The following is a 115,343-nucleotide window of genomic DNA, read 5'->3' as shown; positions in this document are numbered from 1 at the left end:
TCAACTGCATCCACGGGATCGCTTCGGCGGAGACACCTGACGAGCGCAGACCAGGTTCGCGCGAGTGCTGGCACGAGCCGGGTTGGAGGGTCAGTCGCTGGTTCTCGCCTGGCACCGGCGGGCGCTACCTGGTCACGATCGGTTCCGACAATGGCACGGGCGACTACCGGCTGCGCGTGCACGACACCACGGCTCGGCCACCGACAGCGCGGGATACGACGTTGCCCCCCGGCGACCTGGCGCAGGACACCGGCACCGAGGGACTGATCTACATCAACGACTCGTGGGTCACGGGTACGGCGGTATCGGGCGTCATCGACCTTGCGGGCGACAAGGACTGGTTCCGGGTCGAGCTCGAAGGAGGTCGGCGCTATCAGATCGACGCGCAGGGCGAGGGCAGCGGCGTCGGCACGCTGGGCAACTCCAAACTCTGGCTCCACGACGCGCATGGTCAGCGCATCTCAGGTGCCTTCGACGGCGGCAGCGGTTCGCACCTCGAGGCCCATCTGGTGCTCGAAGTCCCGACGTCCGGCACCTATTTCATCGCCGTGTTCGGATCCACCTACCACAGGGGCACTTATGCCCTGTCAGTCATCGACTTGGAGGACCTCTACACAACCCACCGCCCTAGCTAGGCACATTCGGCGCCGGCCCTGCACAAGCAGTCCCCATTGAGTGCAGGGCCGGCGCCTCGCGCCACAAGGCGTGCTCGGTATCAGCCGAGCACCGACATCGACGAGCCGTGGAGATCGCGCCTGCGGGAGAAGGTGCCCATGTCGATGTCGAAGCCGGTGTGTTTTCCGGTCACGACGACGGGGTCGGTGTCGTGGTCATGGCCCGCTTCCACAGCTCCGATCAGCTCGGCCATGCAGTGACCGGCTACCGCCGCGTTCTTGAACTGGTTCCCGCTGGTTCCGATGGCCACATAGAAGCCATCAAGCGACGTGCGGTCATAGATGGGGATCCAGTCGTCGGTCACGTCGTACACCCCGACGATTCCCCGCGGCTGGCGGGGCAGGCCAAGGTCCGGCATGCGCCGGGCGAACCGCAGGACGTGGGTTTCCCACTGCTCCCGGCTGAGATCCTGCGAGCAGTCATCGATCTCGTCGGTGCCAAGCCACTCGAAGTCCGTCGCGTCCAGCTCGAGGGAGCCGATGAGCATGTTGTTGCCTACCTCGGGCCGCACGTAGCAGCCGCAGTCAACGTCGGCCATGACCACGCCGTCATGCTCGAAGTCCGCGCCCGGCGGCGGGGGCACGTGGTACACCTCCTTGCGCAGCGGGCGCGTGGTGATGGACATGTCTGCGACGACGCCAGCGAGCTCGTTGACAGCGCTGCTGTGCGGTCCTGCGACATTCACCACGACCGGCGCCGCCACCTCGGTGCCGTCGGCCAGCACGACGCCTTCGGCCCGGCCGGCGCCAGCGATCCCAGTCACGGTCACGCCGAAGAGGAATTCGGCGCCGGCCAACTCGGCCGCCAGCCGCAGGTTGTGGGCGGCGAGTTGCGGGTCGCCGATGTAGCCGCTTTCGGGCGACCAGAGCGCGCCCCGCAGCTGCGAGGTCGGCTCGGCCCAGAATTGAGGATCGCCGAGCTGGCGGGGCGGGCCGAAACGGGACAGGTCGAGCGGGCCGAGCCGGGCGACGGTCTCGCCGCAATCCCAGATCTCGTAGGGAACGCCGAGCGCATCGAAGTGCGGGACCGGCAGCAGGTGATCCTCAGCGTCGCTGAGCAGGGTCACCATGCCGCACTGGCTGAACCCTGCGTAGCCGGCCTCGTCGCACGTCCCGGCGTGCTGCGGCCAGCGCAGCCAGTACTGCAGGCCCTCGTAGGCCATGGCAACTCCGGCCCGAGTTGAATAGGTGAAACGCACGATGGCCGACGAAGCGCTGGTGGAGCCTTGGCCAGCACCGGGGTTGCGGTCAACGCCCAGCACACGCCAGCCGCGCCGAGCCAGCTCGCAGGTGATCGCGGTGCCGATGACGCCCGCTCCGATGACGATGGCGTCGTAGCTCTGCTCGCTCGGACTCATGCCGCTCTGCCTGCCGTCGCACGAGTCCGGCAGCACTGCGGGGGCACTCTCGATCGTCGCACACCCGCCCTCTCAACCGATGCGCATCGGCTTGGCGATCGCTGCGGTGAGCACCTCCGGTTCGCCATCGGTCACCAACACGTCATCCTCGATGCGGATGCCGCCGAATCCCCGCAATTCTTCCACTCGTTCCCACAACACGCTCTCGGCGAATTTCTCGCGCCGAGCTGGATCGCACAGCAGCGCGTCGATGAAGTAGATGCCCGGCTCGACGGTCGTGACCATGCCGGGTTCGAGACCCCGGTCCGTGCGCAAGTACCGCAATTGCGGGTGATCGTTGCGCTCGTGGCCGGGCGGAAATCCGCTGGCGTCGTGCACTGACAAGCCCAGCAGGTGGCCGAGCCCGTGGGGGAAGAACAGCGCTACAGCGCCCGCAGTCACCAGTTCGGCCGGATCTCCCCGCAGCACTCCCATCTCGACGAGTCCCGCCCCCAACGTGCGTGCAGCGGCCAGGTGCACCTCGCGCCACTGGATCCCTGGGCGGCACATATCAATCGTCTGCTGCTGGGCGCTGAGCACCAGCTTCCACAGGTACTCCTGCTCATCGGTGGGGTCGGCGCCGACCACCATCGTGCGGGTCACGTCGCTGGCGTAACCGCCGAATTGCGCGCCGGCGTCGATCAGCAGCAGGTCGCCTGCCTCCACGGCGCGGGTCGCGGGGCGAAGCGGGTCGTCGCCCGCATAGACATAGTGCAAGTAGGCGCCGTGGGCACCCGATGCCACGATGCTGTCGTAGGCCACACGAGGCGCTCCAGCAGCAAAAAACTGCGCCTCCATCCCGATCTGGATCTGTCGTTCGGTCATGCCCCCAACGGCGTTGCGGTACACCCACTCAAAGCCGGCAGCGCTGGCTGCGGCGGCTCGCCGGATGTCGTCGAGCTCGGCTTCGTCCTTGGTCATGCGTTCGAGCGCGACGGCGGCGCTCAGCCGCAACACCGTTGCGGGGGGCGACGGGTCGGACTGATCGTCCGCCGCTGTGTCTTCCTCGGCCTCATCCGTTGACGTGGCCTCATCCGTTGACGTGGCCTCATCCGTGGACTCAGCCTCGTCATTCGAGGCGGCAGACACCACCTCGGGCATCGCAGCACCGGCGCCCAATTCGATGAGCGTGCGGTCGCTGCGCTGCGCCAGCCAGTCCTCCAGCTCGTCGAGCGGCCGGCCGACGGGCGTCGGCGGCTGCTCCCACACGAGCCGTTCGGGACTGAAGCGGGGCCCGAACAACTCCCACTCGCCGGCTGCGGCGTCGAAGGCCAGCGTCGTGCCGGGAGAACCCACCGCCGTCAGGTAGGCCACATCGGGATGCGGCAGGAATGCGAAGTGCTGATCAGTGCCCGACCAGCTCGCCGGCTCGCCCGCACGAAGGAGCACAACCTCGTCGGTCAGCTCCCAGCGCTTGGCCACTCGCGCCCGCCTGTGTGCCAGCGCTTCGTCAGAAGGCTTCACGCGGCGCACCCTAACGCCGCGAGTGCGCCCTCCCCGCGCGATCTCTAGGTTCTTGCCGTGTGACCGAAGAAGCCCCACCGGAACCCGATATCTCGCCGCTGCTCGCCCAGGCCCTCGCCGCCCACGACGCCACGCTTGACGAAACTCGCCCCACCGCAGTGGCTCGCCAACACGCTCGTGGACGCTGGACTGCCCGCGAACGGATCGCCGCACTCGTCGACCCCGGAACGTTCGTTGAGTACGGGCAACTCGCACAGCCTCAACGGCGCTCGCTCGGCGACGCTCCCGCGGACGGCCTGGTGATGGGCGTCGGGCTCGTCGACGGCGTTTCCGTGTGTGCCTTCACCTACGACTACACGGTGATGGGCGGCAGCCAGAGTCCCCGCAACCACCGCAAGATGGACCGGATGATGGAAGTGGCCGAGCGGAACCGCTGGCCGATCATCTTCTGGTCTGAAGGCGGCGGGGCCCGTGCCAGCGAGTTGCACTACGACGGCGGCACGGTGACCACGTTCGTACAGCTGGCGCGGCTGTCGGGGTTGGTGCCGATCGTCACCATCCTGTCGGGACCGAGCTTCGCCGGCCAGGCGAACATCGCTGGCACATCCGATGTCATCATCGCAACCAAGGACTCGACGCTGGGACTGTCGGGCCCCCCACTCGTGATGTCGGCGACCGGCGAGATGCTCACGCCCGAAGAGCTCGGGCCGATGTCGATGCATGAACGAATCGGCACCGTCGAACTCGTCGTCGGGGACGAAGCTGCCGCACTCGACGCTGCGCGGAAGTACTTGTCGTACTTCACCGGAATCGCGGCACCGTCGGCAATGACCGCACCTGACCAGACGCGGCTGCGCACGATGGTGCCCGAGAATCCCCGGCGTGCATACGACATGCGCAAGATCGTGGCCACGCTGGCCGACGAGGGCTCGGTCATGGAGCTGCGGCCGACATTCGGCCGTTGCCTTTCGACATCGCTGTGCCGCATCGAAGGGCACGTCGTGGGCGTGCTTGCGAACAACCCGATGTTCGGTGCAGGTGCTATCGACGCCGAGGGCTCGGCGAAGTTCTCCCGCCACGTCGAACTGTGCAATGCCTACGACATCCCGCTGTTGTTCGTGTGCGACACGCCCGGCTTCATGATCGGCACTGCAGCGGAGGCAACTGCTCTGGTGCGCCACAGCGCTCGGACGCTGATGGCGCTGAGCGCAGCCGACGTGCCAATCCTGACCGTGATCCTGCGAAAGGCGTACGGGCTGGGGTACTACGCCATGGGCTCAGACGCGCTGGCGCCCGACTTGATCGTCGGGTGGCCGACCGCCGAGTTCGGTGGCATGGGCCTCGAGGGAGCCGTGAACATCGTGTACCGAGACGAACTCTCCTCGGCACCCGACGACGCAGCGCGCCGGGAGATCCGGGAGCAACGGGTCGCGGAGTGGAAGGAGCGCAATACCGGGCTGGAGTTCGCCAGGTCGTTCCTGCTTGACGACATCATCGACCCGGCCGACACCCGGGACCTGGTCGCACGGCTGCTCGCAACCCTGCCGCCGCGCCCGCCGCGCGACGGGCGCAAGCACCCGATTGATCCCTGGTGACAGATCGATCACGCATCGTGACGGCGGGCGCTATTGCTGTTGTTGCTGCTGCTGGTCGCCTTGATGGGCCGACGGCTGGGCCAGTTCTGCCGGGGAGCCCACTGCGACGCGAGCCTGGCGCCGGATCGGCTCGGTGACCATCGAAGGCGGCGCCGTCGGCTGGGCCATGATCACCTCGGCCTCAACCTCAGCTTCCGCCACGCCGTTGAAGACGCCGCGCACCGGAGGGACGTCGTTGTAGTCACGACCGTGGCCGATCACCACGTGGCGCTCGCCAACGGCCCCTGCGTTGGTGGGGTCGAGCGCGTACCAGCCGAGCCCCGGCACGGCGGCCTCGATCCAGGCATGCGTCTGCACTGAGACTGCTGCCGGGCTTGGATCAGCGTGCTGCACGACAAACATGTCCTCGCCGGCGAATCGCTGGCCCGCGTCAAAGCCGTCGCTAGAACCGCTCCCATCGCCGCTGCCAGCCCCAGCAGCCGAATCGCTCCCGTCCTCGGCAGCGTTCGGGCGAGTCTCGGGGGGTCGCGTCTCGTCGAGCGCGAACAGGTAGCCGGACACATAGCGGGCAGGGATGCCGACGCAGCGCAACATGCCTACGGCAAGGTGGGCAAAGTCCTGGCACACACCCCGACCACCGTCGATCAACTCCTCGAGCGTCACCCCGATCGAGGTCGCGCCGCGCTCGTAGGTCAGCGTGGTGGGCACCGCCTGAACGATCCCGAGCACCTGCTCACGCACGTCATCGGCAGCCGAGCGGATGGCCCATGAGGCCACCTCGTTGATGAGATCTCCCCACTGCACGTGTTGCGAAGGCGCCAAGTACTCCACATGTTCGTTGAGGAACTGCTGATCACCGAGTCGCTCGCAGCTCACCGGCTCAGGCGTGGCCTCGATCGCCGTCGTCTCCACCGACGCCTCTGCCACCACCAGCAACTCTTCGTGGGGCGCACGCACCCCGAGATGGTCAACCGTGGTGCCGAAATAGTCGCGATTCGCAAGCACACGCGTCGCCGGCGTTGTAGTCAGCCGGTACGACAGCAACTGTTGGCGCAGGTCGTGGCGCGGACGCACGCGGATCTCGTTTTGCGACTCCGTCACCGGCTCCGCATATTGGAAATGCAACCGGTAAGCGATGTCGAGCCTCACAACGCTGCATCCCCGCCATCACCCGGGCGCACAAATTGCGCATGCACCTCGACCAGGCCCGAACCAGCGATCGTGCTGGCGTGCACGTCAGTCGCAAGCGTGGCCAACGCCGTGCCCAGCTCGGACAACTCGGTCTCGGGCTCTTGCGCCAGCGAACCGTCGAGTTCTCCGTACTCCAGGTGCGCTCGCAGTGCCCCAGCGCGGTGACGCGGCGTCGCAACCGCACCTGCTGCCGCCGCCAGATCCTCGAGTCGCTGCTCTACCCGCCCCAGATACCACAGCACCGATCAGGGCAGATCGGCGTGCTGGAGCAGGAATCTCGCCACCGCAGCCCAACTCGGCGAGTGGCCGATCTCGCGGCGGGCCGCCTGCAGCGAATGGGTGAACGCCAGCAGCCGGTTGCCATCGAACACGTCGCCGCCGGTCTGCTCCCGTGTTCCGGCGCTGACCGCTTTGGCGCACGGATAGCGCCGAGCAGTCCGGGCACGCCCAGCGTCGAATCGGGCCGGAACGACTTGGTCATCGCCGCACGGTTCTCGATGACGTAGCTGATCCCGCTGGGGTTGCGCAGGTTGTCCTCCAGCACCCGGTACTGGCCCTCGACGTCACGAACCAGGTCGATGCCGGCGATCACGCAGTGGGCATCGTGGGGCACGCTGATCCCGAACGCGTTGCGTTCGAACCCCGCCGACGACCGCACGAGCCAGGCAGGCGCAATGCCGTCGGCTAGGTCCGCTCGGTGCCCGTTGCATCGCCGTAGACAGTGAACGTGATGCCTTGGCGGCGGAACTCCTCCTCGATGATGCGTTCCCGGCGCCGCAGCTCGGCCGCGTCCATGCCCGAGAAGCGCTGCACGATCGCCTCGTACAGCGGCCTGATCGTGCCATTGCGCTCGAACGCCTCGTCAAAGGCGAGGGCCTCGGCATCAGGCCTGTGCAGCTCCGCCATGGCCCATTTGATAGCGCGTCCAACTCTGGACTTGTGTCAATTGAGGGCGCATCCGTCTTCTAGGCAGGGACGGCCAGCGTTTGCTCCAGCATGTCGATCGTTTGCATGGCCCCGAGGCACTGGCTGACCGAAGCGTTGGGCTCGCGGCCCTCGAGCACCGCCGAGATGAACTCTCGGTCCTGCAGTTCGATGCCGTCGTTGGAGACTGCCGCCCCTGAGAGGTCCACCGGATTGTCGTAGCCGTCGACAAGGTCGTCGTAGCGAGCGATGTAGGTGCCGTTGTCGCAGATGTAGCGAAAGAACGTCCCGAGCGGACCGTCGTTGTTGAACGACAGCGACAGCGTGCACAGAGCGCCCGACGGGACGTTCATGCCGATCGTCATGTCCATGGCGATGCCCAACTCAGGGTGCATCGGCCCTTGCTGCGCCCATCCGGCAGTTATCGGCTCCCCCGTCTGGTAGCCGAATAAGTCGACGGTATGGCACGAGTGGTGCCACAGCAGGTGATCGGTCCATGTGCGGGGCTTGCCCATCGCGTTTCGGTTCTCGCGCCTGAAGAAGAAGGTCTCGACAACGAGGTGCTGCAGCTTCAACTCACGCCTGGTGATGCGCTCGTGGATCCACTGGTGACTGGGATTGAAGCGGCGGGTATGACACACCATCGCAGTGAGGCCCGTCTCATGCTGAACTCGCACCAGCTCTTCGCTGTCGGCGAGATTGTCGGCCATCGGTATCTCGACCAGCACGTGCTTGCCTGACCGCATGGTCTCGATGGCCTGAGCAGCATGAAGCGGCGTCGGCGTGGCCAGAATCACGGCATCGGCGTCGAGCGTGAGGGCCTGAGACAAGTCGGTGGTCCAGCGGTCAATCTCGAACTCGGCAGCAAACGCCTCGGTGTCTTCTGCTACGCCTCCCGACAGAGCCACTACCTCAACATCGTCGATGCGACGCAGTGCGGCAATGTGCCGGCGCCCGATCGCGCCCTCTCCGGCAAGGATGATCTTCACTGCGCTCCCCTGCTCGCAACGGCGGGGCAGACCCTAGACGGCGGCTGCGGTGGGCCCAGGAGCCCTCAGACCACTAGTGCGCGCTCGTCCACTAGGCGGGCTGACACCCGCGCCACGCGCGTGCGCACTGTGGCGAGATCAGCCGCCTCAGCATTGGCCGCTGCAGCGCCGGCGAGGGCTTCGCCAGGTCCGTGCTCGGCAGGGTCCCGGAAGAGCCCCAGCCGAGCCGCAGACTGTGGACCGCTGCGACCTGTGCATGCACGACTGGGTCGCCCGGCGACCGGTCCAAGGTGCGGCTCAGGACCCTGACCATTTCGGTGATGACGGGAGATGAGGAAGGGTCGCTGCCGGGCCACGCTCCCGTCATCGCAAGATGGCCGAGCGTCCTCCATAGCGGCGGGCGCACCTCAGGGTCGGCGAGCACCGGGAAACGCTGCCCGCCGTCCATTCCGACCAGTACGAAACGTCCCGCTTCCCGGCGAATCGTCGAGGCGGCCAGGGCTTCCTTCGACCCGAAATAGTGGTGGATCTGCCCGTGGTTCACACCTGCGGAGGCAACAATCTCCTTCGCTGTCACATCCGCGGGTGACCGATCTGCGAGCAGATCGCGAACCGCGTCCAGCAGGCGCGCCTGCACCGCTTCTGGCCCGCGCCCTTGTGGTGCCGCTGCCGGGGGTGGCTCGTTGCGTGCAGGCGGAAGCTCGGCGACGTTGACCACGGCCGGCAAGGATCGATCCACGATCCGCATCGAGCGTTCGGCCAGCTCGAGCCGCATGGCTCGGCGGTCGAGCCCGAATTCTTCAAGTGACACCTCGAAGACATCGCGAAACACCCACCAGCCACGCTGGAGCGCATATACGGCCGCGACTTCGGCGATCACATCGATCGAGTCACGCGACTCGCCGGCGTCGGCGGCCCGGTTCTCGATCATGGCGGCAAAGAGCGGCGAGGGCTCAAAGGGAGGCTGACGCCAAGCGTCAGTCGATGCGAGATATGCGAGTTGCAAATCGTTGTATCAAATAGTTGCAAAATGCCGAATGACATCGAGGATCAGCCGGAGTGGTCGGCCCGGCTGCGGTCCCGCTAGCGACTGAGACGGTCAAGCAAGCGCCACTTTGTCGACCCATCGCTCGCGGTCGCGGCTCTACGAGCTGCACCGTGGCGCCTCAAGCGTGACCTAGAGCTGCTCGGACTCCTGTTCGAATCACTGGCGATCCGAGACCTCCGGGTGAACGCACGGCCTCTCAGCCGAAGTCGTAGAGCGTCTCGGGGTTGGTGGCCAGGATCCGGTTTCGGGTCTGCTCGTCGGGGGCGAACGCAGCCAGCACGTCCACCAGGTCGCCGTCGTCGGGCATGTGCCGCACGTTGGGATGGGGCCAGTCGGTGCCCCACAGGATCCGGTCGGGTGCCACAGCGATGAGCGCCTGCGCGTAGGGCACGACATCGTCATAGGGCGGAGTCCCGCCGGCTGTGAGCCGTTCTGCACCGGACACCTTCACCCAGGCGCGCTCATCGCACATCAGCCCGAGCAGGGCTGCGAATGGCTCCTGTCCCGCCCCAGCCGCCGCGTCCACCCGGGCCATGTGGTCGATGACATAAGGGCACGGCATGCGGTCGAGCAGCCAAGCGTAGGTCGGCAGATCCTTCGCGTCGAAGTGCAGCACGATGTGCCAGCCGAAGGGCTGCACCCGGTCCACAAGCCGCCAGAACACGTCGAGGTCGGGCGCACCACCGAGGTGGGCCACGAAGTTGAAGCGGGTTCCTCGCACGCCTGCGTCGTGCAACGCTGCGATGTCGGCCTCGCTGAACGACTCGTCGATCATCGCGACGCCCGCATAGCGGCCCTTGCCCCGCACGAGCGCATCCACCATGGCCGCGTTGTCGGTGCCGTGGCAGCTTGCCTGCACAAAGACCGCCCGCGACAACCCCAAGCGCTCCTGCAGCACCTCGAAGTCGTCGATGCCGGAGTCGGGCGGGGTGTAGGTGGCCTCGAGCGCGAAGGGGAACCGGTGCGCAGGCCCGAAGATGTGGCAATGCGCATCGGTCGCGCCGGGCGGTGGCGTGAACGCTGCCGGTGCGTGCGGCGAGGGATGCGGCGGCAGGATCGTGGGTTGCATCAGGAGCCCCGGGGAATCGCTGCGCTGCTCGGGAAGACAACACCGTCGAACAATTTTCGGGCTGTGCGGACGATGCCTGAGCGCCCCACGACCGGGCCGTCCGGACCGTCCGCGAGCTCCACCTGTGCGGCGAAAATGCCCGTCGGGTGCTCCATCTGGACGAGAACCGGGTCAGTTCGGGGCCCCAGCAACTCCGAGCCGGTGCCGCCGGGCAGCCGCAGTGCCGTCGCCACGCTGACCGCGCCCAGCACACCGATGGCGTCATGGCAGCGGTGCGGGATGAATGTCCGCGTGCAGATGCTGCCGCCCGCTCGGGGTGCCGACACCAGCGTCATCTTCGGCACCGTCGTTCCGCTCACGTCGCCGAGGTTCATCAGCTTGCCCGCCTGACAACGGATGCTCTCGAGCCGCTCCCGGAACGGCTGATTGGCTTCCAGCACCGCTGGATCCTCGTCTCCTGCGATCTGGAGATCTGCCGCCCGCAGCACCACGGTCGGCATGCCGTTGTCCACACAGGTCATCTCGACGCCGTCGATCACGTCGGCCGCCGCGCCGGTCGGCAGCAGCGCGCCGCATGTCGAGCCGGCAGTGTCTGCGAAGTCCAGGCGAACCTCCGCTGCGGTGCCTGGCACTCCCGAGATCGCCGTCTCGCCGTCATAGACTGGACGGCCTCTGTCCAGCGGAAACGTCGCCGTTGCCAGCGAGTCGCTGTTCACCATGCGGATGCGCACCTGCGCCTGCGTACCCGAAGCGGCGATCAGGCCCCGCTCGATGGCGAAGTGCCCGACGCCGGCCAGCAGGTTGCCGCAGTTCTGCCGGTCGCTGACCGAGCCATCCTCGACGCCGACCTGCAGGAACAGGTAGTCCACATCAGCCTCGGAATCCTCGGACCGCGACACCACGGCCACCTTCGAGGTCAGCGGATGCGCCCCGCCGATGCCGTCGATCTGGCGCGGGTCGGGCGAGCCCATAATCCGCGCCAGCAGCACATCGCGCTCGTCGGGATCGTCAGGCAACTCGTCGGCCATGAAGTACGCACCCTTGGATGTGCCGCCCCGCATGACCATGCAGCGCACGCCTGCCGACATCGCTCCGATGCTATGACCCGTGACGCGTTACTCCGCAAGGATTCCGGAAGGCCTGCTCACGCCTCGGAAACGTTAATGCAGGAACCACAATCGATCACTTCGATCAGCACCTGGCGCGGTCCGTAGTCCAACCGGACTCCCTCGGCGTCGAGGAACTCCTGCATTTCATGGCGCTCCTTCCCGACGGCGAGGTACGCCTTGGGAGCGCTCGGCGCGCCCGCCTGGCCGAACTCGTCATGGAGGACCCGAAGACCTTCTTGGAGCTGATCTCCAAAGCGAGGCCACGGCGCGATACCGAGCTTGAGCTCCACTGCTGCGGCGATGTTCCGTTCAGGCAGCACAGCGATCACTGCGAAGTCGCACATTTTCGTGTCCTCTGACCGACCCGCAGTTGCCCTGTATGCCGCTCGGTCTTCATCGATCTTGAGGCGCGATTGGCACAAACAGTCATCTTGGTCACAGATAGTGACCTCGCATTGGACATCACCCGGAGTGTCATCATCGAAGAGAGTGGCATCGCCCCAATCGCGTGCGCCTACCGCCAACAATCCCCTGCGGACGACACAGACGGGACAATCGGCCAGCTCACACGGAGGCACGCCGGCACCGGCGGCCATCTAATCGACCGGGACTTCGAGCAGGGGATTGATCGTGCCCGCCGTCTCGATGTGCATCTCTCTCATTGCGCCGGTGAAGACACCTTGGTTGATGCCGTCGCTTCGGTCGACCGCAATCGACTCCGCGACACACCCGCCCTTGCCACGCGAAAACCACAGCGCACGAACGTCAGCAGGGTCGATGGAAGGCGTCGGCAACATGTCGGGTGGCGACGGAAGTTGTGCCAGCGCGTGGGCGCGTATGTGGTTGTTGAGCTGGCCGACGAAGAAATTGGAATGCGTGGTCAGTATGACCGTGGTGCCAACAGTGGCAAGCTGCGCCAAGAATGAGGCGACCTGGCGCTGAACCTCAGGGTGCAAATGCGCCTCCGGCTCGTCGATCGTCAAGCAGTGCTCGCTGGCAAGCCGATGCTTGACCACGAGCAGCAGCGGCGCCAACTCGGACAACATCGACGAGGCCTGCGCCAGCGGGAATCTGCCTTCAGGTGTCACGGCGATAATCGCGGGAATGTCCCAGCCTTCGTCTTCGAGTTCGATCGAAGCGCCCAGCTGTTGTTCGAAGGAGGCGGCGAGCCCGGCCAACTCGGAACCAGGCGTTCCCGCGGGCGATGGAGTACCGGTCAATATGACGTGTCCGAGCAAGTCGATAGTTGTGCGGGTCATATGTGGGTCGCGAGGCTGCCTTGACGGAAGATGCGTCATCTGTCTGAGAGCCCGACTCACGAGCACGCGGCCGTTCTGAACGATGCCGCCTCGCTCGGCAGGAAGATGCACTGCTTCCACCGGACAGCCGGCGAGAAGGATTGCTCGGCCGGCTGCAATCAACAGGCGCCAACAAGCGTTCGTGATGTCGGCAGGCTCAGGTTCGGCACCGATGCGCTCGGGCGACAGGAACCGCATCGCGAAGCCCAAGTTGCCGTCATCGAGTAGCTGAGCGAGCCATGCGCTCACGCTCGGAGGCGCTACCTCAATGCCGTCGCTATCGATGTCCTCGCTATAGGTGTCATCGGAATCGAATCCGACGAGAACCGACCAGGACATGCCCATGGCATCTTCATTCTCAGCGACGCGGACGAATGAGTCGGGAGCGGGACCCGTGAGGGTCCGGCGGCGCAGCGCGCTGGGAGTGGTTCCGTACGCACTTGCAACCCCGTGCCGGATCTCGTTCCCAAACGACCTCAGAAGGTCGGTCGCAACCGCTTCGAGCCACCGCATCGTGCTCTTGTCGGGTTGAAACTCCTTCGCTAGACGCGCTTGATCCTGACTGCTCGCAAGGGGCAGGAGCTTGGCGATCAGGTCTCGAAACTGGTCCGGGATCTCGTCAAAGTCTCGCCGAGCTGGTGCATTGGATGCATCGGCGGACGCGGCGACGCGGTGAAGCACAGTGGCAAAGAAGCTCTTACCCGTATTGTTCTCGCCGACGAGCACATTGAGGTCAGCGAGTTCGATCCGGGCCGACTCGAGTGGGCCGAGATTGTGCACCTCGACGGAAATGCCCATGAGGTCAGAGTGCCCGTGGACATTCTGGAACCGGTTAGCTCAGGCGCTCGATGCGAGGCGCCGGTGCCTGCCAGCCGCTGCACGGTTGACCGGCCGGCATCGAACTGCAGCGTCATGTCGCCGTAGCGCACGAGCACACCGGGGCCTGCGCGTTCAGCGTCAGGGATAGGGGAACCCGTCCCGGTGACGATGACCTCAGCCGTCATGACGTGATTCTGCTCTTCGTGATTAATCGACCCACTCCACACCGAGTTCGACGAGCTTCTGGCGCAGCCCGTACATGTCGAGCCCCAATTCCCCGGCTTGCAGGCGAGCCCGGCTGCCTTTTTCGTTGGCGAGGCGGGCGTTCGATTGGTCAAGTGCCCATGCGGCCTCGCCCCGCGGCACGGCAACGACGCCGTCATCGTCGGCGCAGATCACATCACCCGGATTGATGATCACGCCATTGATGCTGATCGGCACGTTGACTGAGCCTGGCGTGTTCTTGACCGTGCCTTCGCACGACACGTGCCGGGTCCACACGGCGAAGCCCATTGCCCGCAGATCCATCGTGTCGCGGACCCCGGCATCCATCACGAGTCCCACCACGCCGCGAGCCATGAGCGACGACGCCAGCAGGTCGCCGAACATGCCATGTGTCGACGGCGCCGTGTTGGTGACGACCAGGATGTCGCCCGGCTCGCACACGTCGACCGCCGCGTGAATCATGATGTTGTCGCCTGGGTGGGACATCACCGTCACGGCTGAACCTGCCACCTTGATGCCCTGCTGGATGGGCTGCAATTCAGGACCGAGGTAGCCGCGGCGGCCGATGGCTTCGTGCACGGTGGCCGTGCCGGCCTCGCCCAAGCCCGCGATGTTCGCTGAATCCGTCCGTTCGATCGTGCGGATGACAACGTGTCGAGCAGCCATCAGTCCTCCTGGCCTGCTGTCTGAGCGATTTGCTCTTGGGCTTCCAGCGCGCCGGCCAGGCGTGGGTACACCCGCAAGGCGTTCTCACTGAAGATCATGCGGCGGGCCTCATCGGTGAGATCGGCCGCGTCGATGTAGCGCTTGGTGTCGTCGAAGTTGAATCCCGTGGTCGGGTCGATGCCCCGCACGGCCCCCACCATCTCGGACGCGAACAGGATGTTCTGTTGGGGAATCACTTCGACAAGCACGTCGATGCCGGCCTGGTGGTACACGCAGGTGTCAAAGAACACATTGCCCAGCAGCAACTCATCGAGCGGCTGAAGGCCCCTGTCCTGCGCCATGCCACGGAATCGGCCCCAGTGGTACGGCACTGCTCCCCCGCCGTGAGGGATCACGAACTTCACGTCGGGATGGTCGACGAACAGATCGGACATCATCATCTGGACAAATGCCGTGGTGTCGGCCCCGAGGTAGTGCGAACTGGTCGTGTGGAAGTTCGGATTGCAGGTATCGCTGACGTGGATCATCGCCGGCACATCGAGCTCTGTCATGGCCTCCCACAGCGGCCACCAGTAACGGTCGCCCAGAGGCGGGCCGGTCCAGAAGCCGCCGGAGGGATCGGGATTGACGTTGCAGCCGACGAAGCCCATCTCGGTGACGCAGCGGCGCAGCTCGCGCACCGAGCCGTCGATCGGAACACCGGGTGACTGAGGCAGCTGGCAGACCGGTACGAAGTTCTCCGGGAATAGATCGCAGACCCGGCGGATGAGCTCGTTGCAATGCTCGGACCAGAACCGCGACGTGTGCTCGTTGCCTTCGTGATGGCCCATGGCTGAGGCCCGTGGCGAGAAGATGGTGAGGTCCGAGCCGCGCTCGCGTTGCAGGCGCAGCTGGTTCTGCTCGATGCTCTCGCGAATCTCGTCGTCGCTGATGTCGAGCACACCCTTAGTGCCGACGTGGGCCGGGTCAGCTTCGAAGCCGGCGCGCTGGGTGGCGCGGTAGCCGCCAAGTTGTGGAGGGGCTGTGGTGTAGTGGCCGTGGCAGTCGATGATCACCCTGGCCTCCGCGGCCCGGTTCTGGCGGCGCTCCGGCAGCACACTTCGCCGAGCGCTTCGGGGGGCGACTTCAGTCGCTGGCATGATCGTAGGCGAGTGTTCAGGTCGGCCCCCCTGAACGCCACTCACGGTCGCAGCCGGTGCGGCATGCTGTGCGCCCATCTAGCGGCGGAAGAGGCAAGGACCATGGCAGATCCCACAGCAGTCCCTAACACGGTTATCGAGGTGAACGGGCTTCGATTCACCGTCGATACCGCGGGCCCGGCTGAGGGACCCGCAGTCCTGCTGTTGCATGGCTTTCCTCAGACTCGCCACACCTGGCGTGCCGAATTGACCGCACTTGCGGCGGCGGGGTACCGGGCATGCGCGCCCGATCAGCGTGGCTACTCCGCAGGTGCCCGCCCCGACGGCATCGACAACATCTCGAGCACCCAGCAGGCACCCGCGCCGCCCCAGTCGTTGCTCTAGTCGATTCCCATTTCCGGGCGTCAACCACTTCGTCACCGACGAAGCGCCCGGCGCTTTCACCGAGCTGTTGCTCGATCACCTCGCCGAGCATGGGTGAACTCCCACGCCTAGACCGGCACCGATTGTGTGGGCGATACTGGACTCGAACCAGTGACCTCTGCCGTGTGAAGGCAGCGCTCTAACCATCTGAGCCAATCGCCCGTGGGCCGACGATGATAGGCGTTGCCGGAACCGGCGAGCGCACGACGGTCCACAGGAAGGCAGCTCGGTGAGCACAGACTCGTACCACACCGCACCAGATCGGTTGGCGCCCCCACCGCCGGGCTGCCCGGTGCACGAGAGCTGGTCGCCTCTCAGCGATGAGTACCTGGCCGATCCGTACCCCATCGCCAACCAGTTGCGTGAGGATCACCCGGTCTTCTACGCCGCCGAGATGGGTCACGTGGTGGTGACACGCATGGCCGACATCGAGGCCGTGTTCATGGACCCCGACACCTATGCCTCATCCAATGTGCAAGACCCCATCTTCCCGCTGGCTTCGGAGGCGGCCGAAGTGCTGTCCGCCCCGGACTACAACCCCCAGGCGGTCATGTCGAACCGGGCCGAGCCCGACCACGGGCGAATCCGCGTCCACACCCGCGGCGGGTTCTCGGTACGTCGGCTGCGCACGCTCGAGGACTACATGCGCTCCCGGGCCGCCGAGTTGATCGACGAGATGGTGGCTGGCGAACGGCCAGCTGACTACGTCAAGGCCGTGGCATTCCCGCTGCCAGCCGAGATCGTGTTCCGCTTCATCGGTTTCCCGCCCCAAGACGACCTGATGCTCAAGTCGTGGTGCGTCAACCGCAAGGCTTTCGCCTGGGGCAAACCCACGGCCGCCGAGCAGGCCCACATGGCCGAAGGAATGCTGGCGTACTGGCGCTACTGCCGTGAATTCGTGGCCGAGCGCCATCGCAACCGCACCGACGACTTCTGCTCGGAATTGCTCGACGCCCACGACGCCGATCCGGATCCCGAAGGCGGCACCGGCCTCACCTACCGAGAAGTCGAGTCGATCATCTACGGGATCTCATTCGCCGGCCACGACCCGGTCACCAACTTGCTGTGCAACACGCTGCGCTGCCTGCTGCCTCGGCGCGACCAATGGGACGCCCTGTGCGCCGACCCGTCGCTCATTCCCACGGCAGTCGAGGAAACCCTGCGATTCGACTCCAGCCAGGTGGCCTGGCGCCGGGTGACCACACGTGACACCGAGCTTGGCGGGGTGCAGTTGCCGAAGGGCACGCGGGTTTTCCTGAACTTCGCAGCGGCGAACCGCGAGCCGTCTGCGTTCGCCGACACCGACAGCTTCGATGTCAACGGCTACGACTTCAACCGACCCGACCCGCACCGCCACATCAGCTTCGGCAAGGGCATCCACTTCTGCCTGGGAGCGAACCTGGCCCGGATGGAGGCTCGGATCGCACTCGAGATCCTGACCCAGCAGGTGTCCTCGCTGCGGCTGCCGCCCCAGGACTACTGGTCGTTCCCGAACATCACCTTCCGGGGTCCCGAGGAACTCTGGCTCGACTGGGACTGAAATCGGCCAGCATCGACAACCGCAGGTGCCGCGGCTCGCCTGCGACCGCGCATGTGCGCATTGTTCATTGTCACCCTCGACAAGGACATCGGTTAGAACCATCACGGCTGGTTGGCGGCGCCCGGGGTTGGGCTGTCCACGGTCTGGAAATCGCCGGTGACGTCGGGCACGCGGGCGTAGCTCTGGCCCTCGGCGGACTGGCCCTCCTTCCAGTCGACACTGTCTACGTGGGTGCCGTCCAACCGCCAGATGCCCAGTTCCTCGTCGCCGCCCAGGGCGAAGCCGGGCCAGGCGTCCTTGTCCAACCTGAACTGCATGTACGCGCCCGGCCCGATGGTCGTGCCGGCCGGGAAGGCGACCCGCTTACCGGCGTCCGTGAGGCTGTCGGCCACCTCGAAGCCGTCGAGCGCTATCGGGTCGGGCGATGGGTTGTGCAGCTCGAACCAGTCCAGGGGGTCGCCCTTCGCGGCTACCTCGTTGATGACCAGGCCACCGTCCACCGGTGCCGTGCCGGGGTCGGCGCCCTCGCCGTCCGGGGCGTCGGGGCCGTCGCTGGGAGCCAGGGAAGATCCGTATACGCCGGAAAAGGTGCCGACGATGGCTGCGCCGGGTGTCGTCCCCGCCGTCGACAGTTCAAGCACACCCTCGGTGAAGGGCGAGAACCAGTCCGGCGTCGACGCTCCGGGCGGGATGGACCATATTCCTCCCGCGATGGCGTCTGCGCCGATGACCAGCGTGGCTCCCGCCGCCAACAGGTCCAGTTCCACGGCCAGCGTCATCCCGGAGACGGAGCCGTCGTCGTTGAGTCCCGCAACGACGATCGACGCGGGCTTGTCAACCTCCGGAAGCAGGACACTCTCCTGCGGGCTGGAGTGACCGGCTGAAACTCCCACGCGCTCGGTCGATTCCTCGAACCCGTTCAGCATCAGGTTGTCGATCGTCCCGTTCTCCAGGGGGTTGGGACTCAGGTTGCTTCCCCAGGTCGTCTGGAAGGTGACGTCCAGGGTTCCCGACTGGGCAACAGGCGGGATGTACGCCGGCTCGGGCCAGTCGGGCGGCGTGGGCGTCAGGTCTGCGAGGATTTCGCCTCTGCGCTTCAGGATGAACTTGCGCACCCGCTCGGTGTCGGCGGCGGCGGTCGCTTTGTCCTCTGGGAGGGCGTGCTGTTGCACGATGGCGGCCATGTTGTCCACTGCAGCCAGCAGCTCGTCCTCGGCCCAGACGGTGTCCAGGATCTCGGTCAGTCGGGCGGCGTATTCGACCCGCCAGTCGGGGTTGTTGTACAGGCGGTTCGGGATGGCCGTGAGGGCCAGCACCGACGGGGGCGGGTTGGAGATGTTGTCGAAGGGATTGGGGTCGTCCTTCAAGTGGAAGGTGTCGTCGGTGCCCCACGGTATGAACACGAAGGGGCCGTTGGGCTCCCGGTAGAAGTGATAGTTGTTGCGGTCGCCGGCGTACCCGTCCCAGTGCCCCACCAGCACCTCCGTCGCCCAGAACGAGAGGAACCGGTCCAGGTCCACGATCTCGCCCAGCGCCTCCAGGCCGGCGTCTGAGGGGTCCCCCAGGGCCGCCACCATGGCGTCGATGTCGGACCAGTCGGCGGCGTCTTCGTTGGTCTTCTTCTCTATCGTGCCGCGGTATTCCGGTGTGAAGTCGCTGACCGTACCCTCGTACAGGTTGCCCGCCGCGCTCTCGAAGTGGCGTGACAGGAACGGGGCCTTGATTTCCTCGACGTGGACGTAGAGCCCCAGGTTCTTTCCGTTGACCGACACGGTGGCGAAGTTGCAGCGCGGCGCGGGACTGCCGGCGGCGGCGAAGACCCGGTACGACAGGCAGGTGTTGATCATCGAGGGGTCCTGGACGCTGTTGTTCAGGGTCATCCGCTCCATGACCCCGCCGAGCGACTGGTCGTCCACGTACTTGTCGAAGCGGAGCTTGAGGGCCGGCTTCGTGTCGCTCTGGGAGCCGAGGAACCCCTTCTTGCGCACGCCGACGTCGGCGTGGGTCTCGCCGTCCACCGTCACCGTGGCCCCGAACCAGTCATAGATGTCGGCAAAGGGCCGGGACAGGCCGTGCTTGTTGATTTCTGCGATCACGTCCTCGAACGTCCGGGTCTGGTGGCGCAGCGTGTCCCAATCCTCCTCAGCGATCTCGATGGTGATGTCCAGCACGCGCTCGACGGCGAAGTAGGCATCGCTGGGGTGGGCTTCGGCGACGTCTTGTCGTGTCGGGGCGGGAGTGGCTGTCGGGGCAGGCGCCGGTTCGGTGCCGCTGGTCTCTACGCCCGACGGGTCGCTTGTGGCGTCTGTCGCCGGGTCGCCGGTGGCGGTCGTGGTGGGGGCGGACGTCTGTGCTGCGGGAGTCGCGGGAAGGGACCCGTCAGCGTCGTCGGTCTCGCTCCCACATCCGGCCGCGAAGATCGCTAACGCTGCCACCACAGCGGCAAGGCGCCTACGCATCGCCACAGGCTAAGAGGCCGGGTGGATCGGTGACGTCTGTGAAAGCTGCCGTCGAGTGTTCTCTGTGCAAATTTGCCGCCTGTAGCGGCATTTCTGCGCAAAGTCGAGAACAGCGGGGCTGCCGGGCATCGCCGCCTATCCGCTCAGACTTGAACGGAGCCGCCCGGACGGGCGCAGTCGGTGCCGGTGGCCCTGCCTTTGTGGCAGCGCGAATAGCCCTCCGCCAGCAAGCCACAACGAACCAGCCACGACAAGCCTGCCGCTACGAGGCCGCCACGGCTGTCCCGAGCTACGGGGGTTGCTCAGCTTCGAGGCGGGCGGGTTCGAGGGGCGGCTTGGTTTCAGGCTGGCCAGATGTCGATGGGCACGTAGGCCATCCCAGCCATGATCTTGCGGGCCGTGCGGGTGACACCGCCTGCGTGAATGCGGACGCCATCGGCGAGTCGCTCCGCCAGCAGCGAGACATCAAACGTGCCGCTCGGGTGCTCGATTGCGATGTCGACGGGCACGCCACCGACAGCGGCTCCAGTGCCGTCGGGTTGACCCGCCGCCAGAGCTGCCAGCGACGCAGCCACCGTGCCGACCATCACCGAGGCCGCTGCCACGCAAATCGCACCGGAGACCGCATGGGTTGGATGGCACTGGGTCGGCGTGAAGTAGCGAGAAGCAATGGTGCCGCCGTGCAGTGGCTCCGACAGCATCCCGAACTTCGGGACGACGCTCTGCGACACGTCGCCAAGACCCATCCGGGCACCGGCCTCACGGCGAATGGCCTCCATCAGGGCCATGAAGGCACTGTCGGACTCCAGTTCGTCCGGCGTCTCCCGACCGGTGCAGCCAAGATCCAAAGCCCGCGCCAGCACCATCGGCATCGCTACGTCAATCAGCGTGACCTCGACCTCCGTCGGGCCGTCGGTGCGCCGACTGGCGACCGGGACCACCTCGCTCGTGCGTCCTGTCGGCAGCATCGAGCCGGTAACCGAGCCTTCGATGCCGCGGAATCGCAGTTCGATCGGCGCGGCCGTGCCGTCGACTCCGTCGATGGCGCAGTCGCCGTCATAGCTCACCTCGCCTCCCGGTGTCTGGCACACAACGTCGATGAAGGAGTCGGTGTTGACGTTGCGGACAACCAACGACGTAGTGGGATCTCCCGCTGGCACGAGCCCGTACTCGATGGCGAACGGGCCCACGCCAGCCAGCATGTTCCCGCAGGTCGGCTTGGTGTCCACCGTGCCCCAGACGGGATCTATCTGAGCGAAGAGGTAGTCGACGTCCGCATCGGGATGGCTCGAGGGGCCCACCACGGCCACCTTGCTGGTCACGGTCGTGCCGCCGCCTAGCCCGTCGATCTGCCGTCCCTGGGGCGAGCCCATCACCATGAGCAACACCGCATCACGCACGTCGAGATCGGTCGGCAGATCGTCAGCCAAGAAATAGGGGCCGCGCGACGTGCCGCCGCGCATCAGCACGCACGGGATCGACCGTTGCTGCGTCGGCAAGCCCAATGACCCCAATGACATCGCGGCAGCCTGCCATGCTCAGCGCTGTGAATTCAGGAGCGTGCACACGCTCAGGCGCATCAGCAGTTTCGTGTCGGGCATGTTCGCCTTCACGCGACGGTCAGCAATTCTGCCGCGTCGGCCGGGATACCTCCGAATGTCAGTCGGTGCCTGCGGACACCTCTACTTGGGCCGCGGACGAGATCGGTTCGGGGATCTCGTCGCCGTCCTCGCGCATCCATTCAAGGTGGTACCTGAGCGCCTCCTGCATCTGCTGCACGGTCTCCTCGTAGGTTTCCCCGACAGCGATGCAGCCGGGGACATCCGGTACATACGCTGAGTAGCCCGTGCCCGTCGTCTCGACGATCGCGGTACCGTCGACTGCTTCAACTGCAAAGCGTCCCTCGTAGGTGGGCCGTTCCGCCGACCCTGTGGCGAGCAAGAGCGCTCAGGACACCGCGGGCACGCCAGCCATGGCGGCCTCGATGGCGTCATCGCTGAGGTCGACATCGACGAGTGCGCCCGAGAGGTAGGCCTCGTACGCCGGGAGGTCGAGGTGACCGTGCCCGCACATGGCAGTCAGGATCGTGCGTTCCTGCCCGGCCTGTTTCGCCGCTTCGGCCTCGCGCAGCGCCGCTGCAATGGCGTGCGTGGGTTCGGGTGCGGGAACGATGCCCTCGCTGCGGGCGAACTGCACTGCCGCCGCAAAGCACTCCTCTTGTGGCAGCGCCAGCGCTTCCACCAGACCGAGGTCGTAGATGTGCGACAGCAGCGGCGACATCCCGTGGTAGCGCAGACCGCCGGCATGGATCGGCTGGGGAATGAACCCGTGGCCGAGGGTGTGCATCTTGAGCAGCGGGGTCATCATTCCGGTGTCGCCGAAGTCGTAGCGGTACTCGCCCCGGGTGAGCGTCGGACAGGCAGCAGGCTCGACGCAGCGGATGGTCGGGTCCATCCGTCCGGCCAGCTTCTCCCGCAGGAACGGGAAGGCCAGCCCAGCGAAGTTCGAGCCTCCGCCCGTGCAGCCCACGATGACGTCGGGCGTCTCGCCGATCTTCGCCAACTGCAGCAGCGTCTCTTCCCCGATGATCGTCTGGTGCATGAGCACATGGTTCAGCACGCTGCCGAGCGCGTAACGGGCGCTGGGGTCCGCAGCCGCGGTAGCCACTGCCTCGGAGATTGCGACACCCAGCGAGCCCGGGTGGTCGGGATCGGCTGCCAGCAGCGACTGGCCGTACTCGGTCGCGTCAGATGGGCTCGAGTGCACGCGGGCACCCCAGATCTCCATCATCGTCTTGCGATACGGCTTCTGGCGATACGAAGCAGCCACCTGCCACACCTCGCACTCGATGCCGTATTGGGCGGTTGCGAACGCCAACGCTGAGCCCCACTGTCCGGCCCCCGTCTCGGTGGTGAGCTTCGTGACGCCCTCGGCGTGGTTGTAGAAGGCCTGCGGCACGGCGGTGTTCGGCTTGTGCGAACCGGCCGGACTGACCCCTTCGTACTTGAAGAAGATCCTTGCGGGTGTGTCCAGCGCAGCTTCAAGCCTGCGAGCGCGGTAGAGCGGGCTCGGCCGCCACAGGCGATACACGTCAAGCACGTCGCCGGGGATGTCGACGTAGGACTCGCCGGTGACCTCCTGCATGATCAGACCCATCGGGAACAGCGGAGCCAGGTCATCAGGACCGATCGGCTCGCGTGTGCCCGGGTGCAACGGCGGCGGAGGCGGTGCCGGAAGATCGGGAATGACGTTGTACCACTGGGTCGGCATTTCGGTTTCGTCGAGTACGACCTTGGTCAGGCCGTCACTGCGTTCATCGCTCATCGCGTGCTCCTTCCCTCGTGCATGACGCAACTGTGACTGGACAGGCTGCGTGCGCGCGGACTGTACCCGCCGTCGGCGGTGAACCTCGCCGCCAGCGCATCGAGACCATCCCGGCGATCCTCGAGAGCGACAAGTCCGTCAACTGCAGCGCCCGCGCGCAAGAGCGCAGAACCAACTCAGGTGTATCAGCTGATGCTCGCTGGAACCTCAACCTCGATCGCAGACGAGATCGACTCGGGGATATCGTCACCGTCCTCGCGCATCCATTCGAGGTGGTACGTGAGTGCCTCCTGCATCATCTTCGTGGTTTCCTCGAAGGTCTCTCCCGCTGCGATGCAGCCGGGGACATCTGGCACATACGCCGCATAGCCAGTGGTGCTCCGCTCCACGATCGCGGTGTACGTCAAGGTGCTCATGGGAACCGCCCCCGTTCCAGTCCGGCCTGCTTCAGGATGTTCTTCTACGTCCCCGGCGGGAGTTCACGGCTGGGCTTCCCGGCGATGGTCACCTTACCGGGCTTGTCGGAATGCACGTAGTGACGATGGCTGCCGCGAGTGTTCTTAAGACGCCAACCATCAGCCGTGACGATCCGTACCGCTGCTCGCACCGTAGGCACTCACAGGAATCCTAGTTTTTCATTAATTTTCAATCTATTTCATTTCCACGCACGGGCACCGGGAGGCGTCAGGCGTCGAGGCCTGCCAAGCTGGGCGGCGTGAAACTTGCAACTGGAGTCGGATACTGGTCGGCAGGGCCGCCACCGGACGCGCTGGAGACGCTGCAGCTTGCCGAGCGCCTGGGCTTCCATTCGTTCTGGACCGCTGAGGCCTACGGTTCGGACGCCCTCACGCCGCTCGCGTGGTGGGGCAGCCACACCGAGCGCATCGGCCTGGGCACGGGCATCGTGCAGATCTCGGCCCGCACGCCGGCCGCAGTAGCCATGGCGGCCATCACGATGGACCACCTCAGCGAGGGTCGGTTCATCCTGGGCCTCGGCGTGAGCGGCCCACAGGTGGTTGAGGGCTGGTACGGCCGGCCCTACCCCCGCCCGCTCGCACGCACCCGGGAGTACATCGAGATCATCCGGGCAATCCTTGAGCGCGACAAGCCGGTCAGCTTCAGCGGCGACCACTACCAGATGCCCTACCCGGGCGGCATGGGCTTGGGCAAGGCGCTGAAGTCGACCGTGCACCCGCTTCGGCCCGACGTGCCGATCTACCTCGGCGCCGAGGGGCCGCGCAACGTGGCGCTGGCGGCAGAACTCTGCGAGGGCTGGCTGCCGCTGTTCTTCGCCCCCAAGGACAACCAGTTCTACGTGGATGCGCTGAACGCAGGCTTCGCCACTGCGGGCAAGCCACAGATCGGCGCCGACGGGCGCATTCCGGCCGACGTGGACTTCGAAGTCGTGTGCCCCATGACCGTCGTGCCCGGCGACGACATCGAACAAGCAGCCAACCGTGTGCGCCCGATGCTGGCGCTCTACATGGGCGGCATGGGTGCTCGAGACGCCAACTTCCACTACGACGTGTTCTGCCGGATGGGCTACCAGCACGTCGCCGACGAGGTCCAGGACTTGTACCTGAACGGGCGCAAGCAGGAAGCCGCAGCAACGATCCCCGTCGAGCTGGTCGAAGAAGTGGCGCTGATCGGGCCGATGGACAAGATCGCCCGTGACCTGCGCCGCTGGGATGACACCGTGGTGACCACCCTGCAGATCGCCGGCCCGCCGAAGCTTCTCGAAGCAATGGCCGAACTCGTAGCCGACTGAAGCCACTGCCACGGCCGTCGAGTCCCGCCCCGACCACCGCCGTCGAGTCCCGCTCCGACCGCCTCCAAGGAACGGCTAATTCAAAATTCAACTTTGAATTAGCCGACAACGCGGTAGCCTCAAAGCCATGCTGATCAAGCGAGATTTGGCACCGCGACTGGCAGTGGCAGCCAGAAAGTGGCCCGCAGTCACGCTTACCGGGCCGCGCCAGAGCGGGAAGACGACCCTCTGCGCGTCCGTCTTCGGCGACCGCCCGCAAGTGTCGCTCGAAGCGCCCGATGTGCGTGCATTCGCGGCCGAAGACGCTCGGGATTTCTTGGCGCAGTTTCCCGACGGCGCCGTGATCGACGAAGTGCAACGTGTGCCCGAGTTGCTCTCCTACCTGCAGGGAATCATCGATGCCGACCCGGTGCCAGGCCGATGGATCCTGACGGGTTCGCACAATCTCGCTTTGGCTCAATCGGTGAGCCAGAGCCTGGCGGGGCGCACCGCCGTCCTCCGACTGCTGCCGTTGTCCCGCAGCGAAGCGATCCGCTTTCCGGCTCATCCACAACGGCTGGACGAGACGCTGATCGCCGGTGGCTACCCGGCGATCTTCGACAGGGAGCTCGAGCCCGCGGAGTGGCTCGCTGAATACGTGGCCACGTACATCGAGCGGGATGTGAGAACAGTCAGCAACGTCGGAGACCTCGAAGCGTTCCAGCGATTCGTGCAGCTCTGCGCCGGCCGAACCAGTCAGTTGCTCAACTACTCGGCCCTCGCCGCCGACTGCGGGGTATCCCAGCCAACCGCCAAGGCGTGGCTCAGCATTCTGGAAGCCAGCTTCGTGGTCTTTCGCCTTCCGGCGTTCCAGCCGAACCTGCGCAAGCGCCTCGTCCGGATGGCGAAGCTGCATTTTGTCGACACCGGCCTGGCCTGCTGGCTGCTCGGCATCCGCGAGCCTGACCAGCTGCGTTTCCATCCGCTGCGCGGTGCCTTGTTCGAGACCTGGGTCGTCTCGGAGGTGACCAAGCAGCGGGCGAACCAAGGGCTCGTAGGCGGCACCTACCACTACCGCGACCGCAGCGGGACCGAAGTCGACCTCGTCCTCGAGTCCTCACGCGGCATCTCACTTGTCGAAGCGAAGGCATCCACGACAGCTTCGACGCGAATGCTGAGCGGACCGACGCGGGTACGGAGCCATCTGGCCAGCGCACATCCGCAGGCAGAGGTTGTCGTGATCTATGGCGGCGACGACACCCAGCGGCGCAATGACGGCTCGCTCATTCCGTGGCATGGCCTGCATCGAACCGAGCTGGGCCCGTGACGCGGACAGCGAGTTGGCGCGCGATGATGCTTCGTCATGGACTTGACGGGGAAACTGGCAGTAGTCACCGGAGGCTCGGGCGACATCGGACGAGCTATCTGCGAAGCGCTGGCCGCGGCGGGTTCTGACGTCATCGTGACCTACGTGGGCGATCAGACACGAGCCGAGGCCAGCGCGGAGCTCGTGCGTGCCGCCGGACGCGCCGCCAGCGTGCTGCAGCTCGACCAGCGCGACGAAGCCTCGATCGATGCCGCGGCCGCCACGGTGGCCGAGCACGGCCGCTGCGACGTGCTCGTGAACAACGCTGCGTGGAACATCGGCATTCCGTTCAGGAATCTCGGGACGCTCGACTCCGCAACCTGGGATCGAGTGCAAGAGACCAACCTTCGGGGGCCCTTCCTGCTGACCCGGGCGCTTGCAGAACTGCTGCAGGGCGGCGGCGGGCGGGTCGTGAACATCGCCTCGGTGGGTGGCCTGCTCCCTGGCTCCAGCAGCATCGCCTACAGCTGTTCGAAGGCGGCCCTCATCCACCTCACTCACTGCATGGCCGTCGCCCTCGCTCCTGCGGTCGCCGTCAACTGCGTGGCGCCCGGCCTGGTGGAAGGAACACGCATGGCCGCCCGCCTGCCCGACGAGATCTCCGAGGGTGCCCGGCGCGCAGCGCTGCTGGGACAGGTGGGCAGCCCGATCGACATCGCCAACGCCACCGTGATGCTGTGCGAGGCAGAGTCCATCACCGGTCAGACCGTGGTGGTGGACGGCGGCAACCCGGCCGCAATGAACTTCGGCTGAGCGACCCAGCTCGGCGTGAGGAGCCCCCGATGACCTCCGCAGAAAACGGTGCGCGATCGGAGCCCAACGTGCTGTTCATCATCACCGACCAGCACCGGGCAGATCACACTGGCTTCGGCGGCAATGAAGTGGTCCGTACCCCCCACCTCGATGCGCTGGCCGCGCGGGGCATGGTCTTCGACAACGCCTGGGTGGCAAATCCGATCTGCATGCCGAACCGCTCCACGATCATGACCGGCCGGATGCCCAGCGCCCACGGCGTGGTCTTCAACGACCGATCGCTCGAACCCGGCGCCAACACTCACGTGCGACAGTTCCGCGCAGCGGGCTACCGAACGGCACTCATCGGCAAGTCGCACCTGCAGCACGGCATGTCTCGCAATGCGGTGTTCCCGGCAAATCAGGCATCCGGAGCGGTTGACGAGTACTGGCCGGCGGGCTGGGACACGCTCGAGGACGCTGAGCGCTACCTGGAAGGTGCACCGGAGTTCCCCGACAGCTTCTACGGGTTCGAACACGTCGAGTTGGCGATCGACCATGGTGCACGGGTCAGCGGGCATCACCTGTTGTGGGCACTCGATCGCGGCGGCCGGCTGGAAGACCTGATGGTGCCGATGACTGCCGAGTCGCCCGCACGACGCCGCTCCGAGCGCTGGTGGCAGGTGTACGAGCCGCCCTACAGCGCCGAGTTCCACTCCAGCACGTTCGTGACCGAGCGCACCATTGCCTTCATCGAAGATGCCGCCAGGCGGGACGGTCCCTGGCTGGCGTGGGCCTCGTTCCCCGACCCGCACCACCCGATGTCACCCCCCGGCGAGTGGTTCGACCGGCACAGCCCCGACGACATGGAGCTTCCGGCAACCGTTGACGATCCGCTGGTAGGAGCGCCCCACTATGTGCAGCTCGTCAGCCAGCTTCATCCGAGCAGTCAGCACAACTGGGTCACGCCGTGCGGTGTGGCCGGCGACCACGAGCTCGTGCGAGAGGCCATGGCCGCCACCTACGGGATGATCGAGATGATCGACGACGGCATCGGCCAGATCCTGGCCGCGCTCGACCGTCTCGGTCAGGCCGACAACACGATCATTGTGTTCACCAGCGACCACGGCGACATGATGGGCGACCACAGCCTGATGCTGAAGGGCTTCCTGCACTACCGCGGCACGCTGGCGGTTCCGATGGTGATCGTCGACCCGCGGCGCCCCTCGGGTCGCACCGATTCACTGGCCGGAAGCATCGATCTGGGTCCGACGTTGCTCGAACTCGCCGACGTGCGTGGCTACGACGGCATCGGCGGCCGCAGCCTGGTGCCGGTGCTCGATGATGCTGGCGCCAGCGTGCGCGACGAGGTACTCGTCGAAGACGACTTCCCCGGGGCGCTCGTGTTGAACCTCCCGATCCCGTCCAAGACCCGGACGCTCGTCACAGCTGACCTGAGGCTGACACGCCACAACAACGGTTCTGAGCAGCTGTTCGACATGGCGGCCGATCCCGACGAGGTGGCGCCACTGGGCCGGAGTGACCCGGCCCGGCGCGCCGAGATGTACGAGCGGCTGGCAGCAGCACTGATGGAAGCCGACGACCTCGCGCGCGGCATGCCGCTGAGTGCCGCCTGACCCAGCACGCTGACCGTTCAAGTTGCAGCGTCACCCCATGGGTAGCGAGCCGGCGTCAGCAGGGTCTGAGTGTTCACCAAGACGCAGTCGGCAGTGGGGCTGACCGCTAGGAACCGCGTTCGCCGAGTTCCCATTCTTCGTGGACTACGCATGCCGAGAGCTTGATTTGTTTGACGGTCACCTTTGCGTCAGACCTGTCCAGCGAAACACGGGCTGCCGCAGCGTCCCCTTGGAACGAGCAGTCGAGCGTTGGACCGTCGGCCTCGAACGCTGGCTGACCCAGAGACTGCAACGACGCGAAGATCGCGCTCGGTATCTCGACGAGCTGATACCGATAGGGAATCGACTGGGGATCGTCGCGAAAGGCCCGGAGCATCACAATTGCGTCGACTGCATCGCAGTATTGCTCAAACAGGGTGAGCGTCTCCGCCCGGCGACTCTTCGCCGATCGGACATCTTGAATCCACGCAGCCTCGGTGAGTTTCGAAATGTGGATGGTCGACTGCGACAGCCTCTGGGCGGCCGTCGACTTCAACGAGAGCCGTCGCGATCGTCCTTCAGGCGTTTCCACCGTCAGATCGACAAAGCGCTGTGTCGCCGAGGCCGGCGGATCGACGCTCCAACCAACGGCTTCGCATGCGTCCCGAAACGCGTTCTCAAAGCCAGTTTCCTTGAGCGCATCTACAGCCAACCCATGATGCGCAGAAATCAGGAGGCCGAAGTACTCAATCCAGTCTGGCTCGGCGGTGATCCAGGTTTGCCCCACCGCCGAACGCTGAGCCTGGGGTGGCTCCGAGAGCGATTCGACCATGCGGGCAACGAAGCGCACCCCCATTGGCGACAAACTCTCGATCTTGCGCCTCAGGGCGTCGCGGTCGCTCATTGAGCCAAGCGTCGCTCGATGAGATCCACGAATGCCGGGTTGAGCTCGATGCCGGCCCATCTGCGTTCGAGAGCTCGTGCGACGAGCAGGGTTGTGCCGGAACCTGCATAGGGGTCCAAAACGATGTCACCGGGCCTGCTGGTGATGGTGACGCACTGAGCTGCGAGCGTCAGGGGCATGACCGCCGGGTGATCCTCGACCCCACAGTCGTCGCGCCGTCGTGGCTCGGTGTTGATCTCCCAAACGGTCCTCAGGCGACGGTCGTTCGGTCCACGGACGGCATCGACGTCGTAGAAGTAGTCCTTGTTCTTCGACAGCAAGAACACGGTCTCATGTGCCTTCGTCGGACGGTCCCGGACCGATTCTGGGTGGGCATTGGGCTTGTGCCAGATCACTTCCGAGCGAAGCCACCAACCTGCATCTTGAAGCGCGAACGCCAAGCGCCACGGTACTCCGATGAGGTCTTTCGGCTTGAGACCCTCAGGCGTCGCTGGCCGAACCCGCATCGCACGCGCCCGGTTCTTGCGGTCAGGGGCTCGATAGCGCCGGTTGCCCGAGGTATAGCTGTCACCAACGTTGAGCCAAACGGTGCCGTCGTCGGTGAGCACGCGCCGGACTCTGTCGAACGTCATGACGATGCTCTTGATGTAATCAGCCAGAGCGTCGTCCCGGCCGATCTGGTCGTCGATGTCGTAATCCCGCAGAGACCAGTACGGCGGCGACGTGACGACGGTCTGAACACTCTGATCGGGCAGCAGGTCTAAGGCCACTTCGGCTCGCCCGCACAGAAGCGCCGGCCGATCGAGGTCGCGAGGAGTGTCAGCGCACGGCAGATCGTAGCGCCGGTGGCTTTGCAACTTCCCGGTTGGTCGGCGACCCATCACCGCCGACCGTAACCGGTTCACTGCAACTCGAGGCGAATCCTCCGCGCAGACTTGGAACAATCGTTCATCCATCTTCAAGAAGCTACGTCGCGGGTGTGACGATGATGATCTCGAGGTGCCGCTCCATCGGGACGGCGTGCGTAGTCATCACATGCGACCACTCACGCCCGGTAGCCGACCTTGCGCGTAGGAAGCACATCAGCCGCGCTGGGCGCATGCCGCCAACTCGTCTGCTATTGCGCGAAGTCTCCGATCGCCGGCCCATTCGGCGAGATATGCGGGGCTTGGCTTCGTTGGCTGATGACGTTGTCCAGCGTCCGGACGACGAAGGGATTGGCGTTCTTGAGGCTGACACGCGAAAAAAACGAGAAGTGCCCCATCTCGACGACAAGCTTGGCTATGAACTCGTCGGCAAACGACGCTGAGATCAACCCAACATCAGCAAAATCAACTTGCGCCTTGGAATCACGGAACTGGTCCATCAGATTCCGAAGCTTCAGCCGCAATTGTCGGCCGGTCGCCCGGTTGCCGAACCCGCTCGCCTCTTGAGCGACGGCGAACTCGATCTGGTCGTCTTCGCTCAGGTGGGTCATCTCGAACTCTGGGGTAGGAGGAGACCCCCACAATGCCTTGCTAATGTCGATCTCAACGTTCGTGGGCAGTATGAGGCACACGCTCGTGCCGGGCACGGCTCCGCAGAATGCAGCAGACACGTCGCCGCTGCTGACGTCGAGCTCCGCGTTGCCCGACATGATCGTGAGTTCGCCGCTTGCTGCCGTCACGATGCGGACCGAACCGGCCAACCCGTTGCCTTGGCCAGCCGCCTTGTCGCGCGTGACGCCTGCCTCGATCGCCAAACGGATGGCTTCCTCATCGCTGCTCGGATTGTGGGACTGGCTGAGCGACTTGCGGATCCCGCGCCCGTAGTCCGACACGACAAGATCGACTTGTTGCTGACCCGGATGGCTAACGACCTGAATGAGACCTTCAGCCTCAGTGCCTGGCTCAGCGGCATGGACAAGCACATTGTCCGCCAATTCGTTCAGGGTCCAAGCGATGGAGTCCAAGACACCAGCCGAACAGCTCATATGGCGCGCGAGTACCTCAAGCACATCGCTGATGACAGAATTCAGACGTGCTGAGTCGCTGTAGGACTGCACGGGGATGAACGAGCGTGCCGCGTCGACCGGCAAGGCGTCGCGGCCTTCCAGAAGCGCCGTCCAACCCGCCGTTCTCCAGTAGCTGTCGTCAAACGGGTAGGCGATCTCGACATCGGTGCCGCCAGCTCGTAGATGCTTGCAAAGTGCAATGAGCGGAACGACCGCCGTGGCATACGCGTAATTCACGTAGCGGAGATCGAGATAGAACTCAGAGGGATCGGAACGGCCGAAGAGCTTACGAGTGATCTTGCGGTAGTCCCATCGTTCGAAGACCCGCTCGAAGTCCATTTCGACGATGTCGCCGCTCACACTGTGGGGCACGAGAAACCTCGTATGTCTGTCGAACCGTGGCGGGATTTGACCCGTATCGGTCAAGGCTGACGGTGCGCAGCCGATTGCTGCTGTGGCCGCTAAGGCAATAGTGAAGCGGGGTGCCGAAGCGGCTGCAACATGCAGCAGATGCGAACGCCTGGTCGCGGCCCTGGTCGAAGCTGACGACTTGGCTCGCGGCATGCCGCTGCGTGCCGCCTGACCGGTCTGCGTAACCTCACCCGACATGCCGACGGACAAGCTCGTCATGGACCACGTCGCGGTGGTCAGCGACCATGCCTGGGACAACGTGATCCGCTACAGCCGCGACCTCGGCGGTCGCTGGATCGGCGGCCCCGACAACGACCCTGTGTTTGAAGCCGGCGACGACTTCTACTTCTGCCAGATCTCGTTCGACGGCGGCACGAGGATCGAGATCCTCGAGCCGATCGAGCACGAAGGCAGCGATTTCCTCCGTCGCTTCCTGGCCCGCAACGGCCCCGGCCCGCACCATTTCACTTTCAAGACGCCCGACTTCGCCGACACCGTCGGGGCCCTGTCGGCCGCGGGCTACGAGGTCATCGGAACAAACGAATCGAACCCGATGTGGAAGGAAGCCTTCCTGCATCCCAAGGACAGCTGGGGCATTGTCATCCAGATCGCCTGGGATGACGGCGGCAGCTGGGATGACGCCCCGCCCCTTCCGCCCACCCACCACGAACAGCCGACGGCGCTCGCTTCGGTCATTCACCTAACGGCCGATGTACAGGCCGCTGCAGCGATGTTCGAAGGGCCGCTCGGCATGGAACGGGTGGACGAATGGAAGAACCCCAACATCGGAGTTGGGGTCGAGTTGCGCTCGGGGCCATGGAACCTGCAACTCATCCAGCCGGCCGAGCCGAACATGGCACATTGGATGGGCAACCGATCAGGCCGGCTTCAGCTGCTGCACTTTCAGCTCGACGACCCCGGCCTGGTCCCCGGCGCACGCCGCGTCAGCGTGTGGGGAGGCGGCGAGCCGCAGGACTCAATGTTCGAAGTGCCGCCCGAGCACAACCTCGGCGTCCGCCTCCTGCTCACCGAACCAGCCTGATCACGGGCTCGTCGTAGGCGGCTGCCAACGATCGACTGGCACGAGGCAGAGGCGCCGGCCGGCGATCGGGGCCTCGTGCATCACAGCATGGGGATGACGACAGCGGTCACCGGGTGACATCGTGACGATCTGATCCAGGACGCCGTCATTCTGGGACCAATCGCACGCGACCGTTCGCAGCGTTCCATTGGGGGCCGTCCAGAAGCACTCTCCGATCTCGAGGACTGCAGCCGACGTTTGCTCTCTGTCGCTGCCGGCAGACATGTAGGCGCTCGCCACGAAGATCACGATGCCGAGGGTGGCCGCCACAGCCCACGGCAGCACGCGCACCACGATGGCGGCACCGCGATGGCTGACAACAAAGCCGCCGGGGCCGCCGGGTTCGGTCGTTGTCCCCGTGCGTTCGTGCGCCCAGAGATCTTCGAAGTCAGCGTCAGACGCCGCTGTACTGCCGGATTGCGGAGCACTACTGGCGTCGTGGGCCGCAGCGGCAGCTTCGGCCGCGGGCTTGGCGAGTTCGGCGCGCTCGGAGTCATAGCTACGTCGCGACTCATCGGTGCCGAGCACTCGCCAGGCTTCGTTCACTGCGCGCATTCGACGGTCTGAACGCTCGCTCTGCGCCTGGGGAACCTGGCCACGTTGATCGGGATGGTTGGCCCGTGCGGCCCTGATCCATGCGCGCCGGATCTCTGCTGTATCGGCGTCCGGACGCACACCCAGCGTCGCGTAGTGATCGGGCAACTGGGCCACCGTCGGCCTCCCAACTGCGACGCTACATCCGCTCACGAACGGCCATGCCGCTGCAGCTGCGATTGCGCAGCGCACCGCCGGAATCGTTCACCGGAATTGGCAGGGCGCGGCTCGCTACTGTGCGATGCCACGAAAACGCAAGGCGGTACAAAATGTCGGACATCGGATCACGCACCCCCGTCCTGGTCGGTGCCGGGCAGTTCATCCAGCGTCCGGAGAACCCCGTCGAGGCACTGGAGCCCGTGGCCATGATGGGCGAAGCGCTCGCCAACGCGGCCCAGGACGCCGGCGCGCCGGGACTGCCTGCGCGCGCTTCGCACACCTGGGTCATCAAGGGTGCGTGGCCCTACCCGGATCCAGCGGCTCTGCTCAACCAACGATTCGGCGCGACCGGCAAAACCGGGCTGTCGACTGACGGGGGCAATACGCCGCAATCGCTGGTGAACGTGGCCTGCAATCGCATTGCGGCGGGCGAAGCTGACGTCGTGCTGATCGCTGGCGCGGAGGGCATCTGGAGCCGTCGCCGGGCACGCCGTGCGGACCAGCGGATTCCCTACACGGACCAGACCGGCGCCGTGCCCGACGAAGTGCTGGGCCGCGACGTCATCATGAACAACAAGGTCGAAGCCGAACGGGGCTTCAGGGATCCCATCAACCTCTACCCCGTATTCGAATCTGCGTTCCGAGCCTCACGCGGCGAGACCATGGAGGGGCATCGGGACCGGCTTGCGGCGATGTGGGAGAAGTTCAACCAAGCGGCGGTGGCCAACCCGTACTCGTGGATCCGCACACCGATGACGGCGGAAGAGATCCGCAATCCGAGCCCCACCAACCGGTTCGTGGGCTTCCCCTACACCAAATCCATGAATTCCAACTGGGACCTCGACCTCGCCGCTGCGCTCATCGTGTGCTCTGCCGAGGCCGCGTCGGCCGCCGGTGTGCCGACCGACCGCTGGCTGTTCCCCCACGCAGGAACCGATGCCCGCGACACCGATTACGTGTCGAATCGCGGCGACCTGCACAGCTCCCCTGCCATCCGCGTCGCCGGACGCCGAGTCATGGAGCTGGCGGGCGTCGGCGTCGACGACATCGACCACGTCGACCTGTACTCGTGCTTCCCCTCCGCTGTGCAGATCTCTGCCACCGAGCTCGGCCTCGGTCTTGACCGAGACCTGACACTCACCGGCGGGCTCACCTTCGCCGGTGGTCCGCTCAACAACTACGTCACCCACTCCATCGCCACGATGGCGGGTGTCCTGCGAGACAACCCCGGAAGCATCGGGCTGTGCTCGGCGAACGGCGGCTACCTCACCAAGCACGCATTCGGCATCTACTCAACGGAGCCGCCCGCGGACGGATTCCGCCACCAGAACTGCCAAGATGAGATCGACCGGTTCCCGTCTGTCGAGCTCGACGCCAACTACACCGGCAGCGCAACCGTCGAGGCCTACACGGTGATGCATGGCCGGACCGAACCCGAGGTGGCATTGGCCGCAGTGCGGACGCCGAACGGCCGGCAGTGGGTCCGCAGCACCGACCCGGCGCTCATGGACGAGATGACCCGGACCGAGTTCATCGGTACCGACGTCGTGGTCAACGAGGACTTCGAGTTCGCACCGGCCTGATCAGCAGCCGAACCAGCCGTTGTCCACAGGGCCGGTCCACTCCTTGCCCACACGTTTTCCACAGCCGAAGAACCCACTGGCGCAAGCACCGATGCTTGCGTAATCTCACGGGCGCAGGGCGTACCGCCCCCACCGCGCCCTGTTCCGGACGCACTGGGGGCGTGAGTTGTCATGTCCGCCGCCAACGGGACCCGATCCCTCAAGCGCTACCTCAACCGAGAGCTCTCCTGGCTGGACTTCAACTACCGCGTCTTGGCACTTGCTTGCGACAGCGATCTGCCGCTGCTCGAGCGCATCAAGTTCGCGGCGATCCATGCATCAAACCTCGATGAGTTCTTTCAGGTGCGAGTTCCCACGGTGCTCGACTCGATCGACGCTGGAGTGCGGCGCTCAGGCCCGGACGGGCTGACGCCACGAGCCCAGCTCAAGGGCATTCGCGCCGCTGCCGCCGAGCAGCTCCGGGATGCCTCGGCCCTGTTCGAGGACGAGCTGCGGCCGGCGCTCGCAACCGAAGGGATCGAGTTTGTCGAGCCGGACGACCTCGACGACACCAACCGCGCGTGGGTCGCACAGCTCTTCGGCGAACAGGTCTTTCCGGTCCTGACACCGCTCGCCGTCGACCCTGCGCATCCATTTCCTTACATCTCAGACCTGTCGTTGAACCTCGCCGTGTTCGTGGAGCACTCCCGCAGCGGCCCGTCGTTCGCCCGGGTGAAGGTGCCGCCGATCCTGCCGCGCTTCCTGGCCCTGCCCGACGGGCACCGCTTCATCACGTTGGAGTCAGTCATCGCCGGGCACCTGGGCGATTTGTTCCCCGGTGTGAAGGTGATCAGCCACAGCACATTCCGGGTCACCCGCGACGCCGATCTCGACATCGACGACACCGAAACTGATGATCTGCTCAAGCACATGGAACTCGAGCTGCGCCAGCGGCGTTTCGGCGGAGCCGTGCGGCTTGAAGCTGCGCCTGACCTGAGCAGGGCTGCATTGGACATGCTGACCCGCGAACTCAAGCTGACCCACGACGACGTCTACACCTCGAAGGGGTTGCTCGGCCTGTCGGACCTGTTCGAGTTGTACGGGATCGAGCGCGACGATCTGAAGACGCCCCCGCACAACCCGCGCACCCCGCTGCCGCTGCGCGCACCGAGCGAGGCACCGTCACTGCTGGGGGCGGGCACTGGGGGCCGGCGTGGGGCGGCACCCGAACCAGAGGTCGGAGTCGACTTCTTCGATGTCCTCAAGCGCCAGGACGTCCTGGTGCATCTGCCGTACGAGTCGTTCAACACCAGCCTCGACGCCTTCATCCGCCAGGCGGCCGTCGACCCTGATGTGCTCGCCATGAAGATGACCATGTACCGGACCTCGGAGCGGACCCGGCTGGTCGACTCGCTCATCCGGGCTGCGGAACGCGGCAAGCAAGTCGTGGTCGTCGTCGAGCTCAAAGCACGCTTCGACGAGCACGCGAACATCGAGTGGGCACGGATTCTGGAGCGCGCGGGCGTCCATGTCGCCTACGGGGTCGTCGGACTGAAGACCCACTGCAAGCTGGCGATGGTGGTGCGGCGCGAGCCCCGAGGCATCGCTCACTACTGCTTCATCGGCACCGGCAACTTCAACGCCGACACAGCCCTCATCTACGAGGACTTCGGGCTGCTGACCACCGATGCCGACTTTGCCGCCGATGTCGCAGGACTGTTCAACTCGCTCACCGGCTACAGCCGTAAGACCGACTACCACAAACTTGCCGTGGCGCCGCACAGCCTCGGCCAGTCGCTCGTGAAGCACATTGCGGCCGAGGCCGCGGAGCCCGACGGCCACATCGTCATGAAGATGAACGCCATCGTGGACAACGACGTGATCGACGCGCTCTACGGAGCGTCACAGCAGGGCTGCCGCATCGACCTCGTCGTGCGAGGCATCTGCTGCCTGGTTCCCGGCGTGGCCGGCATGAGCGAGAACATTTTCGTGCGCAGCATCGTCGGCCGATTCCTGGAACACAGCCGCGTGTATCGGTTCGGCAATCCCGCCCGCGGCCACACGATCCTGCTGGGATCAGCCGACGCCATGCCTCGGAACTTGCGCTACCGCGTGGAAGCGCTGGCGCCGGTGGATTCGCCCGCGCTGGCCGCTGAGCTTACCGAGCTCACCGACATGTACCTCGACGACGGCATCGCTCACTGGGAGCTCGGCAGTGACGGCGAGTGGACCCAGTACTCGGGCACCGACTTGCACGAATTGATGCTGGCGCGCCATGCCGATCGTCGCTCCTAAGAAGAACAGACGTCATAGCTGAGGGGGCAGCAGGGGACTCTGCGAGGTTGGAACCTGCTGGATTCCCGGAGCAGAGGGTCCTGGTGCCCCCTCAGCGGGCACACCTAGCCGCAGGACCGCTGCGATTCCCATTGCTTCACCGGGTTGGTAGAATGGTTTCCGTGATTCGCGTCTCGACTCACACCACGCTGCATTCCGCAACCGGGCTGCTCCTTCTTACCTAGGCGGGGACCGCACAGGTCCTCGCCCAACCTCCTGCGCCTCCGGGCCAGGGGGTTTTTTCGTGGCCCAAACCCGATCCGCACCAACTTCCACTGACCCGCTTCCACCCACCCCCGCCGACTCAGGAGATTCCGATGGCAGACGTCAAGCGCATCAGCGCCCAGCAGCCGAGCCCGATGCCGTACCAGAAGTACGGCACCTACGCCTACGCCGCGCACGTCCCGGGCCGCACGTGGCCGGACAAGCTCATCGCCGAGGCACCGCTGTGGTGCTCGGTGGACCTGCGCGACGGCAACCAGGCCCTCATCGACCCGATGGACGTCCCGCGCAAGCGCCAGATGTTCGAGGTACTGGTCGAGATGGGGTTCAAGGAAATCGAAGTTGGTTTCCCCTCGGCCTCGGGGCCGGACTTCGAGTTCTGCCGGATGCTGGTCGAAGAGGACCTGGTGCCCGACGACGTCTGGATCCAGGTGCTCACCCAGAGCCGACCCGAGCTGATCGAGCGGACCTATGAGGCGATCGCGGGGGCGAACAAGGCCATCGTCCACCTGTACAACTCGACATCGGAGCTGCAGCGCCGGGTTGTCTACCGGCTGGACACCGACGGCATCCGCGACATCGCTGTCACGGGCACACGATTGTGCAAGGAACTGGCGCAGCAACACGAAGGAGGGGCGATCCGCTTCGAGTACTCGCCAGAGTCGTTCACCGGCACCGAGATCGACTACGCGCTCGAGGTGTGCAATGCGGTGAGCGCCGAATGGGGCGCCACTGTCGACGACCCGATCATCCTGAATCTGCCTGCGACCGTCGAGATGGCGACGCCGAACACCTACGGCGACCTCATCGAGTACTTCCATCGCAATGTGGACAGTCGCGAGGCCGTCGTGCTGTCGCTGCATCCTCACAACGACCGAGGCTGCGGTGTGGCGGCAGCGGAGTTCGGCGTCATGGCGGGTGCCGACCGGATCGAGGGCACGCTGTTCGGCAACGGCGAGCGCACCGGCAACGTCGACATCATCACGCTCGCGATGAACCTGTTCAGCCAGGGCGTCGATCCCGAGTTGGACATCAGCCACATCGACCACCTGCGCCGGATAGCGGAGTACTGCAACCAGCTGCCGGTGCATCCTCGCCATCCCTACGGCGGCGATCTCGTCTACACCGCATTCAGCGGCAGCCACCAGGACGCCATCAAGAAGGGCTTCGAAGCGCTCCCCGACGACTACGACTACTGGGAAGTGCCGTACCTACCCATCGACCCAGCGCATGTGGGACGCACCTACCAGGACGTCATCCGCGTGAACAGCCAGTCGGGCAAGGGCGGCGTGGCCTACGTGATGAAGAACAGCTTCGGACTGGACCTGCCGCGGCGACTCCAGATCGAGTTCAGCGGCGTGATCCAGGCGATCACCGATGAGGGCGGCGAGATCCTGCCGGAGGCCATCAAGAAGACCTTCGATGAGGTCTACCTGCACGCCGAGTCGCCGTACACCTACGTCGGCCACCGCAGCTACTTCGACTCGGAATCCTCGGACGAATCCGAGGTAGAGGCCACCATCAAGGGACCTGACGGAGAAGTACGTGCGAAGGGGCGCGGCAACGGCCCCCTGTCAGCGTTCAAGACCGCCCTGGCCGATGCGCTGGGCGTCGACATCAGCCTCGTCGATTACCACGAACACGCTGTTGGGGCCGGTGCTGACGCCACGGCTGCGGCCTACGTCGAGATCGAGACCTCGTCGCGTGCTGTGTACTGGGGTGTCGGGCTGCATCCGAACATCGTGACGGCCAGCTTCCGAGCCCTGCTGTCGGCGATCAACCGGTCGCACGCTGGGCCCGATGCTGAGGTTCTCGCCCGCTGAGCCCGCTGGTCAGCTTCGCCGGCGGCGCCCTCTTCGGCAGTCGCGTCGGTGACCGGCGTTCTGCCGTGCTCGCGCTGCACGGCTGGGGCCGCACTCATCGAGATCTGCTCGAATGCCTCACCGGCAGCGATGCAATCGCACTCGACCTGCCCGGCTTCGGGGCCAGCCCCGCACCATCGGCAGCCGGAGGCGCAGCTGCCTATGCCGACGCCGTCGAGCCTGTGCTGGACGAATGCGCATCGCAGGTGGTCGTGCTTGGACACAGTTTCGGCGGCCGGGTGGCGTTGGAACTGGCTGCACGCCGGCCCGATGCCGTCGCCTCGTTGGTGCTGTGCGGGGTACCGCTGCTGCGACGTACCGATCGCCCCGCACCACGACCTGCACTGCGATTCCGCCTCGCTCGCGGATTGCATCGCCGCGGGCTGCTCGCCGACGGCACGATGGACCGCATGCGCCAGCGATACGGCAGCGCCGACTACCGGGCCGCGAGCGGCATCATGCGTGATGTGCTCGTCACCGTCGTCAACGAGACATACGAAAGCCGGCTCAGCCGCATCGCACAGCCCGTCGAGCTCGTATGGGGTCGCCAAGACGAACCCGTCCCAGTCGAGATCGCGCAGCGGGCCGCCGGAATGCTCGCCGACGCCCGCCTGACCGTCCTGGACGGCGTAGGTCACCTTGTGCCCACCGAGGCTCCAGCTGCGCTGGCAGCGGCCGTGCGCCGACAACTCGGGCACCTCCCGTGAACCAGGTCGTCCTGTGGACCTCGGTGGTGGCCGGTGTGATTGCGGCTTCCCGCTGGCTGCGTGTCGCCCAGCGTGAGCACTACGGCGTAGGGCGAACATCGCGCTTTGCCCGGCGCTGGTGGCTGCTCGACCGGAACAACCGTGTGCTGGTGCTTGGCGCGGCCGTCGGAGTGGTGCTGAGCGGCGCCTTCTGGTGGGCGCCGGCGATCACCGCGGTCGCCGTGGCCGTCGGACCCCAGGGTCTCGAGATCCGCGGGCGCTCCAGCCCACTGGCGTGGACCCGGCGGTTGGCCACCGTGGCGACGACGCTGGCGCTGCTGTGGCTCGTGCTGGTCGGCGTGGGCCTGCTGGTGGGTCTGGCGGCGCCGGTCGTGGCGGTGCTGCTGTTCGGCATGCCGCTGTGGGTGGACATCTCGCTTGCGGTCCTGGCGCCGCTCGAGGCCCTCCTGTCCCGTCGCTGGGTGCACCGCGCCCAGCAGCGGCTGGACCATATCGACCCGGTGCGGGTGGCGGTGACGGGTTCGTACGGCAAGACCACCATCAAGGGCTACCTGCGCCAACTGGTCGAAGGAACCCGATCGGTGGTGGCGACGCCGGCCAGCTTCAACAACACGGCGGGCGTGTGTCGCAGCGTCAACGAGCACCTGACGCCGAGCTCCGAGGTATTCATCGCCGAGATGGGCACCTTCGGGCCCGGCGAGATTGCCGCCATGACCCGCTGGGTGCGGCCCTCGGTGTCGATATTGGCCTCGATCGGTCCTGTGCACCTCGAGCGCTTCGGCAGTCTCGATCGCATCGTGGCGGCCAAAGCGGAGATCTTCGCTACGAGCCGCACAGCGATTCTCAACATCGACGCGTACGGCCTGCGAACAGAGGCCGACCGGCTGGCCGCCTCAGGCCTGCGGATCATTCGCTGCTCGACGCAGGACCCCAGCGCGGACGTGACGGTTCTGCCAGCCGACGCCCCGCCTGCTGGGCCTGCAGCGGCGACCGATCCAGCCCAGACGGCCTCCGACGATGCCGCCGGCGTTGGGTTCGACGTGACCTTCAATGAGGCAGTTGTGCCGCGCCGCATCACGGTGTTCGGACGGGAGATCGCCGTCGGACCGCTCGGCGACTCGGCGCCGGCGAACGTGGCGTGCGCTGTCGCGGCGGCGGCGGTGCTGGGCGTTTCGGACGCCGACATCGCCAGCCGCCTTTGCGACCTGCCGACCCCAGAGCACCGTCGCACCAGCGGACGCAGTCCCGGAGGCATCATCGTCATCGACGACACCTACAACTCCAATCCCGCCGGTGCGCGGGCCGCGCTGGGCATGCTGGCGAACACCGAAGCCGGCCGGCGTGTGGTGGTCACCCCCGGTATGGTCGAACTCGGCCGCGGCCAAGCACATGAGAATCGCCTGCTCGGCGAGCACGCCGCCCGGGTCGCCGACGACGTTCTCATCGTGGGCCGCACCAACCGGACAGCGCTGCTGGGCGGCGCAGCCGGCTGGGACAACGCCACAGTACGGCGAGCGACCCGGGGCCGGAATCCGCGCAGCCTGATTCACGACCGCACCGCGGACCGCGCCACGGTCCGTTGCATGGCCGACCGCGACGAGGCGGTGCGCTGGGTGCGCTCACACCTGCACCCCGGAGACGCCGTCCTCTACGAGAACGACCTCCCCGACCACTACCCCTGATCGGTTCGTTCCCATGAGAACATGGCGCCCATGGCCGAGCGGCTGAGAACTTGGTGGACGCGCCCATGACCCGTCCAGGCGTCTGCTTCGGCGGCCCGTCGCCCGAACACGACATCTCGATCCTCACCGGACTCCAGGCCGTGCACGCGCTCGCCGAAGCGGGACGCGATCCGGTGGCGCTGTACTGGTCGCCGATCGGCACGTGGCACGAAGTCCCGCCCGATCTCGAGGCCTCAGCCTTCGCTGACGGGCTGCCGCGCTCGGCAACCGAGGTTGAGCTGGCAGGCCGCCCCGGAGGCGGGTTCTTGCGCGCCGACCGGCGTCGCCGGCCAGTGCCGGTTGACGTGGTGATCAACTGCTGCCACGGCGGTCCAGGCGAGGACGGCGGCTTGCCGGCCCTGTTCGACCTGGCGGGTTTGGCGTACACCGGCCCGGGTCAGCGCAGCGCTGCCATCTGCATGGACAAGCTGGCGTTCAGCGGCGCCACAGAAGCAGCAGGGCTACGGGCGCTGCCGCTGTGGCTGCTCACCCCTGAGATGCCTGACCCCTCGGCGGCACCAGAGCTGGCGGACGGCCCGCTCATCGTCAAACCGCGCTTCGGCGGATCCTCGATCGGAATCGAGATCGTCGCCGACCTCGCGACGGCGCGAGCGCTCGCGCAGTCGTCCCCGTTGCTGCGCGACGGCGCTGTCGTGCAGCGCTACCTCACCGACATCATCGACCTGAACATTTCGGTCCGTACCTGGCCGCAGCTGCGGCTGAGCGCCGTGGAGCGGCCGCTGCGCACCGACAGCACGATCTACACCTACGCCGAGAAGTACCTGACCGGTGGCGGCGGGATGGCGACAGCACCACGAGAGCTGCCCGCCACGCTGCCGGCGACCATCGAGTCGACGCTGCGGGCGGCGGCCGTCGAAGTGAGCCGCCTCGTCATGGCCCGTTCGGTGATGCGCATCGATTTCCTGTGGGATGGCGGTGACGATCCCGACGGGCTGTGGGTGAATGAGATCAACCCGATTCCCGGCTCGCTGAGCTGGTACTTCTGGTCCGGTGAGGGCGACAGCCTCATCGAGTTGCTCGACGATCTCATCGCCGAGGCGCTCGACGGGCCCACCCGTCACTTCGTCACGCAAGGGGCCGACGGCACGGCCCTGCGCTCCGTGGGGACCATCGCCGCGAAGCTGGCGTAGCGATGCTGTACCGGCTGCTGGCGACGTGTGCTGCAACGACGCTGCTGGTGCTGGGTTGCAGTACGCCGGACGCATCGGATCCCGCCGGCGCTGCTGGTGACGGGACCGGTCTCAATGCGTGCGAGCGCTCCCGCTTGGCTGCGGCCCTCGGCGTGACTGAGCTGTCTCTGCCGCTCGATCCCATCGACGAGCCGCTTGCAGACATCGCCAGAGACATCTGCGCACTGGACAGCAGCGATCCGGGATCGACCGCGCCGGCGGACACACGGGTGCTCTCTCCCAGCGAACAGCGCGACGCAGCACTGCCCGCTGCGCTCGTGCGTGCCCCCGCGCTGTTCGACCCCGACGACACGCCGCCCGGCGACGATCCGTCGCTCGACGAATTGTGGATCGCGTGCGGGGAGGGCGCCGCCAGCGCTTGCAACGCATTGTTGTTCGAATCACCTGCCGGCAGTGACTACGAGGGGTTCGCGTTCAGTTGCGGCGGGCGCGAGAACCTGCACTGCAGCGTGCTGCTCGGCGAGACCGGCGCGGACGCCGGCCTGTTGGGCATCGAGTTCGGACCCGAGTCTCCGGCTCCAGGCAACATCTCCGAACTGAACGGCTGGTGGGAGGCGTGCGGCGACGCAAGCAGCCGCGCCTGCGCGCAGCTGGTGCTCTCGGCACCGGGCGGATCGGCCTACGCCAGCTTCGGCTGGACGTGCGGCGGCCGCACCACCCGCGACTGTGCCTCGCTGGTGGGCGACGACGGCTCACCGCCCGCGCTCGCCGGTCGTTCCCCACAGGATCCACCTCCGGGCGACGACGAGTACCTCGACCAGCTGTGGGAACTCTGCGGCGCAGCTGCAGCAACTGCGTGCCGCGACTTGGCCACCTTCGGACCGCCCGGAAGCGACTACGAACGGTACGCATTGTCGTGCGGCTGGCGGGCAGTGAGAGCCTGCGCTCGACTGTTCGCTGAGTTGAACGCTGAGTCGGTTGTTGTGCCATCCGCATGAGCAGAGGGGGCAGATTGCGCCTGCGTGCACGTATCTGCGCTCCGATGGGGCTAGACAACACGTCGTGATCGCCGACGCGTTGACCGGAAAGCGCATCGCCATCACCGGTGCAACTGGATTCTTGGGCACGGCTCTCGTCGAACGGCTGCTGCGCTCGGTCCCCGACTGCGAGCTGGTGCTGTTGGTGCGGCCGGGCCGCCGTACCGACGTGAACCGCCGTGTCGAGCGGGAGGTCCTGCGCAACGACGCCTTCGAGCGGCTGCGCAGCGCATGGGGCAGCGACTTCGACGACATCTGCGCCCGCCGCATCACGGTCGTGTCCGGTGACGTGAGCGTCGATGGCCTCGCCATGTCCGAAGGGGACCGCGAGTTGCTGTGCAACTGCGATGTCATCATCCACTCGGCCGCCTCCGTCAGCTTCGACAGCCCGCTCGACTCGTCAATCGAGATCAATCTGCTGGGCCCGAACCGCGTGCTCGAGGCCTGCCAGCAGCAAGGCACTGCACCGCACTTCATCGCGGTGTCGACGTGTTACGTCGCCGGAAACCGGCGGGGCTCTGCGGCCGAGGTCTTCCTGGCCGACACGCCATTCTCGATGGACGTGGACTGGCGGGCGGAAGTGTCTGCAGCCCGGCGCACCCGTGCCGACCTCGACGCGGCCAGTCGCACCCCGGACCGCCTGCGTCGCTTCCATCGCAACGCCAGAGATGAGCTCGGCCCCGCCGGCCTGCCGCTGCTCGCCGCCAAGACCGAGCAGCTGCGCCGGGAGTGGGTGGACACCGAGATGGTCACCGCGGGCCGCAGTCGAGCCTCCTCGCTGGGATGGCCTGACGTCTACACGTACTCCAAGGCGCTCGGCGAGCAGGCCCTGGTGGAACTGCAGGGCGACGTGCCCATCTCCATCGTGCGCCCATCCATCATCGAATCGGCCTTCTCCGAGCCCTCACCCGGCTGGATCCGCGGCTTCCGCATGGCAGAGCCGCTCTTCGTGTCGTTCGCGAAGGGAGAGCTCGACACCTTCCCGGGCTACCCAGAGGGCGTGATCGACGTCATCCCGGTCGACATGGTTGCGGCGGCGATCATCGCCGTCGCCGCCCGTGGACCGGTGCCCGAGCCGGAGATCTTCCAGGTGGCCTCGGGCGCAGTGAACCCCCTGCGCTTCAAGGTGCTGACCGAGACGACCATGCAATGGTTCCAGGACCATCCGGTCTATGACTCCAAGGGTCATCCCACGGCCAGCACGCAATGGCGCTTCGCAGGCGCGAACGGATTGGACGAGCAACTCGACCGTGCCATGTCGCTGTTCAACACAGCCGAGAAGATGGTGCACCGCCTGCCGATGCGGGGCCGCAACGACTTCACCATCCGGCTCGCGCAGCGACGCGCCAGCCTCGAGCAGATCCGTGACTACGTCTTGCTCTACGGCGCCTACGGCAAGTGCGAAGCGCTCTACGAAATCGAGCGCACCACTGAGCTGTGGGAATCACTGCACCCCGCCGACCGCGACAGGTTCGGCTTCGACCCTCGGGTCATCGATTGGCCCACCTACATCGCTGATGTGCATCTGCCGACCGTCATCGCCCAAGCACGTGTCAAGACCACCCCCCAGCCCCGCACTGGGCCGAGTCGCAACGAGCGCCTGCGCACTGCAGTGCTGGACCCGGCCCGCCATTTCGCGGCGTTCGACCTCGAGAACACCCTGATTGCCAGCAACGTGGTGGAGACCTACGCCTGGCTCGCCACCCGGAGGCTCGACACGGCGGCGCGCCTGCGCTTCACCATGCGCACCCTGGCCGAGACGCCCGGTCTGTGGCGGCGGGACCGCCGGGATCGCACCGACTTCCTGCGCTACTTCTACCGGCGCTACAAGGGCGCACCGGTGGGCCAGCTCGATGCCGACGCAGCCGAGATGCTCAGCCACCTGTTCTTGACGAAGGCGTTCCCGGCAGGGCTGCGGCGAGTGCGTGAGCACAAGGCGGCGGGGCATCGCACGGTGCTCATCACCGGTGCGCTCGAGTTGGCGGTCCAGCCCCTGGCGCCGCTGTTCGACCACATCATCGCTGCGCGCATCGACAGCCGCGACGGGCGCTATACCGGCGAGATGATCGATGTCCCGCCCACCGGCGAGGTACGCGCTCAGATGATGGTCGACTGGGCTTCGGAGGAGGGATTCGACCTCGCCCAGGGCGTGGCGTATGCCGATGCAGCCTCGGACATGCCCATGCTGGAAGCCGTGGGCTATCCCGTGGCGGTCAATCCCGAGACCCGGCTGGTCACCATTGCTGACAAGCGGGGCTGGCTGTGCGAGAACTGGGAACGCTCGCCGGGAGGCCCCCGGCCGCTGCTGCCGATCGCGCCGCCGTTCAAAGTGCGCGCCAGCACGGATCGCTTGGACCGAACGCACCGGACACGCCGTGCCCGCACCGCAGTCGGAGCCGGGCAAGAAAGGTCTTGGCGGTGACCGCGCGCAAGGGTCTCGTCCTCGACGTGGACCGCACGACCCCGCCGATCCTGTTCCACCACGGCGAGGGTCTGCGCTTGGAGAAGCTGCCCGTCGGCAGCCGGGTCGTGTACCCCAACGAGCCGCTGGAACCCGTACGCGATCCCGAGGGTGCCATCGCCGAGGCCTTGGCGAACCCGCTCGGCGACCGCGATCCGCTCACCGCCTACATGCATCCGGGCATGAAGCTGACCATCGCCTTCGACGATGTCTCGCTGCCGCTGCCCCCGATGGCCGCCCCCGACATCCGTGGCCGGATCATTGAGCAGGTGCTGGACATGGCGGCCTCTGCCGGCGTCGATGACGTCGAACTCATTGCCGCGCTTGCGTTGCATCGCCGCATGACCGAGGCAGAGCTGCGCCACGCCGTCGGCGACCGTGTGTATGACGCCTTCGCCCCCCACGGCCAGCTCTACAACTTCGACGCCGAGGATCCCGACGCGCTCACCCACTTGGGAACAACAGACGCTGGTGAGGAGGTGGTGCTCTCCAAGCGAGCCGTCGAGTCGGACCTGCTGGTGTACGTGAACATCAACTTGGTCTCGATGGACGGCGGCCACAAGAGCGTCGCCACCGGGCTGTCGCCCTATGCGGCGCTGCGCCACCACCACAACGTGCACACGATGCGACACTCGACGTCGTTCATGGATCCCGAGCACTCCGAGCTGCACACGCGCAACTGGCGCCAAGGTCGGCTGCTGGCCGAAGCCGGCGTGAAGGTGTTCCAGATTGAGACAACGCTCAACAACGACACGTTCCCCTCGCAGTACGGCTTCCTGCAGCGGCGCGAATGGGAGATGTCGCCTCGGGACCGCATGATGCTGATGGGCACCAAGACGGCGCTGGATCTCATGTCCCGCCGCCAGGCTCGGCGCATCTTCCACGGCATCCGGGCGCCCTATGGGCTCACCTCGGTACAGGCCGGCGAGGTTGAAGCGGTCCATCGCCAGACGCTGGAGAACGTCTACCGGCAGCACCTCGTGCGGGTGGAGGGCCAGACCGACGTGCTCACGATGGGGCTGCCATACCTGTGCCCCTACAACGTCAACTCGATCATGAACCCGATCCTGGTGGCGTGCTTGGGGCTCGGCTACTTCTTCAACTTGTACCGGGGCAAGCCGCTCGTCCGCCACGGCGGGGTGGTGATCATGACGCACCCCACATCGTGGGAGTTCCATCCGGTGCACCATCCCAGCTACATCGACTTCTTCGAAGAGGTGCTGGCCGACACCACCGATCCCGAGATCGTCGAGCATCGTTACGAGAAGCGCTATGCCGAAGACGAGTGGTACCGGCACCTGTACCGGACCTCGTACGCCTACCACGGTGTGCATCCGTTCTACATGTGGTACTGGTGCGCGCACGCGCTGGAGCACCTGGGCGGGGTGATCATCGTCGGCGGCGACAAGGCTGCTACCCAACGCCTGGGTTTCCGTTCAGCATCGACGCTGAACGATGCACTGGAAATGGCGACCGACGTGGTCGGACGTGACCCGTCAATCACCCATATTCACAATCCGCCCATGTTGATGGCGGACGTAGTCTGAGTTCTCGGGGCCTAGAGCATTGAGGCGCCAAGCGATGAGGCAGGGGGCACCGGGGTTGTCGCGACGACGAGATTGCCGCCGCAGTGCGGACGAGGGCGTGCAGCGATGAGCGACCCCAACCGTCGCGCCGCCGTGTCGCACCTCGGATCCAAGCGTGCGCAGCGCAAGAAGGCCTCGGTGACCCGTGTCGTGCGCGGCACAGAGTTCCCGCTGCGAGCGGCACCAACTCCTCAGGGCCAGACTCCGCTGCCGGCCAATGTGGGATCGAACTACAACACCGACTGGGCTCGGCGCTTCCCAGCTCGTGTGGCCCGGCGGGTGGCCCGCGACACGGTGGCGCGAGCACTGGTGCGCTACTACGCCCAGCCGACGATCAAGGGCGTCGACCGGCTCAGCGAACTGGACGGGCCGGCTGTGTTTGCCGCGAACCACCAGAGCCACGCCGACACCGCAGTGATCATCACCTCGATTCCCGAGCCGTGGTGCAACAGGCTGGTGGTGGGTGCCGCGTCCGACTATTTCTTCGGGAACCGGGCCACCTCGGCGATCTCTGCGCTGTTCGTCGGTGCCATCCCCATCGAGCGGACCGCGCTCAACCGCCGCACGATCGACAAGGCAGTGACGCTGCTGCGCAGCGGCTGGAGCCTGGTGATCTACCCCGAGGGCGGTCGTTCCCGTGACGGCTGGGGCCAGCAGTTCCGACCGGGTGCAGCGTTCTTGGCCAAGCAGGCCGGCGTGCCCGTGGTGCCCGTGCACATCCGGGGCACTTTCGACATCTTGCGCAAGGGCCGAGCGTGGCCCAGGCGTGCTCGCTCGGTGATCAACTTCGGCCGCCCGCTGGATTTTGGCGAGGACGAGAACAACCGCCGATTCACGCGGCGGCTGCAGGCCGCCGTGGAGGGATTGGCGGACGAGACCGCGACCGGCAACTGGTTCGCGGCGCGCCGACGCCTGCACAGCGCCGACAGCCCCGGCATCGAGGGCCCCTCGGCATCGGCGTGGCGCCGTCGCTGGGCGCTCACCGAGCCCCCGCCAGCCGATGGTGGGCCCGACAGCTCGGCGGTCGCGAAGCGTCGCTGGCCCTACGTCTAGGCCGACTGAGACCGCACTGCCGCTGCGGTTCGGGGAGCGCCTCGTATCGTTCGATCCATGCAGTCGATGGCATCGGCGCACGCCGCGATAGGACACGACCCGGCCGGCGTCGAAGGACGTCACATAGCGCCGGGCACCGTTCGCCGGGCGGCAGCCTTGGCACGCCCATACCGGTCGGCGCTGACGGGAGTCCTGATTGCTCAACTGCTTGGCGCGCTTGCGTTCGTGGTGCCGCCGATCCTGTTCGGGCGCATCATCGACGACGCCATCCCGACCGGAGATCGGTGGCAGCTCAATGTGCTGGCCGCGATCATCTTGGCCTCGGCATTCGCCGAGGCGGGCCTGTCGTTCATCGAGCGCTGGTGGTCGGCGCGTATTGGCGAGGGCCTCATCTTCGACCTGCGAGTAAGCCTGTACGACCACGTGCAGCGGATGCCGGTGGCGTTCTTCACCCACGTGCAGACCGGCTCGCTGATCAGTCGCATGAACAACGACGTCATCGGCGCCCAGCGGGCCTTCACCGGCACGCTCAACTCGGTCGTGTCCAACACCATCGTGCTGTCGACGACGCTCGTCGCGATGATGGCGCTGGAGTGGCGGTTGACGCTGCTCGCACTGGCGCTGCTGCCGGTGTTCATCGCGCCTACCAAACGAGTGGGCCGGCGGTTGCAGGCACTGACCCGGCAAAGCATGCAGCACAACGCCTCGATGAACACGGTGATGACCGAGCGCTTGAACGTGGCCGGCGCGCTGCTGGTCAAGCTGTTCGGGCGTCATGACGTCGAGCGGGCCGGGTTCAGCCGCACGGCCCGGACCGTGCGCGACATAGGTGTGCGCAGCGCGCTCTACGGGCGGGCGTTCTTCATCGGCCTCAGCCTGGTGGGCGCCGTGGGGGCGGCGATGCTGTATTGGGTGGGTGCGCACCTGGTGATCTCCGGTGCGCTCACCATCGGAACGCTGGTGGCGATGGGGCTGATGGTGGTGCGGATCTACATGCCGCTGACCGGCCTGACGAATGCCCGTGTGGACGTGATGACTGCGCTGGTCTCGTTTGAGCGCGTCTTCGCGGTGCTGGACCTGCCGAACCCGATCCCGGACCGCCCCGATGCCGTCAAGCTCGGCGCAGTGGACGGGCGGATTGAGCTGCGGGACGTGACGTTCACGTATCCCCCTGCCGACAGCAACGTTCTCGCCGAACTGGGCGGCGTGGCAACGCCGCCCGAGCAACTCAGCGGCGCGACAGCGCCGCCGTCGAGCGATGCTCGGACCGGACCGGTGCTCGAAGGCGTGTCCGCAGTCATCGAACCTGGCCAGACGATCGCGCTCGTCGGGCCGTCGGGCGCAGGCAAGACCACGCTCGCTGCGCTCGTAGTCCGCCTGTACGACATCGACAGCGGCGCGTTGCTCATCGACGGGCACGACGTGCGTGAGGTCACGACGGAGTCCCTGCGGTCCAACATCGGCGTCGTCTCGCAGGACCCGCACCTGTTCCACGACACCATCGCCGCCAACCTGCGCTACGCCCAGCCCGGCGCCACCGACGCCGAGCTGGCTGAGGCGTGCCGAGCCGCACACATCGACGAGCTGATCCTGAGCCTGCCCGACGGCTGGAACACCGTCGTGGGCGAGCGCGGCTACCGGCTGTCGGGCGGTGAGAAGCAGCGTCTGGCCATAGCCCGGGTGCTGTTGAAGCGTCCCGCCATCGTGGTGCTCGACGAGGCCACCAGTCACCTCGACAGCGAGAACGAGGCCTTGGTGCAAAGCGCGCTCGCGACAGCGCTCGCCGGCCGCACTGCAGTGGTCATCGCTCACCGACTTTCGACTATCACCGACGCCGACCAGATCCTGGTGCTCGATCGCGGGCGCCTCGTCCAGCAGGGTCGCCATCTCGATCTGCTGGCCGCAAATGGTCTCTACTCCGATCTGTACCGCACGCTCGTGGGTACCGATGAGCCCGCTGGTGTCACCTGAGATTTCTCCCCCACGCTGGCGACGCTGCTGCTGGGCCCTTGCAGCTCTGACCTTCGGTCTGACGGCCCTCGTTTCCGCGAGCGCGCTTGGGGCCGCAGTCGCCGAGCCGCAAGCCTGGGTCGACGAACCGATCACCGGGCCATGGGCACCCCCGCCTCCCATCGACGAACCCAAGTCGCGTTGGCAGGAGCCGGTGCCCGCCGGTGTCCATTCGCTGTCCTTCCCGTACTTCACGGGGCCGGAGTTCAACCAGCTGTTCAACACCGCTGCGCTGCCGAACCTGTCGTCGATCTACCGCCCACCGACGATCACCGACTCGGCGGAGATGGACGAACACATACGAGCCAGCGCCGAAGACCGCGGCTATCTGCGCCGACCATTGCCGGCGAACTACGCGCTGATGCGTCTCATCGATGACGGCCTCGCGCTGCAACGGCCCGCAGCGGCGGCATGGCTGGCCCTGGCTGAAGATGCTGCCGCGCACGGTTACGAGCTGGAATTGGACTCCGCCTACCGGGGGCACCAGTACCAGCGGGAGGTGTTCTTGCGGCCGTACGAGGCGCCGTATGGGATCGACGATCTTTCCGAGCGCCTGACGATGTCGGCGCCGCCGGGCTACTCCAAGCACCACACGGGGTACGCGATCGACATCGGCCAGCATGGGTATTACAACTTTGGGCGAACGCCCGCCTACAAGTGGCTGTCAGCCGACAACTTCGCCAACGCCAAGAAGCACGGCTGGATCCCGAGCTACCCGCCCGATGGCGGCAAGCAAGGCCCGGTGCCCGAGCCGTGGGAGTTCACCTACGTCGGGCGGGAAGCGATCCTGTGCTTCCACCAACCCCCCGCCATTGACGACCCCCTCTGCCGCCGCTGAGGGCACTCAGGCTCCAGCGGCGGGCGCACGGGGCGTGCGTCTGAGGGAACCGCGACCGGGGCACGGCTAGCGTCTCGCAGATGGCTGAGGCAACCGCGAGTGAGCGGCGTGAGATCGATCCGGACCTGCTGGGCAAGTTCGCCTTCCAGGTGTGGTCCTACAAGATGGGCGAGATGGTGTCGTCGATGCTGCACATCGGCGACGAACTCGGGCTGTTCGGGGCGCTGGCCGACGCTCAGCCGGCCACCAGTCACGATGTCGCCGAGGCGACCGGTCTCGACGAGCGGCTGGTGCGGGAGTGGCTGTACGGCGTCGCAGCGGCTCGCCTGGTCACGCACGACGACGGTGCATTCTCGATGTCGCCTGAGTCTGAAGCACTGCTGGTCGACGAAGAGGGCTCATTGCACTTCGCCATGGGAGCATTCCGCGGCGGTCTCGGCGACACGGCACTGGACCTGATCATCGAGTCGTTCCGCACCGGCATCGGCATGACCTATGAGCAGCAGGGGCCCCGAGCAGCGGCTGGCCTCGCCCGCACGACGGGTCCGTTCAGCCGTCAGAACCTCACCTCGGTCATCCTGTCCGGTCTCGACGGCGTCACGGACAAGCTCGAACGCGGCGCCAAGGTGCTCGATGTGGGCTGCGGCGCCGGTGTCTCGGCATGTCTGATCGCCGAGAAATGGCCGAACACCGAGGTGGTCGGCTTCGACCCTTCCGCCATCGCCGTCGAACAGGCCCGAGAGCGCGCCGAGGAGGCCGGTCTCGAGAACGCGACGTTCGTGGAGGCGGGAGCGGCCGACGTCCCCGACACCGGCGACTTCGACCTGGCGCTGACCTTCGATTGCCTGCACGACATGCCCCGGCCCGACATCGCGCTCGAGGCGATCCGGGGCGCGCTTGCGCCCGACGGCACGCTGCTCATCAAGGACATTCGCTCCAGGGGCGACTTCTCGCAAGATCAGCGCAACCCGATGCTGGCCATGTTCTACGGGTTCTCGATCACCAGCTGCCTTCAGTCGGCGCTCAGCGAGCCCGGCGGCATGGGACTTGGCACGCTCGGTCTCTATCCGGACAAGGCACGTGAGCTGACGGCGGCAGCCGGGTTCACACGCTTCGAGCAGCACGACTTCAGCGACGCCGCGAACCTGTACTACGAAGTCCGGCCCTGAGCCCAACGCCGCTGCCAACTGCCGTCGTCCAGCCGCCGCTGAGGCCAATTCTGGCGTGCAGCCCGTAGTTTCTTAGCAAGCTTCAGAACACGGGAGGGCACATGGCGGTTCACGCGAGTACTCCGATCGAGTTGATCGAAGGGGTGTACGCCGGCCTGGCAGACGCTGTGTCATTCGGGCGTGAGCGGCTGGGCCGAGCTCTCACACTGTCAGAGAAGATCCTCATCGCGCACCTGTCGAACCGTGAGCAGTCCCTTCAGCGCGCCGTCTCCTATGTCGACCTGGCACCGGATCGCGTCGCCATGCAGGACGCCACCGCGCAGATGGCGTGGCTGCAGTTCATGACTGCGGGGCTCGACGAGGTGGCAGTTCCCACCACGACGCACTGCGACCACCTCATCCAGGCTCGCGAGGACGGCAAGCGCGACCTGCTCGCGGCCACGGAGAACAACGAAGAGGTGTACGACTTCCTCGAAAGCGTCTGCGCCCGCTACGGCGCAGGGTTCTGGAAGCCCGGCAGCGGCATCATCCACCAGGTCGTGCTGGAGCAGTACGCCTTCCCCGGCGGGATGATGGTCGGCACCGACAGCCACACCCCCAACGCGGGCGGGCTGGGCATGATCGCCGTGGGCGTCGGCGGCGCGGATGCCGTGGATGTGATGACCGGCTTTCCGTGGAACGTGCGCTGGCCCAAGGTGATCGGCGTGAAGCTCACCGGCGAGCTGTCTGGCTGGAGCGCGCCGAAAGACGTGATCTTGAAGGTGGCAGAGATCCTCACGGTGTCCGGCGGCACCGGAGCCATCGTGGAGTACTTCGGGCCCGGAGCCGAGTCGCTGAGCGCCACCGGCAAAGGGACGATCTGCAACATGGGTGCCGAGATCGGCGCCACCACGTCGCTGTTCGGCTACGACGCCGCGATGTCCCGCTACTTGGCAGCGACCGGGCGCGAGGCAGTCGCCGCAGCGGCCGATGCAGTCGCCGAGCATCTGCGCCCCGATGACGCTGCCATGGCCGATCCGGAGGCCCACTACGACCAAGTCATCGAGATTGACCTGTCCCAGCTGCGCCCCCACATCAACGGCCCTCACACGCCGGACCGCGCCCGCGAGGTGTCCGCGCTGGGCGCGGAGGCCCGCACCCAGGGCTGGCCGCTCGACATCAGCGCAGCGCTCATCGGCAGCTGCACCAACTCGAGCTACGAGGACATCACACGGGCGGCATCGATCGCCCGTGACGCTGTCGCGAAGGGCCTGCGGGCACGGACACAGCTGCTCGTGACCCCCGGTTCGGAGCAGGTGCGCGCCACCATCGAGCGTGACGGCCTGCTGGCCGACTTCGAAGCGCTGGGCGCCACCGTGCTGGCCAACGCCTGCGGACCCTGCATCGGCCAGTGGGACCGCTCCGGCGACGAGGCCTATGTCCCGGGCCAAGCCAACGTGATCGTCACCTCCTACAACCGCAATTTTCCCAAGCGCAACGACGGCGACGCCGCGACGCTTGCGTTCGTCACTTCGCCCGAGACCGTCATGGCGATGGCGTTGGCGGGAACGCTCGACTTCGACCCCGTCAACGGCGTGCTACACACCGACGCCGGCGAGCCGGTCACGCTGCCGACTCCGGTGGGCGTCGAGCTGCCGCCCGCCGGCTTCGACCCAGGCGAGAGCGGCTTTGTGGCCCCGCCCACGGATCGGGCCGGTGTGGATGTGCACGTCTCGCCGAGCTCGGATCGCCTGCAGGTGCTGGCGCGGTTCGAGGCGTGGGACGGCAACGACTACGAAGACCTGCCCGTGCTGGTCAAGGCTCAGGGCAAGTTCACCACCGACCACATCTCGATGGCCGGTCCGTGGCTTCGCTACCGGGGTCACCTCGAGAACATCTCGGGGAACCTGTACCTGGGCGCGGTGAATGCCTTTGAGGGCTACGACGTCGGCCACGGCAAGAATCAGCTGACCGGCGAGACCCAGCCCTATCCCGAGATCGCGAAGGCGTACCACGAAGCCGGCGTGAACTGGGTAGTGATCGGCGACGAGAACATGGGCGAAGGTTCGAGCCGCGAGCACGCCGCCATGGAGCCTCGCTTCCGGGGCGGCCTCGTTGCGCTGTGCCGCAGTTTCGCCCGAATCCACGAGACCAACCTGAAGAAGCAGGGCATGCTGCCGCTCACGTTCGCCGACCCGGCCGACTACGACCGGATCGCCGAGAACGACCGGATCTCGGTGCAGGGCCTTGCCGACCTGGCGCCGGGACGAACCGTCACGGTCGAAGTGCGCAAGCCGTCGGGCGAGACAATCTCATTCGAGACCAACCACACCTTCAGTGCCGAACAGGTGAAGTGGTTCAAGGCCGGCTCGGCACTCAACATCATCCGGGCCTCGCTCTAGTCGGGCTCGGCACTGGCGGCTGGGCACTGGCGGCTGGGCACTGGCGGCTGGGCACTGCTGGATCGGCACGGCTGGCGCACTTTTCGGCCACGGCGCGAGGAAGCCGGCCCGGGGGGAGGGCCGGCTTCTTCGCTGAGGTCTCTGGGCGTGGGTGACGCTTAGACCTATTGCCGGTCGGAGCCGGGGCTTCCGATCCGGCGCTCGTCCGCCTGGGTGGGGGGACACCGTGCGGCGGTGCGATATGTCGAACGGTTTGGGATAACCGCTCAAGAATAAGTTAGCTCTGGCTTTGTTATCGGGCCAGCAGTTAGCGCAGATAGTTTCGATCTCTTTGAGAGATAATCAGTCGCAGCGCGCTAGTGTGGCTGAATGGACCTGAAGTACCTCGATGCGCTGTCTGCGGTTGCTGCTCATGGCCGCTTCTCGGCAGCCGCACGAGCGCTGCACACCGTGCAGTCCAACGTGTCGAGCCATATTGCGAAACTCGAGGAAGAGCTGGGCGCGGTGCTCGTGGATCGAGCAGTGGGGTCCTTGACGCCCGAGGGCGAGGTGGTGCTGGCACGCATCAAGCGCATCAACGGCGAGATTGCCTCCATGCGGGCCGACGTGGCGTCGATGACGTCCCATGTCACCGGCGACGTCCATCTCGGCATCATCGGGACCCCCGGCCGGTGGCTGTTGCCGCCGTTTCTGGACGAGTTGCGCCGGCGCCATCCTGATGTCGACGCCACGGTGGTCGACTCCACCACGCTTGCGCTGACACGCCTGCTCGAAGGCGGCGAGCTTGACCTCGCCGTGGTGAATGCCCCGGTCGACCACGAGGAGCTGGTCACCACGCCCCTGTTCGCCGAGGAATTCGTCGTCATCGCTCCCACTGGTCACGCGCTGGCGGCGCTCGGCGACCGCGAGGTGGGCTTCGCGGAACTCGAACAGCACGAGATGCTGCTCGGTCCGCCCGGTTCTGCGATGCGCATGCTCATCGACTCGGTAGCGGCTCGGCACGGTGTCACGCTGCGAACCCTGGCGCAGCTCGACGGCATTCGGCTGACCGCCACACTGGCCTTTCAGGGCTATGGACCGGCCATCGTGCCAATCACCTCGATCCCGGTCTGGACCGACCGAGGCGACTGGAGCGTGCTCACCGTTGCAGGCCTGCCTCCCCGCCAGGTCGCGCTGGCCATCCGCCGCCGCGGCATGCTCTCGGCGCCAGCGGCTGCAGCCCGCGATGTGCTCCGCTCGGTGATGCGCAGCGTGTCCCGTCGCATCCCTGGCGTCACTGCTGCGTGAGCCCGGGGGCGTCCGGCCAGCCTGATCCACGACACAACCCGGTGGGGGCATAGCCTCACGGCAGTGGACCTGCAGCTGCGCGCCGGCGCAAGTGGACATGTCACCGCCGGCATCGTCGCCCTCGGCGGGCGTTCGGCCATGCTCATCTCCGCCGACAGTCCTCACCGGCGCGGCGCGCTCGCACCAGCCGACAGCGAGACCATCGTCGCCGGCCTTCAGACGGCGCTCGCGAAGCGCCTGCCTGTGGTCCTCATGCTGTCCTCCAGCGGGGCCGACGCGAACTACGGCGTCGCTGCGTTGCACGGCTGGGGCGAGGCCGCACGGGTCCTCGTGCGGTGCTCGGGCGTGGTCCCGATCCTGGCCGGAGTCACGGGACAGGCCATCTCGGGCATCGCGCTGCTGATCGGGCTGTCCGACATCGTCGTGATGTCCGAGGATGCGTACGCCTTTGTGAGCGGCCCCGTCCCGGTGCGCGAGATGACTGGTGTGGCGATCGGGCCTGACGAGCTGGGGGGCGCCTCGATCCATGCCAGCGCTTCGGGGACAGCATCCGCAGTCACCCCGGCCGGCGAGGTGCTCGACGTGCTGACCGAGATGCTGGGCTACCTGCCATCGCACTGCGACGAGTTGCCGCCGCTCATAGAGACCAGCGACCCGCGCGACCGGCCGACACCCGAAGCGGGCGACCTGCTGCCTTCGGTGCCGACGGGCGCCTACGACGTCCGCGACATCATCGCCGAACTCATCGACGACGGCTGCTTCGTCGAGTTGAGAGCGGCCTGGGCGCCGAACTTGGTGACGGGATTCGCTTCGATGGGTGGCTACGCCGTGGGCGTGCTGGCGAACCAGCCGATGAGCATCGCGGGAACGCTGGACATTGCCGCAAGCCAGAAGGGCGCCCGCTTCGTCAACTTCTGCGACGCCTTCGGCCTGCCGCTGATCACCTTGGTGGACACGCCGGGCTTCTACCCCGGCAAGGACCTCGAGTGGCGCGGGATGATCCGCCACGGTGCCCAGCTGGCCTTCGCCTATGCCCGGGCCACCGTGCCACGGGTCGCTGTCGTGCTGCGCAAGTCGTACGGCGGCGCATACATCGTCATGGACTCCAAGACGATGGGCAACGACGTGTACCTAGCGTGGCCGAGCGCCGAGCTTGCCGTGATGGGTGCGTCCCAAGCGGCCCAGATCCTTCGCCGCGGCGCAGATGAGGGCGAGGTCGCCGACTACGTCTCCGATTATGAGGATACGTATCTGAACCCGTATGTCGCTGCCGAGCGGGGTTACGTCGACAACGTCATCGACCCCGCAGTCACACGCCGGGAGCTCATCGACACGCTCGACATGCTGGCCACCAAGCGCGAACGGCTTCGCCATCGCCGCCACGACAACTCTCCGCTGTGAGCCTGCCGCCCGAATTCGTGCAGCCGCAACAATCGCAGAAAGACCTCCAATTGGGTACATTCGGCGACGCGAACGAGGGGGACTGATGGCAGAGGACAGCTTCACGATCACCGACAACCGCACGGGACAGTCGGTGACCGCTCCCGTGGTCGACGGCACGATCTCCGCGGCCGCGTTGCGCGAGCTGGACCGGGGTCTGTGGTTCTACGACCCGGCTTACCTCTCGACAGCCAACTGCGACTCCAAGATCACCTACATCGACGGGGATGAGGGAATCCTGCGCTACCGGGGCTACCCCATCGAGCAGCTGGCCGAGAAATCCAGCTTCCTCGAGGTTGCCTACTTGATCATTCACGGCGAGCTTCCCACCGAGGCCGAGGCAGCCGAGTGGGTCCACCACATCACGTTCCACACCTACGTGCACGAGGACATCACGCGCTTCATCAAGGGCTTCCGCTACGACGCCCACCCCATGGGCACCCTGGTGTCCACGATCGCCGCGCTGTCCACGTTCTACCCCGAGGCGAAGGACATTGACGATCCGTACACGCGGCTGGTGCAGATCATCCGGCTGATGGCCAAGATGCCGACGATGGCGGCGTTCACCTACCGCAACCGGATGGGGCTGCCGTACGAGTACCCGGTGAATCACCTGAGCTACACGGCCAACTTCCTGCGGATGATGTGGAGCGTGGCCGACCCCGACTACGAACCCGACCCGACGCTGACGCGGGCGCTGGACTTGCTGTTCATCCTGCATGCCGACCACGAGCAGAACTGCTCGACCACCACGATGCGCACGGTCGGCTCCAGCCGTGCCGATCCGTTCTCGGCGGTGGCGGCGGCCACCTGCGGCCTGTACGGACCGCTGCACGGTGGCGCAAACGAGCAGGTCATCCGGATGCTGCACGAGATCGGCGACTTCGACAACGTGCCCGCCTACGTCGAGCGGGCGAAGTCCGGCGACGTGCTGCTGCAGGGATTCGGCCACCGCGTCTACAAGAACTACGACCCGCGGGCAAAGATCATCAAGGAGACCGCCGAAGCGGTGTTCAAGGTGACCGGGCTGAATCCGCTGCTCGACATCGCCATGAAGCTCGAAGAGGTCGCGCTCAGCGACTCGTACTTCAGGGACCGCCGGCTGTACCCGAACGTCGACTTCTACTCGGGGCTCATCTATGAGGCGATGGGCTTCCCGATGGACATGTTCACGGTGCTGTTCGCTATCGGGCGGACGCCGGGGTGGTTGGCGCACTGGGTGGAGATGCTCGGCGATCCCGACCAGAAGATCTACCGGCCCCGCCAGAAGTACACGGGTCTCGGCGAGCGCGACTACGTGCCGATCGAGTCCCGCTAGCCGTCTCGCGAGATGTGCAGCGCCTGATCGGCGCTAGATGATTAGTTCCAAGGTTTTAGTGGTCGTAGGCGGTGAGTGAGCGTGCTGGTCGGGTGTGTCGGACGCTCCCTTGTCAAGCGGCGAGTGGGGTGCCGACGCGTCGAGATGCACGCCGCGTCGGCCGCGATCACCCCCGACGCCGACGTGAGGCCCCCCCCGGCAGGCTGCCGAGGGGGTCGTTGCACACATCAACCGGCTCGCCGCTGAACAGCGCAGACTCCGAGTCGGCTGCCAACGGCGCCTGGCTGCACGACACCGTGATCGTCGCCGTCGCGCCCGCCGCGACCGCGGCGGACACCGTGCGGCGGTTCCCCGTGCCTGCCACCGTGGCAGTGCCCGCTGTCGACGACGCTGAGCACCCAGCAGTGCCGGGGGTCACCTCGAACCCCGAAGCCTTCAGTCTTCGTGATTCGGAGGGTGTGCACCGCCGACCCATACTCGCGCCTGCGTCCGGCCGGGCAGGTGGAAGGCCCAGTTGACTTTGAAGGAACTCCATCGTCTCGCGTTCTCGACACGGGGAAAGGGATAGCGGGATGTCTCGATGTAGCGCGCCTGGTCGAAGCCGGGGAAGTAGTAGTGGGCATAGAGGGGAATGCGGACCACATCGACGATCGGTCCAAGCTCGCCTGCCGGGACGAGCGCGGCGTAGCCGCGCAGGTCGGGCACAGTAACGAAATGCGCGACCTCGGCGAGGCTGGGATGACTGATCTTTTGGATCATGAGTTGCGGGAACTCGTATTGGGCTCTCGCGAAGCCGTGCAGCATGACGACTTCTTCATCGGGGAGCGACTCGTACAGCTCGGCGGGATAGCCGTCGGACCGGAGCCATGCCGGCGTTAGCCGGCGCACTCCCGGCGAGCTGGCTGCGAACCAGGCGCGTGAGATGTCGATCTCGGGTGAGAACTCCGCTTTGATGCTGAACTGAGTGGGGTCTGGCTGCTCGCCGGTCCAGCCTTCGATTTCGAAGGGGGCGATCTCGCCGGGCTGGATCGACAGCGGCCAGTGCCAGGTGCCGTTGCCGATGGTGACGCTCACGCCGTACGCCCACAGCTCCCGTGACCGGTTACGCACCAGGCCGCGCACCACCCCATCGATCACCGACACCGTCCCGGATTCCACTCGCAGCTCGTCCGCGGCCTGATCGGGAACGAGCAGCACGACGTCGCTGGTGAATAGCTTGTCGATTCCCGGCGCGTTCTCGCCGCGTGGCAGGGAATGCGCAAGTCGCTCCTCGGCAGCTGTTTCGCGGCGCGCGATCGCGTCGCGTGCCTGCTCGGGCGTGTCGTACCACCTCACCGCTCCGCCGCTGCCCCACAGCGCCCAGCGCGGCTCGTACTCGCCGGGTTCGGGGTCGGGGTCCCCGCAGCCCATCAGCCCCCGCTGCTGCACCATCATCGGGATGAACTCGCGGAACAGCAGCGTCGGCGCTACATGGGGCCCGTCGAGGCGAGCCTCGGCGAGCAGGTCCTCGGTGTCGCACATGTCGAACACCCGGTTGAGCACCAGTTCGGCAGCAGGCAGGAGGTCCCGCCGAGGACCATCGCGCAGCGGGCCGAGCGGCTCGCCCTTCGCGGGGAGCACCCGCAGGTCCGCGAGATCCGCCAGCCGACCCGGATCGAATCTCGTGTGCAGGTTGCCGATCCAGAACGGATCGCTCCGGGCTACTCTCAACCCGGCCGCCGCATCGGCCGCCGACGAGGTGCCGCTCGCCGCGGCTCGCTGCGGGGTCTCCGCTACAGTCATGCCCTGAGTCGTCGTCAGGGCGGCCGGCGCCGCCGGCGATGCTGTCGCTGCGGGTGCGGTCGCCGGCCCGACAGTGACCCGCGACGGCGAGTCGGAGGCATCCACGCTGCTGCATCCCCCAGTCAGCATCACACCGGCGCACAGCGCCGCTGCGGCGAGACGGCGCCGCTCCTGGGTCATGGCGCTCGCGGCAGTTCGTCAGTGCGGTTAGTCCACCCCACGGTGTCGAGCTGGCCCAGAAAGCCGCTGCCGTTGACGCTGACCCATGCGCATCGGCGTTCGAACCGGTTGTGCTGCTGGGTGCCGCACACCTCCACGTACAGCACCAGGCCGGGCCGTCCGCTCACGGCGTAATCGGTCTGCTGCCACCCAGAGCCCGCTTCACGCGCGTGCTGACCGTCAGGGACGGCACGTATCCACGTGCTCGACGAGTCGGACAGGTTCGACGCGGGGAACACGACGAACTTCTGTTCGAGATTGTTGTCGGTGAAGGAGATGAAACCCGCAGCCAGCGGGCTGTTGCTGCGCTCGGCGTCAATATCACCGTTCGGCTCGCGGACGATGCGGCCGTCGGTGGAGAACACCTGCATCTCGCCCTCGCGGTTGCTCACGTCATAGACCTTGCAGCCCAACGGCACCCCTAATTGGCCCCAGCGGCACCGGGTGCTGATCAGCCCTCCTGAGATATCCGTGGCGTCCCCGTATCCCACCGAAGGCCCGAACGCGCTGCCCAGGTAGTCCCGGGTCGTCACATACAGCTCGTCGGTGCCGGGGTCGAAAATGTTGTCATAGGAGTTGTCCCGGCACGGGAAGGTGAACGAGCCGTCGTCCTGCTCGACTTTGCACGCCAGCCATGGACCCAATGCCGTGTCGATCGACGCATCGGACACGCCATCGGGGCACAGCGTTTTGAGCAGCTTGCACGCGACGTACCTTCCTCCCTCGTACGTGTTGGCCCGCTCGGCCCTCGAAGCCCGAGACTGACACCACCGGCAGCGTCGCGAACACGTCGTCGATACAATCCGCGTGGCCGTCATGAGAACACGACACCGTCACATCCGCATACGACTCCACAGCTACACCCAGGCTGGCGACTCGCTCACCAGAACCCACACCAGCCGACACCATTGGCATTCCAGCAGCGTCACTCAAGAGCAGGCGCGGTGTCCGCACCGCCGGCCCACTTGTACCCGGGCGCGCCGACGACCACGAACCCGAAGTACCTGTACCTATTGGAGTCCAGCACGACCCGCTTCACGACATAGGGCGTGGGGTCGATATAGGGCGTGGGGTCGATGGTGCCTTCGGGGTGATAGACATGGCTACGGATGGGCGTGAGCTTGCCTACTTCGGCGACGGTGCCGTCGAGGTCGAACCTGGCGGTGTAGACGCGGGGCTCGAACTCGATTAGGGGCAGCTCGATCGGCGGTTCTCCTTCTGCTGCCCAGTCCGGGTCGATCCGGGCGAAGGACGGATGGGAGTTGAAACGGTGGGGGAATGCCTGCCCGACACCGGAGTAGGCCACCACTGCGGTGCCTGCAGGCAGACCGTCGATGACCTCGCGGGGCAGGTATTCGCGGAATTCGTCCGAGGTCAATCCGGCGTCGTACTCGACGAATGACAGGTAGCGGGACCGGTCGACGTCAGGCGACATCTGGGCCGCCACCGCATAATGGACAAGCAGCGGATCGTTGACGCCCATCCACTTCTCGATCTCGAACGGTGCGGCCTCGCCTGGCTGCATCGACAGCGGCCACTCCCACGTCCGTTCTCCGGCGGTGACGGTGACCCGGTACGCCCACAGGTCCCGTGACCAGTTGCGCACCAGCCCGCGCAGCACCCCGTCGCGGACGCTCAGCGAGCCAGCCAGCACCCGCACCTCGTCTAACGGGTCATCGGCGCTGGAGTATTCGATCGCGAGCCAGCGCCGCGAGTGCATCGAGCATGGCACACGCGAGCACAGGTTCAGGCCCAGCGGCTCAGCTCCCGGCGGCAGCGTGTGCGAGTTGCGGTGCGGCAGCCGCCGCTCGTGGCGCTCCCTGTATGCCTCGGCCTCCTCTCGAGTGTCGAAGCCCCGGTTGACATAGAGGTATCTGCCCCGCTCGTAGCCGTGGATCAGCGGGCCCCTGACGCCGTCTCCGTCGCAGTCCAGCTCATCCTGATATTCCTGAATTTCGCCGACCATGCGGGGCTCCAGCCGCCACCGCCCGCCGTAGGTCTTCTTAGAGGCTGCGTCTTCGAGATCGCACATGTCATAGACCGGGCGGCGCTCCACGCTGTTCAGGTCGCGGTCGAAAGGGCCGCGCCACAGCGCTCCTGGGACGTCCAGGGGACTGGCACCGATGCGTGTTCCGTCGCGCTGCGCTGGTCTCAGCGGTTCTGGTGCGGGCAGCGGCCGAAACTGCGAGCCCGCGAAGCGGCTCGCCTCGGCCCAGCCGGTTTCCTCGACCCATCCGGCGGGCCCGGACCCGCCGGAAATCGACACAGTCTGCGATGGCACCGCGGGAACGGTCTCGGCCGGGGCGGTGAGGACCGTCGAGTCGCCGGCGTCCACTGCGTCGGCTGCGGCCTTTGGCCCAGCAGTGGCGGGCTGGCTGGTCGACGGAGGCAGCGCCGTCGTGGCTGGCAGCGGCGCTGGATCCTCGTTGCCGGTGCATCCCCACAGCACCCCGCCCGCTGCCAGCACCGCCAGCGCCGCCAGCCTGAGGCGCATCCGCATGCGCGCAGCCTTCGCCATCATGGTCATCTTCTCGCGGCGGCGATCCACGACGCGAAGCTTCCCGCTTGCGTCGAGCCGTCCGCTGTCACGCTCACCCACGAACACTGCGCAGGCGCGAACAGCGCGCCCACCCGGCATAGCCTCAGCCGCAAGTCCTTGCCCTTGTAGTCGTCGGTGTGCCAAGACGGGTCCGCGACGGTGCCCGCATGAGTGCGGACCAACACGTCGTCGGGCACGGTCTTTACCGGCGTCGATGAGTGCCCGTCCAGCAGCGACGCAGGGAACACCGCGAACCGGACGCTGTCGTCGGTGAACGAGATGAACGGCGCCGCGTAGGGGCTGCTCGAATTCGTTGCCGGACCCGGTCGACGCTGCACGTCACCGCCCAACGGCGCGTAGTCGTGCACCGACCCCTCCGGGTTGTCGGTGTCGTAGAAATAGCACTTCCCATCGAGCTCCTCGTACTCGCTTGTCGCCGAGTCGTCTGGATCGAACCCGTGGTCGATGTCCTCGGTGACGCTGCCGACGTACCACTTGCACTCGAACAGCTCCGCCCCGCCGGTGAGACTCGTGTGGCGGAAGTTGTCGCGCACAGTGACGAACAGGTCGTCGCGGGTCCCGCTGTTCATCCAGATGTTCTCCTTCGACCTGAGGCACTGGCTCTTCGTGGTGGTGCGGCCGCTGCTCGGTTGGCAAGCCTTCCACGTGCCCTCGAGCCAGTACTCGAAGCTGCCTCTGCGCTGGTTGCCATGGGTGAGGCCGCAGGACTCCTCAAGCAGCCTCTCGGCGACCCGTCGCCCGCCGAACCCGGTGTCCGCGCGCTGGCCGTGGTTCAGATCGGGCGAGTTGAACTTGTCGATCTGCCACATCCCCACACCGGGATGCCAGAACGCACGCGAAGGCGCCGTGAACCGGTCGTCGTAGGAATAGGAGGCGGTTATTGTCCTCGGTCGCTGGATCCTGCAGCGCAGTCCAAGAGTGGTCCTTGCGGGACAGGGTCATCAGCGACCGCGCCGGGAACCGCATGTTGGCCCGCTCGCGGTGTCCGCTGATCGTCGTGTACTGGGAATTCGGGTTCTCCCAGAATCCGATCGCGAGCATCAATGCCGCTAGCTCGTGCACCCCCATCGACGATCCCGGTGGGCAGGGCTGCCCGCGACGGGCGTCGATCGCGGCCTGGGCGGCATCGACTGTGCCCAGCAGCGCGCCCACCGTCACCTCGAACGGACCGTCGTAGAACGCATAGGTGTCTGTCGCCTGGTTGTAGACGGGCTCCTCGTCGACGTCGTCCAGTCTTGGGTCCGGATCGCTCGAGGGCACGACGCACAGAACTTCGTTGATCGGGCTCTGCACCTTGCCGGTCGGGCATGAGCTTGTGACAGTTGCCGGGAACGTTCTCGTCGTGCCGGCCTGGTGGGAGCTGCGTGCTGTCGCGCCCCGCGCAGCGCCTGCTGTGCCGCTTCTCGGTGCCGTTGAGGAGTTCATGTGAACTGACACGGCGTGGCTGCGCGCCCGGTCGGGGGCCACCATCATGCTGTGGCTGCCGCCGCTGCCAGAAGAAGCCACCGCCAGCTCCTGCGACTCCGCCGCGATGCGCGCGTTGGTGGGCCAGTAGTTGAAGTTGACGGTGGTCTGCTCATCGACGGTGGCGTCGATTTGTTGTGGGAGTCCGTGGATGGGCACGGTGACTGTCAAGGTGTAGTCGCCGGTGCTGGCGACCCCGGTGTGCGTCGCGGCGGTGGTCTCGATGGCATAGTCGCCGGCTTCGAGATACTTGTCGTGGATCTGGGCTGCGGTGGCGGTGCCGTTGTTGTCGTCGTGGTGCAGGACCGCGCCGGTGTTCTGGTGTCCCGACAGGAGCAGCAGGTAGGGGTCCAGTGGGCTGCTGTTGGCTTTGGCGAGGTCGATGTCGATCCATGCGGGCGCGTCGAGGGTGAAGGTGTGCCAGCGCGCAGACGGCCGGCTGGTTTGGCTGCCGCGATGGGTCGAGGTGCATCCCTGCACGGCGGCGACGGTCCCGGCGGCGGTGTGTCGGCCTGCTGCGAGGGTGCCCAGATGGTCGGTGCATGCCGCGCCGGCGCCCCCGACAGCGACCGCGGTGAGGGTGTAGTCGCCGGTGCGGCGGCTGCCGTAGGTGGTGGCCTCGATGGTGTAGTCCCCCGGCGCGAGCTCCACGCCCGACAGCCGCGAGTTGTAGCGGTGAGTGCCGTGCCCGGAGCCGACATCGTCGTTGCGGCCCAACACGGCGCCCGTCCCGTCGCCGCTGCGGCCCTCCAGCAGCAACAGATAGGTGTCGAGCCGGCTGGTGTTGGTCGCTGCGGACGCCAGATCGATCTGCACCCGCAACGGGGACGACACCGTGAAGCCATGACGACGCGCGTAACGGCTCGACGAACTCAAGATTCGGATCCCCTCTGCGAACGATGAGCGCCGCCGATCCACAGCATCATCCCTGAGTCGGCGTGGGAAAGGGGGTTGTCTGCGCGACCGAATAGCCCCTGCGAATCGTGCTCGTCGCCTGTCGAGTACATGGCGGGATCGCCCGGGAGCACAATATTCGGCCATCCATCGTGATTGAAGTCGTATGTGTCTACAGATCTCCGGTCGTCGCCGATGCCATCGAGATACATGATCGGCGGGTACCAGAACGGTCGCAGCGGCTCGATGTCGGTGATCCTCCCTTGGCTGTCGAAGCGTGCTCGCCAAGCGCTCATCTCGAATTGGGATAGGTCGGACGCGGCGTTCCCAGCTGACCGATGAGAGTCCGGCTCGGAGTCCAAGGACTCGCGCGATTCTGCTGACGCATACAGGGCGGGCCGAACTACGTACAGCGGCAGGTAGTCGATGCCGGCGGGGAAGGTTTCGACCAGTTCCGGAGGCAAGTACTCGAAATTGATTGACTCGAGGAGTACGACGAAGTCGCCGCCTACGATCTCGAAACTGCGTGAGAGGTCGACATCGGGGGACATCTCGGCGGACACCTCGTAGCGGGCCAATTGGGGATCGACTGGGCCGTTCCAATTCTTGAACTCGAACGGGGCCGTCTCCCCGGGCTGGATCGACAGCGGCCAACGCCAGACGTGGTCCGCGGTGGTCACGGTCACGTTGAACGCGAACAGTCGCGGAGACCAGTTGCGCACGAGACCCCTCAGCACACCGTCACGCACGCTGAGCGATCCGGGCAGCACGACGACCTCGTCCACGGGTATAGCCGCATCGGAATACTCAATTGAGTAGCGCTGCGGAACTCTGGGAATGCCGCTGTGAAACGGGCCGAAGACCTCAATGAGCTGTCCGAGCCGGTGCGCGTCAGGCGGCGGGTGATTGCTGAACTGCCACTCGTAGGCCGCGTCGGCGCGCCGCAGGTACGCTTCGGCCTCCTCGCGGGTTTCGAAATAACCGCGGTCGTCGTAGCTGTATGCCACGAAGCGTGCCGTCGTGATCGGGTCGTAGAGCCCGGTGCCGTCACAGCCCAGCCATTGTCGTTCGCGTTGTGCTTCGAGCATCGCATCGGGGCTGATCACCGAGCTCCCGTGCGACGCCCACCGGATCGCCTCGTCCAGCACGCACAGGTCCAACAACTCGCCTCTCAGCCAGTAATCGACCTCGTAGAAGCTCCCTCCCTCCCACAATGCTCCGGGGGAGTCAGTCTCTGCTGCGCCGAATCTGGTTCCTGATGTTTGCCCCGGCGAGAGCGGCTGCGCTGCGGGTCTCGGCGTCCAATGCGATTGGGACCAGCGCGGCTGTGATTCAGGGCCGTCGGCGATGTCAAACCACCGCGGGACAAGTTTCAGCGTGGGCCTCGTGAGCAGCTCAGGCTCGCCCGGCGTCAGCGGCCCCACTCGGATAACCCGAAGTCCCGCCTGTGTGGTTGCGGTGGGTTCAGTTTGGGGCGCGACGCTCCTCTGTAGAGACGTCACCGCGGCGAGTCTGGAACTGTTCGGGGGGGACTCGGCCCGGCCACCATCCCATGAGCATCCTCCCAGCCACAATGCGGCGACGAGGCCCCCCAAGACCATCCTTCGGCCCGCACACGTATCCCGCCGAGCGCTCATCGGTGTTGCGCCCTGATACGGGCAATCCAGTCGACGAATCTGTTCGGTTCGGAACCGGCAGCGTTGACGTCCAACCAGGCACAATCTGGCGCGAACGACGCGACTGCACCCCTGCAGAGGTGCACCTCCACGCGCCAGCCGTTATAGGTATCGGTCTGCCACGACGGGTTCAGGTCAGTACCCGAATAGACGCGGACGGCGGCACTCGGTGCCGGCACAGTCTTGATCAACGTAGAGGTATGCCCGTCCATGAACGACTGGGGGAACACCGCGAACCGCACCATTCTCCCATCTTCGAACTCGTTGGTGAACGACACGAATGGCACCGCATAAGGGCTGTCTTTGGCCTTCCAGTCCTCGTCGGCACCCTTGCTCGTGTGACCCGACTTCGGCTCATGGTCCGCCGCGAAGCCCTCAGGATTGTCAGTGTCGTAGAAGTAGCAGCCGTCCTCGATGTTGTCGATTGCGGCGTCATCGCGCAATCGGCACGGCAAGCTCGGGTACACGCCGCCGGTTCGGCTGGTGTGGAACCGGTTCTCCGGCGTGACCCGCACATACAGATCCTCACGGCTCGATGTCGACCAGCTCGCCATGTACAACCCATTCTTGGAATTCAGGCACTGGCTCCTTGCCGCACGCCGTTCCGCATCGGTATCGCCGGGCTTGCAACCGCCCCATGTGCCCTCCAACCACCATTCGAAATCGCTCTCGGACAGCGCACACGACTGCTCCAACAGCGTCTTGGCGACCCGTTCACCGCCGCCGGCCGTATCCGCACGCTGACCATGGTTCAAGTCGTGCGAGCCGAACTTGTCGATCTGCCACATCCCCACACCGGGATGCCAGAACGCACGCGATGGGGCAGCAGTCAGGCTGTTGAACGAATACAGGCGCGTGTTGTCCTCGCCGGAACCGACGGGAGTCCATTCGTGGTCTCTGCGGGACAGCGTCATCAGCGACCGTGCGGGGAACCGCTGATTCTCGTAGTCGACGATCTCCCCGTCGCGGACGACATCCTGCCAGTTGTTCGGGTTCTCCCAGTAACCGATCGCAAGCATCAGCGCGGTGAGCTCGAGCACCGCCATCCCGCACCCCGAGCCGCGCCTATCAATCGCTCTCTGCGCGGCGTCGCGTGTGCCGAGAAGCGCTCCCGGCGTCACGTAGTACGGACCCTGATAGAGCGATCTGTTCTCCTGATCGGGCTGCTGGTCTAGATGCTGCGGAAGCGCCTCCTGTGACGGCGTCACGCACAGCACCTGGTTGATCGGGCTCTGCACCTTGCCGGTCGGGCATGAGCTTGTGACAGTTGCCGGGAACGTTCTCGTCGTGCCGGCCTGGTGGGAGCTGCGTGCTGTCGCGCCCCGCGCAGCGCCTGCTGTGCCGCTTCTCGGTGCCGTTGAGGAGTTCATGTGAACTGACACGGTGTGGCTGCGCGCCCGGTCGGGGGCCACCATCATGCTGTGGCTGCCGCCGCTGCCAGAAGACGCCACCGCCAGCTCCTGCGACTCCGCCGCGATGCGCGCGTTGGTGGGCCAGTAGTTGAAGTTGACGGTGGTCTGCTGGTCGACGGTGGCGTCGATTTGTTGTGGGAGTCCGTGGATGGGCACGGTGACGGTCAAGGTGTAGTCGCCGGTGCTGGCGACCCCGATGTGCGTCGCGGCGGTGGTCTCGATGGTGTAGGTGCCGGCTTGGAGGTAGCGGCCGTGGATCTGGGCTGCGGTGGCGGTGCCGCTGTTGTTGTCCTGCTCGAGCACGGTGCCGGTGCTGGCGTGCCCCAACAGCAGCAGCAGATAGGGGTCCAGTGGGCTGCTGCTGTTGGCTTTGGCGAGGTCGATGTCGACCCATGCGGGCGCGTCGAGGGTGAAGGTGTGCCAGCGCGCGGATGGCCGGCTGGTTCCGCTGCCGCGATGCGAAGAAGTGCATCCTTGCACGACCGCGACGGTCCCGGTGCGCACATACCGGCCCGCCGCCAAGGTGCCCAGATCGTCGGTGCATGCCGCGCCCGCGCCCCCAACAGCGACCACGGTCAGGTCGTAGTCGCCGGTGGTGCGGGCGGGGTTGTTGGTGCTGTGGGCGTGGTAGGTGGTGGCTTCGATGGTGTAGCTGCCGGGTCGGAGGAACACGTCGACCAGGCGGCTGTCGCGCCAGTGCAGGCCGTGGGCGGCGGCGTTTTGGGCGTCGTCGTTGTGGGTGATGTAGGTGCCGGTGCCGTCGGGTGTGTGGCCTCGCAGGAGTACCAGGTAGGTGTCGATGCGCTGGGTGTTCGTCGCTGCTGACTCGAGGGTGATGGTGACCCAGCCCGGGCTGTTGAGGGTGAAGGTGTGCCGGCGGGCCTGATAGGTGCTGGTGGCGGTCTTTCGGGGGTGGCGGGTCGAGGTGCAGCCGTCCGTGGCGGCGAGGGTGCCCGTTGTCGGCGGGGTGGCTGCGGTGAGTGCGCCCAGGGGTGTGTCGCAGTCGTCGCTGTTCGCGGGCGTTGTGGTGGCGGTCGGCGGGGTCGGTGTGGCGGCGGGCGGCGTGGTGTCGGTGTCGGTGTCTGTGTCGGTGTTTGTGGGTGCGGGGTGGGCGGTGAATCGTGTGGCGGCGAGGTCGCGGTTGGTGCGGTGGTTGCAGATGACGATGACCCATACGGTGGTGCCGGCGGCCACGTCGAGGGTGACGGTGCGCGATGTGCCTGTGGCGGGTGCGACCTGGGGGGTGCCTGGGGTGGCTTGGGCGCTGCATCGCGCTGCGGCGGGGGTGACACCGAACGTGTCGGTGACCTCGGCGCTGGTCGAGTCTGTGTCGGGGGTCGCAGAGGCGTGGTCGAGGCCGTCGATCTCGACGTCGGGGACGGGCGCGGCGTCGGCGGTGAACCGGGCGTCGGCGCTGGCGGTGCTGGTGCTTGTCATGCAGGTCACCGTGACCGTCACGGTGGTGCCCGCGGCCACGGTGTGGGTCACGGTGCGCGATGTGCCTGCGGCGGGTGCGACCGCGGCGCCTGGGGGCGTCGCAGAACAGGCGGCGCCGGCGGGCGTGACACCGAAGGTGTCGGACGCCGCTGCGGTGGCGGCGCCCGCGGCGGGGGTCGCCGACGCGTCGGCGAGGCCGCTGATGACCACATCTGGGGGCGGGTCGGGGGCGTCTGCGATGGTGAGGGTCATGGTGAACGCGCCGTCCTGGCGGGGCGCCGCGGTGGTCGCCTCGACGGTGTAGCCGGCTGCGGCGAGGGTGACCGCTGACAGCAGCGCGTCGCCGCTGTGGGCGCCTGAGTTGTTGTCGTGGCGCGACAAGCTGCGGTCCGCGTTGGTGAGGTACACATAGGCGTCGGTGGACGAGGACACCCCCACCGTCGCGGTCGCCGCGCCGGCGACGGAGAACGTGTACCGCACCGCCCGGTAGGGCACCTGCGCGGAGCCCCGGTTGTCCGAGGTGCACCCCGCGGCCCATGTCCCGCTGCGGGTCACCGTGCCCGCCCCCAGCGCCCCCAGCGCCACCGAGCACCCCCCGCCGCCGCCGTCGTCGTCTGCGTCGTCGGGGCACGGGTTCGCCTCGTGGGTGCCGTCGTCACGGTGGGTGCGGCAGTCGCCGTTCGCCTCGGTGTGGTCCAGATGGCACCACGAGCCGCTGTAGGTGTGCTCGTGGCGTCCCGACACGCACGCGTCGTCGTCATCGTCGTCGTCTGCGCTGTCGTCGGGGCACGGGTTGGCCTCGTGGGTGCCGTTAGCGCGGTGGGTGCGGCAGTCGCCGTTCGCGGCGGTGTGATCGGGATGGCACCACGAGCCGCTGTAGGTGTGGCGGTGACGGTCCGACACGCACGCATCGCTGCCGCTGCTGGCGCCGCCGCAGCTTCGCGCGCGGGTGTAGCGGTCGTGGTAATAGTGGTCGCCGTCGCCGCAATGGCTGCGATCGGCGTGATTCGCGTGCCAGTAGCCGTGCGGCGCAGAATGCTGCCCGCTGCGGTCGATCGGGGTCAGGCTCTCAGGATCCGACACTCCCCCATTCGACGGCGGCGCCGTCGTCGGCGTCGTCGGCGTCGTGGACCGCACCCCGCAGAAATGGCCGTGGCCGCTGTTCGCGCCCTCCGCCTCGCCGTAGCTGAACGCACCCGACCCGTAGCGATCCACGCAGTCATGGGCCTGCGCCGACGATCCCCCCAACACGCCCTCCGCCAGCCACCACGCCCCCACCAGCACACCCCCGGCCAGCACAAGACGCACCCACAGCCGCCACCCCTCGCCCCGCCGCGGCGCATCCGACCCCGACACACCCATGAGCACAGCACATCAGACAATGAGACACATTGCAACACGGACCCCCGAGCCCAGGGCTCCCACAAGCCCACCAACAGCCCCGCCCACACGAGCACCCCCGCCGCAGCGACACAGCACACACCGCACCGCAATGGCAGCCCGCCGCCGCCGCTGCCGCGAGCCCCTGCCGCCTCCACAGCGCGCGCACCTCCGATGCGACGCGGGCTGGACCGTCACAGTGCGGTCCGTGCTGTTCCTGCCGCCTCCACAGCGCGCGCACCTCCGATGCGACCCCTGCGCCATCGTCTCGAATGCGGCCGCAGCCGCGACACCGCCAAGCGCTCCGATCTCGCGGGATGGGCACAATACGGTTACTGCCGGTCCCGCTAGCGCCGTTCCCGGGGGCTGCGACTGCACCTGCTCGCCACCCCCGCAGAACTTCCGGCCGCGATCGCGCTCACTCGTCGCCTACGACCACCAACCCCTTGGAAACAACCATCTAGCTCACATCCAGCAGGATCTTGCCCACGTTTGCGTTGGTTGCCATGTAGTTGTGCGCCTCGGCGATGTCGTCGAGGGCAAAGCGAGAGTCGATGACCGGCCGCAGCGAGCCGTCGTCGAATCGGGGCAGCAGCTCGGCGCAGAACCGCTGGTTGGCATCGATCTTCTGCTCGATGGGCCGTGAGCGCAGCACGGTGCCGATGAGCGCTGCCCGCTTCGGCAGGAGCGCGCCAAGCGGGAACGTGGCCATCGGCGCACCCATGACGCCGACCTGGATGATGCGTCCCTGGATGCGCACCGACGCGATGTTGCGGGCCAGATAGTCGCCGCCGATGACGTCGAGGACGACGTCGACGCCACGGCCGCCGGTCCACTCCTTGACCGCCTCGGCAAAGTCGGCCCCGGTGTAGTCGACGACGAGATCCGCTCCGAGGTCGGTGCACGCCGCCACCTTGGAGGTCGAGCAGGTGACCGCGATGCGGGCGCCGATGGCCTTGGCAATCTGGATGGCAGCGGTGCCCACGCCCGACGCTCCGGCGTGCACCAGCGCCGTGCCGCCCGAGGCCAGCCCGCCCTGAGTCATCAGCGCATCGTGCGCCGTCATGAACACCTCCGGGATAGCGGCGGCATCGCGCAGCGTCACCGAGGCGGGGATGCGTTGCAGCATGCGCTCATGGGTCACGACCTGCTCGGCTTTGGCGCCACCGGAGGTGATTCCCATGACCTCGTCGCCGACGGACCACCCGGTGACGAGCCCGCCCAGCGCCGCGATGGTCCCGGCGAACTCCAGGCCCGGAATCTCGATGTCGGGCTTGCGACCCGGAGCGGGGTAGAGGCCCATCCGTTGGAGGAGGTCGGCCCGGTTCATGGCCGTACAGGCCACGTCCACCAGCACTTCGTCGGGTCCGGGCACCGGCGCGGGCACGTCTCGCACCTCGAGCACATCGACACCGCCGTATTCGGGAATCACCACTGCACGCATGAGCGGCGACGGTAGCCCGCCGGTCGTTAGCCTGCGAGCCCGTGCGTACCGATGCCGTCGTAGTGCTGGAGGGTGCGAGGAACTGCCGCGATGTGGGCGGCTATCCCGCGGCGAGCAGTCGACGGGTGCGGACGGGGGCGCTGTTCCGATCTGATCGGCTGAGCGCGCTGACCGACGACGATCTCTCCGAGCTGGGCAGCCGCGGCATCCGCACGGTGGTGGATTTCCGTGCGGGACCGGAGATTGAGCGGGACCGCTCCCGTTTGTGGCCCGGCGTGACCTCGCACATTTCCCTGCCGGTCGGCGACACGGTGGACGGCGACATCAGCATGGTGGATCAGATCCTCGAAGGCCGGCTGCGGTCGGTCTCGGAGGGCGACATGGCCGAGCTGTATCTGAAGATGATCGGCGCCTACGGCGAGCGGTTCGCTCAGTTCGTGACGATTGCGGCCGACGTGGACCATCTGCCGATGCTGTTCCACTGCACCGCCGGCAAGGACCGCAGCGGCATCGCATCGGCGCTGCTGCTGGAAGCGCTCGGCGTGAACCGTGACGTCGTGCTCGACGACTACTGCCTGTCCAACGAGCTGCGGTCTCACCAGCGCATCAAGGAGCTGGCGCCGCAGTTCGCGCAGATCGGCATCCCGATCGACAACGTGCGGGCGATTCTCAGTGCCCCTCGTGGGGTGTTGACGTCAGTACTGGCAGAGCTCGACGATCGGTTCGGGCGTGCGGGAAGCAACGGCACGCATGCAGGCGCCGAGGGATATCTGCTGGCCCACGGTCTCGACCCCGCAGCACTCGAGATGCTGCGAGCGAACCTTCTGATCTGAGGCGACCAATCGGTGCCCTGACCCTGAGGGTCGAGGCCATCTACTGTCACGACAATGGACTACCGCTGGCCCTCGGAGCTGACTGATCTGGCTGATGAGGCGGCCGCTTGGGTGCGCGAGGCCACGGCGGACCTGTTCGCGATCGACGATGGCTGGCTGGTCGGCTATTCCGACGAGTTCACGCTGCGGCTGGGAGAGCGCGGCTGGATAAGGATGTGCTGGCCGACCTCGGCCGGGGGCGACGGGCTACCGCATCGGGCGCGACATGGTGCTGCGCAACGTCATCGGCGAGCGCATTCTGCGACTGCCCCGCGAGCCCCGTGTGCCCCGCGGCTAGGGGGCGGTGACCCCTCTAGGGGGCGAAGCGCCAGGTGCTGGGCTCGTCGGTTGCCTCGATGTGGCCGGCGGTGCGGCCGGCGAAGTGGGTGCCGATGACGAGCCGGCCATCCGACCAGCGGGGGAAGGCGTCGAGCCGGGTGGCGGTCGAGGTGCCATCGGTGGAGTAGTCGGCGCTGGAGGCCAGGTCGGGATGGGCGAACTGGAGCGGGTGGTGGATCATGTCGCCCGTAATGACCGCCCGCTCCCCTGCCGACTGGACGATCACGCTGGCGTGGCCCGGGGTGTGGCCAGGCGTCGATTCCAACCAGATCTCGTCGTTGATGCGATGGTCGGGAGCGACAAGTTCTGCGAGCCCGGCGTCCATGACCGGCTGCACCGAGTCCTCGAAGACCGGGCCGTAGTCCTGCGGTTCCATGCGCCAGTAGTCATATTCGGCCTGCACGAACAGGTATCGAGCGTTGCCGAACGTCGGTACCCATGCGCCGTCGACAAGCCGGGTGTTCCAGCCGACGTGATCGACGTGCAGATGGGTGCAGACGACGACATCGATCGTCTCTGGGGCGAAGCCGGCTGCATCGAGGTCTTGGAGAAACGGGGTGGAGAGCTTCTCGAACGGCGGCGCACCGGGGCGTGACTTGTCGTTGCCGACGCATGTGTCGACGATGATGCGCATACCCGCCGATTCGATGACCAGCGAGTGCATGGACAGACGCATGCGGCCGTCGTCGGTCACGAAGTCGGGGCGGAGCCAGTCGTAGTCGTCGATGAGGTCCTCAGCACCGGGCAGCAGGATGCCGAAAGGCCAATGCACCTCGAGCTCGGCGATACGGGTAATGCGGGCATCGCCCACGGTCCAGCTGATGGGGGTCGACTTGTCGACAGTGGGCATCGTCGGCTCTCCTCGTGGGGTCTGAGCGCGGTTTCGCGGCCGGGCGCGCCACACTATTGCGACGCAATGCCCTGCCGCCGGGGACAAGCCAGTAATCGGACAACCATTTCAACTGTCGGTAAGGGCCGGCTCGATCTGAACATGGACGACACTCAGACCCAACGATCGGATGCCGGAACACCGGAAGCCGAGACCGTGAACAACGATGCCTCACCCTCCGGCGCCGCCGGGCAGGGTTCCGAACGTGGCGAACGCTTTCGTGACGCCGCGATCGAAGCCGAACTGGCCACCGGCGAGCGTGAGCCGACCCGGCAGAAGGCCTGGCGAAACTCGGTCATCCGCCTGGCCCGGATTGGACTCGGACTTGGCGTGGTGGTGCTCGGCATCATCCTGATGCCGCTGCCTGGACCGGGAATGCTGGTGGTCGCCGTGGGTCTGGCGATCCTGGCCCGTGACGTGGCCTGGGCGGATCGCCTGTTGCGCAAGGTGCGCGAGCGGTTGCCGTCGGACGCCGAGGGCAAGCTGCCTCGCTCGACCGTCATCACGATGATCCTGCTGGCATTGGCGGGCATTGCCCTGTCGATCTGGCTGACCGTGGGCGACATCAACCCGATCGAGGTGGCGCTGTTCTGGCGCGACTGAGTCTGAGCGGCCGGGCAGGTAGTGCCGGTCGACTCAGTGAATATGCACTGGGGTGGAGACCTCGCTGAAGAAGTCGTTGCCCTTGTCGTCGACCACGATGAACGCGGGGAAGTCCTCCACCTCGATCTGCCAGACGGCTTCCATGCCCAGCTCGGGGTATTCGAGGACCTCGACCTTGCGGATCGAGTCCTTGGCAAGCCGAGCGGCTGGGCCGCCGATGGAGCCGAGGTGGAAGCCGCCGTAGCGGGCGCAGGCTTCAGTGACCTGGCGGGACCGGTTGCCTTTGGCGAGCATGATGAGGCTGCCGCCGGCGGCCTGGAACTGATCGACGTAGGAGTCCATGCGGCCGGCGGTGGTGGGACCGAACGAGCCTGAGGCGTAGCCCTCGGGGGTCTTGGCAGGTCCGGCGTAGTACACAGGACGCTCGCGCAGGTAGTCGGGCAGTCCGTCGCCGGCGTCGAGACGCTCCTTCAGCTTCGCGTGGGCGATGTCGCGGGCAACCACCAGCGTGCCGGTCAGCGACAGCCGGGTCTTGACGGGATGCTGGCTGAGCTGGTTGCGAATGGCATCCATCGGCTGGTTCAGGTCGATGGGAACAACGGCGCTCGACAGTTCCCGCTCTTCGGTGACGGGCAGGAAGCGGGCCGGGTCGGTCTCGAGCTGTTCGAGGAAGATGCCGTCCGCGGTGATCCGCCCGAGCGCTTGACGGTCGGCGGAGCACGACACTGCGATCGCCACGGGGCAGCTGGCGCCATGGCGGGGCAGGCGCACCACCCGCACGTCGTGGCAGAAGTACTTGCCGCCGAACTGCGCCCCGATGCCGAACTCGCGGGTGAGCTCCAGGATGCGCTGCTCCCATTCGAGGTCGCGGAAGCCGTGCCCGGCCTCGCTGCCCGCCGTGGGCAGGGTGTCGAGGTACTTGGCCGAGGCGTACTTGGCGACCTTGACGGCGAACTCCGCCGACGTGCCGCCGATGACGACTGCAAGGTGGTACGGCGGGCAGGCGGCGGTGCCCAGCGTGCGCAGGTTGGTGTCGAGGAAGCGGGTGAGGCTCTCAGGATTGAGCAGCGCCTTGGTCTCCTGGAACAGGAAGCTCTTGTTGGCCGAGCCTCCCCCCTTGGCCATGAACACCAGCTCGTACTCGTCTCCCGGCGAGGCGTAGATCTCGATCTGGGCGGGCAGATTGTTGCCGGTGTTGAGCTCGGTGAACATGTCGAGCGGGGCGAGCTGCGAGTAACGCAGGTTTGATGTCAGGTAGGTGTCAGCCACTCCTTGGGAGATGGCCTCGGCGTCGTCGAAGTCAGGGTCGTCGTCGGTTCCGGTGAGCACACGTTCGCCCTTGTGGCCCCAGATGATCGCCGTGCCGGTGTCCTGGCAGCTGGGCAGCACTCCCCCGGCGGCGATGTTGGCGTTCTTGAGCAGTTCGAGGGCGACGAAGCGGTCGTTGGGCGACGCTTCAGGATCGTCGAGGATCGCAGCGAACGCTGCCAGATGGTCGGTGCGAAACAGGTGAGCGATGTCGCGCATGGCCTCGGCAGTGAGCAGCCGCAGCGCCTCGGGTTCGACCTGCAGGAAACGGCGACCTGCAACCGTGATGGTCGAGACGTGATCCGACGTGAGGTGCCGGTACGTCACATCAGCGGGACCCGTGGGAAGCAGTTCCACGTGGGCGTACGTGCTCATCACTTCATGCTAGGGAGGCGGCACGTTGGCGAGCCGCACGCGCGTACCGCGAGAATGTGGCTGTGGCAAGCGTCGAGTCGATTAATGCGATCACCTTACGGACCCCCGACATGTCGGCATCGGTCCGGTTCTATCTGGCCTTGGGTTTCCGGCTCAGCTACGGCGGCGACGATGCCCCATTCAGCACCTTGCGCAGCGGCGCGTGCTTTGTGAACCTGATCGCCGTGGACAGCCCGGCCGAAGCCGAGACCGGCTGGGGCCGGGCGATCTTCCACGTGGACGACGTAGATGAGCTCTACCAGCAAGCGCTCGACGCAGGCCTGGAACCGCACGCCCCGCCGCGCGATGCGCCCTGGGGCGAGCGCATGTTCCCGATCTTCGATCCCGCCGGCCACGACCTGAGCTTCGCCAAGCGCATCCGCTCCTACGAGGTCGACCACCCGGAACTCTGATCACGAAGTCTGGAGACAATTCGCAGACGCTGCGCACCTGCCGGATGTGCCGGCGCACGGGAGCCGCGGCGTACCGTCAGGGCGTGAGCGAGGGGCTGTTCGAGGCTGCGGGAAGGGAGCGCCTGACCCGCCAAGCCCCGCTCGCTGCCCGGCTGCGACCCGCAACGCTCGACGAGATCGTGGGTCAGGACCACCTGCTCGCTCCTGGCCGGCCGCTGCGGGAGCTGATCGAGGCCGATCGCCTGTCGTCGGTAATCCTGTGGGGACCTCCCGGCACCGGCAAGACCACGCTGGCACGCGTGGTCGCCTCCAGCACTGCCAAAGAGTTCTGCGAGCTGTCGGCCGTCAGCGCCACCGTCAAGGACGTCCGCGAGATCATTGCCGAGGCCCGGCTGCGAATCGGGGAACTCGGCAGGGGCACGATCCTTTTCTTGGACGAAGTGCACCGGTTCAACAAGGCCCAGCAGGATGCGCTGCTGCCTGCGGTCGAGGACGGCCTGATCGTGCTGATCGGCGCCACTACCGAGAACCCCCACTTCGAGGTAAACCCACCGCTGCTGTCACGCTCGACGCTGTTCCGCCTGGTGCCGCTCGACGACGCTGCGCTGCGCACGCTGATCGACCGGGCCCTGGCGGCCGAGGGCGCGACCGCCGACGATGACGCCGTCGACCACATCACGGCCCGCAGCGGCGGCGACGGCCGACACGCCCTCACGAGCACCGAGGTTGCTGTGGCACTCGCCACCCGACGTCAAGCAGCCGTGGCCTCCGGCTCCGCCGACACGCCTCGAGCCGACACGTCTGCAGCCGATACGTCACACGACACGTCACGCCTGCGCGTGACCCTGGGTGACGCAGAGCACGCAGTCGACGCCAAGGCCGTCCGCTATGGCGCCGATGGCCACTACGACACCATCAGCGCATTCATCAAGTCGCTGCGCGGCTCGGATCCCGACGCAGGCCTGTACTGGCTGGCCCGCATGCTCGATGCCGGCGAGGATCCCCGGTTCATCGCCCGCCGCATGGTGATCCTGGCGTCGGAGGACATCGGCATGGCCGACAGCACGGCCCTGCTGGTGGCCGAAGCCGCTGCCCGAGCTGTCGAGTACGTCGGACTGCCCGAAGCGCAGCTGAACCTGGCACACGCTGTCGTGCGTCTGGCCACGGCGCCAAAGTCGAACCGGGTCACGGTCGCCCTCAGCCGGGCGGTGGCCGACGCAAGATCTGCCGGAGCGGGCGAGGTGCCCATCCACCTGCGCGACGCCCACTATCAGGGCGCCGCAACGCTCGGCCACGGTGACGGCTACCAGTACCCCCACGACGATCCGAGCGGCTGGGTGCCCCAGCAGTACCGGCCCGACGAAGTTGCCTCCAACGTCTACTGGGAACCCTCTGAACACGGCCGCGAACGCGAGCTTCGCCGGCCGGAGTCAAAGGATTCAGAACCCGGCACACCGGACCAACCCCGGTAGGAGGCCCACGGGCCGTGGTTGAATGACTCAGACGGCGGGGGCACGACGACATGCCCCCGACGGAGCGCCTGAGTGGGTGGTGCAGGTCATCAGCGGCTCGCTGCAATTCTCCGAAGCGTGCTTGCGGGTGTACGCGCACCCTGGCCTGCTCGGCGTCGCGCAGGCGCTGAACGGAACCGACTTCACGCCGTTCAACGAGGTCGTGTGGATCAAGCAGCCTGGCCTCGGCGGCTCGGTGGCGTGGCACCAGGACGGCTGGACCCATTGGGACCATCCCGAGCTTGACGAGGGCACGCACGGCTTCAACTTCATGGCCCAGCTGTACGGCTGCGATGCCACGAACGGCCTGTGGGTGGTGCCGGGCTCGCATCGCATGGGCAAGGTGGATATCAAGGCCATGTGCCTGGCCGCCGGCTCGGATCGGCTCGGTGACGCGGTCCCGATGGTGTGCGACCCAGGCGACGTCGCGATCACCAGCCGTCAAGCCATCCACGGCTCGTTCGCGAACACCTCCGAACGGCCGCGGGTCACCGTCAACTTCGGCTTCCACCGTCGCCGCTCGGTGCACGGGGTGCGCAGCGGCGGCGTCCACAACCCGATCTCGCTCTACGACGACGCGTACATCGCCGAGCGGTCCCGGGTGATCGGCTGGGCGATCGACGCCCGAGCCGAGCGCTTCGGGAACGAGACGCCGTTCGTCTATGCGCCCAACGTGGGCCGCGAGCACGAATTCGTCTGGGACGACGCCGCTCGTGAGGCCATCAAGGACTACAACCTGAAGGATCTCGGCATCTAGCCCCTCGCCGGAACCGGCCGCAGCGGTCTGTTGCAGCGAGCCGGTCTCAGCCCTCGAGCGGGATGACCGCGCTGGGTCCGATGCTCAGCGTCACGTTGGTACCGACGCCCGGACCATGGGGCGTGATGGCGTCCAGCGTGGTCGTCGTCCCGCCCACCTCCGCTTCGAGCCGCAGCTCATAGCGATCACCCCGGAACCGGCGCCGGGCCACTGCGGCCCGCAGCTGCACAGCTCGACCGTCGCTGGTGTCGGACCTGCTGTCATCGGCAGCGGCAACCTCGATGCGATCGGCACGTAGGACGAAGGCCTGGCCTCGACCGGCAGCGTCGGCTAGCACCGGCGGAACTTCGTCGTCGAACACATTGGTGTGGCCGAGGAACCGGGCAACCGGCGCCGTGCGAGGATCGGTCCACACCTCTTCGGGAGTGCCGATACGCATCAGCCGCCCGGTCGCCATCACGGCGATGCGGTCCGCTAGGGCAAATGCCTCGTGATGGTCGTGGGTGACGTGCACGGCGGTGACGCCCACCTGGTCGAGCACCGGCCGCAGCTCATTGATGAGCCGCTCACGCAGCAACCGGTCCAACGAGCCGAATGGCTCGTCGAGCAGCAGCACCCTCGGTTCGGGGGCGAGCGCCCGCGCCAGCGAGACTCGCTGTGCCTCTCCGCCAGACAACGTCGCCACGTCGCGGCCTTCGAAACCCGTCAATCCGACCAGTTCGAGCACCTCGGCGACCCGCTGGCGCCGTTCAACAAGGGGCACCTTGGCCATGCGCAGCCCGAACGCCACGTTGCCCTCGACGTCGTAGTGCGGGAACAGCACCTCGTCTTGAAACATGAGGCCGATGCCGCGCTGGTCGGGGCGCCGGCCGGTGAGGTCCCGGCCGTCGAGCTCGATCCGCCCGGCATCGAGCGGCTGCAGTCCCGCCGCAGCGCGCAGCAGCGTGGTCTTTCCGCAGCCCGACGGGCCGAGCAGGACCACCATCTCGCCGTCCCCGACTGCGAGGTCCACCCCGTCGAGCGCCGTCGTCGAGTCGAAGTGAACGTGGGCGCCGGTGATGCGCAGCGTCCCGCCGCCGGTTCCCGTCGTGGCCACGACCCTGACGCTACGCACTCCGCAGGTGTCGCCGGTCCGGGATTTCTGCAGCTGTCTCGCCGTCCGCGCTGGCTCCGTGAGCGGGCGCAGACGATCCTGACGCAGACTGAGGGCAACGGAGCGTGCCACGAGAGGATCGGGACATGGCGGATCGGCTGAGCGGACGAACGGCGCTGGTAACAGGGGCGAGTCGAGGCATCGGCGAGCACTGCGCCCGGGCGCTGGCAGCCGACGGGGCACGGGTGGCGCTGGCCGCCCGTGCGACCGATGACCTCGAGCGGCTCGGCGCCGAGCTGCCTCACGATCCGGTAGTGATCCGCAGCGACCTGAGCGAAGTTGGCGCCGCAGCGGAGTTGGCTGCTGCAGCGGTCGAGGCGCTCGGCGGGGTCGACATTCTGGTCAACAACGCCGGCCGGGGTGAGTTGCGTGAGCCTGGCGGCGATCAGGCCGTATTGCAGCTCAACTACCTTGCGCCGCTCGAGACCACGCGGGCACTTGCTCGCCAGATGGGCGAGCGTGGACACGGCTCGGTCATTCACATGTCGTCGATTGCTGGCTCGGTCGGCGTGAGCGAGCTGCCCACCTACGGGGCAACAAAGGCCGCCCTGGACTCGCTCACCCGCTCGCAAGCGGCTACCTACGGTCGCTTCGGCATCCGGGTGAACGCTGTGGCGCCAGGCCTCATCATCACCGAGATGTGGGAGGCCGGACGCGAGATCCCCGGCCTTGCCGACGGCCTCGAACGCCACATCGCCCTCGGCCGCTGGGGCGTGCCCGAAGAGATCGCCGACGTGGTCGCGTTCCTCGCCAGCGACGAGGCCCGCTACATCACCGGCCAGACCATCACCGTCGACGGCGGCTACCAAGGCGTCACCGCCTGGTCGAACTACCCCGCCCCCGGCTCGCAGGAGCGTTAAGCCGGGCCGTTTGCAATTCTGCGGCCAGCCAGCGAGACCCAGTCGTCAAGCCGGATCGAGTTGGCGAGCTCGATGCCGTGAGGACGGTACGCCGCGGCGACGGTTGAGGTTTGCGCTGCGGAGATGCCGCCGAGGGCCAGACGGCCTCCCGGTGCGACACGAGCGGCGATGTCGGGGGCCAGCGCCATCAGCACATCAGCGGTGATGTTGGCGACGACGAGGTCGAAGACGCCCAGGTCGACGTCTCCGGCAGGGGTAACGCTGAAACTGGTCGTCGCCTCCAGCCCATTGCGTCGAGCATTGGCGCTAGCTGCTGCCACGGCCGCTGGCTCGATGTCGATGCCCACCGCTTCGGCAGCACCAAGGCGTGCAGCGACCAGCGCCAGCACCCCGCTGCCGCATCCGACATCCAGAACCCGCTTGCCGTCGGCTGCCTGCCTCGACAGCCATGTGGCCAGCAGCCGGGTGGAGGGATGCGTTCCGGCACCGAACGCCCCACTGGTGTCGATTTCGACAGCTGCCGGCGAGTCGGCTTCCGCCCAAAGAAAGCACACCGCCAACTGCTCTCCCACTGCCACAGACCGGTTCCGGTTGAGCCAGCCGACTGCCTGCGCCTCGTCCGCTGGCCCCAGCACAGCGGCATGGCCATCGGCACGCAGCAACGCCACGACCTCACGGGCGGTCTGATCATCAGCCACTCGAACCCGACTCACCCAGCGGCCTCGGCTCAGCAGCTCGTTCGAGACCGCTAGTGCGACCGCACCCAGCACCGGAGGCAAGCTCGGCGGGAGCGGCGCAGGTCGCCCCAGCGGCACCGAGTCGGCCAGCACCACGCACGCGCCGCCGACACCGACATCGCCGCACCCCGAGTTGCGTCGGGACCCTTCGCTCACACCAGCATTGTCGCCACCAACCAGTGCTCACGCTGCGTACGGCCTGTCACATGCCATCGCTAGGGTGGTGTCTTGCCCAGGGAGAAGGTCTCCCGCTACTACATGGGGGTGATCGGTTTCGACTTTGACGGTTGAAGTGAGAGAAGCGAGCCGTGGTCTCCGGATCCACGTGAAAGAGCCGGAAAACTTACAAACGCCAACGTCGAACGCGACGATCTGGTGCTCGCAGCCTGACATCAGGATGTGAGTTCGGCCCGACTGCCCTAGTCCTGCGGGCGTCGGTGCCATCATCTGCAGGGCTAGCCCGCCACCCGTGCCGACGGGGTGACGGGGACACTCACAGACGGCTAAGGCGACTGCCAGGGTGTCGCTGCCCTCAGTTGCCCGACAACCTCACAGTGACTGCGCTCGGAGAAGACTCACCGAAACGTTGAAGGACGCGGGTTCGATTCCCGCCACCTCCACCCCGTGATGCTTCGTTTCATCGGTGCGGCGCACGCTGCCAATGCAGCAGAGGCCGTAGGCCGCGAACGGGTCAAGCTGGGGCGCGCGCTACGAGGCGCAGGTCGGCTTCAAGTGCGTCTGCGATCCGCTGCAGAGTGCGTGCCGTCGGACTGGTCGAGCCGCGCTCGATCCGGCTGATGTCCGCTTGGCTCATGTTGCAGCGTCGAGCCAGCTGGGCTTGGGTCAGACCGTGCTTCTCGCGCAGGTCCATGACTTGAAGCGCAATCTTGTATGCCTGCGCGAAGATCTCGCCTTGCGCCACGGCATCTGAACCAAGGCGTGCTCGGCGCGATGCAACCACTTCGTCGTATGTCGGTGGCATCAGCGACCTCCTCCTCGCGAACCAGTATAGGAAATTCGCCATATAATGTCAATCACGACGTCGCCGTTCTCGGCGTTGGCGCTCCTTGAACTGCGTCAGCAGCTTCCGCGCGTTGTTGATCTCGCGTTGCTGACGCTTCGCCTTCGGGAATCGGCCCTTGTCGAAGCCACCCAGCAGCAAGACGATCTTCTCACCGTGGAAGTGAATGAAGACTCGCAACAGCACGGGTTGCTTCTTCGCACACGCACAAACCGAACTGCCCCTCAAGCGTGTCTGGTCCCTGGTCGAAGACTGACAGCCGCCGAGCAGGTCCGTGCGATTACGGTCGCCGGCTATGTCACCGGACCGATTGAGCCTCGATGCGTTCCGCCGCTGGGCGCTCGGCGACCTCGTCGACAATCGCAACCGCGGGCTGTTCGCGGAATGGCTCGTCGGCATGGCTCTGGGCGTGATCGACGAGACAATGTCCCGCCAAGAATGGGAGGCCTACGACCTGCAGTACCGGAACAAGAAGATCGAAGTCAAGGCGGCGGGTCGTAGCCAGAGCTGGAACCCCAACCATTCAGCACGAATCAGCTTCGGCATCGCGCAGAAGAAGATGTCATGGTCGGCCGCCACCGACACCTTCACACATCACGACCAGCCCCAACGCTTCGCCGACGTGTACGTGTTCTGTATGCACGGGCCTGTACCCGCGGACAACGCGAAGGTCGCCGATCCCGCCTACTGGCAGTTCTGGGTTGTTGCAACCAAGGTTCTCGACCAGGAACTGGGCTCGCAGAAATCTCTCGGCATCAACCGTCTCAACCAACTCGCCACGCCCGTGCCGTGGCGTGGCATTCGAGAAGCGGTCGATGCGGGGCTGGGCGAGGCTCACGACCACGAGTGAGCAGATCCGTCGGCGATTCTGCCTCTTTCTGGCGTTTTGAGAGCAACAACCGCTAACGCCATAGCGCTGGTCACAATCGCGCTAGTTCGCAATGAGTGCCTGTATCTCGGGCAGCTCAAGAATCTGCTCGATTGTCGACAGCGTGTAGGTGCGGCCTTGCGTCGCCAAGACGACATCGCAGAGCGCAGCCGGGCGTTCGGTCCACCCCTTGCCGTCGATCAACGCGCACGCTCTCAGCCCACGTTCGTTAGCAGCCGTCACCAGCGTTCGGATTCGCGCAGCCTTGTCGCGGGCAGTGCCGCCGTCTTCGGCCACCTTGGATTCGACAACAAGCGTTGGGGAGTCGTCCGGAATGATGAAATCTGGTCCCGGCTTGAGACCGAATCGAGCTGTGGTCTCCGCGGCACCGGTCGCACCGCGCTTGGTTCGGTGGTATGGCACCCCGTGCGCGTCCAGCAAGTCTTGGAGCGGGATCTCCAGGACGGCATCTCCCTTGACTTCGGAATACGCATCTTGCACTTGTCGCCAGACTCCGCCTACGTACCGCTGGAAGAGCAGCGTTGAGTACGGGACGCCACCGGTGTGGTCACGCACGCTCTGCCATCCGCTGAGCGTGTCGCGCTTGTCGAGTTTGGAATGGAAGTACGTCGCTACCCGTGGCGGAACGGGCAGCAGGTCGCGATTCATCATCGCAAGCACCGCGCCCGCGATCGACCCGACGATTCGTTGCCTCGTTGCTGTCGGCCGTTCCGGTGGAGCGCTTCGCTCGAGACTCTTGAGCGATCCGCCGGCCACGTTCGACTCGGCATCGTGAAGACGGATGGCGACCGCCAGCTCGTTGTGCGTCAGCCCAAGGATCATGCGCAGCGGGGCTAATGCCGCTGGGCATTCAAGAAGCGTCGCTCTCAGCGATGTCTCGTCGACCCGCGTGAAGTTGGCGGTGCCCACCGCAAGTGCTGCGTACGCCTCGTCGAAGGCGTCTTCGGCAAACATCGAATCGCCCCTCGGAACGAGATGAAACGAGGGGCTGAGATGCGTGAGATAGCCCTGCGTCAAGAGTTCGCGCGAAGCCTCGGCATCTTCTCCATGTTTCGCCAGCGTCACACCGACGGCTTGCAGGCGCGCTACCGGGCTCGGATCCGAGCCCGCTGCGCGGAGTATCCGTTCTTCGGAATCCGAGAGCGCCATGCTCAGCCCGCGAGCCGCAGCTCGCCCGCTTCAGACTCGCATTGATCGCTCTCGATGCGCTGCGCCGACACCTCGACGTACTCGCGGTGCAGCTCGACCCCGCCGGCGAGACGGCCATGGCGTCGCGCTACGACGACAGTGGTCCCCGAGCCCGCGAATGGATCCACGATGAGGCCCCCACGCGGGCAAACGGCCCGGACGAAGAACGCAGCGAGCCCCTCCGGCATCACTGCCGTGTGCTGGCCCGCAGGACCCCAGTGCTGGTTGTACGTCTGGCTGGCCTCAATGACGTTGCCCGGGTCGGCGCCGCCCTTGTCGTACGTGAATCGTCGGTCGCGACCGAATCCAGCCTCGGTGTTTCGCCGGCCGTTCTGGTCGCGACGACGGCGGGCAATTTCTTGCTCGCTCGCCCGGTACGGCACACGGATGGCGTCGAGGTCGAAGTACGGCTGGCTGCCCTTGGCGAAGTGGTACACGTACTCGAAGCTGTCTTTCGTTCGCGGCCCGAACCGGCCCGGAATAGCGTTGGGCTTCGACCAGATGTAGGTCTCGAGCCAGCGCCAGCCCATCCGCTGAAGCTCGAGCACCAATTCGTAGACGTACGGATGTCGCTGTCCTCTGAGCTCGCCACCCGCAGCGACGCGGTTCTTGATGTTGAGCACGAACGAGCCGGATTCTGCGGTCGCGTTCAGCATCGCTTCAGCGAACGGTACGAACCACTCCACATAGCGATCCGGATGAATCTCGGAGTAGCGCCGTGCATTCGCGTAGGGGGGCGAGGTGAAGAAGAGATCGACGGATCCAGCCGGAAGGCACCCGAGCCAATCGGCAGCATCGCCCCACACGACTCCTTCCTCGACTAGGCGCGCCAATGCAATGTCGGGATCACGGGGGGCAGCTGGAACTGCGCCCGAAGTGTCGTCGCCTGTCACGTGGCCGACAGTAGCGACCCCCAGTGACACCAACAGCGACCTCTGTGACACATGCATGGGCGAGGCACACCGCAAGTGTGGAGAACCCACCTTTCTGGATATGGAGCCTCAATTCTGACAGTCGCAACCAAGGCTGTGATCAGCGAGAATGACTACCGGCGAGCTATCAACCCGTTCCGCGCTGCGAAGGGATCCAGCATGCGCCCAATGAGCACCTCGGAGGCGCTGGAATTCCTGAGTAACGGCTCGCGAACAGGCAAGCTCGCATGGGTCGCAGCCGACGGACGCCCCCATGTCGCGCCTGTCTGGTTCGTCGTGGAAGACGGCGATCTGCTCTTCGCTACCGGCACGCGCAGCGGCAAGGCACTTGCGATGGCGCGCGAACCGCGCGTCTCGCTGGTAGTCGACACCGAAGCGCCGCCATACGCGTTCGCGAAAGTGGACGGGGTCGTGGAAATCTCCGAAGACCGCGAGGAACTGCGGCGTGTATCCACTCTCGCCGGAGCCCGCTACATGGGCGCGGATGAAGCCGAATCGTTCGGCGAGCGGAACTCGGGCCCCGGCGAATGCCTGGTGCGCCTGCGCCCGACCAGCATCATCGGCATTGACGACGTCGCCGACTGAGACTGACCTGCCCGAGGACACAAGATCGACGTCCGACCGGCGGGTTGCAGCCAGAGCTGCGCCCAGGTGCGAGGGCCGACTGCCCGACATCCCATGACGTTGCGTTCACCCAAGGCAATTTGGCCAGCAGTCAGCCCACCGTCATTGCCGGCTAGGACTTCCCCAGTTCAGAAATGCAGGCAAGAAGGCCCTTGACCGCCTCAGCGATGATGTGGTCGGTGTCGGGCGGCGAAGCTTCCAAGTGCTGGTACTCGAACGTGGAATCCAGCGCGGCAATTGGTGAACCGTCGACGGAAACGTGCCGGGTGAGAGCAGTTGAGCCGAAACTCCAGCCAACTACGAGCCGAAGGCGGAAGCTCCCGTGTCCGACTCCCGTGTAGTCATTCAGGGTGTACTCCCAGCGAATGTCGAGCGGCACCTCATCATCCAGCTTGAACCCGAGAGACAAGATGTGCTTCGTCTTGGTGTCCTCCCACTGCGCGGGTTGCAACAGATGGGATCCGCTCACCCCGCCGACTCCCTTTGGGGCCACGCGACAGTTCTGGCTGTGTCGCCGGAACAGACTCTCCCCTAGGTGCGCACAGTACGGCGCTAGTGCATCCAAGGTGGGGCGAATGTGCGTGCGGTAGGCGATGTCCAAGGATTCGATGTCGCTGAGCGCGGGTGGGGGCGACTTCTTGTCGACGACAAATGCGGTCAGTTCCCGTTCCACGTCGAGCCGATCCAGAATGGCGCCAAGGCCCGACAACGGAACAACGGCGCAATCGCTGGAATGCTGACGACTTGAACCGCCATAGACGACAGTCTTGGAGATGACATCTGGCAGGAGCTCGCCCACCCTGTTGAGCGACGTGAAGTAGTTGCTTGACACAGTCGACCCTGACTTGACTTCGATCGCGTGGATTCCCTGACCCAGCTCGCACAGCAGGTCGCACTCCAGACCGTTGGATTCCCGGAAGAACGAGAACCGGGCTTGACGACCGCGGTTGTAGCGATGCTTGAGTGCTTCGATGACGACCACATTCTCGAAAAGGGCGCCTCGCAGCGGATGAGTCTCGACCTGTCTCGCATTTTCGATGCCGATGAGGTAGCTGGCCAACCCGACATCGAAGAAATAGAGCTTGGGCGACTTGATCAGGCGCTTGTTGAGGTTGGCATGGAATGGCGGCAATTGGTAGACGATGTAGCTCGCTTCGAGGATGGTCAGCCATTCCCGTGCGGTCGTGTGAGACACGCCTGCGTCGTTGCCCAGCGAACTCAGGTTGACGAGTTGACCCACTCTTCCGGCGCACAGCCGCACGAAGCGGCGGAAGCTCGAGATATTGCGCACCTCGTTTGAACGGCGGACATCGCGCTCTACGTAGGTCTCGAAGTAATCGCCGAGTGCCTGGCTCGGATCAAGGCCCTGGTCGTGGAGGCGAGGGTAGAACCCGGAGAAGATTGCATCGTCGACGATTTTGCTTGCACCCGCTCGAGCACGTTCAGACAATGAGAACGGCAGCAACCGCAACAAGGCGGTACGTCCCGCGAGCGACTGGCTGACCGCCTGGGAGAGCCGAAACTGCTCGCTTCCGGTGAGGACGTATAAGCCATTCTTCTTGCGCTCGTCGACGTCGACTTGGATGTAGGAGAGGAGTTCGGGGACGTTCTGGATTTCGTCGATGATTGCCCCGTCTCCGCATCGAGAGAGGAAGCCCCGCGGATCACGTTCGGCCTGTTCGCGCTGGTCCGGTGCCTCAAGATTCAAGTACTGCAGATGAGGGAACGCAGCACGGCACAGCGTCGTCTTGCCGGACTGGCGTGGACCGGTCACGGTGACGACCGGGTACTGATGCAGCATCTCACGCAGGCGCGGCGTGATCTCCCGCTCGATCATGCCCGAACCCTACTCATGAAGTATGCAATCTGCAAGTATCAGCTTCAGTTTGCATAGCTGATGGCATGCGCCGGTGACAGAGATGATGGCCACTGAGTTGCCAAGATGTTGTCCAACTACATCGGGCCTCGATCACCCCGCTGCAAGTCCGAGCATTGCACTCAGCGCTGAAGAAGTCCGCTGCCACCTGGTTGAACGCGCCGGGCTCCTCAAGGTTGATCTCATGGCCAGTACGCGGGCAGATCCACAGGCCTGCCCGCGGCAAGACCCTCTTGAGGAAGACGTTCGTCTCGATGACCGGGTCGTCCTCATCGCCGACGGCCAACAGCGAGCCGATCCGCGGCGACCTCCATCCCGTCGTTCATCATCGCCTCGATCGATGGCTGCGGCTGAACCGCCGAACCTGGCCCTCCCACGTGCGGCAGTCGGCGGCGAACTCGTGCAACCAGACGATGGGATACCCAGTGCCTGTTTCTGCCGCGTACAGCTGTACTCCGTCACCTTGTACCAGTGGCATGCCAAGACCTCCGCTTGTTCTCCCAGTCAGGATGCATCAAGCACGGCAACCGCGGCCATGAAGACCTTGCGAGACCTGAGCGACCTCCGGGCCCACCGCTTCAGCAGCGACCCAGTCTGACCGGCGGCTCAGCGGCCTACTCGGCGCGCTGTGTTCAGACTCGAGCTTCGGCTGCGTAGATCTTGTTGTATCGCTCGCGGCAGATGTAGAACTCGTCGACGCTCTGAAAAGCGTTGTGCGCAATCAGTGTGTCCAGATTGCGCCGCACCAGGCGATCAGGTGCAACGCGGGTTGCGAGCACTTGAATCGCCCCGTATCCCACGGGGCCGGTTCCCTCTGCGGTGTCTCGTCCGTGCGTCACGCCAAGCAAGTACTCGATCTCGTCGAGCACGGCGTCAAACAAGGCGTCTTCGGGAGTCCTGGGGATGAACTCGTCAGTTATCGAACGCAGTGTCATCCACAGACGAAGCGAAGCCTGGATCGGAGCTTCGTCCGGCCTCTTGAGCTGGGCGCAGTTGACCAGGTAGGTGACGCGCCCGATCCTGCCGTCTTCCTCGGCTCGCACCGTCCCGATGATCCTCGCGAGAGGGTCGATCCGATCAGCAGCAGCGGCACCGAAAGCGACTGCGTAGATCGCCAGCAGCGTGACGTGGTGCTGCAGATTGATGACCGTGCCATGGGCAGAACTGGTGTACGGAATCCGATTTGCCAGCAAGCGGACCGCATGTGCCCACGCTTTGTCGTGGTCGGCGCAGTCGGAGAAGTACGAACCGGTGACGAGCAGCTTGATCAGACCAGCAGATGCATGCTCGTAGGCCCGCAAGCACTCGTCGTACCCCTCGCAATCAGCGTTTCGAACGGCGTCGATCGTTCGCATCGTCTCGTCGCTGATGGCGTCGTGGAGCTTGATGCGGCTCGCTGGATCGGCGAGAAGGCTCTTGAGTTCGGCAAGAGTGACCGATTTGGGCTGTGATGTCACGCGTCGAACAGTACCGTGCTGCGTCCCGAATCAACCCCCGCCACACACTCAGCCTTCTTCGACCATGGCCTTGAAGAGTCTGAGTTGTTTGCCGTCCGAGAGTCGGACAGCGACGCGAAGCAGGGGCGAGACCAAGCTCCACCACAGCCCCGTGATCTGACAGTTTGCGACGAGGGTGGCTCGAGCCGAACTCTCGCCGAGTTCGTGGACTTCGTATGCGTAATCCGCCGTCACGCCACCCTGGATCGAACGCAGCACCATGGACCGACCAACGTCACATTGGACGATGGTGCTCGAGCGGTCTGCGCCGCGAGCGCGAAATGTCAGCTCGGGCTGCGATGGACAAGTGCCGGAGCGGTCTCGGCGGCGAGATTGCAGCCGCACTGGCGGTCGTCGGCCTCAGGTCACGCCGAGCGCCTGCGCCGGCGGCTCAGTGAGGCGGCAGCGAGACCTGTGCAGAACGGCACGATGAGGATAAAGATCCCGACGGAGAGGATCGAGAGCCATCCCACCACGACCAGCAACGCCGTCGCCACATAGAGAGCGCTCACGCGTCGCTCCGGGAACACGATGGCCGCAGCGAGCGCGCCGAGTCCCCCGACAAGAGACCCAAAGAACACGATCGCCACGAGCGTTGCCATTCGAACCTGACTCAGCGCTCAACGCAGGAAGAACGCAAAGCCAGCGTACGACCCGCACCCATGCGGTTCGAGCCATCCGAACCACCGTCTCGGCGGTCGTCGGTCCCGGTCCGGGTCGGGTGGCGCGGAACTAGGAATTCGCAGTCAAGAACTCGCGCAGACAGGCTGTCAGCGCCTCTGGCTGGTCGATCGGGATCAGTGTTCGACTGTCGTCGATCCACACAAGCTGTGCGTCGCCCCAGTCGTTGCACACCAGCGTCACGTCGCCGCCCGTATCGGAATACCTCAGACCGGCCGCGCTAGAGAAATCAACCGGCAATAGGTCTCCAACTCACCAAAGACCCCGACGTACAACGAACTTCATCAGTTTTAGACGCTGTGCGCACGTCATGCCGCGCACTACGATGCGAATCGCGGTGCCCACAGACAGCTGAACACGATTGGTCCCAAACGCTTCTGAGACGGCGCCTGACACATGGTTCGCTTTCTGACGCTGCGTTTCGCTTTGATCGTGGTCACCCTCTTGGTGGTCTCGGTGGTCATTTTCGCGGTTTCGGAGGCCCTGCCGAGCGATGCCGCGGAAAGATTGATGGGGCAGTACGCCACGGAGCAGAACGTCATGCACCTGCGCGAAGAGCTGGGATTAGATCGCTCCGCCCCTGAGCGATACGGAAAATGGATCTGGGGCGCAGTGCGAGGCGATCTGGGCACCTCCTTGATACAGCGACAGCCAATAACAGGGATTGTGGGTCATCGTCTCTTACCTTCGATATATCTTGCTGTAGCTGCATTGCTGATTGCGGTCCCATCGGCAGTGCTGGTGGGCATATGGGCCGGGGTGCGTCCCAACAGCAAGGGCGACCGCGCAGTGAGCCTGATCGGCATGGTCGGCATTTCGCTGCCCGAGTTCGTGACCGGGCTGTTCCTCACCATCATCGTCGCGCTAAAGCTTGGCTGGCTGCCGACTACCAGCGCCATACCCCGCGGCGAGACTCCGCTGACGAAGCCAGAAATCCTGATCTTGCCAACCCTCACCCTGACCATTGCGCTCTTTGCCTACATCATGCGTATGACGCGAGCCAGCGTGATCGAGACGATGGACAGCCACTATGTGCGGTCGGCGACCCTGAAGGGCCTCTCGAGAAAAAGGGTCATATTCCGGCACGCCGTTCCCAACGCGATGCTGCCCACGATTACTGTCGTCGCAACCACCGTCGGATGGCTCCTGGGGGGCCTCATTATCGTCGAGAACGTCTTTGCTTATCCAGGCTTGGGTCAGCTGTTGTTGAATTCAATCCAGACCCGTGACGGTCCTCTGTTGCAGGCCTGCGCTCTCCTCATTGCAGTGGCGTATACCTTCAGCAACCTCTTTGCAGACATCAGCTATCGGATCCTAGATCCGCGCATACGGTTGACCTGATTGTGATGTGGCAGGACACGAGCGGGCCGCAAACTGAAGTGCCCGGCACCGTTCGGCACGCGCGATCGGCGATCGGTCGGGGGATCCGCACCTTCTTGCGACTTTCTCTCTCCACGACGGCTGGACGCATCGGATTGCCCATCGTCATATTCCATATATTGCTGGCGATTCTTGGCCCAATCGTGGCCCCATATTCGACTTCGGAGTTTCATGTGCCTCCGGACTTTCCCGCAACGCATCGCCTTGCGGGGCCGAGCTGGACGTATCTGTTCGGGAGCGACCATTTCGGGCGCGACGTCTTCAGCCGCGTGCTGTCCGGCGGGGGCTCTCTGATCCTCCTTTCTCTCGCTGGTGCGCTGCTGGGTCTGTTCTGGGGCACGTTGATCGGGATGAGCAGCGGCTACAAGGGCGGCCGCGTGGACCAGGTGGTGATGCGCGTCATGGACGGGATGATGGCCTTCCCGGCGCTGCTGCTGGCCCTGTTGATGCTGACAACCCTGGGTGCTCGAGACGCCCCCTGGCGGTGGCTCGAGGCCTACTGGCAGGGCTCGCTGATCGTCGTCACCATCGGTCTCGTCTTCGCTCCCTCCGCGGCGCGGGTCATGCGAAGTGTCACTCTGCAGGCCAAGAACCTGGAGTTCGTGATGAGCGCCCGTCTGCGGGGCGAGTCGGCGACCTACATCATCTTCAGGGAAATCCTGCCTCATGCAATGCCGGCGCTCGGCGTGGAGTTCGCGGTGCGGCTCAGCTACTCGATCTTGCTGGTGTCCTCCCTGGGGTTCCTGGGTTTGGGAGTCCAACCGCCTTCGCCGGATTGGGGCCTCATGATCGCGGAGGGCAGACAGTTCATCGGCAGCGCGCCATGGATCACGCTGGCGCCGGCAGGCGCGGTCGCCACGTTGGTGGTGGGCGTCAATCTGCTGACTGATGGCATCAAGCACGCCCGCGGGATTCCCCGAGAGGTCGTCGGATGAGCAGCAACGCACTCGGTGGAGCGCCGTTGCTCCAGGTGGAGCAACTGGGCGTCACCTTCCTCACGCCGCGGGGCACCGTCCGGGCCGTGCGGGATGCATCGCTGAACGTGCGACGCGGTGAAGTCTTGGGACTCGCGGGAGAGTCGGGATCCGGCAAGTCGACCACTGCCTTCGCCGCCATGGGCTACCTGCCGGGCACGACACGGGTGAGCGGCCGAATTCTCTTCGAAGGTCAAGAAATCGCGGAAATGGATGCGGCAGAGCTGCGCCGCTTGCGGGGCAACCGCATCGCGATGGTGTATCAAGACCCCGCGACGTCGCTGAATCCGACCATGCGTGTTGGGCCGCAGGTCTCCGAGGTGCTACGCGAACACCTGAACGCGGACGCCCGACAGAGCCGCCGCGCCACCATCGAGCTGTTCGAGAGCGTGCGGCTCGCCGAACCGGAGGCGGTTCTCCGACGGTATCCCCACGAGTTGAGCGGCGGCCAACAGCAGCGCGTGGTGATCGCCATGGCGCTGGCCTGCGAGCCGGATCTGCTGATCCTCGATGAGCCGACGACGGGGCTGGACGTCACCACGCAGGCCACGATCCTGGAGTTGATCGTCGATCTGAAGCACCGCATCAACGCGGGAATCCTGTATGTGACACACGACCTAGGAGTGATCGCAGCCGTCGCAGATCGAGTCGTGGTGATGTACGCCGGCGAGACGGTGGAAGAGGCCTCGGTGCGGGAACTGTTCAGAGATCCCAAGCATCCGTACACGACGGGGCTGCTGCACTGTGTGCCCAAGCCACCGACCGAAGACGGAGCGACCGTCGGGCTCACCCGGATCCCCGGTGCGGTGTTCCCGGCCAGCGAGCCGGCGCCGGACGCTTGCCTCTTCGTATCGCGGTGTCCCATGGCCACCGAGTTGTGCAGTCAGAAGGCTCCGCCGATGGCCGAACCAGTGGTCGGGCACTCGTCACGCTGCTTGTACCCGAATGACATCGCACCGGGAGTGTGGGGCGAGTTGGACACGAGTGTGGAAACTGGGCGCGTCCAGCAAGAACCGGTTCTGGGGGCCAAGGATCTGCGCCGTTTCTACGGAAGCTGGGGCCGCAAGTACTGGATGTTCGGCCCACGGACTCGGCCGCCGGTCCGTGCCGTCACCGATGTGGACTTCACGGTGGGACTGGGACGGACTCTGGGAATCGTGGGTGAGAGCGGCGCTGGCAAGAGCACCATTGCCCGGGTCATCGTCGGACTGGTGCCCCGTGACCAGGGACAGCTACAGCTCAAGGAAGAGGAACTGGCGCCCGAGGTCGACGAGCGGACCGACGCTCAACGGGCGGCCATGCGCATGGTCTTTCAGAACCCGACGGCTTCCCTCAATCCGAGGCTTGCCGTTGGTCACGCCATTGTCCGGGCGCTGCGCAAGTTCTCAGGCTTGAACAAGCAGGAGAGTCAACGCCATGCCGAGGAGCTGTTGCGGGCAGTGGGCTTGGATCCGGCGTACTTGAAGCGGCCTCCGCGGGAGCTCAGCGGGGGGGAACAACAGCGCGTGGCAATCGCTGGGGCCTTTGCCGCCTCACCGGACATCATCGTTGCCGATGAGGCAGTCTCCGCCTTGGACGTGTCCGTCCAGGCGCAGGTGCTCAATCTGCTGCGGTCTCATCAGGAAGAGACCGACACGTCCTACGTGTTCATCACCCACGACTTGGCCGTGCTGCGCTATCTCTCCGACGAGATCTTGGTGCTGTACGCGGGCCACGTGGTCGAGTCAGGACAGGCCCAAAAGGTGCTCGACACGCCGTCCCATCCCTATACCGAGGCACTGTTGTCAGCGGCACCAGTCCCTGATCCCGACGCGCAGCGGACGACGATCCGACTGCCGGGGTTCGTGCCCACGATGCGGGCCGAGTTCCAGGGTTGCGTCTTCGCCAGTCGCTGTCCTCGCAAGATCGGGGACGTTTGCGACGAGACACCACCGCCGGCACAGACGGCAGTCGGTGGAGATCATGTGCTGTATTGCCACATCCCGCTGGAGGAACTAGCCCATCTACAGGCAAACAGTTCTGTAGAACCCACAAAAACAGGAGGAGTCCCATGAACACAATCGACCCTCAGCGACTGAAGCTGTTGATGGAGCGCGAGCAGCAAAGCTATCTAGCTAGCCACCCGAAATCAGTGGCCTTGTATGAGAGAGCAAAGAACTCGCTCTTGGCAGGAGTTCCGTTTTGCTTCATGAACGGTTTTATGGATCCGTCCTTTCCCTTGTTCATAGCGGAGGGCAGGGGAGCCTACGTGACCGATGTCGATGGCAACCGCTACCTCGACCTCCTTGCAGGTGATCTCGGGTCGATATTCGGGCATTCACCGCCGGCCGTTGCTGATGCGATAGCTCAACAAGCGCAGCGGGGCATTATGTTCACACTTCCCTCGGAAGACGCCATCTGGGTCGGCGAGGAATTGACGCGTCGCTACGGTCTGCCGTTATGGCAGATCCATATGTCAGCCAGCGATTCGGTCAGGGCCGCGATCAAGATTTCGCGCGAAGTCACCCAACGACACCTCACGCTCATGTTCAATGGCAGCTACCACGGCACCGTGGAAGAAACGTGTGTCGCGGTCGTGGACGGCAAGATGATTACTCATCCGAAGGCCGTCCACTTCGGCATAGGGATGCTTCCCGAACCCGAATCGAGGACCCGTGTTGTTGATCCTTACGACCTCGATGCTGTGGAGAGAGCATTGTCCCCACGGGACGTTGCCTGCGTCATTACCGAGCCAACGTTCTCTCAGGCTCTTCGTGGCCCCTTTGATCAGGACTTCCACATCGCCCTCCGAGATCTGACGCGTCGCTATGGCACCAAGCTCATCATCGATGAGACGCATGGCATCGGCGCCGCCTGGGGAGGATGCACAGGTCTGTGGAACCTGGAGCCAGACATTTTTGTCGCAGGCAAAGGGATCGCCGGCGGCATGCCTGCCTCAGTCATGGGCCTCAGCCAGGAGGTCGCGGACAGCGTCATGCCGCTGTTCGAGAATTTCTTCGTCGCGGGCATCGGCAGCACCCTGTCGGGCAACGCGCTGGCTGTTGCGGCGCTGCGGGCGAATCTGGAGCATGTCATGACCGAGTCGGCCTACGAGCGGATGATGTCGGCCGGTGAGCGGATGGCCAAGGGCATGCAAGAAGTCGTCACGGCTGCTGACCTCCCGTGGAGAGTCAGCCGCTGGCTCGGCTATGGAGTGCGAGTCGGCTTCTCCTTGGAGAGGCCTCGTACGATGGCGGAGGCTCAGATCCGGGGCGACGAGCAAAGCTACAATATCCGCGGCGATGAACTCATACAATATTTCCATGCTTTTTATGTCAATCGCGGTATTATCATTCTCGCCATGGCACTCTCGGCATTGAACTCGCCAGCGGTCACTGCGGAGGACGTCGACTACTACGTCGGCGTGTTTGGTGAGTGCGTGAATGAATTGATCGGCTAGTTCGCCACTCTCAACAGTGCGTTTGACAACGCCCTCAAGGGGTAGTAGGCATCATCAAAAGTTGTCATCGTCACAATGATGATGGCTATCTATTCATTTTGCCAATATAAGTATGTACCGATGTACGGGGCATATTAGCTATTCATTTTGCCAATATGAGTATGTACCGATGTACGGGGCATACCAACAAAATACTTTGATTCCGCTGCCGGAATCCCTTCGACAGTGGGGTAGTTCGAGGGGTGAATCGAAATGCGAGCATCAAACCGACGTTTCCTGAATCTTGGTGTACCGCTAATAGCGCTAGCGCTCATGGCTGGGGCCTGCACCGGCACCAGCGATGACACTGCGGCACCGGAGACGACCGCCGCCCCAGCTGCTGCTGCGCCCGAGACCACCGCTGCGCCCGAGACCACCGCCCCGCCCGACGAGGGGGGGCCGAAGTACGGCGGCACGCTGCGAGTCGCGCTGGTCGCGGACACGCACACGCTGGACCCAGCTATCTCGGTGTCCGCGGTGACCACCGCTGTTACCCAGCACACCTATGACAACCTGCTCATGATCCAGCCGGATCTCACGATGAAGCCGGAGCTGGCCACTTCGTGGGTGGCCAACGACGACCTCACCTCCTACACCTTCTACCTTCGGGAGGGGGTGACGTTCCACAACGGGAAGGACTTCAGTGCCGAGGACGTGGTCTTCACGTTCGACCGTCTGCTGGATCCCGAGCTTGACTCACCGCTGAGGGCCATTCTCAACATCATCACGGACATCGTCGTCCTCGACGACTTCACCGTCCGCTTTGACCTCGATGGCCCCAACGGGTACTTCCCGAGCTACCTGCAGAAGTCTGAGGCACGGATACTTCCCGCCAACTTGGATCTCGAGGAGTTGGTCTTGGGAGCGGTCGGCACGGGGCCCTTCATTCTTGACGAGCACCTGCCGGGTGAACGCATCACGATGGTGCGGAACCCCAACTACTGGGAAGAGGGCAAGCCCTATGTGGATGAGATTGTCTTTCTGAACATCCCCGAGCCCGCAGGTCGGGTAGCGGCACTCCTGGCCGGCGACGTGGACCTGATTCAACACGGCATGGCCCCGTTGAGCGTCCCTGAAATCGACGCCAATCCCGACACCCACGTGTTGGTGTTGGAAGGCTGGGGCTGGCTGGGGCTGGCCATGGACAACGCCAGGCCGCCCTTCGACAACAAGCTGCTCCGCCAGGCCTTCCAGGCAGCGACGGACCGGGAACTTGTCAACCAGGTGGCGCTGTTGGGGTTGGGTGCACCCGGTTACGACCACCCGATCGGCACGAGCAACGCCGTCTTCGCGCCGGAATGCGCTCCGCCGCCGTATGACCCAGAACTGGCGAGGTCGCTGCTGGCAGAGGCCGGGTACCCGGACGGAATCGACATCGACCTGCACACGGCCGATATCACCACAGGTGCGATGGACATCGCGGTGGCATTCAAGGAGAGTGCTGAACCCGCGGGCATCCGGGTCAACGTCGTGGTGAATCCATCGGCTGGGTTCTGGGACACGGTTTGGCAGAACGAGACGCTGACCATCGACGCCTGGAGGGGCGCCGATCCGGATCAGGCCCTCAGCGAGCAGTTCCACAGTGCATCGCCCTACAACGCGCCGCACTACGTCAACCCGTACATGGACGGGCTGATCGAGAAGGCCAAGGGGCAGGACCTCGCGGGCCAGAAGGCGTCATACGCCGAGGTCCAGTGCATCCTGATCGAGGACGTGCCGGCGATCGTTGCGGCCTTCCGGCCGGAATTGATCGCCGTGCAGAATTACGTCAACGGCGTGAGCCCGCATCCGCTGAGCTGGCCGCTCTTCCAAGACGCCTGGCTGGACTTGGATAACTGATATCGATAACTGATATCGGCAGGTGAGCTGGCCGCGACCAGTCGCGGCCAGCTCACCTCTTGCCGCCATCCACACGAACGCACCGCAGCTACGCCTGCCCAGGACGGTCGCAGTCACGTGTGACCAGCACCGAATTGGCGTGTCACCGCCGGCGCCCGTGGGTCCAGCAGGCTCTATCTGCGCTGGGAAGATAGACACTGGCGAAGCTGCCACGCAGGGCTGGAGGCAAGGTTGCTGGTATCTGATTTCGCGTTCAGGGCGGCCAACTGGCTGAACCGCACGGCGATCCGGCTCAGCGGCGGCCGTGTCGGCTGGATTCACAAGGGCACACCCATCATCGAGGTGACCACCACGGGCCGGCGCAGCGGCGAACCCCGCTCGACGCTGCTGTCCGTGGTCGCCCAGCCAGGTGATGCCTTCGCCGTCATCGGTTCCCGCGGCGGCGACACGAAGCACCCGGCGTGGTTCCTGAACATGCGCGACAACCCGGCGGTCACGGTTCGCAACCGCGACGGCACCCAGCAGATGACAGCCCGTCTCACCGGGGGCGACGAACGCACAGCGCTGTGGGAACAGATCGCCGCCAAAGACGACCACTACGTCCGATTCCAGCGCAAGACCGACCGCCAGTTCCCCATCGTCCTGCTCGAACCCGCTGACGACAGCCCGGCCGACGGCACCTAGCGGCACCTCGGGGCGAGACCGTCGACAGGATCAGCCGACGATCGGGATCTTGCGCAGGTGCACGAACCAGTTGGCCAGCGACACCGCGGCGCCGCCCACAACGTTGCCGAGCGTCACGATCGCCAGGAAGCCTGCGAACCACGCCCCGTTCAGGCCGTCGAGCTGCGCCGTCGAGAGCCCGGCCGCGGCAACAACGTCGGACTGACCCGAGACCAGCATCCCGATCGGCACGAAGTACATGTCAGCCACGCTGTGCTCGAATCCGCCGGCGACGAATGCGCAGATGGGCAGCACCACTCCGACCAGCTTGTCGATCAGCGAACGCGCTGCGGTGGCCAGCCACAGTGCCAAGCACACGAATACGTTCGCGAGAATCCCCCGGGCGAACACCGTGCCGAGGCCGACGTCGACCTTGGCGTGAGCATTGGTGAGCGCTGCGGCACCGAATGCGTGGTCGGCGAGTTCCCACCAGCGCGCCCAGAACACCAGCAGCACCACCACAATCGCACCGGCGAAGTTGCCCAGGTACACCGAGATCCAGTTGCGGACGAGTTGGCGGACCGTGATCTGGTGATCGAGCAGCCCGATGACCATCAGGTTGTTGCCGGTGAACAGTTCCGCGCCGGTGATCACCACCAAGAACAGTCCCGTCGACAGGCCAATGCCCATCAGGAGCCGCGTGGGGCCGAGGCCGAGATTCGACGAGGCCGAGATGGTGCTGGTCAGCATGGCGCCGAGCGCCACGAACACGCCCGCCATCGCCGCCAGCACCGACATCGACCCGAAACTGAGCGCAGCCCGGCGTATCGCTAGATGCGATACCTGCGCTGCGATGTCCGATGGCGTCAGCGGCACGACCGGATTGCCAGTCGGCACACGAGGTCCGGTTGGCCCAGACATCACCGACCGATCCGCTCAAGATCCACGGACGACTCACGAAACACCACCACGAACGCTAATTCGTTCCGACACTGGCCTAGGTACAAGAGGAAGCTGGCGTGCCGAGCGACTGACCACGCCGCCGCCGGTGCCGCCTAGAGCCGTTCAGACGATGCCAGCGTGGATCCGGCGCTCGAACCGCTGCGGGATCATGGCGTTGTCCCGGGCTGCGGGTCTCTGCGGGTGCGACGACGAAAGTCATGTCGATCATGCGCCAGTCGGCGGGTGGAGCCGCTGCAACCGCATGGGCCGGCATCGGCGGGAAGGCGGGTCTTGTGTGCCGGGGAAGCCCGAGTGACACGAACATGCCGACCACGGCTAATGCTGCTGACAGCTGGAAGACCGGTGTGAACGACCCCGTGGCGTCGGCGATGAAGCCGCCGAGCTGAGGCGAGATCATCTGCGCGACGCCGAAGGAGAACGTCGTGGCGGCGAACGAGGGCCCGTAGTCGTCGGTGGTGGTGTTCGTAACGACATAGACGGTCAGCACGCTCGGCATCGCCGCGAACAGCAACCCGACTGCGACCGACAAGATCAGCGTCGGCACGAACCATCCCGGCAGGATCAGCGTGGTGACGACCGCCCATCCGGCAAACGAGATCACCAGTGTCCGGCGCGCTCCGATGCGTTCTCCGAGCGCGATGAACAGCGGACCGCCGAAGATCATCGCCACCCCGACCAGGGTGAAGGCCAGCGACGCCTGCGAGCTCGTCCAGCCGTTGTCGTCCTCCAGCCGGGTCGTCAGGAACGCAACGACCAGCAGGTACAGCAGCCCGAAGACCGTAAATGCGCACACCAGCGGCACCCAGCCGTGCATGCGCCGCAGGATGCTGAACCCGCCGAGGCCGGACTTGGACGCCAAGCGCTCCTGGCGGTGGCCGATGAGCAACAGCACCGCTGCGGCAACGACCGCGCCGATCAGGAGCTGCACCAAGTACACGTTCCGCCAAGACGCGTCGCCCATAGTCGAACGGACGAAACCGGAAAGCTGGCCGGCGAAGACGACGCCGAGGCCCATGCCCGCGCCGAGGAACCCGATTGCGAGTGCGCGTTTGTCCGGAGCGATTGCGTCGGCCGTGACGACCGGGGCGGGGATCCACGTCAAGGCCCCGCCCAGACCCATCGAAAGCAGCCCTGCGCCCAGCACCAGTGGACCCGGGGCGATGGCCGCCAGCGCCTGGCCGATGATTGCGAGCACGATGCCGACACGCATCATCGAGAGCAGGCGGAAACGGCTCGAGGCCGCTGCGACGATCAGACTGCCCACCAGGTACGCCGCCATGTTCACAGTGGCCAGCGAGCCGGCGACGGTGTTCGACAGGCCGAAGTCATCTCGGACTGCGGGAAGCAGCACCCCGTAGGTGAACCGCCCGAACGACTGAGCGATTGCGGCCACCAGTGCCATCAGGACCACCGCGGCCAGGCCCGTCAGCCTGCGACGCTGAGGTCTCAGGTCGCCGCTGTCGGTGGTCACGAGCCTCAATGCAACACCGAAACGGCCTCGTCCGCGCAAGTGGGGTGGCGCAGGCTGCGACACTCAGGGGATGGTGACCGCTCGCGCGGCCTGTCGCGTGCTGCAATTGCTGCCTGGCCGACGCAGTGTCCGCCAGCGAGTCCTGTTGTGACACAGGGCCAATTCGCCGTCGCCGTGGCTGTTGTGGCCACGGCGGTGACGTTCGTGCAGGTCGTGCCCCAGATTGTGCGCCTCCTGCGAATCGGACGGACCGAAGGCGCCTCGCCCGCGTGGGCAGCGGTCGGCATGGTGATCAATAGCGGCTGGATGGCGTATGTGATCGCGGAGGAATTCTGGGAGACGATCCCCGCCGTGCTCTCCGCGGTGATCAGCTACGGCGTGGCGCTGTACCTGCTGTACCGCAACGGCGCCAAGGTGCGTGCAGGCGTGCTCTCCGGCATCGCAGTCGGCGTGGCGTGCGTAGCACTCCAGCTGGTCGCGGGCTGGACAGTCCTGGGCACCGTGCTGGGATTGTCGAACGGGCTGTACCTCGGTCCATCGGTGGCGGCCGCGTGGCGTTCGTATGCCCCGGTGGGCGTAGCGCCGATGACATGGGTGCTGACGGCAAGCGAAGGCATCTTGTGGGGCTTCTACGGCGTACTCGTGGCTGCGGGGCCGATCATGGTCTATGGCAGCACCGCATTCCTGTGCGCAGCGCTCGTGCTCTTGCGCCTGTGGATCACCCGCCACCGGATCCGCGCCGCCCTCGCGGAGCCATCCTGAACGGGGATCTGGCCTGAGCGGGGATCTGGCCTGAACGGGGATCTGGCCTGAACGGGACTCTGGTGGGCCCGGATCAGGCGGGAATCGGGCAGGCGGTAGCGCTATAGGTGCGCAAGCGCTTGCGCAGCGTCCACAGCAGGAGGCCGAGAGCGATCAGGCCAACGACCGGCTGCACCGGCGCCCACCATGCCAATGCGCCCGAGACGCCTACAAGGGCGACGATTGCCTGGTTGCACACTGGGCAGCCGACGGCGAGGAATGACACGAACCCGCCCCAAAGAGTGGCGGTGCCTTGTCGCTCCACGGCCGCTTCGGTACCAGCCTCGCTGCTCGGCGAGGGCCGAATCGCCAGAATCAGTCCGATCAAGGCCGAGGTGGCCGCCAAGATCACGTAGTCGAGCCATCCAACGGCGACCGGTCGGCCGAAGATCGGCGTGTCGATCACGTCCGACGGCACACCGATGAGCACCGCGGCGATGCCGCCGTACACCACGGCTCTGGGCCATACCGTCCGAGGCAGCTCACGCAGATCCTTCAGCACCGCGGCGAAGCTACCGCGCCCCGCGCAGGGTCAAGACGCGCTGATTCGACGGGGGGCTCCGATGCAGTTGTGGAAGGATCGCGGTCCGTGACGCAGCGACTGCGAAGACCAAGCTCTGCGAGCAGTCGGTGGGGATGCAAGCACCCGAGTCCCAGCTGCGGTCGACGGATGATCAGGTGCGCGGCGGCCGCTGCTCTCGTCGGGGCAATGACGGTGGGAGTCGCGGCATCCCCGCTCGGAGCCACCGAGGACACGCCCGTCGAGACGGCACTGGCCAAGGTCAACGTCGTTCGCTATGGCGGTGCCGACCGCTTCGAGACGTCGGTGCTGACGACCAAGGCATTCTCGGACTTCAAAGGCGACGCTATCGACTCAGTGATGATGGTGTCGGGCTTCAAATGGCACGACGCTGTCGTGACAGCCCCATTCGACACGCCGGTGCTCTTGACACGCCGGAACACAGTGCCTCCGAAGACCATGGAGTACCTGAGGCGCTTCACATCGCCCTCAGTCAGGTACCCCTTGGTCAGGCTTATCAGCACGAATGCAATATCGACTGCCGTCGACGACCAGCTTGCAGAAGCCGGCATGGAGGTCTCCCGCATCGATGGCACCGACCAATTCCTGACCAGCGTGGCGGTGGCGGAGCGTCTCGGGGGCTTGTCTCAATTTCGCGGTGTGCGGACAGTCATCTTGGCGAGCGGCGAGGTGTTCGCAGATGTGCCCGTCGTCGGGCAGCTGGCCGCCCGCGAAAACTTGCCGATCCTGCTGAACCCACCACACGCCCTGCACTCGAAGATCCGAGAATTCCTCAGTTCTCACGACGTCGAACAGGTGATCCTCATGGGCGGCACAGCGGCGCTCTCGCAAGATGTCGAGGACTCGATTCGCAAGCTCGACATCCGGACCTTGAGAGTGGCCGGCGAGACGCGGTTCGAGACTGCCGTTGAAGTCGCTCACATCACTGGACTGGGGTCCTGCCACCTCGGCGGCAGGAGTCTCGCTGTCGGCCTCACACGGGCATGGGTGCCGTACGACGCATTCAGTGCTACGCCCATGCTGGCGCGTTACGGCGCGCCGCTGTTGCTCACCGCCCCCGACGAGCTGCCCGCAGCAACGATGGCCTATCTCGACGAGGCTCGCGCAGCTCAGGCCAAGTGCGGCGACGACCCATTGATGCTCATCGTGATCGGCGGGAACGCCGCCGTCTCCCAGGAGGCCATCGACGCCTACCTGCAACGAGGCGAAGAGGTCGTCACGACAGACCACTAGTCGTGAACCGAAGAAAACCCAGGATCAAGTCGTACCGAGTCCGTAAATCCGAGTTTGCGTGTCGTCCGCCGCCCTTGGCCCATCTCGCTTCGCTGCGTGACCCTGAATCTCACGGGAGGGTTCTGTCTGCTGCGCAACACGAGCGCAGTGTCTTCCCGAAGATCTTCAAGTGTGGCGATCTCCGGCGACTTGGAGCCCCGAGTGAATGCCTCGACGATCAAATCATCTGGAGCTTCGCGCAATTGCCGCACGAGCCAGCCAACCCGACCCTTCGCACCCTTGTCGGAGGGTGCCGCGAATTCTTGGACGTCCGAGCCGAGCTGTGCACCCAATCCCACTGAGGGTTCTCACGCGAATCCTCAGAGCTGCCGATGAGTCTGTGCAGTGTCTCCACGGCCTGCCGGGCTTGCACATGCCTCAAACCACTCGTCAGTGACGGCCACCCATGAGTGCCTACGGGGAGCGATGTCAAAGCGTGGCGTCGCCGATTCGTTTGGGTTCCACGTTTGACTGCGGCCAGATGCCTTCACCTCAATGCGAAGACTGCCGTACGCCAGATCGAAGGCATCCCATTCCCGACGGGGCTCAGCCTCGTCAACCGCGTCGAGCGCCTGGCCGACCAGCCACTCCGCGAACAGCCCCCGGTTCCTGTTGTCAGTGAGATCGCCGAGCGCCCAGCACCGGAAACCCTCGATATCCAGTGCCCTAATCGATACCGCACGCGCTTGGGCTGCGCGCAGGCCGGCGTCGAGTTCAGAGGGCTCCCATTCATAGAGGGAATCGAGCTGGGCCGTGACATCAGGATGATTGGAGTCCACGATTCGTCCCGTCACTTATCTGGGGATGTTCGAGTAAGCAAAGCGATCCAGCGCCACGCAATGCGCGGTAGCCGCGATCACCTTGTGCAATTCTCTGACAGACAGCATCACCCAGAGAAAACTAGCTGTGGTCGCTGGAGCGGCGTGGCAGCGCGGTGGCCCATAGGCACGTGTTTCGCTCCCGCAGTTACTCGTGGAGAGGCTCCTCGTCGACATTGAGTTGATGCGGGCTCAGCGCTCGAGCTCGCGGATGGTCTCGAGGAGCGTCGCCGTATCGCGCAGCCAGCTCACGACTCGATCAACGCAGTCCGGGCGGGTCACGTCGAGCAGTAGGGCGGCGACCGCGATCGTGTCGCCCGCCTCGTCGTCGGCGACCATCGTGGTGGTCGGCCGCAGCCTTGCGTCGGATGCGATGAGCACTCCTGCGGCACGCAGCTCACGGCGCTGCAATTCACCGCCGTCATCATTCAAGAGCTCTTCATCCATGGAACTTGAATATATTTCGATATTTGCCGAACACCCAAGCGATTTCTGTCGTACGGGCACTGAGCCCCGGCGAGAACCGCCACTTCGAGGACTCGCTGGCGGCGCACAGAGGCCCTAGTTCATGTTGCGGCCCGTAGAGTCGCGGGCCAATCTCTTAGGCATTGCCGAGTCGCGGAGTGAGATCGTCCCTATGGCTGCTGACAACGCTGCTGAAGACGATGCCGAGGCGAGATCGGTGGCGACCGGACATCGATTCGCCGCTGCGCTGCGGGAAGAAGGACTCTCGGTAATCGCCGAGATCAAACGCCGCTCGCCGTCACGCGGGGCGTTGCGGGCCGACGCAGACGCCGCCGATCTTGCGTCCGAGTACAAGGCCGGCGGGGCGGCGTGTCTGTCGGTGCTGACCGAGAGCGAACGGTTCAGCGGCTCCCCCGAGGACTTGCAGGCCGCCAAGGACGTCACCGGACTGCCGGTCCTGCGCAAGGACTTCCTGCGCACGCTCGACGATGTGCGCGACAGCCACGCCATGGGTGCCGACGCATTGCTCGTCATCCTCGCCGACATCGAGCCGTCGCAACTGCCGCCGATGCAAGAGCTTGCTCTGTCGCTCGGCGTTGACGTGCTGACTGAGGTACGAGACGAGGCCGAGTTCGAAGTGGCAGTCGACCTCGGCGCCTACATGATCGCGATCAACCAGCGTGACAACCCCGAATCGACGAAGTTCACCGTGGACTACGACAAGGCAGTACGGGTCAGCCGCTGCTTCGAGAGAATCGACGACGGGATCCTGCTCGTCGCGGCGTCAGGCATCGGCGTGCCAGGCGGAACGCCGATGAGAACAATCTTGGACGCCGGCTACCACGCTGCGTTGATCGGCGAAGCACTGATCACCGCAGACGATCCTCCCGCTCTCCTGCGTGAACTGCTGGCCGACGCCGAATAGCTGAGCCCGGATCAGCCGGGGGCTCCAGGGGTGAGGGCGTCTTGGACGATGCTGTCGGGTGGGACGCCGCCGCCAGGTTCCTCGGTGCCGTCGGCACGGATCAGCAGCCAGCGGGGCTGATAGCTCACGCCGAACCTCCTCCAAAGGTCGCCGTTCTCGTCGGGTAGGTGCGGCATGTTTCCGACGCCGTACGTGCTCACGAAGCGCGACATCGCCGCTGGGGTATCGCGCCCGGGAATGCCGACAAGGACGAGGTTGTCTCCGTGCTGTGACTTCAGCGCTGCGACCGCAGGCGCTTCCCTCCGGCAATTCGGTCACCACGGCGCCCAGAACCACAGCAGTACGTCCCTGCCGGCCACCGCTTCGATGTCGAAGGTTGTGCCATCCAGCTGTGGTACAGCGAGCGCCAGCACTTGGGCCGGATTTTCGGTCGGCTCGGGTTGCGTGGTGACGTCTTCGGCTTCGCCGCCGGCGTCCGTCTGGTCGTCCTCAGACTCGTCGTCCTCAGGGTCTGGTTCCGTGCCCTCCCCCGGCTCATCGTCGGATGCTTCCGCTGCGTCACCATCTGCCTCGTCGTCAGCCGCGTCGCTTGCGTCGTCCTGTTGGCGGTCCTCATCCTCATCCGTGGCGGGGTCGTCATCAGGATTCTGATCATCACTGGACTCGGCTTCCCGATCATCTGACTCACCGGCTTCGCCACCGTCATCGCCGTCATCGCTTTCGGCACCGTTCTCATCGACGTCGTCATCGGAACGATCATTCGAATCGTCATCAACCGACTCTTGTTCATCGCCGGTGTCGTCGTCTTCGCGGCCGTCCTCCCCCTGATCGTCATCCTCGTGACCATCGTCATCGGAACGATCATCCGAATCGTCATCAACCGACTCTTGGCCGTCGCCGGTGTCGTCGTCCTCGCGGCCGTCCTCCCCCTGATCATCGTCCTCGTAACCATCGTCACCGTCGTCGCGATCGGAACGATCGTCCAAATCGACATCAACCGATGCATCGGCGTCGTCGTCGTCCCGAGACGAGTCATCGGCGTCGTCGCCTTGCTCATCCTCGTAGCCATCGTCATCGCCGTCGTGACGATCGCCCCCGTCCTCGTCGCGTGACTCAAGGTCATCGCCGTCTTCGTCGTGGCGCTCTGCGCCGCTTCCCTCATCAGGGTCGGGTGCCAAGGTGTCGCTCACCGGGGCTTCCGTGGTCGCTGCGGCCGGCGCGGCCGTGCCCTCGACCACCGTTTGCGGTGTCTCGTCACTGTCGCTGCTGCAGCCAGCCACGAGGCCCGTACTCGCAAGGCAGCAGGCGACGAGAGTTGTCGCGCGTCGCAGGAGGCGGGCCACGGTTGGGAGCGTAACCCGCCGCCAGGCGTTCTCAGATGTCGCAACAGGCCACTAGTTTCACGCCGTGCCGCGCTTGTTCGTCGCCGTGTGGCCGCCCGAATCTGTCGTCGACAAATTGGCTGGGCTTGCTCGACCGGCCGCTCCGGGAGTCAGATGGACGAAGCCACACCGTTTGCACATCACGTTGCGATTCCTCGGCGAGTGCGACCAGCACGAGACGCGCAGCACCTTGGAATCGACGACGCTTCCCACTGCTCAGGTGACCATTGGTCCAGCTCCAGAACGACTGGGCCGTGGTGTGCTCATGCTGCCTGCCGAGGGCGTCGACGAGTTGGCCGCCTCGGTCATCGAGCCCACCCGGTTCATCGGCGACACGCCGCCGGACCACCCGTTCGTGGGCCACCTGACCGTGGCACGGTTCCGTCGCCGCCCGCCTCAGGTGGACTGGCCACGGCTTCACGAAGTGTTCGACGTGTCCCAGATCAGCCTCGTCGAATCGGCACCTTGGGGCGGCTACGTGGACGTCGCGACCTTCCCGCTTGAGTGATCCATACAGCTGCGGGCCGACTTGGCGAATCGGCCTGCAGGAATGTGACAGCCTGAGACCGCGTGTTACGGCAAAGCCAGTGTCCGCGCATCGACACCGCAGAACGCCATCGCTCGCAGAAGGGCCGGTCCAGCAGGGGGAAGCATGGGACTTCATCACGTCGCATACGCAACAAAGGACCTCGAGGCGACGCACCGCTTCTATGAGGAGCTCATGGGGTTCCCGCTGGTCCACGCCGAGCAGGACGAGCGCCCGACGCCCGACGGCGGTCCTACGGGCTGGATCAAGCACGTCTTCTATGACATCGGCGACGGGGAGTGCATTGCGTTCTTCCAGATCTCCAACATGGGCGAGCAGGCCGACTTCAGCACTGATCTCAGCAAGTCGGTGGGACTGCCGGTCTGGGTCAACCACGTCGCAGTGCGGGCCACACCTGAAATGCAAGAGACCGTCCGCAACCGCATGACCGGGGCCGGGATGAAGCCGCTCATGGACATCGACCATGGCTGGTGCCAGTCGCTCTACTACCTCGACCCGAACGGCATCATGGTCGAGCTGTGTGCGGACACGACCGGCTTCGAACCCGACCCCGAGGGGGCACTTGCGGTGATACGCGCCCCGGTGCCCACTGACGCCTCGGCCTGAACAAGGGCCAGCCTGCAGATGGGGATCATCCGTGAGTTCGTCGCGCTGCCGAGCGCTAGCGCCCCCCGAGCCGGCGTCGGCGGGCATCCCTGCCAGGGCGTCTACTGCCGGCCCGAGGGCCGCGAGCCTCGCACAGCACTGATCGCCACCCACTACAACATCGACTTCAGCGAGCACTACTTGGCCGAATTCATCGCCGAGCGTGGCTTGGGCTTCCTGGGCTGGAACACCCGCTTCCGGGGTGCCGAGCCGTACTTCCTGGCCGATCTGGCTCTCGCGGACATTGATGTCGGGGTCCGATGGCTGCGCAGCCAGGGCGTCGACTGCGTTGTGCTGCTGGGCAACAGCGGCGGGGGTTCGCTCATGGCCACCTATCAAGCCCAGGCCACGGCACCCAACCTGGTTCCCGAGTACAGCCGGCGAAGTCTCAGCCCAGCGATCGACGATCTGGCGGGAGGCGACCTGTACGTCTCCATCGTGGCGCACACCGGCCGCGCTGAAGTGCTGACGAACTGGATGGACCCATCGATCACCGACGAGAACGATCCCCTCAGCGTCGACCCAAACCTTGACCCCTACGCCGCGGATCGGCAGCCCCCGTTCGATCCTGAGTTCATTGGTGCGTACCGGAGCGCGCAGCGTGCGCGCAACGACCGCATCACCGCGTGGTGCAAGGACGAGCTGGATCGACTGGCTGCTGCGGGACACCGCGAGCGCCTGTTCGTGGTCCCGCGACTGTGGGCCGACCTGCGCATGCTCGACGGCTCGATCGACCCCAGCCAGCGAAGCGTGCCCGGTTGCTATCTCGGCGATCCGCGCCGGGCCAACTACGGGATCTTCGGTGTCGGCACGGTCAGCTCCCTGCGGACCTGGTTGTCGATGTGGAGCCTCAGCGACTCGCAGTGCAGCACCGACCAGGCGCAGCACATCACGCTGCCGGCGATCGTCATCGATGCTGATGCCGACACGGGTATCTTCACCTCCGACACGGCCAAGATCGTCGGCGCGCTGCGCGGCCGACCCGGTGCGCCCGACGTGCCGTTGCACAGCATCGCCGGCGACCATTACCTTCGGCAGCCTTCAGGTGCGAGGGCCGAGGCAGCCGATCTGATCACCGACTGGGTGCACACCCACACCGCTTAGAGTCTGAACGGATTGGCGGCGAAGTCGGGCAGCCCCGCCGTTCTCGACTTTGCGCAGAAATGCCGCTACAGGCGGCAATATTGCACAGAGAATTGTTTGGCGTCGGACTTTGCGCAGAAATGCCGCCACAGGCGGCAAATTTGCACAAAGAACGCTCGACGGCAGCTTTCCGAGACGTCACCTCTCCACGCGGCCGCTTAGGCTGCGGCCCGCCCGCCGGCTGATCCCGGTCCGGAGTCTCTTGCCGATGCCTGACTTCCTCGACTCGCAGCACACCGAGGTCCTACGCACGGTTGAGCGCCTTGCCGACGAGTTGGCGGCGCTTGCGACACGGGTTGACGCGGAGGATCTCGGCCCGGCGACCCGGCAGGCATCCAAGGCGGCGGGCGTGTTCGGCATGACCCAGCCAGCGGCCTTCGGCGGCACTGAAGCGGGAGCGCTGGCGCTGACCATCGTGCGCGACACGCTCGGCAGCCGCAATGTGGGTCACTTGCCAGGAATACTCGGCCCGTCACCGGGAGTGCTTGCCAACGTCGGCGACCCGGTGCGCACCCAGTTCCTGCTGCCGTACTTGGCTGGAGAGCTACGCAGCGGCTTCGGCTTCACCGAGCCCGCCGACGCCCCCCGCCACACCTGGGCAGTACATGACGGGGACGACCTGGTGATCAACGGCCAGAAGTCGTACGTCACCGGCGGGACCGACGCCGCCTTCATCAATGCGCTCGTCGAGATCTCCGGGACCGGGCCGGCAATGGTGCTCATTGAGACTGACAGGCCTGGCGTGACGCTGACCAAGCGGTTCGGGACGCTCGATGGCAGCCACCACGCCGCGTTCACGTTCTCCGATGTTCGGGTGCCGGCAACGCACGTCATCGGCGAGGCCGGACGCGGGCTCGGCAGAGCGCTGAGCCAGATCAACGCCACACGGCTATCGATTGCAGCCGACTGCGTCGGCCAGAGCCGGTTCGCCATCGACCTGGTCGAGCAGTCGCTCGCAGAACGATCGGCGCGGCGCAGCGATGGGGACACCCCAGCGCGGACCGGGACCGATGTCGAGAGGGTCAACCTTGGCGACATGCGCATCGCCGCCTACGCAGCCCGCAGTGCGCTCTACCGCACGGCGCGTCTGGTCGATTCCGGCGAGAACGCCGTCAATGAGGTCATGGCAGCCAAGTCGCTCGCGACCGAGACGCTGAGCCGGGTCTGCGATGATGCGATTCAGCTCGTCGGCGGAACGGCGCTCGTCGACGGCCACCCACTTGCCGGCATCCTGCGACGGGCACGGGCGATGCGACTTGCTGAAGGTCCTACTGAGGTGCTTGCTGCGAACGTTGCGCGGGGCCGGTTGGATCTCGGCCTCGGCCGCATCTGAGATCGCCGCGCGGGAGCGTTCTGGAGCGGCAACGCGACCGAGGTCAGTCCCAGCCGAGCTCGTGCAGCCGGTCGTCGTCGATGCCGAAGTGGTGCGCGATCTCGTGCACCACCGTCACCAGCACCTCTTCGACGGCCTCATCGGCCGTCTCGCACATCTCCAGGATCGGCAGCCGGTAGATGACGATGCTGTCAGGCATGGCCAGCCCGCCATAGTCGTGGCGCTCTGTCAGCGGGATGCCCTCATAGACGCCGAGCAGATCGGGATCGTCTCCGCGGTCCTCCACGAAGATCGCGACGTTGTCCATGAGCGAGCGAAGCGCGTCGGGGATGTCTTCGAGCGCCTCCTCGACCAGCTCAGCGAACCTCGCCTCGTCCATCTCGAGCACGCCCCCATCCTGCCGGACTCCGCAGCCAAAGCAGTGGGTTTCTCGGCGATCGAGGGCCAACATCGGGTTGGGCAGTGCCCGGAGGTCAGCACTGCGTTGCGCTGTGTTTGATGCTCAGCACTAACGTGCTGGCGTGCTTGAGCTCGTCGTCACTGGCAACGATCCCGACGCCGCATCCGAGGTAGCGACCAACGTCAACGGGATCTGCTACGCGGCCGATCCGGACGACCGCCGCGACTTCCCGTTCCGCACGCTGGTGCGGGCCATGACCGACTCCCCCGACGCGCTCGCACGCGCTGCGACAGTCGGCACGTACCTGGGTTTCTCACGCATCATCCGCGAGCGCCCCTTGGGGGCCGACCCAGGCGCGGCGTCACCAGGCTTGACGGCGATCTTTCCCATGGTCCACCACCCTGACCTGACCCACATGCAGGGCGACAACCACTGGCGCGACACCCACGCCCCGCTTGCGCTGAGACATCACCCGGGCATGTGGGACTACACCCAGCTCAGCGTCGTCGCCACGCTCAACGGCCCGTCCTACGACGGCTTCGCCCTGGTCTCATTCGCTTCGCTCGAAGACCTGCGCGAGCGATTCTTCGGTGACGACCACGACCGGGACGTCATCCGCGCCGACGTCGCAAAGTTCGCAGACATGCAGCGTTCGCCCCGCCGGGTGATCACCACCGAGACGATCTACCACCAGCGTCCCCCGGTCCCCGCCGTGACCTGGCCGCACGATTAGGCCGCACGCCGCGCCGCTCACAGGATTGCGCCCCTCTGACGCCATGAGCCATACGGCGAGCTGACCTTGACGACCGCTGCCCATACCGAATCGTTCAGCCGCGCACGGCGAATCGCCACGCTGCTGACGTTGGCGGCAGCGGCGGCAGTGTCGCAGTCGTTCGGCCGCTTCACCTACTCGCTGCTGTTCGCAGACCTGCGAGACGGGTTCAGCCTGTCCAACACCGTCGCAGGCGCGCTCGGTTCGCTGAACCTGCTGCTGTACGTCGGGGGCTCGCTGGTGGTCGCAGTGACGGTCGGACGCACGGGACTGAGCGGCGCCGTTCGGATCGGCCTGGCAGGCAACGTGGTCGGCTTGGCGTTGCTGGCATGGAGTCCGAACGTGGGAGTCGCGGCCTTCGCACTCGCGCTGACGGGCTTCTGCGCGGCCGGCGTGTGGGTGGGCACGCCCGGGCTCGCAGCCGAGCTGCTGGGGCCCGAACGCCGCGGTGCCGCCGCTGGCTGGATGACCGGCGGCGTCGGCAGCGGCATGGTCGCAGCGGCCGCCATCGACGCACTCCTCAGCGATCCGGCCAACGCCGGCTCGACCGAGGCCGTGCTCGCCACTGCAGACCTCAGTCATCCGCGCAACGTGTACCGGATCGA

102 protein-coding genes, 1 tRNA gene, 1 other RNA gene and 2 pseudogenes (2 of these 106 only partly in view) are annotated in these 115,343 nt (G+C 65.9%); 51 read left to right on the top strand and 55 right to left on the bottom strand.

From position 1 onward, the window contains the following. Positions 1-635 carry the 3' end of a hypothetical protein gene (locus tag ACOCMM_RS07640; protein WP_419552581.1) on the top strand. 2,098 nt of this gene lie to the left of the window's left edge, so the window shows 635 of its 2,733 coding nt (coding positions 2,099-2,733); its start codon lies off the left edge, out of view; it ends in the stop codon at positions 633-635. 80 nt (positions 636-715) lie between these two features. Here the strand turns inward: ACOCMM_RS07640 and ACOCMM_RS07635 are convergent, their stop codons facing one another. Together ACOCMM_RS07635 and ACOCMM_RS07630 are read right to left on the bottom strand one after the other, a co-directional pair. Further along, positions 716-2,032 carry an NAD(P)/FAD-dependent oxidoreductase gene (locus tag ACOCMM_RS07635; RefSeq protein WP_419552580.1) on the bottom strand — a complete coding sequence of 439 codons (1,317 nt, stop codon included), beginning with the start codon at positions 2,030-2,032 and terminating at the stop codon, positions 716-718. A gap of 72 nt (positions 2,033-2,104) precedes the next feature. Further along, on the bottom strand, positions 2,105-3,535 hold the full coding sequence (locus ACOCMM_RS07630; RefSeq protein WP_419552579.1) for an aminopeptidase P N-terminal domain-containing protein: 1,431 nt from the start codon (positions 3,533-3,535) through the stop codon (positions 2,105-2,107). Between the two features lie 59 nt (positions 3,536-3,594). Here ACOCMM_RS07630 and ACOCMM_RS07625 point away from each other — a divergent pair, with 59 nt between their 5' ends. After that, on the top strand, positions 3,595-5,130 hold the full coding sequence (locus tag ACOCMM_RS07625) for an acyl-CoA carboxylase subunit beta (protein WP_419552578.1): 1,536 nt from the start codon (positions 3,595-3,597) through the stop codon (positions 5,128-5,130). A gap of 30 nt (positions 5,131-5,160) precedes the next feature. Here the strand turns inward: ACOCMM_RS07625 and ACOCMM_RS07620 are convergent, their stop codons facing one another. From ACOCMM_RS07620 to ACOCMM_RS07560, 13 genes and pseudogenes are all read right to left on the bottom strand, one after another. Beyond that, entirely contained in the window at positions 5,161-6,279 is a 1,119-nt protein-coding gene (locus tag ACOCMM_RS07620; protein WP_419552577.1) for a transglutaminase family protein, read from the bottom strand. Continuing rightward, positions 6,276-6,563, bottom strand: coding sequence for a hypothetical protein (locus ACOCMM_RS07615; protein WP_419552576.1), 288 nt, complete (start codon positions 6,561-6,563; stop codon positions 6,276-6,278). The genes ACOCMM_RS07620 and ACOCMM_RS07615 overlap by 4 nt, the downstream gene beginning before the upstream one ends. Before the next feature lie 3 nt (positions 6,564-6,566). Beyond that, positions 6,567-6,692 carry a hypothetical protein gene (locus tag ACOCMM_RS07610; RefSeq protein ID WP_419554923.1) on the bottom strand — a complete coding sequence of 42 codons (126 nt, stop codon included), beginning with the start codon at positions 6,690-6,692 and terminating at the stop codon, positions 6,567-6,569. Positions 6,693-6,847: 155 nt separating this feature from the next. After that, positions 6,848-6,979 (bottom strand): annotated as a pseudogene (locus ACOCMM_RS07605) (circularly permuted type 2 ATP-grasp protein); the annotation flags it as partial. Between the two features lie 26 nt (positions 6,980-7,005). Next, the gene (locus ACOCMM_RS07600) at positions 7,006-7,227 is read right to left on the bottom strand and encodes a hypothetical protein (protein ID WP_419552575.1); all 222 of its coding nucleotides are present in this window, start codon (positions 7,225-7,227) and stop codon (positions 7,006-7,008) included. A 59-nt stretch (positions 7,228-7,286) separates the two neighbouring features. Next, the gene (locus tag ACOCMM_RS07595; protein ID WP_419552574.1) at positions 7,287-8,234 is read right to left on the bottom strand and encodes a Gfo/Idh/MocA family oxidoreductase; all 948 of its coding nucleotides are present in this window, start codon (positions 8,232-8,234) and stop codon (positions 7,287-7,289) included. A 91-nt stretch (positions 8,235-8,325) separates the two neighbouring features. Continuing rightward, the gene (locus ACOCMM_RS07590) at positions 8,326-9,165 is read right to left on the bottom strand and encodes a helix-turn-helix domain-containing protein (protein WP_419552573.1); all 840 of its coding nucleotides are present in this window, start codon (positions 9,163-9,165) and stop codon (positions 8,326-8,328) included. Between the two features lie 313 nt (positions 9,166-9,478). After that, on the bottom strand, positions 9,479-10,351 hold the full coding sequence (locus tag ACOCMM_RS07585) for an amidohydrolase family protein (protein WP_419552572.1): 873 nt from the start codon (positions 10,349-10,351) through the stop codon (positions 9,479-9,481). Further along, on the bottom strand, positions 10,351-11,439 hold the full coding sequence (locus tag ACOCMM_RS07580) for a 4-oxalomesaconate tautomerase (RefSeq protein ID WP_419552571.1): 1,089 nt from the start codon (positions 11,437-11,439) through the stop codon (positions 10,351-10,353). The genes ACOCMM_RS07585 and ACOCMM_RS07580 overlap by 1 nt, the downstream gene beginning before the upstream one ends. A 56-nt stretch (positions 11,440-11,495) precedes the next feature. Beyond that, entirely contained in the window at positions 11,496-11,804 is a 309-nt protein-coding gene (locus ACOCMM_RS07575) for a hypothetical protein (RefSeq protein WP_419552570.1), read from the bottom strand. A gap of 252 nt (positions 11,805-12,056) precedes the next feature. Then, complete coding sequence (locus tag ACOCMM_RS07570; protein WP_419552569.1) at positions 12,057-13,556, bottom strand: AAA family ATPase; 1,500 nt, start codon at positions 13,554-13,556, stop codon at positions 12,057-12,059. Between the two features lie 228 nt (positions 13,557-13,784). After that, the gene (locus ACOCMM_RS07565; RefSeq protein ID WP_419552568.1) at positions 13,785-14,468 is read right to left on the bottom strand and encodes a 4-carboxy-4-hydroxy-2-oxoadipate aldolase/oxaloacetate decarboxylase; all 684 of its coding nucleotides are present in this window, start codon (positions 14,466-14,468) and stop codon (positions 13,785-13,787) included. Then, the gene (locus ACOCMM_RS07560) at positions 14,468-15,523 is read right to left on the bottom strand and encodes an amidohydrolase family protein (RefSeq protein WP_419554838.1); all 1,056 of its coding nucleotides are present in this window, start codon (positions 15,521-15,523) and stop codon (positions 14,468-14,470) included. The genes ACOCMM_RS07565 and ACOCMM_RS07560 overlap by 1 nt, the downstream gene beginning before the upstream one ends. 186 nt (positions 15,524-15,709) lie before the next feature. Between ACOCMM_RS07560 and ACOCMM_RS07555 the strand changes: the two genes are divergently transcribed. Further along, entirely contained in the window at positions 15,710-15,991 is a 282-nt protein-coding gene (locus tag ACOCMM_RS07555; RefSeq protein WP_419552567.1) for an alpha/beta fold hydrolase, read from the top strand. Between the two features lie 127 nt (positions 15,992-16,118). Here ACOCMM_RS07555 and ACOCMM_RS07550 read toward each other — a convergent pair. Beyond that, positions 16,119-16,192: transfer RNA gene (locus tag ACOCMM_RS07550), tRNA-Val, on the bottom strand. A gap of 67 nt (positions 16,193-16,259) precedes the next feature. On the opposite strand from ACOCMM_RS07550, the gene ACOCMM_RS07545 reads away from it, so the two are divergent. Then, a complete protein-coding gene (locus tag ACOCMM_RS07545) occupies positions 16,260-17,570 on the top strand; it encodes a cytochrome P450 (protein WP_419552566.1) in 1,311 nt (436 codons plus the stop codon). A gap of 101 nt (positions 17,571-17,671) precedes the next feature. On the opposite strand, the gene ACOCMM_RS07540 is transcribed toward ACOCMM_RS07545, so the two are convergent. The 6 genes from ACOCMM_RS07540 to ACOCMM_RS07515 all read right to left on the bottom strand — a co-directional run bounded on the left by ACOCMM_RS07540 (position 17,672) and on the right by ACOCMM_RS07515 (position 23,960). Then, complete coding sequence (locus ACOCMM_RS07540) at positions 17,672-20,029, bottom strand: CotH kinase family protein (protein WP_419552565.1); 2,358 nt, start codon at positions 20,027-20,029, stop codon at positions 17,672-17,674. Between the two features lie 341 nt (positions 20,030-20,370). Then, positions 20,371-21,549 (bottom strand): 4-oxalomesaconate tautomerase, encoded by a 1,179-nt coding sequence (locus ACOCMM_RS07535; RefSeq protein WP_419552564.1) that lies wholly within the window; start codon positions 21,547-21,549, stop codon positions 20,371-20,373. Positions 21,550-21,688: 139 nt separating this feature from the next. After that, complete coding sequence (locus ACOCMM_RS07530; protein ID WP_419552563.1) at positions 21,689-21,970, bottom strand: type II toxin-antitoxin system HicB family antitoxin; 282 nt, start codon at positions 21,968-21,970, stop codon at positions 21,689-21,691. Positions 21,971-21,976: 6 nt separating this feature from the next. After that, the gene (locus ACOCMM_RS07525; RefSeq protein ID WP_419552562.1) at positions 21,977-23,353 is read right to left on the bottom strand and encodes a TrpB-like pyridoxal phosphate-dependent enzyme; all 1,377 of its coding nucleotides are present in this window, start codon (positions 23,351-23,353) and stop codon (positions 21,977-21,979) included. A gap of 185 nt (positions 23,354-23,538) precedes the next feature. After that, positions 23,539-23,769 carry a type II toxin-antitoxin system HicB family antitoxin gene (locus ACOCMM_RS07520; protein ID WP_419552561.1) on the bottom strand — a complete coding sequence of 77 codons (231 nt, stop codon included), beginning with the start codon at positions 23,767-23,769 and terminating at the stop codon, positions 23,539-23,541. A 44-nt stretch (positions 23,770-23,813) separates the two neighbouring features. After that, complete coding sequence (locus tag ACOCMM_RS07515; protein WP_419554837.1) at positions 23,814-23,960, bottom strand: type II toxin-antitoxin system HicA family toxin; 147 nt, start codon at positions 23,958-23,960, stop codon at positions 23,814-23,816. A 108-nt stretch (positions 23,961-24,068) separates the two neighbouring features. Between ACOCMM_RS07515 and ACOCMM_RS07510 the strand changes: the two genes are divergently transcribed. From ACOCMM_RS07510 to ACOCMM_RS07495, 4 genes are all read left to right on the top strand, one after another. Beyond that, entirely contained in the window at positions 24,069-25,121 is a 1,053-nt protein-coding gene (locus tag ACOCMM_RS07510) for an LLM class F420-dependent oxidoreductase (RefSeq protein ID WP_419552560.1), read from the top strand. Positions 25,122-25,248: 127 nt separating this feature from the next. Further along, positions 25,249-26,427: an ATP-binding protein gene (locus ACOCMM_RS07505; protein WP_419552559.1), complete on the top strand. Its 1,179-nt coding sequence runs from the start codon at positions 25,249-25,251 to the stop codon at positions 26,425-26,427. A 36-nt stretch (positions 26,428-26,463) separates the two neighbouring features. Then, complete coding sequence (locus ACOCMM_RS07500; protein WP_419552558.1) at positions 26,464-27,219, top strand: SDR family NAD(P)-dependent oxidoreductase; 756 nt, start codon at positions 26,464-26,466, stop codon at positions 27,217-27,219. Positions 27,220-27,248: 29 nt separating this feature from the next. After that, on the top strand, positions 27,249-28,835 hold the full coding sequence (locus ACOCMM_RS07495) for a sulfatase (protein WP_419552557.1): 1,587 nt from the start codon (positions 27,249-27,251) through the stop codon (positions 28,833-28,835). A 106-nt stretch (positions 28,836-28,941) separates the two neighbouring features. On the opposite strand, the gene ACOCMM_RS07490 is transcribed toward ACOCMM_RS07495, so the two are convergent. The 3 genes from ACOCMM_RS07490 to ACOCMM_RS07480 all read right to left on the bottom strand — a co-directional run bounded on the left by ACOCMM_RS07490 (position 28,942) and on the right by ACOCMM_RS07480 (position 32,083). After that, the gene (locus ACOCMM_RS07490; RefSeq protein ID WP_419552556.1) at positions 28,942-29,718 is read right to left on the bottom strand and encodes a hypothetical protein; all 777 of its coding nucleotides are present in this window, start codon (positions 29,716-29,718) and stop codon (positions 28,942-28,944) included. Next, the gene (locus ACOCMM_RS07485; protein WP_419552555.1) at positions 29,715-30,599 is read right to left on the bottom strand and encodes a DNA-methyltransferase; all 885 of its coding nucleotides are present in this window, start codon (positions 30,597-30,599) and stop codon (positions 29,715-29,717) included. Before ACOCMM_RS07485 ends, ACOCMM_RS07490 begins: the two co-directional genes overlap by 4 nt. Before the next feature lie 236 nt (positions 30,600-30,835). Continuing rightward, on the bottom strand, positions 30,836-32,083 hold the full coding sequence (locus ACOCMM_RS07480; RefSeq protein WP_419552554.1) for an ATP-binding protein: 1,248 nt from the start codon (positions 32,081-32,083) through the stop codon (positions 30,836-30,838). 235 nt (positions 32,084-32,318) lie between these two features. Here ACOCMM_RS07480 and ACOCMM_RS07475 point away from each other — a divergent pair, with 235 nt between their 5' ends. After that, complete coding sequence (locus ACOCMM_RS07475) at positions 32,319-33,164, top strand: VOC family protein (RefSeq protein ID WP_419552553.1); 846 nt, start codon at positions 32,319-32,321, stop codon at positions 33,162-33,164. Here ACOCMM_RS07475 and ACOCMM_RS07470 read toward each other — a convergent pair whose 3' ends face one another. After that, the gene (locus ACOCMM_RS07470; RefSeq protein WP_419552552.1) at positions 33,165-33,914 is read right to left on the bottom strand and encodes a J domain-containing protein; all 750 of its coding nucleotides are present in this window, start codon (positions 33,912-33,914) and stop codon (positions 33,165-33,167) included. Between the two features lie 152 nt (positions 33,915-34,066). Here ACOCMM_RS07470 and ACOCMM_RS07465 point away from each other — a divergent pair, with 152 nt between their 5' ends. The 17 genes from ACOCMM_RS07465 to ACOCMM_RS07385 all read left to right on the top strand — a co-directional run bounded on the left by ACOCMM_RS07465 (position 34,067) and on the right by ACOCMM_RS07385 (position 60,095). After that, positions 34,067-35,539: an acetyl-CoA acetyltransferase gene (locus ACOCMM_RS07465; RefSeq protein ID WP_419552551.1), complete on the top strand. Its 1,473-nt coding sequence runs from the start codon at positions 34,067-34,069 to the stop codon at positions 35,537-35,539. Between the two features lie 171 nt (positions 35,540-35,710). Continuing rightward, a complete protein-coding gene (ppk1, locus tag ACOCMM_RS07460; protein ID WP_419552550.1) occupies positions 35,711-37,813 on the top strand; it encodes a polyphosphate kinase 1 in 2,103 nt (700 codons plus the stop codon). 356 nt (positions 37,814-38,169) lie between these two features. Continuing rightward, on the top strand, positions 38,170-39,897 hold the full coding sequence (leuA, locus tag ACOCMM_RS07455) for a 2-isopropylmalate synthase (RefSeq protein ID WP_419552549.1): 1,728 nt from the start codon (positions 38,170-38,172) through the stop codon (positions 39,895-39,897). A gap of 65 nt (positions 39,898-39,962) precedes the next feature. Continuing rightward, the gene (locus ACOCMM_RS07450) at positions 39,963-40,643 is read left to right on the top strand and encodes an alpha/beta fold hydrolase (protein WP_419552548.1); all 681 of its coding nucleotides are present in this window, start codon (positions 39,963-39,965) and stop codon (positions 40,641-40,643) included. After that, complete coding sequence (locus tag ACOCMM_RS07445; RefSeq protein ID WP_419552547.1) at positions 40,640-42,325, top strand: Mur ligase family protein; 1,686 nt, start codon at positions 40,640-40,642, stop codon at positions 42,323-42,325. Before ACOCMM_RS07450 ends, ACOCMM_RS07445 begins: the two co-directional genes overlap by 4 nt. A gap of 65 nt (positions 42,326-42,390) precedes the next feature. Beyond that, positions 42,391-43,515: a D-alanine--D-alanine ligase family protein gene (locus ACOCMM_RS07440; RefSeq protein WP_419552546.1), complete on the top strand. Its 1,125-nt coding sequence runs from the start codon at positions 42,391-42,393 to the stop codon at positions 43,513-43,515. 2 nt (positions 43,516-43,517) lie between these two features. Continuing rightward, a complete protein-coding gene (locus ACOCMM_RS07435) occupies positions 43,518-44,513 on the top strand; it encodes a hypothetical protein (protein WP_419552545.1) in 996 nt (331 codons plus the stop codon). Positions 44,514-44,577: 64 nt separating this feature from the next. Beyond that, on the top strand, positions 44,578-46,974 hold the full coding sequence (locus ACOCMM_RS07430; RefSeq protein WP_419552544.1) for an HAD-IB family hydrolase: 2,397 nt from the start codon (positions 44,578-44,580) through the stop codon (positions 46,972-46,974). Beyond that, positions 46,971-48,560 carry a lactate racemase domain-containing protein gene (locus tag ACOCMM_RS07425; RefSeq protein WP_419552543.1) on the top strand — a complete coding sequence of 530 codons (1,590 nt, stop codon included), beginning with the start codon at positions 46,971-46,973 and terminating at the stop codon, positions 48,558-48,560. Before ACOCMM_RS07430 ends, ACOCMM_RS07425 begins: the two co-directional genes overlap by 4 nt. 105 nt (positions 48,561-48,665) lie before the next feature. Next, the gene (locus tag ACOCMM_RS07420) at positions 48,666-49,652 is read left to right on the top strand and encodes a lysophospholipid acyltransferase family protein (RefSeq protein ID WP_419552542.1); all 987 of its coding nucleotides are present in this window, start codon (positions 48,666-48,668) and stop codon (positions 49,650-49,652) included. A gap of 57 nt (positions 49,653-49,709) precedes the next feature. Next, the gene (locus tag ACOCMM_RS07415; protein WP_419552541.1) at positions 49,710-51,623 is read left to right on the top strand and encodes an ABC transporter ATP-binding protein; all 1,914 of its coding nucleotides are present in this window, start codon (positions 49,710-49,712) and stop codon (positions 51,621-51,623) included. Next, complete coding sequence (locus ACOCMM_RS07410) at positions 51,613-52,500, top strand: M15 family metallopeptidase (RefSeq protein WP_419552540.1); 888 nt, start codon at positions 51,613-51,615, stop codon at positions 52,498-52,500. Before ACOCMM_RS07415 ends, ACOCMM_RS07410 begins: the two co-directional genes overlap by 11 nt. 80 nt (positions 52,501-52,580) lie before the next feature. Then, complete coding sequence (locus tag ACOCMM_RS07405) at positions 52,581-53,669, top strand: class I SAM-dependent methyltransferase (RefSeq protein ID WP_419552539.1); 1,089 nt, start codon at positions 52,581-52,583, stop codon at positions 53,667-53,669. Positions 53,670-53,770: 101 nt separating this feature from the next. Beyond that, complete coding sequence (locus ACOCMM_RS07400; RefSeq protein ID WP_419552538.1) at positions 53,771-56,050, top strand: aconitate hydratase; 2,280 nt, start codon at positions 53,771-53,773, stop codon at positions 56,048-56,050. Between the two features lie 369 nt (positions 56,051-56,419). After that, the gene (locus ACOCMM_RS07395) at positions 56,420-57,337 is read left to right on the top strand and encodes a LysR family transcriptional regulator (RefSeq protein ID WP_419552537.1); all 918 of its coding nucleotides are present in this window, start codon (positions 56,420-56,422) and stop codon (positions 57,335-57,337) included. Positions 57,338-57,400: 63 nt separating this feature from the next. Then, on the top strand, positions 57,401-58,738 hold the full coding sequence (locus ACOCMM_RS07390; protein WP_419552536.1) for an acyl-CoA carboxylase subunit beta: 1,338 nt from the start codon (positions 57,401-57,403) through the stop codon (positions 58,736-58,738). A gap of 85 nt (positions 58,739-58,823) precedes the next feature. After that, positions 58,824-60,095 (top strand): citrate synthase, encoded by a 1,272-nt coding sequence (locus tag ACOCMM_RS07385; protein WP_419552535.1) that lies wholly within the window; start codon positions 58,824-58,826, stop codon positions 60,093-60,095. 166 nt (positions 60,096-60,261) lie between these two features. On the opposite strand, the gene ACOCMM_RS07380 is transcribed toward ACOCMM_RS07385, so the two are convergent. The 8 genes from ACOCMM_RS07380 to ACOCMM_RS07345 all read right to left on the bottom strand — a co-directional run bounded on the left by ACOCMM_RS07380 (position 60,262) and on the right by ACOCMM_RS07345 (position 72,901). Then, positions 60,262-60,513: a hypothetical protein gene (locus ACOCMM_RS07380; protein ID WP_419552534.1), complete on the bottom strand. Its 252-nt coding sequence runs from the start codon at positions 60,511-60,513 to the stop codon at positions 60,262-60,264. 17 nt (positions 60,514-60,530) lie between these two features. Next, positions 60,531-62,057 carry a hypothetical protein gene (locus ACOCMM_RS07375; RefSeq protein WP_419552533.1) on the bottom strand — a complete coding sequence of 509 codons (1,527 nt, stop codon included), beginning with the start codon at positions 62,055-62,057 and terminating at the stop codon, positions 60,531-60,533. Beyond that, on the bottom strand, positions 62,054-62,767 hold the full coding sequence (locus tag ACOCMM_RS07370) for a hypothetical protein (RefSeq protein WP_419552532.1): 714 nt from the start codon (positions 62,765-62,767) through the stop codon (positions 62,054-62,056). The genes ACOCMM_RS07375 and ACOCMM_RS07370 overlap by 4 nt, the downstream gene beginning before the upstream one ends. Before the next feature lie 254 nt (positions 62,768-63,021). Continuing rightward, positions 63,022-64,695, bottom strand: coding sequence for a hypothetical protein (locus tag ACOCMM_RS07365; protein ID WP_419552531.1), 1,674 nt, complete (start codon positions 64,693-64,695; stop codon positions 63,022-63,024). Beyond that, positions 64,620-65,225: a hypothetical protein gene (locus ACOCMM_RS07360; RefSeq protein WP_419552530.1), complete on the bottom strand. Its 606-nt coding sequence runs from the start codon at positions 65,223-65,225 to the stop codon at positions 64,620-64,622. Before ACOCMM_RS07360 ends, ACOCMM_RS07365 begins: the two co-directional genes overlap by 76 nt. Before the next feature lie 142 nt (positions 65,226-65,367). Further along, a complete protein-coding gene (locus ACOCMM_RS07355; protein WP_419552529.1) occupies positions 65,368-66,996 on the bottom strand; it encodes a hypothetical protein in 1,629 nt (542 codons plus the stop codon). Continuing rightward, the gene (locus ACOCMM_RS07350) at positions 66,993-68,228 is read right to left on the bottom strand and encodes a hypothetical protein (protein ID WP_419552528.1); all 1,236 of its coding nucleotides are present in this window, start codon (positions 68,226-68,228) and stop codon (positions 66,993-66,995) included. Before ACOCMM_RS07350 ends, ACOCMM_RS07355 begins: the two co-directional genes overlap by 4 nt. Positions 68,229-68,647: 419 nt before the next feature. After that, positions 68,648-72,901 carry a hypothetical protein gene (locus ACOCMM_RS07345; RefSeq protein WP_419552527.1) on the bottom strand — a complete coding sequence of 1,418 codons (4,254 nt, stop codon included), beginning with the start codon at positions 72,899-72,901 and terminating at the stop codon, positions 68,648-68,650. A 285-nt stretch (positions 72,902-73,186) separates the two neighbouring features. On the opposite strand from ACOCMM_RS07345, the pseudogene ACOCMM_RS07340 reads away from it, so the two are divergent. Beyond that, positions 73,187-73,342, top strand: a pseudogene (locus ACOCMM_RS07340) (IS982 family transposase); the annotation flags it as partial. A gap of 37 nt (positions 73,343-73,379) precedes the next feature. On the opposite strand, the gene ACOCMM_RS07335 reads toward ACOCMM_RS07340, so the two are convergent. Continuing rightward, entirely contained in the window at positions 73,380-74,363 is a 984-nt protein-coding gene (locus ACOCMM_RS07335; RefSeq protein ID WP_419552526.1) for an NAD(P)H-quinone oxidoreductase, read from the bottom strand. Positions 74,364-74,404: 41 nt separating this feature from the next. Between ACOCMM_RS07335 and ACOCMM_RS07330 the strand changes: the two genes are divergently transcribed. After that, complete coding sequence (locus ACOCMM_RS07330) at positions 74,405-75,196, top strand: tyrosine-protein phosphatase (protein ID WP_419552525.1); 792 nt, start codon at positions 74,405-74,407, stop codon at positions 75,194-75,196. A 352-nt stretch (positions 75,197-75,548) separates the two neighbouring features. On the opposite strand, the gene ACOCMM_RS07325 is transcribed toward ACOCMM_RS07330, so the two are convergent. Further along, on the bottom strand, positions 75,549-76,424 hold the full coding sequence (locus tag ACOCMM_RS07325; protein WP_419552524.1) for an MBL fold metallo-hydrolase: 876 nt from the start codon (positions 76,422-76,424) through the stop codon (positions 75,549-75,551). A 141-nt stretch (positions 76,425-76,565) separates the two neighbouring features. Here ACOCMM_RS07325 and ACOCMM_RS07320 point away from each other — a divergent pair, with 141 nt between their 5' ends. Next, positions 76,566-77,066, top strand: coding sequence for a PGPGW domain-containing protein (locus tag ACOCMM_RS07320; RefSeq protein ID WP_419552523.1), 501 nt, complete (start codon positions 76,566-76,568; stop codon positions 77,064-77,066). Between the two features lie 33 nt (positions 77,067-77,099). Here ACOCMM_RS07320 and ACOCMM_RS07315 read toward each other — a convergent pair whose 3' ends face one another. After that, positions 77,100-78,749, bottom strand: coding sequence for a fumarate hydratase (locus tag ACOCMM_RS07315; RefSeq protein WP_419552522.1), 1,650 nt, complete (start codon positions 78,747-78,749; stop codon positions 77,100-77,102). A 62-nt stretch (positions 78,750-78,811) separates the two neighbouring features. Between ACOCMM_RS07315 and ACOCMM_RS07310 the strand changes: the two genes are divergently transcribed. From ACOCMM_RS07310 to ACOCMM_RS07300, 3 genes are all read left to right on the top strand, one after another. Further along, entirely contained in the window at positions 78,812-79,201 is a 390-nt protein-coding gene (locus tag ACOCMM_RS07310) for a VOC family protein (protein WP_419552521.1), read from the top strand. 83 nt (positions 79,202-79,284) lie between these two features. Next, positions 79,285-80,673, top strand: coding sequence for a replication-associated recombination protein A (locus tag ACOCMM_RS07305; protein WP_419552520.1), 1,389 nt, complete (start codon positions 79,285-79,287; stop codon positions 80,671-80,673). Positions 80,674-80,695: 22 nt separating this feature from the next. Continuing rightward, complete coding sequence (locus ACOCMM_RS07300; RefSeq protein ID WP_419552519.1) at positions 80,696-81,469, top strand: phytanoyl-CoA dioxygenase family protein; 774 nt, start codon at positions 80,696-80,698, stop codon at positions 81,467-81,469. Positions 81,470-81,515: 46 nt separating this feature from the next. Here the strand turns inward: ACOCMM_RS07300 and ACOCMM_RS07295 are convergent, their stop codons facing one another. Next, positions 81,516-82,565 (bottom strand): ABC transporter ATP-binding protein, encoded by a 1,050-nt coding sequence (locus ACOCMM_RS07295; protein ID WP_419552518.1) that lies wholly within the window; start codon positions 82,563-82,565, stop codon positions 81,516-81,518. Positions 82,566-82,708: 143 nt separating this feature from the next. Between ACOCMM_RS07295 and ACOCMM_RS07290 the strand changes: the two genes are divergently transcribed. After that, positions 82,709-83,482, top strand: coding sequence for an SDR family NAD(P)-dependent oxidoreductase (locus ACOCMM_RS07290; RefSeq protein WP_419552517.1), 774 nt, complete (start codon positions 82,709-82,711; stop codon positions 83,480-83,482). On the opposite strand, the gene ACOCMM_RS07285 is transcribed toward ACOCMM_RS07290, so the two are convergent. After that, on the bottom strand, positions 83,479-84,375 hold the full coding sequence (locus ACOCMM_RS07285; RefSeq protein WP_419552516.1) for a 50S ribosomal protein L11 methyltransferase: 897 nt from the start codon (positions 84,373-84,375) through the stop codon (positions 83,479-83,481). The genes ACOCMM_RS07290 and ACOCMM_RS07285 overlap by 4 nt on opposite strands. A gap of 104 nt (positions 84,376-84,479) precedes the next feature. Here ACOCMM_RS07285 and ssrA point away from each other — a divergent pair. Next, positions 84,480-84,842: a transfer-messenger RNA gene (ssrA, locus tag ACOCMM_RS07280) on the top strand. A 68-nt stretch (positions 84,843-84,910) separates the two neighbouring features. On the opposite strand, the gene ACOCMM_RS07275 is transcribed toward ssrA, so the two are convergent. After that, positions 84,911-85,201: a helix-turn-helix domain-containing protein gene (locus ACOCMM_RS07275; protein ID WP_419552515.1), complete on the bottom strand. Its 291-nt coding sequence runs from the start codon at positions 85,199-85,201 to the stop codon at positions 84,911-84,913. 48 nt (positions 85,202-85,249) lie between these two features. Next, the gene (locus ACOCMM_RS07270) at positions 85,250-85,426 is read right to left on the bottom strand and encodes a hypothetical protein (RefSeq protein WP_419552514.1); all 177 of its coding nucleotides are present in this window, start codon (positions 85,424-85,426) and stop codon (positions 85,250-85,252) included. A 109-nt stretch (positions 85,427-85,535) separates the two neighbouring features. On the opposite strand from ACOCMM_RS07270, the gene ACOCMM_RS07265 reads away from it, so the two are divergent. After that, positions 85,536-86,090 carry a hypothetical protein gene (locus ACOCMM_RS07265; protein WP_419552513.1) on the top strand — a complete coding sequence of 185 codons (555 nt, stop codon included), beginning with the start codon at positions 85,536-85,538 and terminating at the stop codon, positions 86,088-86,090. An 81-nt stretch (positions 86,091-86,171) separates the two neighbouring features. On the opposite strand, the gene ACOCMM_RS07260 is transcribed toward ACOCMM_RS07265, so the two are convergent. Then, positions 86,172-87,278, bottom strand: coding sequence for a hypothetical protein (locus ACOCMM_RS07260; protein WP_419552512.1), 1,107 nt, complete (start codon positions 87,276-87,278; stop codon positions 86,172-86,174). Between the two features lie 2 nt (positions 87,279-87,280). Beyond that, positions 87,281-88,210, bottom strand: a complete 930-nt coding sequence (locus tag ACOCMM_RS07255) for a DNA-methyltransferase (RefSeq protein WP_419552511.1) — start codon at positions 88,208-88,210, stop codon at positions 87,281-87,283. Between the two features lie 198 nt (positions 88,211-88,408). On the opposite strand from ACOCMM_RS07255, the gene ACOCMM_RS07250 reads away from it, so the two are divergent. Next, positions 88,409-88,834: a PPOX class F420-dependent oxidoreductase gene (locus ACOCMM_RS07250; RefSeq protein WP_419552510.1), complete on the top strand. Its 426-nt coding sequence runs from the start codon at positions 88,409-88,411 to the stop codon at positions 88,832-88,834. A 151-nt stretch (positions 88,835-88,985) separates the two neighbouring features. On the opposite strand, the gene ACOCMM_RS07245 is transcribed toward ACOCMM_RS07250, so the two are convergent. The 4 genes from ACOCMM_RS07245 to ACOCMM_RS07230 all read right to left on the bottom strand — a co-directional run bounded on the left by ACOCMM_RS07245 (position 88,986) and on the right by ACOCMM_RS07230 (position 92,847). Further along, positions 88,986-90,710: an ATP-binding protein gene (locus tag ACOCMM_RS07245; RefSeq protein ID WP_419552509.1), complete on the bottom strand. Its 1,725-nt coding sequence runs from the start codon at positions 90,708-90,710 to the stop codon at positions 88,986-88,988. Between the two features lie 671 nt (positions 90,711-91,381). After that, positions 91,382-92,206, bottom strand: coding sequence for a hypothetical protein (locus ACOCMM_RS07240; RefSeq protein ID WP_419552508.1), 825 nt, complete (start codon positions 92,204-92,206; stop codon positions 91,382-91,384). A 48-nt stretch (positions 92,207-92,254) separates the two neighbouring features. Further along, positions 92,255-92,467, bottom strand: coding sequence for a hypothetical protein (locus ACOCMM_RS07235; RefSeq protein ID WP_419552507.1), 213 nt, complete (start codon positions 92,465-92,467; stop codon positions 92,255-92,257). A 143-nt stretch (positions 92,468-92,610) separates the two neighbouring features. After that, a complete protein-coding gene (locus tag ACOCMM_RS07230; RefSeq protein WP_419552506.1) occupies positions 92,611-92,847 on the bottom strand; it encodes a hypothetical protein in 237 nt (78 codons plus the stop codon). A 475-nt stretch (positions 92,848-93,322) separates the two neighbouring features. Here ACOCMM_RS07230 and ACOCMM_RS07225 point away from each other — a divergent pair, with 475 nt between their 5' ends. The 6 genes from ACOCMM_RS07225 (at position 93,323) to ACOCMM_RS07200 (ending at position 101,281) form a co-directional block, all read left to right on the top strand. Then, a complete protein-coding gene (locus tag ACOCMM_RS07225; protein WP_419552505.1) occupies positions 93,323-94,267 on the top strand; it encodes an ABC transporter permease in 945 nt (314 codons plus the stop codon). A 212-nt stretch (positions 94,268-94,479) separates the two neighbouring features. Further along, positions 94,480-95,241, top strand: coding sequence for an ABC transporter permease (locus tag ACOCMM_RS07220; RefSeq protein WP_419552504.1), 762 nt, complete (start codon positions 94,480-94,482; stop codon positions 95,239-95,241). Continuing rightward, positions 95,238-97,334, top strand: coding sequence for a dipeptide ABC transporter ATP-binding protein (locus ACOCMM_RS07215; RefSeq protein ID WP_419552503.1), 2,097 nt, complete (start codon positions 95,238-95,240; stop codon positions 97,332-97,334). The genes ACOCMM_RS07220 and ACOCMM_RS07215 overlap by 4 nt, the downstream gene beginning before the upstream one ends. Then, positions 97,331-98,719 (top strand): transaminase, encoded by a 1,389-nt coding sequence (locus ACOCMM_RS07210; protein WP_419552502.1) that lies wholly within the window; start codon positions 97,331-97,333, stop codon positions 98,717-98,719. The genes ACOCMM_RS07215 and ACOCMM_RS07210 overlap by 4 nt, the downstream gene beginning before the upstream one ends. Positions 98,720-98,971: 252 nt before the next feature. Further along, the gene (locus ACOCMM_RS07205) at positions 98,972-100,597 is read left to right on the top strand and encodes an ABC transporter substrate-binding protein (RefSeq protein ID WP_419552501.1); all 1,626 of its coding nucleotides are present in this window, start codon (positions 98,972-98,974) and stop codon (positions 100,595-100,597) included. A 231-nt stretch (positions 100,598-100,828) separates the two neighbouring features. Further along, positions 100,829-101,281 carry a nitroreductase/quinone reductase family protein gene (locus tag ACOCMM_RS07200; RefSeq protein ID WP_419552500.1) on the top strand — a complete coding sequence of 151 codons (453 nt, stop codon included), beginning with the start codon at positions 100,829-100,831 and terminating at the stop codon, positions 101,279-101,281. 30 nt (positions 101,282-101,311) lie between these two features. On the opposite strand, the gene ACOCMM_RS07195 is transcribed toward ACOCMM_RS07200, so the two are convergent. Then, complete coding sequence (locus ACOCMM_RS07195) at positions 101,312-102,181, bottom strand: formate/nitrite transporter family protein (RefSeq protein WP_419552499.1); 870 nt, start codon at positions 102,179-102,181, stop codon at positions 101,312-101,314. 76 nt (positions 102,182-102,257) lie between these two features. Next, on the bottom strand, positions 102,258-103,694 hold the full coding sequence (locus tag ACOCMM_RS07190) for a CynX/NimT family MFS transporter (protein WP_419552498.1): 1,437 nt from the start codon (positions 103,692-103,694) through the stop codon (positions 102,258-102,260). A 147-nt stretch (positions 103,695-103,841) separates the two neighbouring features. Between ACOCMM_RS07190 and ACOCMM_RS07185 the strand changes: the two genes are divergently transcribed. Then, positions 103,842-104,456 (top strand): hypothetical protein, encoded by a 615-nt coding sequence (locus tag ACOCMM_RS07185; RefSeq protein ID WP_419552497.1) that lies wholly within the window; start codon positions 103,842-103,844, stop codon positions 104,454-104,456. Between the two features lie 73 nt (positions 104,457-104,529). Here ACOCMM_RS07185 and ACOCMM_RS07180 read toward each other — a convergent pair whose 3' ends face one another. Further along, positions 104,530-104,997, bottom strand: coding sequence for a hypothetical protein (locus ACOCMM_RS07180; RefSeq protein WP_419552496.1), 468 nt, complete (start codon positions 104,995-104,997; stop codon positions 104,530-104,532). Between the two features lie 207 nt (positions 104,998-105,204). On the opposite strand from ACOCMM_RS07180, the gene ACOCMM_RS07175 reads away from it, so the two are divergent. Beyond that, the gene (locus ACOCMM_RS07175; protein WP_419552495.1) at positions 105,205-106,269 is read left to right on the top strand and encodes a cell wall-binding repeat-containing protein; all 1,065 of its coding nucleotides are present in this window, start codon (positions 105,205-105,207) and stop codon (positions 106,267-106,269) included. 359 nt (positions 106,270-106,628) lie between these two features. Here the strand turns inward: ACOCMM_RS07175 and ACOCMM_RS07170 are convergent, their stop codons facing one another. Continuing rightward, entirely contained in the window at positions 106,629-107,102 is a 474-nt protein-coding gene (locus ACOCMM_RS07170) for a hypothetical protein (RefSeq protein WP_419552494.1), read from the bottom strand. Between the two features lie 216 nt (positions 107,103-107,318). Then, positions 107,319-107,573, bottom strand: a complete 255-nt coding sequence (locus tag ACOCMM_RS07165) for a hypothetical protein (RefSeq protein WP_419552493.1) — start codon at positions 107,571-107,573, stop codon at positions 107,319-107,321. A gap of 190 nt (positions 107,574-107,763) precedes the next feature. On the opposite strand from ACOCMM_RS07165, the gene ACOCMM_RS07160 reads away from it, so the two are divergent. Next, positions 107,764-108,516: an indole-3-glycerol-phosphate synthase gene (locus ACOCMM_RS07160; RefSeq protein WP_419552492.1), complete on the top strand. Its 753-nt coding sequence runs from the start codon at positions 107,764-107,766 to the stop codon at positions 108,514-108,516. 11 nt (positions 108,517-108,527) lie between these two features. On the opposite strand, the gene ACOCMM_RS07155 is transcribed toward ACOCMM_RS07160, so the two are convergent. After that, positions 108,528-108,728 carry a hypothetical protein gene (locus ACOCMM_RS07155; protein ID WP_419552491.1) on the bottom strand — a complete coding sequence of 67 codons (201 nt, stop codon included), beginning with the start codon at positions 108,726-108,728 and terminating at the stop codon, positions 108,528-108,530. A gap of 102 nt (positions 108,729-108,830) precedes the next feature. After that, positions 108,831-109,859, bottom strand: a complete 1,029-nt coding sequence (locus tag ACOCMM_RS07150; protein WP_419552490.1) for a hypothetical protein — start codon at positions 109,857-109,859, stop codon at positions 108,831-108,833. A 64-nt stretch (positions 109,860-109,923) separates the two neighbouring features. Between ACOCMM_RS07150 and ACOCMM_RS07145 the strand changes: the two genes are divergently transcribed. From ACOCMM_RS07145 to ACOCMM_RS07130, 4 genes are all read left to right on the top strand, one after another. Next, complete coding sequence (locus ACOCMM_RS07145) at positions 109,924-110,406, top strand: 2'-5' RNA ligase family protein (protein WP_419552489.1); 483 nt, start codon at positions 109,924-109,926, stop codon at positions 110,404-110,406. 144 nt (positions 110,407-110,550) lie between these two features. Further along, a complete protein-coding gene (locus ACOCMM_RS07140) occupies positions 110,551-111,051 on the top strand; it encodes a VOC family protein (protein ID WP_419552488.1) in 501 nt (166 codons plus the stop codon). An 18-nt stretch (positions 111,052-111,069) separates the two neighbouring features. Next, entirely contained in the window at positions 111,070-112,194 is a 1,125-nt protein-coding gene (locus ACOCMM_RS07135) for an alpha/beta hydrolase family protein (protein ID WP_419552487.1), read from the top strand. A gap of 247 nt (positions 112,195-112,441) precedes the next feature. Then, the gene (locus ACOCMM_RS07130; RefSeq protein WP_419552486.1) at positions 112,442-113,566 is read left to right on the top strand and encodes an acyl-CoA dehydrogenase family protein; all 1,125 of its coding nucleotides are present in this window, start codon (positions 112,442-112,444) and stop codon (positions 113,564-113,566) included. 43 nt (positions 113,567-113,609) lie between these two features. Here the strand turns inward: ACOCMM_RS07130 and ACOCMM_RS07125 are convergent, their stop codons facing one another. After that, complete coding sequence (locus tag ACOCMM_RS07125; RefSeq protein WP_419552485.1) at positions 113,610-113,954, bottom strand: metallopeptidase family protein; 345 nt, start codon at positions 113,952-113,954, stop codon at positions 113,610-113,612. A gap of 133 nt (positions 113,955-114,087) precedes the next feature. Between ACOCMM_RS07125 and ACOCMM_RS07120 the strand changes: the two genes are divergently transcribed. Continuing rightward, positions 114,088-114,699 (top strand): EthD family reductase, encoded by a 612-nt coding sequence (locus ACOCMM_RS07120; protein WP_419552484.1) that lies wholly within the window; start codon positions 114,088-114,090, stop codon positions 114,697-114,699. Positions 114,700-114,765: 66 nt separating this feature from the next. Continuing rightward, on the top strand, positions 114,766-115,343 hold the beginning of the coding sequence (locus ACOCMM_RS07115; protein ID WP_419552483.1) for an MFS transporter. The gene runs 715 nt beyond the window's last position; the window shows 578 of its 1,293 coding nt (coding positions 1-578); the start codon lies at positions 114,766-114,768; its stop codon lies beyond the right edge, outside the window.

This window comes from Candidatus Poriferisodalis sp. (assembly GCF_965198245.1).
Classification (GTDB): Bacteria; Actinomycetota; Acidimicrobiia; order Acidimicrobiales; family Poriferisodalaceae; genus Poriferisodalis.
Note: the sequence above shows the minus strand (reverse complement) of the source record. Positions and strands in the feature narration are given on the sequence as shown.

What these genes read in the sequence shown, in the direction of transcription:
- ACOCMM_RS07250 (WP_419552510.1), top strand. Translation starts at nt 88,409, where the DNA reads ATGCGCCCAATGAGCACCTCGGAGGCGCTGGAATTCCTGAGTAACGGC.
- ACOCMM_RS07265 (WP_419552513.1), top strand. Translation starts at nt 85,536, where the DNA reads ATGTCACCGGACCGATTGAGCCTCGATGCGTTCCGCCGCTGGGCGCTC.
- ACOCMM_RS07475 (WP_419552553.1), top strand. Translation starts at nt 32,319, where the DNA reads ATGCCGACGGACAAGCTCGTCATGGACCACGTCGCGGTGGTCAGCGAC.
- ACOCMM_RS07500 (WP_419552558.1), top strand. Translation starts at nt 26,464, where the DNA reads ATGGACTTGACGGGGAAACTGGCAGTAGTCACCGGAGGCTCGGGCGAC.
- ACOCMM_RS07420 (WP_419552542.1), top strand. Translation starts at nt 48,666, where the DNA reads ATGAGCGACCCCAACCGTCGCGCCGCCGTGTCGCACCTCGGATCCAAG.
- ACOCMM_RS07600 (WP_419552575.1), bottom strand. Translation starts at nt 7,227, where the DNA reads ATGGCGGAGCTGCACAGGCCTGATGCCGAGGCCCTCGCCTTTGACGAG.
- ACOCMM_RS07490 (WP_419552556.1), bottom strand. Translation starts at nt 29,718, where the DNA reads ATGAGCGACCGCGACGCCCTGAGGCGCAAGATCGAGAGTTTGTCGCCA.
- leuA (WP_419552549.1), top strand. Translation starts at nt 38,170, where the DNA reads ATGGCAGACGTCAAGCGCATCAGCGCCCAGCAGCCGAGCCCGATGCCG.
- ACOCMM_RS07230 (WP_419552506.1), bottom strand. Translation starts at nt 92,847, where the DNA reads ATGGCAACGCTCGTGGCGATCGTGTTCTTTGGGTCTCTTGTCGGGGGA.
- ACOCMM_RS07540 (WP_419552565.1), bottom strand. Translation starts at nt 20,029, where the DNA reads ATGCGTAGGCGCCTTGCCGCTGTGGTGGCAGCGTTAGCGATCTTCGCG.
- ACOCMM_RS07205 (WP_419552501.1), top strand. Translation starts at nt 98,972, where the DNA reads ATGCGAGCATCAAACCGACGTTTCCTGAATCTTGGTGTACCGCTAATA.
- ACOCMM_RS07160 (WP_419552492.1), top strand. Translation starts at nt 107,764, where the DNA reads ATGGCTGCTGACAACGCTGCTGAAGACGATGCCGAGGCGAGATCGGTG.
- ACOCMM_RS07635 (WP_419552580.1), bottom strand. Translation starts at nt 2,032, where the DNA reads ATGAGTCCGAGCGAGCAGAGCTACGACGCCATCGTCATCGGAGCGGGC.
- ACOCMM_RS07195 (WP_419552499.1), bottom strand. Translation starts at nt 102,181, where the DNA reads ATGTCTGGGCCAACCGGACCTCGTGTGCCGACTGGCAATCCGGTCGTG.
- ACOCMM_RS07245 (WP_419552509.1), bottom strand. Translation starts at nt 90,710, where the DNA reads ATGATCGAGCGGGAGATCACGCCGCGCCTGCGTGAGATGCTGCATCAG.
- ACOCMM_RS07320 (WP_419552523.1), top strand. Translation starts at nt 76,566, where the DNA reads ATGGACGACACTCAGACCCAACGATCGGATGCCGGAACACCGGAAGCC.
- ACOCMM_RS07465 (WP_419552551.1), top strand. Translation starts at nt 34,067, where the DNA reads ATGTCGGACATCGGATCACGCACCCCCGTCCTGGTCGGTGCCGGGCAG.
- ACOCMM_RS07385 (WP_419552535.1), top strand. Translation starts at nt 58,824, where the DNA reads ATGGCAGAGGACAGCTTCACGATCACCGACAACCGCACGGGACAGTCG.
- ACOCMM_RS07300 (WP_419552519.1), top strand. Translation starts at nt 80,696, where the DNA reads ATGACTCAGACGGCGGGGGCACGACGACATGCCCCCGACGGAGCGCCT.
- ACOCMM_RS07395 (WP_419552537.1), top strand. Translation starts at nt 56,420, where the DNA reads ATGGACCTGAAGTACCTCGATGCGCTGTCTGCGGTTGCTGCTCATGGC.
- ACOCMM_RS07290 (WP_419552517.1), top strand. Translation starts at nt 82,709, where the DNA reads ATGGCGGATCGGCTGAGCGGACGAACGGCGCTGGTAACAGGGGCGAGT.
- ACOCMM_RS07535 (WP_419552564.1), bottom strand. Translation starts at nt 21,549, where the DNA reads ATGTCATTGGGGTCATTGGGCTTGCCGACGCAGCAACGGTCGATCCCG.
- ACOCMM_RS07520 (WP_419552561.1), bottom strand. Translation starts at nt 23,769, where the DNA reads ATGAGCACCTTGACGTACACCGCGATCGTGGAGCGGAGCACCACTGGC.
- ACOCMM_RS07260 (WP_419552512.1), bottom strand. Translation starts at nt 87,278, where the DNA reads ATGGCGCTCTCGGATTCCGAAGAACGGATACTCCGCGCAGCGGGCTCG.
- ACOCMM_RS07360 (WP_419552530.1), bottom strand. Translation starts at nt 65,225, where the DNA reads ATGAACAGCGGGACCCGCGACGACCTGTTCGTCACTGTGCGCGACAAC.
- ACOCMM_RS07485 (WP_419552555.1), bottom strand. Translation starts at nt 30,599, where the DNA reads ATGGGTCGCCGACCAACCGGGAAGTTGCAAAGCCACCGGCGCTACGAT.
- ACOCMM_RS07235 (WP_419552507.1), bottom strand. Translation starts at nt 92,467, where the DNA reads ATGGTGCTGCGTTCGATCCAGGGTGGCGTGACGGCGGATTACGCATAC.
- ACOCMM_RS07575 (WP_419552570.1), bottom strand. Translation starts at nt 11,804, where the DNA reads ATGTGCGACTTCGCAGTGATCGCTGTGCTGCCTGAACGGAACATCGCC.
- ACOCMM_RS07375 (WP_419552533.1), bottom strand. Translation starts at nt 62,057, where the DNA reads ATGACCCAGGAGCGGCGCCGTCTCGCCGCAGCGGCGCTGTGCGCCGGT.
- ACOCMM_RS07335 (WP_419552526.1), bottom strand. Translation starts at nt 74,363, where the DNA reads ATGCGTGCAGTGGTGATTCCCGAATACGGCGGTGTCGATGTGCTCGAG.
- ACOCMM_RS07570 (WP_419552569.1), bottom strand. Translation starts at nt 13,556, where the DNA reads ATGGGCATTTCCGTCGAGGTGCACAATCTCGGCCCACTCGAGTCGGCC.
- ACOCMM_RS07415 (WP_419552541.1), top strand. Translation starts at nt 49,710, where the DNA reads ATGCAGTCGATGGCATCGGCGCACGCCGCGATAGGACACGACCCGGCC.
- ACOCMM_RS07555 (WP_419552567.1), top strand. Translation starts at nt 15,710, where the DNA reads ATGGCAGATCCCACAGCAGTCCCTAACACGGTTATCGAGGTGAACGGG.
- ACOCMM_RS07325 (WP_419552524.1), bottom strand. Translation starts at nt 76,424, where the DNA reads ATGCCCACTGTCGACAAGTCGACCCCCATCAGCTGGACCGTGGGCGAT.
- ACOCMM_RS07315 (WP_419552522.1), bottom strand. Translation starts at nt 78,749, where the DNA reads ATGAGCACGTACGCCCACGTGGAACTGCTTCCCACGGGTCCCGCTGAT.
- ACOCMM_RS07590 (WP_419552573.1), bottom strand. Translation starts at nt 9,165, where the DNA reads ATGATCGAGAACCGGGCCGCCGACGCCGGCGAGTCGCGTGACTCGATC.
- ACOCMM_RS07155 (WP_419552491.1), bottom strand. Translation starts at nt 108,728, where the DNA reads ATGTCGCGCTTCGTGAGCACGTACGGCGTCGGAAACATGCCGCACCTA.
- ACOCMM_RS07440 (WP_419552546.1), top strand. Translation starts at nt 42,391, where the DNA reads ATGACCCGTCCAGGCGTCTGCTTCGGCGGCCCGTCGCCCGAACACGAC.
- ACOCMM_RS07130 (WP_419552486.1), top strand. Translation starts at nt 112,442, where the DNA reads ATGCCTGACTTCCTCGACTCGCAGCACACCGAGGTCCTACGCACGGTT.
- ACOCMM_RS07345 (WP_419552527.1), bottom strand. Translation starts at nt 72,901, where the DNA reads ATGGGTGTGTCGGGGTCGGATGCGCCGCGGCGGGGCGAGGGGTGGCGG.
- ppk1 (WP_419552550.1), top strand. Translation starts at nt 35,711, where the DNA reads ATGTCCGCCGCCAACGGGACCCGATCCCTCAAGCGCTACCTCAACCGA.
- ACOCMM_RS07525 (WP_419552562.1), bottom strand. Translation starts at nt 23,353, where the DNA reads ATGAGCGATGAACGCAGTGACGGCCTGACCAAGGTCGTACTCGACGAA.
- ACOCMM_RS07400 (WP_419552538.1), top strand. Translation starts at nt 53,771, where the DNA reads ATGGCGGTTCACGCGAGTACTCCGATCGAGTTGATCGAAGGGGTGTAC.
- ACOCMM_RS07585 (WP_419552572.1), bottom strand. Translation starts at nt 10,351, where the DNA reads ATGCAACCCACGATCCTGCCGCCGCATCCCTCGCCGCACGCACCGGCA.
- ACOCMM_RS07140 (WP_419552488.1), top strand. Translation starts at nt 110,551, where the DNA reads ATGGGACTTCATCACGTCGCATACGCAACAAAGGACCTCGAGGCGACG.
- ACOCMM_RS07210 (WP_419552502.1), top strand. Translation starts at nt 97,331, where the DNA reads ATGAACACAATCGACCCTCAGCGACTGAAGCTGTTGATGGAGCGCGAG.
- ACOCMM_RS07225 (WP_419552505.1), top strand. Translation starts at nt 93,323, where the DNA reads ATGGTTCGCTTTCTGACGCTGCGTTTCGCTTTGATCGTGGTCACCCTC.
- ACOCMM_RS07165 (WP_419552493.1), bottom strand. Translation starts at nt 107,573, where the DNA reads ATGGATGAAGAGCTCTTGAATGATGACGGCGGTGAATTGCAGCGCCGT.
- ACOCMM_RS07215 (WP_419552503.1), top strand. Translation starts at nt 95,238, where the DNA reads ATGAGCAGCAACGCACTCGGTGGAGCGCCGTTGCTCCAGGTGGAGCAA.
- ACOCMM_RS07275 (WP_419552515.1), bottom strand. Translation starts at nt 85,201, where the DNA reads ATGCCACCGACATACGACGAAGTGGTTGCATCGCGCCGAGCACGCCTT.
- ACOCMM_RS07135 (WP_419552487.1), top strand. Translation starts at nt 111,070, where the DNA reads ATGGGGATCATCCGTGAGTTCGTCGCGCTGCCGAGCGCTAGCGCCCCC.
- ACOCMM_RS07435 (WP_419552545.1), top strand. Translation starts at nt 43,518, where the DNA reads ATGCTGTACCGGCTGCTGGCGACGTGTGCTGCAACGACGCTGCTGGTG.
- ACOCMM_RS07495 (WP_419552557.1), top strand. Translation starts at nt 27,249, where the DNA reads ATGACCTCCGCAGAAAACGGTGCGCGATCGGAGCCCAACGTGCTGTTC.
- ACOCMM_RS07405 (WP_419552539.1), top strand. Translation starts at nt 52,581, where the DNA reads ATGGCTGAGGCAACCGCGAGTGAGCGGCGTGAGATCGATCCGGACCTG.
- ACOCMM_RS07175 (WP_419552495.1), top strand. Translation starts at nt 105,205, where the DNA reads ATGACGGTGGGAGTCGCGGCATCCCCGCTCGGAGCCACCGAGGACACG.
- ACOCMM_RS07505 (WP_419552559.1), top strand. Translation starts at nt 25,249, where the DNA reads ATGCTGATCAAGCGAGATTTGGCACCGCGACTGGCAGTGGCAGCCAGA.
- ACOCMM_RS07580 (WP_419552571.1), bottom strand. Translation starts at nt 11,439, where the DNA reads ATGTCGGCAGGCGTGCGCTGCATGGTCATGCGGGGCGGCACATCCAAG.
- ACOCMM_RS07565 (WP_419552568.1), bottom strand. Translation starts at nt 14,468, where the DNA reads ATGGCTGCTCGACACGTTGTCATCCGCACGATCGAACGGACGGATTCA.